The organism is Mesorhizobium sp. M4B.F.Ca.ET.203.01.1.1 (assembly GCF_004791025.1).
GTDB classification, from domain to species: Bacteria; Pseudomonadota; Alphaproteobacteria; order Rhizobiales; family Rhizobiaceae; genus Mesorhizobium; species Mesorhizobium abyssinicae.
Window position 1 is genome coordinate 388,536 of record NZ_SRUO01000005.1, and the last position, 107,312, is coordinate 495,847.

General features: G+C 65.7%; 96 protein-coding genes (1 of these 96 only partly in view). 49 read left to right on the top strand and 47 right to left on the bottom strand.

The window, feature by feature from the left end:
* Window positions 1–1,129, bottom strand: the 5' portion of a protein-coding gene (locus tag EN846_RS14470) for a translocation/assembly module TamB domain-containing protein (RefSeq protein ID WP_135858675.1). 4,922 nt of this gene lie to the left of the window's left edge; the window shows 1,129 of its 6,051 coding nt (coding positions 1–1,129); it begins with the start codon at window positions 1,127–1,129; the stop codon falls past the left edge of the window.
* Entirely contained in the window at window positions 1,129–3,057 is a 1,929-nt protein-coding gene (locus EN846_RS14475) for an autotransporter assembly complex family protein (RefSeq protein ID WP_127392341.1), read from the bottom strand. The genes EN846_RS14470 and EN846_RS14475 overlap by 1 nt, the downstream gene beginning before the upstream one ends.
* A gap of 279 nt (window positions 3,058–3,336) precedes the next feature.
* Here EN846_RS14475 and EN846_RS14480 point away from each other — a divergent pair, with 279 nt between their 5' ends.
* The 10 genes from EN846_RS14480 (at window position 3,337) to EN846_RS14530 (ending at window position 19,471) form a co-directional block, all read left to right on the top strand.
* Window positions 3,337–8,817 (top strand): alpha-2-macroglobulin family protein, encoded by a 5,481-nt coding sequence (locus EN846_RS14480; RefSeq protein ID WP_127392340.1) that lies wholly within the window; start codon window positions 3,337–3,339, stop codon window positions 8,815–8,817.
* A gap of 213 nt (window positions 8,818–9,030) precedes the next feature.
* Window positions 9,031–11,121, top strand: coding sequence for a penicillin-binding protein 1C (gene pbpC / locus EN846_RS14490; RefSeq protein WP_127392339.1), 2,091 nt, complete (start codon window positions 9,031–9,033; stop codon window positions 11,119–11,121).
* Between the two features lie 160 nt (window positions 11,122–11,281).
* Entirely contained in the window at window positions 11,282–12,061 is a 780-nt protein-coding gene (locus EN846_RS14495; protein WP_245518723.1) for a M15 family metallopeptidase, read from the top strand.
* Between the two features lie 230 nt (window positions 12,062–12,291).
* On the top strand, window positions 12,292–13,320 hold the full coding sequence (locus EN846_RS14500; protein ID WP_126056369.1) for a sulfate ABC transporter substrate-binding protein: 1,029 nt from the start codon (window positions 12,292–12,294) through the stop codon (window positions 13,318–13,320).
* Window positions 13,321–13,395: 75 nt separating this feature from the next.
* On the top strand, window positions 13,396–14,247 hold the full coding sequence (cysT, locus tag EN846_RS14505) for a sulfate ABC transporter permease subunit CysT (protein WP_127311280.1): 852 nt from the start codon (window positions 13,396–13,398) through the stop codon (window positions 14,245–14,247).
* On the top strand, window positions 14,240–15,124 hold the full coding sequence (cysW, locus tag EN846_RS14510; RefSeq protein WP_127394232.1) for a sulfate ABC transporter permease subunit CysW: 885 nt from the start codon (window positions 14,240–14,242) through the stop codon (window positions 15,122–15,124). Before cysT ends, cysW begins: the two co-directional genes overlap by 8 nt.
* Window positions 15,125–15,190: 66 nt before the next feature.
* Window positions 15,191–16,249, top strand: coding sequence for a sulfate/molybdate ABC transporter ATP-binding protein (locus EN846_RS14515; protein ID WP_128346254.1), 1,059 nt, complete (start codon window positions 15,191–15,193; stop codon window positions 16,247–16,249).
* 149 nt (window positions 16,250–16,398) lie between these two features.
* On the top strand, window positions 16,399–17,385 hold the full coding sequence (locus EN846_RS14520) for a sulfate ABC transporter substrate-binding protein (protein ID WP_127394294.1): 987 nt from the start codon (window positions 16,399–16,401) through the stop codon (window positions 17,383–17,385).
* A 263-nt stretch (window positions 17,386–17,648) separates the two neighbouring features.
* Window positions 17,649–18,098 (top strand): Rrf2 family transcriptional regulator, encoded by a 450-nt coding sequence (locus EN846_RS14525; protein WP_013530871.1) that lies wholly within the window; start codon window positions 17,649–17,651, stop codon window positions 18,096–18,098.
* Window positions 18,099–18,322: 224 nt separating this feature from the next.
* Window positions 18,323–19,471, top strand: a complete 1,149-nt coding sequence (locus tag EN846_RS14530; protein WP_127392706.1) for a hypothetical protein — start codon at window positions 18,323–18,325, stop codon at window positions 19,469–19,471.
* Here EN846_RS14530 and EN846_RS14535 read toward each other — a convergent pair.
* From EN846_RS14535 to EN846_RS14565, 7 genes are all read right to left on the bottom strand, one after another.
* A complete protein-coding gene (locus tag EN846_RS14535) occupies window positions 19,466–19,954 on the bottom strand; it encodes a gluconokinase (RefSeq protein ID WP_127392709.1) in 489 nt (162 codons plus the stop codon). The two genes, EN846_RS14530 and EN846_RS14535, sit on opposite strands and share 6 nt — an antisense overlap.
* A 77-nt stretch (window positions 19,955–20,031) precedes the next feature.
* On the bottom strand, window positions 20,032–21,021 hold the full coding sequence (locus EN846_RS14540) for an ABC transporter permease (protein WP_127285456.1): 990 nt from the start codon (window positions 21,019–21,021) through the stop codon (window positions 20,032–20,034).
* The gene (locus tag EN846_RS14545; RefSeq protein ID WP_127285457.1) at window positions 21,018–21,998 is read right to left on the bottom strand and encodes an ABC transporter permease; all 981 of its coding nucleotides are present in this window, start codon (window positions 21,996–21,998) and stop codon (window positions 21,018–21,020) included. Before EN846_RS14545 ends, EN846_RS14540 begins: the two co-directional genes overlap by 4 nt.
* Window positions 21,999–22,011: 13 nt before the next feature.
* Entirely contained in the window at window positions 22,012–23,556 is a 1,545-nt protein-coding gene (locus EN846_RS14550; RefSeq protein ID WP_127285458.1) for a sugar ABC transporter ATP-binding protein, read from the bottom strand.
* 81 nt (window positions 23,557–23,637) lie between these two features.
* Window positions 23,638–24,762, bottom strand: a complete 1,125-nt coding sequence (locus tag EN846_RS14555) for a sugar ABC transporter substrate-binding protein (RefSeq protein WP_127285459.1) — start codon at window positions 24,760–24,762, stop codon at window positions 23,638–23,640.
* Between the two features lie 305 nt (window positions 24,763–25,067).
* A complete protein-coding gene (locus EN846_RS14560) occupies window positions 25,068–26,096 on the bottom strand; it encodes a LacI family DNA-binding transcriptional regulator (RefSeq protein WP_127392707.1) in 1,029 nt (342 codons plus the stop codon).
* A gap of 149 nt (window positions 26,097–26,245) precedes the next feature.
* Window positions 26,246–27,478, bottom strand: coding sequence for an MFS transporter (locus EN846_RS14565; RefSeq protein WP_127392708.1), 1,233 nt, complete (start codon window positions 27,476–27,478; stop codon window positions 26,246–26,248).
* A gap of 170 nt (window positions 27,479–27,648) precedes the next feature.
* Between EN846_RS14565 and EN846_RS14570 the strand changes: the two genes are divergently transcribed.
* On the top strand, window positions 27,649–27,936 hold the full coding sequence (locus EN846_RS14570; RefSeq protein ID WP_127285462.1) for a DUF3175 domain-containing protein: 288 nt from the start codon (window positions 27,649–27,651) through the stop codon (window positions 27,934–27,936).
* A gap of 20 nt (window positions 27,937–27,956) precedes the next feature.
* On the opposite strand, the gene EN846_RS14575 is transcribed toward EN846_RS14570, so the two are convergent.
* Together EN846_RS14575 and EN846_RS14580 are read right to left on the bottom strand one after the other, a co-directional pair.
* Window positions 27,957–28,733: a FadR/GntR family transcriptional regulator gene (locus EN846_RS14575; RefSeq protein WP_126059023.1), complete on the bottom strand. Its 777-nt coding sequence runs from the start codon at window positions 28,731–28,733 to the stop codon at window positions 27,957–27,959.
* Window positions 28,734–28,835: 102 nt separating this feature from the next.
* A complete protein-coding gene (locus EN846_RS14580; protein WP_127394020.1) occupies window positions 28,836–29,732 on the bottom strand; it encodes an NAD(P)-dependent oxidoreductase in 897 nt (298 codons plus the stop codon).
* A 118-nt stretch (window positions 29,733–29,850) separates the two neighbouring features.
* Here EN846_RS14580 and EN846_RS14585 point away from each other — a divergent pair, with 118 nt between their 5' ends.
* Window positions 29,851–30,789, top strand: a complete 939-nt coding sequence (locus EN846_RS14585; RefSeq protein ID WP_127310860.1) for an NAD(P)-dependent oxidoreductase — start codon at window positions 29,851–29,853, stop codon at window positions 30,787–30,789.
* A 117-nt stretch (window positions 30,790–30,906) separates the two neighbouring features.
* On the opposite strand, the gene EN846_RS14590 is transcribed toward EN846_RS14585, so the two are convergent.
* Window positions 30,907–31,686, bottom strand: a complete 780-nt coding sequence (locus EN846_RS14590) for a FadR/GntR family transcriptional regulator (RefSeq protein WP_128347023.1) — start codon at window positions 31,684–31,686, stop codon at window positions 30,907–30,909.
* 208 nt (window positions 31,687–31,894) lie between these two features.
* Window positions 31,895–32,884 carry a sugar-binding protein gene (locus EN846_RS14595; protein WP_126059019.1) on the bottom strand — a complete coding sequence of 330 codons (990 nt, stop codon included), beginning with the start codon at window positions 32,882–32,884 and terminating at the stop codon, window positions 31,895–31,897.
* 448 nt (window positions 32,885–33,332) lie between these two features.
* Here EN846_RS14595 and EN846_RS14600 point away from each other — a divergent pair, with 448 nt between their 5' ends.
* The 11 genes from EN846_RS14600 (at window position 33,333) to EN846_RS14650 (ending at window position 43,525) form a co-directional block, all read left to right on the top strand.
* Window positions 33,333–34,076, top strand: a complete 744-nt coding sequence (locus EN846_RS14600; protein WP_127390979.1) for an ATP-binding cassette domain-containing protein — start codon at window positions 33,333–33,335, stop codon at window positions 34,074–34,076.
* A gap of 55 nt (window positions 34,077–34,131) precedes the next feature.
* Window positions 34,132–35,130 carry an ABC transporter permease gene (locus EN846_RS14605; RefSeq protein ID WP_127286805.1) on the top strand — a complete coding sequence of 333 codons (999 nt, stop codon included), beginning with the start codon at window positions 34,132–34,134 and terminating at the stop codon, window positions 35,128–35,130.
* Window positions 35,131–35,291: 161 nt separating this feature from the next.
* Window positions 35,292–36,119, top strand: coding sequence for an AraC family transcriptional regulator (locus EN846_RS14610; protein WP_127286804.1), 828 nt, complete (start codon window positions 35,292–35,294; stop codon window positions 36,117–36,119).
* 124 nt (window positions 36,120–36,243) lie between these two features.
* The gene (locus tag EN846_RS14615) at window positions 36,244–36,687 is read left to right on the top strand and encodes an SRPBCC family protein (protein WP_127286803.1); all 444 of its coding nucleotides are present in this window, start codon (window positions 36,244–36,246) and stop codon (window positions 36,685–36,687) included.
* A 15-nt stretch (window positions 36,688–36,702) separates the two neighbouring features.
* Entirely contained in the window at window positions 36,703–37,497 is a 795-nt protein-coding gene (locus EN846_RS14620; protein ID WP_128346635.1) for an FAD binding domain-containing protein, read from the top strand.
* Between the two features lie 114 nt (window positions 37,498–37,611).
* Window positions 37,612–38,094: a (2Fe-2S)-binding protein gene (locus EN846_RS14625; RefSeq protein WP_127390977.1), complete on the top strand. Its 483-nt coding sequence runs from the start codon at window positions 37,612–37,614 to the stop codon at window positions 38,092–38,094.
* Window positions 38,095–38,107: 13 nt separating this feature from the next.
* The gene (locus EN846_RS36395; protein ID WP_127390976.1) at window positions 38,108–39,475 is read left to right on the top strand and encodes a xanthine dehydrogenase family protein molybdopterin-binding subunit; all 1,368 of its coding nucleotides are present in this window, start codon (window positions 38,108–38,110) and stop codon (window positions 39,473–39,475) included.
* A gap of 1 nt (window position 39,476) precedes the next feature.
* On the top strand, window positions 39,477–40,481 hold the full coding sequence (locus tag EN846_RS36400) for a molybdopterin cofactor-binding domain-containing protein (protein ID WP_127390975.1): 1,005 nt from the start codon (window positions 39,477–39,479) through the stop codon (window positions 40,479–40,481).
* Window positions 40,482–40,488: 7 nt separating this feature from the next.
* Window positions 40,489–41,370 carry a MoxR family ATPase gene (locus EN846_RS14640; protein ID WP_127390974.1) on the top strand — a complete coding sequence of 294 codons (882 nt, stop codon included), beginning with the start codon at window positions 40,489–40,491 and terminating at the stop codon, window positions 41,368–41,370.
* Between the two features lie 89 nt (window positions 41,371–41,459).
* Window positions 41,460–42,638 (top strand): VWA domain-containing protein, encoded by a 1,179-nt coding sequence (locus EN846_RS14645; protein ID WP_127390973.1) that lies wholly within the window; start codon window positions 41,460–41,462, stop codon window positions 42,636–42,638.
* On the top strand, window positions 42,638–43,525 hold the full coding sequence (locus EN846_RS14650) for an amidohydrolase (RefSeq protein ID WP_187331267.1): 888 nt from the start codon (window positions 42,638–42,640) through the stop codon (window positions 43,523–43,525). Before EN846_RS14645 ends, EN846_RS14650 begins: the two co-directional genes overlap by 1 nt.
* 64 nt (window positions 43,526–43,589) lie before the next feature.
* Here the strand turns inward: EN846_RS14650 and EN846_RS14655 are convergent, their stop codons facing one another.
* Window positions 43,590–45,038 carry a DHA2 family efflux MFS transporter permease subunit gene (locus tag EN846_RS14655; protein ID WP_127390971.1) on the bottom strand — a complete coding sequence of 483 codons (1,449 nt, stop codon included), beginning with the start codon at window positions 45,036–45,038 and terminating at the stop codon, window positions 43,590–43,592.
* Window positions 45,039–45,150: 112 nt separating this feature from the next.
* On the opposite strand from EN846_RS14655, the gene EN846_RS14660 reads away from it, so the two are divergent.
* Window positions 45,151–46,152, top strand: a complete 1,002-nt coding sequence (locus tag EN846_RS14660; RefSeq protein WP_127390970.1) for an ornithine cyclodeaminase family protein — start codon at window positions 45,151–45,153, stop codon at window positions 46,150–46,152.
* A complete protein-coding gene (gene hutH, locus EN846_RS14665; RefSeq protein ID WP_127390969.1) occupies window positions 46,149–47,630 on the top strand; it encodes a histidine ammonia-lyase in 1,482 nt (493 codons plus the stop codon). The genes EN846_RS14660 and hutH overlap by 4 nt, the downstream gene beginning before the upstream one ends.
* A 75-nt stretch (window positions 47,631–47,705) precedes the next feature.
* On the opposite strand, the gene EN846_RS14670 is transcribed toward hutH, so the two are convergent.
* The 8 genes from EN846_RS14670 to EN846_RS14710 form a co-directional block, all read right to left on the bottom strand.
* Window positions 47,706–48,773, bottom strand: coding sequence for an ABC transporter ATP-binding protein (locus EN846_RS14670; RefSeq protein ID WP_127390968.1), 1,068 nt, complete (start codon window positions 48,771–48,773; stop codon window positions 47,706–47,708).
* Window positions 48,773–49,561 carry an ABC transporter permease gene (locus EN846_RS14675; RefSeq protein ID WP_127390967.1) on the bottom strand — a complete coding sequence of 263 codons (789 nt, stop codon included), beginning with the start codon at window positions 49,559–49,561 and terminating at the stop codon, window positions 48,773–48,775. The genes EN846_RS14670 and EN846_RS14675 overlap by 1 nt, the downstream gene beginning before the upstream one ends.
* Window positions 49,561–50,430 carry an ABC transporter permease gene (locus EN846_RS14680; RefSeq protein ID WP_127310479.1) on the bottom strand — a complete coding sequence of 290 codons (870 nt, stop codon included), beginning with the start codon at window positions 50,428–50,430 and terminating at the stop codon, window positions 49,561–49,563. The genes EN846_RS14675 and EN846_RS14680 overlap by 1 nt, the downstream gene beginning before the upstream one ends.
* Window positions 50,431–50,459: 29 nt before the next feature.
* On the bottom strand, window positions 50,460–51,521 hold the full coding sequence (locus EN846_RS14685; RefSeq protein ID WP_127310480.1) for an ABC transporter substrate-binding protein: 1,062 nt from the start codon (window positions 51,519–51,521) through the stop codon (window positions 50,460–50,462).
* Between the two features lie 39 nt (window positions 51,522–51,560).
* Entirely contained in the window at window positions 51,561–52,535 is a 975-nt protein-coding gene (locus tag EN846_RS14690) for a PfkB family carbohydrate kinase (protein ID WP_127310481.1), read from the bottom strand.
* Complete coding sequence (locus tag EN846_RS14695; protein WP_127390966.1) at window positions 52,532–53,569, bottom strand: ADP-ribosylglycohydrolase family protein; 1,038 nt, start codon at window positions 53,567–53,569, stop codon at window positions 52,532–52,534. Before EN846_RS14695 ends, EN846_RS14690 begins: the two co-directional genes overlap by 4 nt.
* A gap of 1 nt (window position 53,570) precedes the next feature.
* Window positions 53,571–54,296 (bottom strand): GntR family transcriptional regulator, encoded by a 726-nt coding sequence (locus EN846_RS14700; RefSeq protein WP_127310483.1) that lies wholly within the window; start codon window positions 54,294–54,296, stop codon window positions 53,571–53,573.
* Window positions 54,297–54,643: 347 nt separating this feature from the next.
* Window positions 54,644–55,414 carry an IclR family transcriptional regulator C-terminal domain-containing protein gene (locus tag EN846_RS14710; RefSeq protein ID WP_127390980.1) on the bottom strand — a complete coding sequence of 257 codons (771 nt, stop codon included), beginning with the start codon at window positions 55,412–55,414 and terminating at the stop codon, window positions 54,644–54,646.
* A 106-nt stretch (window positions 55,415–55,520) separates the two neighbouring features.
* On the opposite strand from EN846_RS14710, the gene EN846_RS14715 reads away from it, so the two are divergent.
* The 3 genes from EN846_RS14715 to pcaF are packed head-to-tail and all read left to right on the top strand — an operon-like array spanning window position 55,521 to window position 58,384.
* Window positions 55,521–56,378 (top strand): CoA transferase subunit A, encoded by an 858-nt coding sequence (locus tag EN846_RS14715; protein ID WP_127390965.1) that lies wholly within the window; start codon window positions 55,521–55,523, stop codon window positions 56,376–56,378.
* Window positions 56,375–57,178 (top strand): CoA-transferase subunit beta, encoded by an 804-nt coding sequence (locus EN846_RS14720; RefSeq protein ID WP_127390964.1) that lies wholly within the window; start codon window positions 56,375–56,377, stop codon window positions 57,176–57,178. The genes EN846_RS14715 and EN846_RS14720 overlap by 4 nt, the downstream gene beginning before the upstream one ends.
* A complete protein-coding gene (gene pcaF / locus EN846_RS14725) occupies window positions 57,179–58,384 on the top strand; it encodes a 3-oxoadipyl-CoA thiolase (RefSeq protein ID WP_127390963.1) in 1,206 nt (401 codons plus the stop codon).
* Window positions 58,385–58,397: 13 nt separating this feature from the next.
* On the opposite strand, the gene pobA is transcribed toward pcaF, so the two are convergent.
* Genes pobA through pcaD form a run of 6 tightly spaced genes read right to left on the bottom strand, consistent with a single transcriptional unit; the run spans window position 58,398 to window position 63,193 of the window.
* A complete protein-coding gene (gene pobA, locus EN846_RS14730) occupies window positions 58,398–59,564 on the bottom strand; it encodes a 4-hydroxybenzoate 3-monooxygenase (RefSeq protein ID WP_127390962.1) in 1,167 nt (388 codons plus the stop codon).
* Window positions 59,564–60,616: a 3-carboxy-cis,cis-muconate cycloisomerase gene (locus tag EN846_RS14735; RefSeq protein WP_127390961.1), complete on the bottom strand. Its 1,053-nt coding sequence runs from the start codon at window positions 60,614–60,616 to the stop codon at window positions 59,564–59,566. Before EN846_RS14735 ends, pobA begins: the two co-directional genes overlap by 1 nt.
* Before the next feature lie 11 nt (window positions 60,617–60,627).
* A complete protein-coding gene (gene pcaG / locus EN846_RS14740; RefSeq protein ID WP_127390960.1) occupies window positions 60,628–61,242 on the bottom strand; it encodes a protocatechuate 3,4-dioxygenase subunit alpha in 615 nt (204 codons plus the stop codon).
* Window positions 61,242–61,994, bottom strand: coding sequence for a protocatechuate 3,4-dioxygenase subunit beta (gene pcaH, locus EN846_RS14745; protein WP_127390959.1), 753 nt, complete (start codon window positions 61,992–61,994; stop codon window positions 61,242–61,244). Before pcaH ends, pcaG begins: the two co-directional genes overlap by 1 nt.
* Entirely contained in the window at window positions 61,987–62,391 is a 405-nt protein-coding gene (gene pcaC / locus EN846_RS14750; RefSeq protein WP_127390958.1) for a 4-carboxymuconolactone decarboxylase, read from the bottom strand. The genes pcaH and pcaC overlap by 8 nt, the downstream gene beginning before the upstream one ends.
* Complete coding sequence (gene pcaD / locus EN846_RS14755; protein WP_127390957.1) at window positions 62,384–63,193, bottom strand: 3-oxoadipate enol-lactonase; 810 nt, start codon at window positions 63,191–63,193, stop codon at window positions 62,384–62,386. The genes pcaC and pcaD overlap by 8 nt, the downstream gene beginning before the upstream one ends.
* Before the next feature lie 92 nt (window positions 63,194–63,285).
* On the opposite strand from pcaD, the gene pcaQ reads away from it, so the two are divergent.
* The 8 genes from pcaQ to EN846_RS14795 all read left to right on the top strand — a co-directional run bounded on the left by pcaQ (window position 63,286) and on the right by EN846_RS14795 (window position 71,424).
* Window positions 63,286–64,203, top strand: coding sequence for a pca operon transcription factor PcaQ (pcaQ, locus tag EN846_RS14760; RefSeq protein WP_127390956.1), 918 nt, complete (start codon window positions 63,286–63,288; stop codon window positions 64,201–64,203).
* Window positions 64,204–64,386: 183 nt separating this feature from the next.
* Window positions 64,387–65,703, top strand: coding sequence for an ABC transporter substrate-binding protein (locus EN846_RS14765; RefSeq protein ID WP_127390955.1), 1,317 nt, complete (start codon window positions 64,387–64,389; stop codon window positions 65,701–65,703).
* A gap of 31 nt (window positions 65,704–65,734) precedes the next feature.
* Window positions 65,735–66,469: an ABC transporter ATP-binding protein gene (locus EN846_RS14770; protein ID WP_281015716.1), complete on the top strand. Its 735-nt coding sequence runs from the start codon at window positions 65,735–65,737 to the stop codon at window positions 66,467–66,469.
* Complete coding sequence (locus tag EN846_RS14775) at window positions 66,466–67,194, top strand: ABC transporter ATP-binding protein (protein ID WP_127390953.1); 729 nt, start codon at window positions 66,466–66,468, stop codon at window positions 67,192–67,194. The genes EN846_RS14770 and EN846_RS14775 overlap by 4 nt, the downstream gene beginning before the upstream one ends.
* Window positions 67,191–68,087: a branched-chain amino acid ABC transporter permease gene (locus EN846_RS14780; RefSeq protein ID WP_127390952.1), complete on the top strand. Its 897-nt coding sequence runs from the start codon at window positions 67,191–67,193 to the stop codon at window positions 68,085–68,087. The genes EN846_RS14775 and EN846_RS14780 overlap by 4 nt, the downstream gene beginning before the upstream one ends.
* Window positions 68,084–69,145 (top strand): branched-chain amino acid ABC transporter permease, encoded by a 1,062-nt coding sequence (locus tag EN846_RS14785; RefSeq protein WP_127390951.1) that lies wholly within the window; start codon window positions 68,084–68,086, stop codon window positions 69,143–69,145. The genes EN846_RS14780 and EN846_RS14785 overlap by 4 nt, the downstream gene beginning before the upstream one ends.
* Window positions 69,146–69,147: 2 nt before the next feature.
* Entirely contained in the window at window positions 69,148–69,933 is a 786-nt protein-coding gene (locus EN846_RS14790) for a coniferyl-alcohol dehydrogenase (protein WP_127390950.1), read from the top strand.
* A 45-nt stretch (window positions 69,934–69,978) separates the two neighbouring features.
* Window positions 69,979–71,424, top strand: coding sequence for an aldehyde dehydrogenase (locus EN846_RS14795; RefSeq protein ID WP_135858660.1), 1,446 nt, complete (start codon window positions 69,979–69,981; stop codon window positions 71,422–71,424).
* 19 nt (window positions 71,425–71,443) lie between these two features.
* Here the strand turns inward: EN846_RS14795 and EN846_RS14800 are convergent, their stop codons facing one another.
* From EN846_RS14800 to EN846_RS14820, 5 genes are all read right to left on the bottom strand, one after another.
* On the bottom strand, window positions 71,444–72,301 hold the full coding sequence (locus EN846_RS14800) for a sugar phosphate isomerase/epimerase family protein (protein WP_128347139.1): 858 nt from the start codon (window positions 72,299–72,301) through the stop codon (window positions 71,444–71,446).
* Window positions 72,302–72,306: 5 nt separating this feature from the next.
* Window positions 72,307–73,083: an ATP-binding cassette domain-containing protein gene (locus EN846_RS14805; protein WP_127311936.1), complete on the bottom strand. Its 777-nt coding sequence runs from the start codon at window positions 73,081–73,083 to the stop codon at window positions 72,307–72,309.
* Window positions 73,080–74,066: an ABC transporter permease gene (locus EN846_RS14810; protein ID WP_127311935.1), complete on the bottom strand. Its 987-nt coding sequence runs from the start codon at window positions 74,064–74,066 to the stop codon at window positions 73,080–73,082. The genes EN846_RS14805 and EN846_RS14810 overlap by 4 nt, the downstream gene beginning before the upstream one ends.
* A 147-nt stretch (window positions 74,067–74,213) precedes the next feature.
* Window positions 74,214–75,203, bottom strand: a complete 990-nt coding sequence (locus tag EN846_RS14815; RefSeq protein ID WP_245493492.1) for a substrate-binding domain-containing protein — start codon at window positions 75,201–75,203, stop codon at window positions 74,214–74,216.
* 75 nt (window positions 75,204–75,278) lie between these two features.
* The gene (locus EN846_RS14820) at window positions 75,279–76,355 is read right to left on the bottom strand and encodes a LacI family DNA-binding transcriptional regulator (RefSeq protein ID WP_245509030.1); all 1,077 of its coding nucleotides are present in this window, start codon (window positions 76,353–76,355) and stop codon (window positions 75,279–75,281) included.
* A gap of 139 nt (window positions 76,356–76,494) precedes the next feature.
* Between EN846_RS14820 and EN846_RS14825 the strand changes: the two genes are divergently transcribed.
* Together EN846_RS14825 and EN846_RS14830 are read left to right on the top strand one after the other, a co-directional pair.
* Window positions 76,495–77,526 (top strand): hydroxyacid dehydrogenase, encoded by a 1,032-nt coding sequence (locus tag EN846_RS14825; RefSeq protein ID WP_127392301.1) that lies wholly within the window; start codon window positions 76,495–76,497, stop codon window positions 77,524–77,526.
* A 218-nt stretch (window positions 77,527–77,744) separates the two neighbouring features.
* Window positions 77,745–78,050 (top strand): hypothetical protein, encoded by a 306-nt coding sequence (locus EN846_RS14830; RefSeq protein WP_127392302.1) that lies wholly within the window; start codon window positions 77,745–77,747, stop codon window positions 78,048–78,050.
* A gap of 65 nt (window positions 78,051–78,115) precedes the next feature.
* Here the strand turns inward: EN846_RS14830 and EN846_RS14835 are convergent, their stop codons facing one another.
* The gene (locus EN846_RS14835; protein ID WP_127285730.1) at window positions 78,116–78,793 is read right to left on the bottom strand and encodes a GntR family transcriptional regulator; all 678 of its coding nucleotides are present in this window, start codon (window positions 78,791–78,793) and stop codon (window positions 78,116–78,118) included.
* A gap of 241 nt (window positions 78,794–79,034) precedes the next feature.
* Here EN846_RS14835 and EN846_RS14840 point away from each other — a divergent pair, with 241 nt between their 5' ends.
* The 8 genes from EN846_RS14840 (at window position 79,035) to EN846_RS14875 (ending at window position 87,801) form a co-directional block, all read left to right on the top strand.
* The gene (locus EN846_RS14840; RefSeq protein WP_126058973.1) at window positions 79,035–79,622 is read left to right on the top strand and encodes an amino acid synthesis family protein; all 588 of its coding nucleotides are present in this window, start codon (window positions 79,035–79,037) and stop codon (window positions 79,620–79,622) included.
* On the top strand, window positions 79,615–81,402 hold the full coding sequence (locus tag EN846_RS14845) for an alpha/beta fold hydrolase (RefSeq protein ID WP_135860172.1): 1,788 nt from the start codon (window positions 79,615–79,617) through the stop codon (window positions 81,400–81,402). The genes EN846_RS14840 and EN846_RS14845 overlap by 8 nt, the downstream gene beginning before the upstream one ends.
* Window positions 81,403–81,407: 5 nt before the next feature.
* Window positions 81,408–82,457 (top strand): LLM class flavin-dependent oxidoreductase, encoded by a 1,050-nt coding sequence (locus tag EN846_RS14850; RefSeq protein WP_127392304.1) that lies wholly within the window; start codon window positions 81,408–81,410, stop codon window positions 82,455–82,457.
* Window positions 82,454–83,929, top strand: coding sequence for an aldehyde dehydrogenase (locus tag EN846_RS14855; protein WP_127392305.1), 1,476 nt, complete (start codon window positions 82,454–82,456; stop codon window positions 83,927–83,929). Before EN846_RS14850 ends, EN846_RS14855 begins: the two co-directional genes overlap by 4 nt.
* 64 nt (window positions 83,930–83,993) lie before the next feature.
* On the top strand, window positions 83,994–84,998 hold the full coding sequence (locus EN846_RS14860) for an ABC transporter substrate-binding protein (protein WP_135913843.1): 1,005 nt from the start codon (window positions 83,994–83,996) through the stop codon (window positions 84,996–84,998).
* Window positions 84,999–85,065: 67 nt separating this feature from the next.
* Window positions 85,066–85,926, top strand: a complete 861-nt coding sequence (locus EN846_RS14865) for an ABC transporter permease (RefSeq protein ID WP_127392306.1) — start codon at window positions 85,066–85,068, stop codon at window positions 85,924–85,926.
* A gap of 1 nt (window position 85,927) precedes the next feature.
* Window positions 85,928–86,728, top strand: coding sequence for an ABC transporter permease (locus EN846_RS14870; protein ID WP_127283730.1), 801 nt, complete (start codon window positions 85,928–85,930; stop codon window positions 86,726–86,728).
* Window positions 86,725–87,801: an ABC transporter ATP-binding protein gene (locus tag EN846_RS14875; RefSeq protein ID WP_127310867.1), complete on the top strand. Its 1,077-nt coding sequence runs from the start codon at window positions 86,725–86,727 to the stop codon at window positions 87,799–87,801. Before EN846_RS14870 ends, EN846_RS14875 begins: the two co-directional genes overlap by 4 nt.
* Window positions 87,802–87,817: 16 nt before the next feature.
* Here EN846_RS14875 and msuE read toward each other — a convergent pair whose 3' ends face one another.
* The 9 genes from msuE to EN846_RS14920 form a co-directional block, all read right to left on the bottom strand.
* Window positions 87,818–88,378 (bottom strand): FMN reductase, encoded by a 561-nt coding sequence (msuE, locus tag EN846_RS14880; RefSeq protein WP_127310866.1) that lies wholly within the window; start codon window positions 88,376–88,378, stop codon window positions 87,818–87,820.
* 147 nt (window positions 88,379–88,525) lie between these two features.
* Window positions 88,526–89,320 (bottom strand): trehalose-phosphatase, encoded by a 795-nt coding sequence (gene otsB, locus EN846_RS14885; protein WP_127283727.1) that lies wholly within the window; start codon window positions 89,318–89,320, stop codon window positions 88,526–88,528.
* A complete protein-coding gene (locus EN846_RS14890) occupies window positions 89,317–91,098 on the bottom strand; it encodes a trehalose-6-phosphate synthase (RefSeq protein ID WP_127392072.1) in 1,782 nt (593 codons plus the stop codon). The genes otsB and EN846_RS14890 overlap by 4 nt, the downstream gene beginning before the upstream one ends.
* A gap of 160 nt (window positions 91,099–91,258) precedes the next feature.
* The gene (locus EN846_RS14895; RefSeq protein ID WP_127392073.1) at window positions 91,259–93,421 is read right to left on the bottom strand and encodes an amylo-alpha-1,6-glucosidase; all 2,163 of its coding nucleotides are present in this window, start codon (window positions 93,419–93,421) and stop codon (window positions 91,259–91,261) included.
* A 44-nt stretch (window positions 93,422–93,465) separates the two neighbouring features.
* Window positions 93,466–94,527 carry a glycosyltransferase family 4 protein gene (locus EN846_RS14900; RefSeq protein WP_127392074.1) on the bottom strand — a complete coding sequence of 354 codons (1,062 nt, stop codon included), beginning with the start codon at window positions 94,525–94,527 and terminating at the stop codon, window positions 93,466–93,468.
* A gap of 67 nt (window positions 94,528–94,594) precedes the next feature.
* Entirely contained in the window at window positions 94,595–95,773 is a 1,179-nt protein-coding gene (locus EN846_RS14905) for a hypothetical protein (RefSeq protein WP_127392075.1), read from the bottom strand.
* Window positions 95,774–95,814: 41 nt separating this feature from the next.
* Window positions 95,815–96,825, bottom strand: coding sequence for a succinylglutamate desuccinylase/aspartoacylase family protein (locus tag EN846_RS14910; protein ID WP_127392076.1), 1,011 nt, complete (start codon window positions 96,823–96,825; stop codon window positions 95,815–95,817).
* A 10-nt stretch (window positions 96,826–96,835) separates the two neighbouring features.
* Entirely contained in the window at window positions 96,836–97,180 is a 345-nt protein-coding gene (locus tag EN846_RS14915; protein ID WP_127392077.1) for a RidA family protein, read from the bottom strand.
* A gap of 37 nt (window positions 97,181–97,217) precedes the next feature.
* Window positions 97,218–98,540, bottom strand: a complete 1,323-nt coding sequence (locus EN846_RS14920) for an alanine racemase (protein ID WP_127392078.1) — start codon at window positions 98,538–98,540, stop codon at window positions 97,218–97,220.
* Between the two features lie 77 nt (window positions 98,541–98,617).
* On the opposite strand from EN846_RS14920, the gene EN846_RS14925 reads away from it, so the two are divergent.
* On the top strand, window positions 98,618–99,559 hold the full coding sequence (locus EN846_RS14925) for an amidohydrolase family protein (RefSeq protein WP_127392079.1): 942 nt from the start codon (window positions 98,618–98,620) through the stop codon (window positions 99,557–99,559).
* On the opposite strand, the gene EN846_RS14930 is transcribed toward EN846_RS14925, so the two are convergent.
* From EN846_RS14930 to EN846_RS14945, 4 genes are read right to left on the bottom strand one after another with little or no spacing between them, the layout of a single operon-like run.
* Complete coding sequence (locus EN846_RS14930) at window positions 99,533–100,504, bottom strand: ABC transporter permease (protein ID WP_127392080.1); 972 nt, start codon at window positions 100,502–100,504, stop codon at window positions 99,533–99,535. The genes EN846_RS14925 and EN846_RS14930 overlap by 27 nt on opposite strands.
* Window positions 100,501–101,466: an ABC transporter permease gene (locus EN846_RS14935; protein ID WP_127392081.1), complete on the bottom strand. Its 966-nt coding sequence runs from the start codon at window positions 101,464–101,466 to the stop codon at window positions 100,501–100,503. Before EN846_RS14935 ends, EN846_RS14930 begins: the two co-directional genes overlap by 4 nt.
* Window positions 101,463–102,971, bottom strand: coding sequence for a sugar ABC transporter ATP-binding protein (locus tag EN846_RS14940; protein WP_128272850.1), 1,509 nt, complete (start codon window positions 102,969–102,971; stop codon window positions 101,463–101,465). Before EN846_RS14940 ends, EN846_RS14935 begins: the two co-directional genes overlap by 4 nt.
* Before the next feature lie 18 nt (window positions 102,972–102,989).
* Window positions 102,990–104,042, bottom strand: a complete 1,053-nt coding sequence (locus EN846_RS14945; protein ID WP_127393913.1) for an ABC transporter substrate-binding protein — start codon at window positions 104,040–104,042, stop codon at window positions 102,990–102,992.
* 235 nt (window positions 104,043–104,277) lie between these two features.
* Between EN846_RS14945 and EN846_RS14950 the strand changes: the two genes are divergently transcribed.
* Window positions 104,278–105,075 carry an IclR family transcriptional regulator gene (locus EN846_RS14950; protein ID WP_127393914.1) on the top strand — a complete coding sequence of 266 codons (798 nt, stop codon included), beginning with the start codon at window positions 104,278–104,280 and terminating at the stop codon, window positions 105,073–105,075.
* 677 nt (window positions 105,076–105,752) lie between these two features.
* Window positions 105,753–107,312, top strand: a 1,560-nt coding sequence (locus EN846_RS14955) for a VCBS domain-containing protein (protein ID WP_210236113.1), incomplete at its 3' end; no start/stop codon positions are given.

Consider the following 107,312-nt stretch of genomic DNA (forward strand, 5'->3'; position numbering starts at 1 on the left):
GCGCCTTGCCGTCGCCGAAGGCGCGGACGGTGGCGTTCCTGACCGCCACCGTGACCGGCTGCGCCTTGGTGCCGACGTCGAGCACCACGGGCTCGCCCTTGGCGGCGAATTCGACCGACAGGTCGCTGGCGCCCTTGGGATCGACGGAACCGGCGGCGGCGCTGTGCACGGAGCCGCTCTCGACGACCGCCCGCTCGATGTCGACGCCGCCGCTGGGGGTCGCGATGCCGGCAAGATCAAAGCTGGTCTTGCCGGCAAACAACGGCTTCAGCTTTTCGGGCAGGAAGCGCTCGAAATCGCCGTCGCCCTTGGCCTCCACCATATGGCCCTTGTCGGTGAGCTGGTGGCGTCCGGTGAGCTGGGTGACGATCTGGCCGTCGACGACGAAAGTGCCGATGCCGCTCCAGTTGGCCAGCGGTCCTGTGCCGGAGACGACGATCTCGACCGGCGGTTGGCCCGGCAGCTGGAGCAGATTGGCGATGATACCGCCGGCCGGCTCCGATGCCTTGAGATCGAGGTCGAGCTTGTTGTCGGCGGGGGCGAAATGCAGCTTGGCGTCGACATTGCCTTGCTTGCCGTCGTGGCGGATGACGTTGAGAACCGTATCGACCGAGAGCGGCGCGGCGTCGGCCTTGACGGATCCCTTGGCGGCAAGTTCGGCGATGCCGCTTCCAGCCAGCGCCTCGCCCAGCGCGATCTCCGGCAGGTCTATCTGCTTCACGTCGATCGAAACCGGCAGCGATGTCGTGCCGCTCTCCGCCGGCTGATTGCTTGCCACTGGCAGCCGCGCCAACTCGATCCGCCCGGCAGCGAGGCGCTCGGCGCTGAAATTCTTCGACAGCAGCGCCAGCGGCGACCAGTCGAGCGCCACCTTGCGCGCCACCAGCCAGGGCCCGCCGCGGTCTTCGACCACGACGTGGTCGAGCCTGAGCGCGCCGGACCAGATGCCGTCTATGCCGCTGACGGTGACTTTGCGCTCGTCGCTCGACGCCAGATTCGAGATCATGCCGGCGAGATTGTCGCGCCCGCGCTCGGTCTTGGTCAGCACGACCAGCGCGCCGACCACCGCCGCCACCACGACGAGCAGCGTGTAGAGAACAATGCGAAGGATGCGCCGGAACGTCTTCATCAGAAGGCCTGACCGATGCCGGCATAGATGCCGAAATGCGGGTCGCCCGGACCGCGGTTGAGCGGCACCGCCGCATCGACACGCAGCGGCCCGAACGGTGTAAGATAGCGCACGCCGACGCCGGCGCCGACCTTCATACCGGAAAAGTCCGGAAACGACTTCGTCGAAACGGTGCCGGCGTCGACGAACGGCACGATGCCGATCGTGTCGGTGACGGCGATGCGCATCTCGACCGAAGTCTCGAAGAATGACAGCCCGCCGATCGGCTGTCCGTCGATGTCCTTGGGGCCGATGCCCTGATAGGCATAGCCGCGCACCGAGCCGCCGCCGCCGGAATAGAAGCGCCGGTCGGCCGGAACGTTTTGCAGGCCGGTGCCGACGATGGAACCGATGGTGGCGCGTTCGGCGAGAACGAATTTGCTCGCCGTGTCGAGCGACTGATAGGCCGACCCTTCGCCCTTCAGTTTGAGGAACGTCGCGCCGTTCAATAGGTCGTAGCTGGGCTCGGCATAGGCCAGCACGCGGAAGCCGCTGGTCGGGTTGAGCCGGTTGTCCCTGCCGTCATAGACATATTGCAAGGGAACGCTGGCGATCAGATAGGTGTGCTTGCCGAAGGTGTCGGTGATCCGTGAATAGTCGAGGGCGAATTCCGCCGATACCCTCTGCTTCTTGTCCAGGTCATAGGAGACGCCCATGTTGCCCTTGACCGAGAAATGGTCGTAGGCGTCGGGATGCTCGAACACCGTCTTCACGCCAGTGAAGAATTTCGATGACGGCCCGAGCACGCCCGGTTTCTCGAACATGATGCCGGCATTGTAGTTGAGCTCGCCGAGATCGTTGCTGCCGATGCCGCTGATGGCGCCCTCGATGCGCAGCTTTTCGGCGCGGCCAAACAGGTTGCGGTGGCCCCAATAGCCCTCCAACCCAAGCCCTTCCGTGTTGGAGACGGTGCCGCCAAGCCCGAAATAACGCGGTTTGCGCTCGCTGACCTGGACGTTGATCGGGATATTGCCCTCGGCGTCGAGGCTTTCGCCTTCCTTCATCGTCACGCTGTTGAACACTTCCAGCCCGAGCAGCCGGTCGCGCGCGTCGTCGATCTCGTCGGGCGAATATTGGCGGCCGCGCTTCAGCCCGGTCATGTATTCGGTGAAGTCGCGATCGACCTTCTCGGTGCCTTCGACCGTCGTGTCGCCATAGCCGGCGACCGGGCCGGCCGCGACCGTCAGCGTCACGTCGAGCGTCGAGGTGGCGTGCTCGGCGACGATCTGGCGGTCCGTGATCGTCGCCAGCGGCCGCCCCTCCTGCTTGAGTGCCCGCACGATCAGCGCTTCGGCCTTGAGCACGGCGCCCGACCCGGCATCGCCGCCGGCGATCAGGCCGAAATCGGCGCTGGCGAGCCCCGCGGCGTCACCTTCGAGCCTGATGTTGCCGAGCGTGAATTTCGGCCCGGCGACGATGGAAATGGCCACCGGGATCGGTTGCGGCCCCTTGAACTCGGCGTCGGGCGGCAGGTCGTCGAGCGGCTTGCCTTCGATGGTTATGGTGACGACGCCTTCGTAGCGGGCGTCGGCATAGAGGGCGGCGACCAGCCCCTCGCGGTCAGCCCGCGCCTCGGCCAGCAGGCCGAGCGAGCCGGAGACCGGGCGCTCCTCGTCCGCCTTCAGCGTCGAGGCATTTTCCAGATTCTTGACCAAGTCCTTGTCCGCATCGGGCGCCTCGATGGTCACGGAATAGCGCAGCGGATCGACAATATCGGCGTCTTCGTCGCTGGCAGAGCCCCAGAGCTTGATGCCGAAGAACTCGAAGGCCGTCGCCGGCCGCGATTCGACAATGAAAACAGCAGAGCAAAGCGCGGCCAGAAGCAGGGCGCGCGGAAGCCCGCGCCCTGGCGCGATCCCCCCTGACATCTGCTTTTCATGCGCCGGCATTAAGACAACCTAGTCGACAAAACTAAAATTGGAATGAAGTTCTGAAACGCTCGTAAAGGGGCCACAATCCAATTGTCTGAAATAGACAGGGCTTGGAATTCACACCTTTTGCGTCTTCGCAAGATTGCGTGATCCCTTGTCCTATGGAGGTTCTGTCGAAATACCGGCCTTTGGCCGGCATGGAAACCGTTGGCGGGTGCAAACCTGCCGAGCTCCGGCGTTGACAAGCTCGACTGAAGCTTGATCATGCCGGAACGCTGGCGATGTCTGGAGGGTGATGTGGCAATGCGCGCGGCTCGTGGTATCTCGTTCCTGGTCCTTCTCTTTTTCGCCTTCAGCGGCGTCGCGCAAGCGGCGGAAGCCCGGCGGATCGTGACGACGGACAATTCCGACTATTTCGGGTTCGACCTCAGGTCCGACCAGAATGTCAGCCTCGACCAATGCAAGACGACATGTCTCGGCGACCCCGCCTGCCGCGCCTTCACCTACAACACCAAGGCCAAATGGTGCTTTCTCAAATCCGACTATAACCAGCTTAAACCCTTCAACGGCGCCATTGCCGGCAAGGTCGCCAATGTCGATGGCGATCCCGATATCGGCGCACCGCCGGAACTGGCCTTTTTCCCCAGCTGGATGGCCGACCAGGCGCAGCAGTACCGCAACAAGCTGACCGATCCGGCCTATGACAAGCCGACCGAAGGGCTGGCGGCGCTGCAGGCCGCGGCCGAGCAGGCGCAGCTTACCGGCGACCATCGCCTGGCCATGCAGAAATACGAGGCCGCGGCTACGGTGCTGCCCGATGACGGCCATCTGTGGCTCGAGCTGGCGCGCGAGACGCTTGCCGTGCAGCCGGCCTCCAACACCTCCGAATCGTCGACCTTGCCGACAAACGGCACGTCCGCCGCCTTCAACGCCTACAAGCTGCTGCGCACCACCAAGACGCGCGCCGAAGCGCTCGCGCTGCTCGGCGCCGGTCTCGACCGCCGCGATCTCTACCGGCCGTCGCTGCAGGCTTATGAAGCAAGCCTCGCGCTGGTCAGCTCACCGTCGGTGCAGGCCGATTATGCCGACCTCAAGGCCCGCAAGGGCTTCCGCGTCATCGATCACACCGTCGATGCCGACACCAGCGCGCCGCGCATCTGCGCGCAATTCTCCGAGGATCTGGTCAAGACCGGGGTCGACTATTCGCAGTTCGTCACCGTCGACAACGCCGCCCCCAAGGGCGTCGAAGCCAAGGACAAGCAGATCTGCGTCGAAGGGCTGGAGCATGGCCAGCACTATGAGGTGACCTTCCGCGCCGGCCTGCCGGCCGCTATCGGCGAGGTGACCAGCGCGCCTGTGGTGCTGTCGATCTATGTCCAGGATCGCGCGCCTTCCGCCCGCTTCACCGGCGACAGCTTCGTGCTGCCGGCGGGCGCGCGCCGCGGCATACCGGTCGTCACCGTCAACATGAACGCCGCCAAGATGAAGCTTTACCGCATCGGCGACCGTTCGCTGGCGCAGCTTCTGTCCGGCTACCAGTTCCTGAAGCAGCTCGACGGCTACGATCTTTCCAACATTTCCGACCAGATGGGTTCGCCGGTCTGGGAAGGCCAGCTCGACATCGCCAACGACCTCAACAAGGAGGTCACCACCTCCTTCCCGGTCGACGAGGCGCTGCCGCAGCGCAAGCCCGGCGTCTATGTGCTGACCGCCCAGGCTGTCGACGACCACAGCGATGAGTATGATTCGCGTGCGACGCAGTGGTTCGTCGTCTCCGACATTGGGCTCTCCACCTATACCGGCCAGGACGGGCTGAACGTCTTTGCCCGTTCGCTTGGAAGCGCCAAGCCGATCGCCGGCGCCGAACTGACGCTGCTCGCGCGCAACAACGAGATCCTCGGCACCGCCACCACCGACGCCGAGGGCCGCGCCGTCTTCAATCCCGGCCTCACGCGCGGTGAAGGCGGCATGGTGCCGGCCGTGCTGATGGCCAAGCAGGGCGACAACGACTTCGTCTTCCTCGACATGGGCCGGGCCGGCTTCGACCTGTCCGACCGTGGCGTCACCGGACGTCCGTCGCCCGGCGCGCTCGACGTCTATGCCTGGACCGAGCGCGGCATCTACCGCGTCGGCGAGGACGTGCATGTCGCGGCCCTTGCCCGCGACGGCGCCGCCAAGGCGGTCGAGAACCTGCCGCTGACCTTCATCTTCACCCGCCCCGACGGCGTCGAGGACCGCCGCATCGTCAGCGACGGCGCCTCCGCCGGCGGCCATGCCGTCGACCTGCCGCTCGAGCCCAACGCCATGCGCGGCACCTGGACGGTGTCGATCCATACCGATCCCAAGCAGGCGGCCGTCGCCAGCCAGATGTTCCTGGTCGAAGACTTCGTGCCGGATCGCATCGAGTTCGACCTCTCCGCCGACAAGAAGGAGATCGCGCAGGGCGAAACCGCCAACGTCACCGTCGACGGCCGCTTCCTTTATGGCGCGCCGGCCGCCGGACTGGCGCTCGAAGGCGAATTGACGCTGTCGACCGCCCGCGACTGGGACCGCTTCAAGGGCTATTCCTTCGGCCTCGCCGACGAGCAGTCGGCCGAACCTTCGGTGACGCCGCTCGCCGGCCTGCCCGTGGTCGGCGACGATGGCAAGGCGACCTTCCCGGTCGCCGTCGACCAGCTGCCCTCGACCACCAAGCTGGTCGACGCCAAGGTCACCGTCCGCATGCGTGAAACCGGCGGCCGCGCCGTCGAGCGCTCGCTCAACATCGGCATCCGCCCGCAGGGCCACATGATCGGCATCCGTCCGGATTTCGAGAACGACGAGGTGCCGCAGGGCGGCACGGCGAAGTTCAGCCTGATCGCCGTCGACCCCGACGGCAAGCGCGAGGCGCTGAAGGGCGCGCTGTGGTCGCTTGTAAAGGTCGAGCGCAATTACCAGTGGTACCGCTCAAACAACTCATGGAATTACGAGCCGGTCACCTTCACCAAATCGGTGGCCAACGGTCAGGTCGATCTTGCCGCCGATGGCGAGGCGACCGTGTCGCTGCCGGTCGACTGGGGCCGCTACCGGCTCGAGGTCGAGACGGCTGATCCCGAGGGTCCCGCGACCAGCTACGAATTCGATGGCGGCTGGTATGTCAGTTCCACCACCACCGAAACGCCCGACGGCCTCGAGGTCGCCCTCGACAAGGACACCTACGCCGCCGGCGAAGTGGCCAAGCTCAAGGTCTCGCCGCATTTTGCCGGCGAATTGCTGGTCACCATCGGCGCCGACAAATTGCTGAAGACCGTCACCGCAAGCGTGCCGGCCGGCGGCGGCACCGTCGACATCCCGGTCGGCGACGACTGGGGCGCCGGCGCCTATGTCACGGCGACGCTGTTCCGGCCGGGCGACGCGCAGGAGACGCGCATGCCGGCCCGCGCCATCGGCGTGAAATGGCTGACGGTCGACCCGGGCTCGAAGAAGCTCGCCGTCACCTTGACGCCGCCCGAGAAGGCAATGCCGCGCCAGCAACTGTCGATCCCGGTCGCGGTGGCGGGCGTCCAGCCTGGCAGCAATGCCTATGTGATGGTTGCCGCCGTCGATGTCGGCATCCTCAACCTGACCAACTACAAGGCGCCCGATCCGGAAAACTGGTTCTTCGGCCAGCGCATGCTGGGGCTTGAGATCCGCGACCTCTACGGCCGCCTGATCGACGGCTCGCTCGGCACCACCGGCAAGCTGCGCACCGGCGGCGACGGCGCCGCCTTGCAGGCGCAGGGCAGCCCGCCGACCGAAAAGCTGGTCGCCTTCTTCTCCGGTCCCGTCCAGCTCGACGCCGACGGCAAGGCCAGGATCGATTTCGACATCCCGCAGTTCAACGGCACCGTGCGCGTCATGACTGTTGCCTGGACCAGGGAAGCGGTCGGCCACGCTCAGGCCGATGTTATCGTGCGCGATCCAGTGGTCATCACCGCCGGCCTGCCGCGCTTCCTGGCGCCCGGCGACAACGCTGTCATGCGCCTTGACGTCGCCGATACCGACGGCCCGGCCGGCGACTACGCGCTGTCGATCGACACGACAGGCGACCTGTCGACCGGCGACAAGCCGCTGCCGGAGAAACTGACGCTTGCCCTGGGCAAGCGCCAGACGCTGACCGTGCCGCTGGTTGCCAAAACCGCCGGCAACGCCTCGATCACCGTCAAGCTCGCTCATGCCGACGGCACCGAGGTCGAGCAGACGCTCTATGTGCCGGTGCGGCCGGCGCAATTGCCGGTCACCACCCGGCTGGTGGTCGACCTCAAGCCCAATGTCGGCGCCTTGCGCGTCGACAAGGAACTGCTGGCGGCAAGCTTGCTCGACGGCGCTTCGGTCAGCGTCGGCGTTTCGCAGGCGGCCGCCTTCGACGTGCCGTCGCTGCTTATGACGCTCGACCGCTACCCCTATGGCTGCGCCGAGCAGACGACCAGCCGCGCCCTGCCGCTGCTCTATGTCAATGAGTTGGCTTCGGGCATCGGCATGGCCAGCGATCCGGACCTGCATGGCCGCATCCAGGATGCCATCTACAAGGTGCTAAGCTACCAGGCCTCGGCCGGCAGCTTCGGCCTGTGGGGTCCCGGCTCCGGCGATCTCTGGCTCGACGCCTATGTCAGCGACTTCCTGACCCGGGCGCGCGAGCAGAAATACGACGTGCCGGCGCTGGCGATGAACCAGGCGCTGAGCAACCTGCAGAACTCGCTCGGCTATGACCAGGACGTCCAGGACCGCGGCAGCGAGATCGCCTACGCGCTCTATGTGCTTGCCCGCAACAAGAAGGCTTCGATCGGCGATCTGCGATATTACGCCGACACCCAGCTCGAAGCCTTCACCAGCCCGATGGCCGTCGCGCAGCTTGCGGCGAGCCTTGCGCTCTATGGCGACGCGCAGCGCTCGGAAGCTACCTTCCAGACCGCGCTGCGTCTGGCTCAGGCGAGCACCGAGTACGACTACTACCGCTCCGACTATGGCTCGCCGCTCCGCGACGGTGCGGCGATCCTGGCGCTGGCCGCCGAATCGAAGCCGGTGCCAACCATCGTGCCGGCGCTGATCAAGCTGGTGGCCAGGGCGCGCGCCGATGCCCGCTGGACGAGCACGCAGGACGAGTCCTGGATGCTCCTGGCGGCGCGGGCGCTGAAGGAGGGCAATGATTCCATCACGCTCTCCGTCAACGGCGCGCCGCATGCCGGTGGCTATTCCGACCGCTTCAGCGGCAGCGACATCGCCGACAGCCCGCTCACCATCGCCAACACCGGCAAGACGCCGCTGCAGGCGGTGGTCACCACGGTGGCCTCGCCGGTCGAGACGCTGCCGGCCGACGGCGACGGCTTCACCATCGACCGCACCTACTACAGGCTCGATGGCACCGAGGCCAACGTCACCGAGGTCAAGCAGAACGAACGCTATGTCGTCGTGCTCAAGGTCTACGAGCAGAACAGCTGGCCCTCGCGGCTGCTGATCACCGACCTGCTGCCGGCCGGCTTCGAGATCGACAATCCTGGCCTGGTGTCCAGCGCCCAGCTGTCGAACTTCTCCTGGCTGGCGCAGACCGACGCCGCTCATCTAGAGTTCCGCGACGACCGCTTCGTCGCGGCCTTCAACCCGAACGATGGCGACGGCGACCGCAACATCACGCTGGCCTACGTCGTGCGCGCGGTAACGCCCGGCACCTATGCCCATCCGGCGGCAACGGTGGAGGATATGTACCGGCCGCAATATTCGGCCCGCACCGCCACTGGCATGATGGAGGTCAAGGCGCCGTAAGGTGCTACAGACGAACATGAACAGGACGACGGCGCTGCCCCTCATCCGCCTGCCGGCACCTTTTCCCCGTATAGTGACGGGGAGAAGGGAACTGTCGCAATCGTCGGCGCCCGTTCTGCAGCGTTGGAAATTGGCGAAAGCCTCTGCGCAGGCTCCTTTCTCCCCGTCTCTATACGGGGAGAAATGCCCGGCAGGGCAATGAGGGGCGGCGCCATGCTCTCAAATAAATTCCTGCGCCGAGCCGGCATCGCCGCTGCCGCTGGCGCCGGGCTCCTCGCCATTTCCACAGCCACCCTCTGGCAGCTCGACCGCGCCTATCCGCCGCCGCTGCCAGAAAAACTGGCGGTCTCCACCGAGGTGCAGGACCGCGACGGCCAGTTGCTGCGCGCCTTCGCCACGCCCGACGGCTACTGGCGTCTCGAAACCCGTCTCGACCAGGTCGACAAGCAGTTCGTCGACATGCTGGTCGCCTATGAGGACAAGCGCTTCTGGGACCATGACGGTGTCGATGTGCTGGCCCTATGCCGGGCCGCCGGCCAGTTCGTCAGCAACGGCCACATCGTCTCCGGCGGCTCGACCCTGTCGATGCAGCTCGCCCGGCTGATCGAGCCGCGCGACAGCCGCAGCCTCGGCTCCAAGATCAAGCAGATGCTGCGCGCCATCCAGATCGAGCGGCGACTTTCCAAACGCGAGATCCTCGAACGCTATCTGACGCTGGCCCCCTATGGTGGCAATCTCGAAGGCGTTCGCGCCGCCTCTCTCGCCTATTTCGGCAAGGAGCCGAAGCGGCTGACGGTCTCGGAAGCCGCTTTGCTCGTCGCCCTGCCGCAACTGCCGGAGAGGCGGCGGCCCGACCGCAACCTCGACATCGCGCATGCCGCGCGCGACCGCGTGCTGACGCGCATGGTTTCCGCCGGCCTGCTCGGCGACCGGGAAGCCGCGCGCGCTGCGCTGGACGATGTCTCCGGCCTGCGCCGCAAGCTGCCGGCACTCGCCGCCCATGCCGCCTATGCCATGCTTCCCAAGGCCGTGCCCGGCAAGCCGCTGCAACTCACCATCCGCAGGAGCGTCCAGCAAGGACTGGAACAGGTGGCGAAGGAAGCCGCCGCCCGGCTCGGCCCAAGACTGTCCGTCGCCATGGTGCTGGGCGATGCCCGCACCGGCGACATCCTCGGCGAGGTCGGCTCGGCCGATTTCTTCGACGCCAGCCGCTCCGGCTGGATCGACATGACCAGGATCGTCCGCTCGCCGGGGTCGACGCTGAAACCGTTCATCTACGGGCTCGCCTTCGAGCAGGGCCTGGTCGCACAGGAGACCATCATCGAGGACAGCCCGGCGGATTTCGCCGGCTACCGGCCGAAGAATTTCGACATGGGCTATCAGGGCGACGTCAGCATCAGGCAGGCGCTGCAGCTCTCGCTCAACGTGCCGGCGATCCGGGTGCTCGACGCGGTCGGACCGGCCAGGCTGACGGCGCGCTTCCGCCAGGCCGGCGTCAACCCGGTGCTGCCGGTCAACGAGGCGCCGGGCCTGGCGATCGGCCTCGGCGGCGTCGGTGTGACCTTGCGCGATCTCGTCCAACTCTATACGGGCCTCGCCAATGGCGGCAAGGCGCACACGCTGCATGACGGCACCGAGCCGGCCAACGCCGAACGCACCACCGCAACCATCCTCGACGACCAGGCCAACTGGCAGATCACCGACATATTGTCGGGCGTGAAGCCGCCGGAGGGCGCTTTGCAGCGCGGCATCGCCTACAAGACCGGCACCTCCTATGGCTACCGCGACGCCTGGTCGGTCGGTTTCGACGGCCGCTATGTGCTGGGCGTCTGGGTCGGCCGCGCCGATGCCGGCGCCGTGCCTGGTCTGTCCGGATACGTCTCGGCCGCGCCGATCCTGTTCGAGGGCTTCGTCCGCTCCGGCCTCGCCACCGTTCCGCTTCCCGGCCAGCCGGCCGGCGTCCGCCGCCCGAAACGCGACGAGTTGCCGGTGACGCTGGCGCGCTTCGGCGCCGGATCGGACGGGCTGGTGCAGGCAACGCCGGCCGAGCCCGCGCCGACGATCGTCTTTCCGCCCGACGGCGCGCGCGTCGACCTCGCCGCCAATTCGGCCGACGCCTCGCCGCTGGTGCTGAAGCTGCAGGGCGGCCGCGCGCCCTTCCGCTGGCTGGCCAACGGCAAGCCGTTGTCCGGCATCGACCGGCGCCGCACCGCCACCTGGCTGCCCGACGGCGCCGGCTATTCGACGCTCACCGTGATCGACGCCGCCGGCCGCGCGGCAAGCGTGAAGGTTTTCGTTGAATAGGATGCCGCAACCGATTCAGCGGATTGCGCTTCTTGGCCTGATGTCTGGCGCGAGGCCCCCCTCTCTGGCCTGCCGGCCATCTCTTCCTCAAGGGGGGAGATTATTCGCTTCGTCACCTTCGCCAATTTTCGACCTTAGAAAGGCGGGAGCCGCGCCGAAAATGCCAATCTCCCCCCTTGAGGGGGAGATGGCCGGCAGGGCAGAGAGGGGGGCCTCGCGCCGACCTCTGTGGGGAGCATTCTTCGCAGCGCTTGCGCTAGCAATCGCGAGCCCTCTCTCGGCTTACGCAGATGCCCCGCCCTTCGGCTTCGTCAGGCTCGCCGATGTCGATGCGACCATTCGCCAGGACATCCGCTATGCCGGGAACAAAAACTTCCTGCGCCGCCAGGTCGACGGCTATGAGGCGCCGGTCTGCATCCTGACTAGGCAGGCGGCAAAGGCGCTTTCAAGCGTCCAGAAAGCGATCGCACAAAAGGGCCAGACTCTGGTCGTCTTCGACTGCTATCGCCCGGCGAGGGCCGTCGCCGACATGGTCGAGTGGACGCGATCGGGCGGACCTCCGGACCCGCAATGGTACCCCTCCGTAAAACGCGGCGACCTCATCGCCAAGGGGTATATCGGCGAGCTCTCCAACCATTCGCGCGGCTCGACCGTGGATCTCGCCATTGCGCCCGTTGCTGGCGCGGCCGCACCTCACCCTGCCTGCGGCGCGCCCGATGCCGAAACGCTCGATTTCGGCACCGGCTTCGATTGTTTCGACCAGGCCAGCGAAACCGACCACCATCCGCTCCCCGGCAACGCGGCGGCAAACCGCAAGCGACTGGTCGAGGCCATGCGCGTCGCCGGTTTCCGCAACTACACTCGCGAATGGTGGCACTTCACGCTGACGGACGAGCCGTTCCCGAAGCAACGCTTCGACTTTCCCGTCACCGCGCCTTAGAGGTCCGGCCGCGAAGGCCGACCTGTCGCCGCGCAGCCTTGCCTGGACGCGCCCCGCTTCTAGATAGCGTCGGGCCGGCGAGGAGGCGGTCTATTTAATATGAGGAAACCATTTCCCTGAGGGGCAGGCGATCGGCGAAAAATTTCTCCGATAGGCCAAAAAAGGCAACATTGAATGCATCTAAATTCTATCAATTCGCTAGAGTTCGGCCGTCATCAACGGAGGCGGAAATGACCAAACCTCATTTCAAGAAACTGCTTGGCGCGCTGGTCGCCTCATCTGTCCAGTTCGGCACGCTCGGTTTGGCGTTCGCCGATACGACCCTTCTCAACGTGTCCTACGATCCGACGCGTGAACTCTACAAGGCCTATGACGAGGCCTTCGCCGCGCACTGGAAGGCCGAGACCGGCGAGACCGTGACCATCCAGCAGTCGCATGGCGGATCGGGCGCGCAGGCTCGCGCCGTGATCGACGGCCTCGACGCCGATGTCGTGACGCTGGCGCTCGAAGGCGACATCAACGCCATCGTCTCGAAGGCGAAGAAGATCAATCCGGACTGGCGCAAGAAGTTCGAGAACAATTCGGCCCCTTACACCTCGACCATCATCTTCCTGGTCCGCAAGGGCAACCCGAAGGGCATCCATGACTGGAACGACCTGATCAAGGACGGCGTCCAGGTGATCACGCCCAACCCGAAGACCTCCGGCGGCGCGCGCTGGAACTATCTCGCCGCCTGGGCCTATGCCAACGCCAATGACGGCGGCGACGAGGCCAAGACCAAGGAATTCATCGCCAAGCTCTACTCCCAGGTGCCGGTCCTCGACACCGGCGCGCGTGGCTCGACCGTGACCTTCGCGCAAAAGGGCCTGGGCGACGTGCTGCTGGCCTGGGAAAACGAGGCCTATCTCGCGCTCGACGAATTCGGCGCCGACAATTTCGACATCGTCTATCCGCCGACCTCGATCCTGGCCGAACCGCCTGTCGCGGTGGTCGACGCCAATGTCGACGCCAAGGGCACGCGCAAGGTCGCCGAGGCCTATCTCGGCTACCTCTACTCCAAGGAGGGCCAGACGCTGATCGCCAAGAACCACTATCGTCCGGCAAAGCCCGATCTGGTGCCCGCCGAGGACCTCGCCAAACTGCCCGAGATCAAGCTGATCACCATCGACGATCCGCTTTTCGGCGGCTGGAAGAAGGCGCAACCTTATCATTTCGGCGATGGTGGTATATTCGACCAGATCTACAAGCCGGCCCAGTGAGGCGCGACGGCCTCGCGGCCGAGACATTCACCGACGGCAGTCTGGTCTGAATAAGAAGGGACGAACCAGAATTCCATGACCACAGCACCCGCGCCGGCGGGGTGGCGATTCAAGCAGCCGAGTGTCATTCCGGGTTTCGGACTGACGCTCGGCTTCTCGCTTGCCTACCTCACGCTCATCATCCTCATCCCGCTCTCCGGGCTGGTCTGGCGCTCGGCGGCACTCGGCTGGACCGATTTCTGGGCGATCGCTGCCGACCGCCGCACCATCAACGCGCTTGAAATCAGCTTCGGCACCGCCTTCATCGCCGCCGGCGTCAACGTCGTCTTCGGCACCATCGTCGCCTGGGTGCTGGTGCGCTACCGCTTTCCCGGCCGTCGCATCGTCGATGCCATGGTCGATCTGCCCTTCGCGCTGCCGACCGCCGTCGCCGGCATCGCGCTCACCACGCTCTACGCGCCGAACGGCTGGATCGGCAAATTGCTGATGCCGCTCGGCATCAAGGTCGCCTATACGCCGCTCGGCATCGTCATCGCGCTGGTGTTCATCGGCCTGCCCTTCGTCGTGCGCACCGTGCAGCCGATCATGGAAGAGCTCGACAAGGAGGTCGAGGAAGCGGCCGCCACGCTCGGCGCCAACCGTTTCCAGATCATCACCCGCATCCTGTTCCCGGGCCTGGCGCCGGCGATCATCACCGGCTTCTCGCTCGCCTTCGCGCGCGGCGTCGGCGAATACGGCTCGGTCATCTTCATCGCCGGCAACCTGCCGTTCAAGTCGGAGATCGCGCCGCTGCTGATCGTGATCAGGCTGGAGGAGTACAACTATCCGGCCGCCACCGCGATCGCAGCCATCATGCTGGCGCTGTCGTTCCTGATGCTGCTGGTCGTCAACCTGGCACAGTCATGGAGCCGCAAACGCTATGGCTGACCCCGAAATCAAATCCTACGAACCTCACCACGAAAGCCAGTCGGCGGCGGTCACCGAAAGCCGGCCGGTGCGCATCGTGGCGATGGCCGTGGCCTTCGCCTTCCTCGCCATCTTCCTGCTCATGCCGCTGATCGTCGTCTTCCACGAAGCGCTGGCAAAGGGCATCGGTGCCTATTCGGAGGCGCTGGCCAGTTCCGACACGCGCTCGGCCATCCGGCTGACGCTGCTGGTGGCGGCGATCTCGGTGCCGCTCAACCTCGTCTTCGGCATTTCCGCCGCCTGGGCGATCGCCAAGTTCGAGTTCAAGGGCAAGGCCTTCCTGACCACCCTCATCGACCTGCCGTTCTCGGTCTCGCCGGTGATTTCCGGCCTGGTCTACGTGCTGCTGTTCGGCGCCCAGGGCGTGCTCGGCGCCTGGTTGAAGGCGCATGGCGTCGTCATCCTGTTCGCCGTGCCGGGCATCGTGCTCGCCACCGTCTTCGTCACCTTCCCCTTCGTTGCCCGCGAACTGATCCCGCTGATGCAGGAACAGGGCAATGGCGACGAGGAGGCCGCACTTTCGCTCGGCGCCAATGGCTGGCAGACCTTCTGGTACGTGACGCTGCCCAACATCAAATGGGGCCTGCTCTACGGCGTCCTGCTCTGCAACGCCCGCGCCATGGGCGAGTTCGGCGCGGTGTCGGTGGTGTCGGGGCACATACGCGGCCTCACCAACACCATGCCGCTGCATGTCGAAATCCTCTACAACGAGTACAATGCCGTCGGCGCCTTCGCCGTCGCTTCGCTGCTTGCCGGCCTGGCGCTGGTGACGTTGGTCTTGAAAACACTTCTCGAGATGCGCTACGGCGCCGAGATCGCCGCCACGCGCGGACACTGAATGCATATCGCCCAAAAGCGCGAACCGGTTTTGGGATAACGGCAGGCACCGACAAAGGGACGGTTTATGGAAGTTCGCGTTGCCAACGTGCGCAAGGAGTTTGAGCGGTTTCCTGCCCTCCACGACGTCTCGCTCGACATCAAGTCGGGCGAGCTGATCGCGCTGCTGGGCCCGTCCGGCTCCGGCAAGACGACGCTTCTGCGCCTGATCGCCGGGCTGGAGCGGCCGACCAAGGGCACAATCTTCTTCGGCGACGAGGACGCCTCGCAGAAGTCGATACAGGATCGCAATGTCGGCTTTGTCTTCCAGCACTACGCGCTGTTCCGCCACATGACCGTCGCCGACAATATCGGCTTCGGCCTCAAGGTCCGGCACGGCGCGGCACGCCCGCCGGCGCAGGAGATCCGTCGCCGCGCCTCGGAGCTTCTCGACCTCGTCCAGCTCTCGGGCCTGGAGAAGCGCTACCCGGCGCAGCTCTCGGGCGGCCAGCGCCAGCGCGTCGCGCTTGCCCGCGCCATGGCGATCGAACCCAAGGTGCTGTTGCTCGACGAGCCGTTCGGCGCGCTCGACGCCCAGGTGCGCCGTGAGCTTCGCCGCTGGTTGCGCGAGATCCACGACCGCACCGGCCACACCACGGTCTTCGTCACCCACGACCAGGAAGAGGCGCTGGAGCTCGCCGACCGCGTCGTGGTGATGAGCCAGGGCCGCATCGAGCAGGTCGGTTCCGCCGATGAGATCTACGACACCCCGAACTCGCCCTTCGTCTATAGCTTCATCGGCGAATCGAGCTGCCTGCCGGTCAAGGTCGAGAGCGGCGAGGTCTGGATCGCCGACCGGTCGATCGGCCTGTCCGCCCCGCATGCGGCCTCTGGCGACGCGCTGCTGTATTTCCGCCCGCATGACGTCGAACTGCTCGACGGCTGCAGCGGCTGCATCGCCGGCACTGTCGCCGCGAGCCGCCGCGTCGCCGGCACCAGGCGGGTGGAGCTCGAGATCGGCGGCGAGCGCCAGCGGGTCGAGGTCGAGCTGCCCGTCGATCATCCGGCGGCGCAGAAGAGCCGGGTGGCGTTCAGGCCGCGGCGCTGGAAACTTTTCCCGGCGTCCGAGCCCGGAAAAGCCAGCTGAATCAGCCTGAAAGAAAATCCTAACAAGCATTTGTTTCGGCGGAATCTTTTCCGACGACGACACGATAGCGCCGGCTCGCATGTCTGGCGCTGGCCGGCCTTGTGCTATTATCCTGCGCCCTTGTTGCAACTCTCAAGGAGCCGGTTTTCATGAAGCGATTTTTGCTTGGCGCGGCGGCACTGGCCACCCTCTTCCTCGCATCCTCCGGGGCCTGGTCGGCCGACAGGTTGCTGAACGCGTCCTACGACGTCGGCCGCGAGCTGTTCGCCGAAGTCAACAAGGCCTTCGTCGCCGAACATCCGGGCGTGACGATCGACCAGTCGCATGCCGGGTCCTCCGCTCAGGCGCGCGCCATCGCCGAAGGGCTCGGCGCCGATGTCGTCACCTTGAACCAGGTCATCGATGTCGATTTCCTGGTCAAGAAGGGGCTCGTCTCCGCCGACTGGCAGAAGGATTTCCCAGACAACGCCTCGCCCTTCTATTCGCTGCCGTCCTTCCTGGTGCGCGCCGGCAACCCCAAGCACATCAAGGACTGGAACGATCTGGTGCGCGACGACGTGCAGGTGATCTTCCCCAACCCGAAGACATCGGGCAACGCGCGCTACACCTATCTCGCCGCCACCGCTTACGCCAAGGAGGCCTTCAAGGGCGACGACGCCAAGGTGAAGGAGTTCATCACCAAGCTGTTCAACAACGTGCCGGTCTTCGACACCGGCGGCCGTGCCGCCACAACGACCTTCGTGCAGCGCGAGATCGGCGACGTGCTGATCACCTTCGAATCGGAGACGCGCGGCATCCGCAAGGAGTATGGCAACGACAAGTTCGAGCAGGTCACGCCCTCGGTCAGCCTGCTGGCGGAATTCCCCGTCGCCATCGTCGGCAAGGTTGCCGACGAGCATGGCACGCGCGATCTCGCCAAGACATACCTCGACTTCCTCTATACGCCCGAAGGCCAGGACATCCTTGCCCGCAACGGCAACCGCGTCCGCGATGCGGCGGTCGCGGCGAAGTACAAGGACCAGTTCCCCGATGTCCGCCTGCTGACGGTGGACGACGCCTTCGGCGGCTGGTCCAAGGTGCAGGCCGAGCATTTCGCCGCCGGCGGCCTGCTCGAGCAGGCCTATGGCAGCCGCTGACGGCTCCAACGCCTCGGCGTCGACCTGAACAGGAAAGCCGGCTTCGCCGGCTTTCCTATTTCATGCGCCAGCAGGCCGATGCCTGGCAAAATCCCGACCTCATCTGTGAGAAACGTTACAAAGAATCAACGCGTTTGTGCCTAACGTGCCGTCGGGCGGCTTGTTTTGCGCGAAACGGCAATACGCGATCCGAGACGTCATGATTTGCACACAAACAACCGCCAGATGCAGGCGATTGGGGTTTTTCGTGAACTGAATCGGGCATGCTTACCAAAAAAGGCAAATACGGCCTCAAGGCCCTCGTGCATCTTTCCGGCCTGCCGGCCGGCCAGCTTGCATTCGTCAACGACATCGCCGTCGCCAACAACATTCCGAAGAAATTCCTCGACGCCATTCTGGGCGAGTTGCGCAATGCCGGCTTCGTCCAGAGCCGCAAGGGCAAGGAAGGCGGCTATCGCCTTGCCCGCCCGGCCTCCGAGATTAAGATCGGCCATGTCGTGCGCGTCCTCGACGGGCCGCTGGCGCCGATCCCCTGCGCCAGCCGCACGCAGTACCAGCGCTGCGAGGACTGCGACGAGGCGACCTGCCAGGTCCGGCACATGATGCTGGAAGTGCGCCAGGCGATCGCCGAAGTGCTCGACAACCGCAGCCTCGCCGCCATGCGCGACGCCGACAATGACGATTTCCCCGTCGAGCTGACGTCGCAGATCTAGAGCAATTCCAGGAAAAGCGTGTAACGGTTAGGCTCGGCGACTTCGCCGTAGCCTTCCGTCCGGAATTGCCTGGAAACAAATTATTAGCCCGGACCTGAAGCTCCGCATCAAGGCCTGCGCCCGTCCCCTGGGCGCTCGAATGCTCGTGCCCGATTGCGCAGCGGCCATGGACGCAGTAGAGCGGCCTTTCGGACGCAACCAGGAACAGGCGGGACACCGATCCGATGAGGCTGCCGTGGTTCGGAAAATCCCGCAGGGCCGACCGCAGGAGATCGTCCCCCGTCCATCACACCGAGATCATCGCCGACGTGCCGGTGCCGGAGCGTGGCGAAGCGGTGCGCTTCTTCAGCCGCAGGCTGGTCGGACCCGGCCGGCTGCGCCGCTTCTCGAACCGCGATCTTCGCGAAAGCCTGCTCTTTTCTTTCCTTCTCGTCGTCGCCGCGACACTGCCGGTCGTCTGGTGGGCGCCGATCTGCGCCTGGAGTTCGAAGCTTCGGCTGAAGCGCCATCTCCGCAAGGATTTTCCACGCTACGCCGCAGCGGTCCGCACCGTCCTTGGCGACCACGTCGATGCGCAAGCGCTGTTCAGGCAATTGCTCGCCGCTGTTCATCGCCGGCAATTGCTGCTTGCCGCGCACCTCACCGGCCACGGCTGGTCGCCGGAAATCCGGCTGGAAGGGCTTGAGGGCCTGCGCGATGCGCTGCGGCGCGGCCGCGGCGCCATCATCTGGTGCGATCAGTTCACCGCCCAGACCATCATCGGCAAGCGGGCCCTGCATGCCGCCGGCCTCGAAACGCACCAGGTCAGCGTCAACTTCCACGGCTTTTCAGACTCGGTTTTCGGCCTGCGTTTCCTCAACCGGCCGCTGATCGCGGTGGAGAACCGCTACCTCAAAAGCCGGGTCGTCTTCGAGCGCGGCGATGCCTACCAGGTGACGGTGCGCATGCAACGCATGCTGAGGGAAAACGGCATCGTCCTGATGACCAACACGACCCACGCCGGCACCACCTTCACAGAAGTCGGCATCGGGGAAAGTGGCTGGACCCAGCTGGCCTCGGCTCCGGCAAACTTCGCCGCGCGAGGCGGAACGGCGCTGTTTGCCATGTCGACCTTCGAGACCGTGCCCTTTCGCGAATACCGCGCGGTCATCAGCCCCGAACTGGCGCCGCCGGCAAGGCCGGCATCCGCCGCGACAAGGGACATGGCGGCGAAGAACCTCGAAATGCAGGCGCGCTACATCCTGCTCAAGCGCGATCGCCTCCTGGAGGCGATGAAATTGTACCCGGAACAGATGATGGTATGGGCAGGCGCCCAGAGGTTCACCGAGCGGTCGGGCGACACGACGGACGCGGGCGCCGACATATCCTCATGAGGTCTTTGTCCTGAATTCGTCAAGCACGCCGGCGACGATGTCGGAGATCGGGCCGGTGCCGTCCACGGTCAACGCCGGTTCATCCGCCGTCGGCGCTTCGAGCGTGGCGAACTGGCTGTCGACAAGGCTCGCCGGCATGAAATGCCCCTTGCGGCTGGCGACACGGCGCCTGGCGGTTTCAGCATCGATTTCCAGATAGACGAAGCACAGCTCCGGGCAAAAGCCGCGCAGTCGCGCGCGGTAGCCGCGCTTCAGCGCCGAGCAGGCGGCGATCACGCTCTGCCCGTCGGCGATCGCGGCCGCGATGCGCCCCCCGATCGCATCCAGCCAGCCGGCGCGCAATTCGTCGGTGAGCGGCTCACCGCTTGCCATGCGCGCCACGTTCTCGGGCGGATGCAGCCTGTCGCCCTCGACGAATGCCGCACCCAGCGCCGCCGCCAGCGCCTCGCCGACCGCGGACTTGCCACAGCCGGCCACCCCCATCGCCACTATGGCCAGTGGCGGTTGGGCGTCGCTCGTCCGTGCCTCGCTCGGCAGCGGTCCAGCTTTTTCGGTCACGGTCAGCGGCTCGCCGGCGCCCGGCCGTAGAGCAGAAGCATGACCACAATGACCACGCCGTAGACGATCTGCCGCCCCGCCTCCGGCATCTGCATGACCGAGAGGATGGACTGCAGAAGCGTGATCAGGATGACGCCTGCGACGGTGCCCAGATAGGAACCGCGTCCCCCAAGGATCGAGGTGCCGCCGAGCACAACAGCAGCGATCGACGGCAACAGATAGGCATCGCCCATCGACTGCGCCGCCTTCGAAGCGTAACCGGCCAAAAGCACGCCGCCAAAGGCCGAGAGCCCGCCCGAAACCGCGAAGGCGACCATCACCACGCGGCGTGTGTCGATGCCCGAAAGATAGGCGGCGCGCTCCCGGTTGCCGATGCCGTAGACGGCGCGGCCGAAGCCGGTGCGGGTCAGCAGGAAGACCATGGCCGCGCCGATCAGCGCCCAGATGATGACGGCGTTGGGCACCGCCGGAATGGCAAAGCCGGTCGCCAGATAGCGCATCGCCGGCGTTGCCGAATCCTGCGGTGAGAAGCCTCCCGTGTAGACCACCATCAGCCCTTGCGCGACGGCATTGGTGGCCAGCGTGATGATCATCGAGGGGATACGCAGATACGCGACGCCGATGCCGTTGACGACGCCGATCGCGATGCCGCAGACAATGCCGAACGGGATGGCGAGCACCGACCCGAGCGGCCCGTAAGCCGCGGCCGCGCACGCCATCATGGCGCCGACCGCCACCGACCATGGCACCGACAGGTCGATCTGGCCGAGCAGGATGACCAGCATCATGCCGGTGGCGATGACGCCGAGGAACGATGCCACCTTGAGCTGCTGCAGCAGATATTCCGGCGACAGGAAGCTGCGCGAATAGAGGCTGCCGACAAGCAGCAGCAGCACGATGCAGGCGAAGGCGGTGACGACGGCCGGATCGGCGCGGCGAAGGAATTTCGGCATGCGCCCGGCAATGCCGCCGATGAGGGTCGTATCGCTCACAGGAACCACTCCAGCCGGTTGCGGACCCTGAACAGGGCGAAGGCGCCGAGGCTGACCGCGATCAGCAGGATAACGCCCTGGAACAGCGGCTGCCAGAGCGGGTCGAGGTCGAAGACGAAGAGCAGGTCGCCGATGGTGCGGAAGGCGAGCGCGCCGAAGATCGCGCCGAGCGCGCTGCCCTTGCCGCCGAACAGCGAGACGCCGCCGAGCACTACGGCGGCGATCGAAAACAGCGTGTAGGCGTTGCCGCTGGCATAGGCGGCGTCGCCCGTATAGGTGAAGAAGGTCAGGAACAGCCCGCCGATCGCGGCCAGCAGCCCGGCAAGCGTGTAGGCGACAAATTTTCCGCGCCGGATCGGCACGCCCGACATATAGGCGGCGGTCTCCGAGGAGCCGGCGGCGTAGGCCGCGCGGCCAAGCTCCGAGCGGCTGAACGGCACCCACACGATCAGCACAACGACTGCCAGCGCGACCAGGCTCGCCGGGACCAGGCCGAACAGCCGCCCGGTGAGGGCGTCGGCAAGATCTTCATTGACCGAACCGCCGGGAAACGGCCGCAGCAGCAGCGCGAGGCCGAAATAGACGGCACCGGTGGCGATGGTGGCGACGATCGGCTGCAGCCGTCCATAGATGACGATGGCGCCGTTGATGGCGCCGCAGACGAGCCCGGTGCCGAGCACGGCGATGACGCCGAAAGCGGTCTCGAGCCCGGTGCCGATCACCAGCCAGGAAGCCAGGCAATTGGTCAGCGTGAAGATCATGCCGACCGAAAGGTCGATGCCGGCGGTGATCACCACCAGAGTCTGCGCCATGGCGACGAAGGCAAGCAGCACGCCTTTGTTGGCGGCCGTCTGCACGACATTGGCGGTAAAGCCGGCCGGATGGTTCGCGCTGTAGATCGCGAACATGGCGACGAAGATACCGAGTGCGAGCAACGTTCCGCGTTGCTCGGCCAGCCAGTAACGCCAATCCTTCACGCTACGATCCTCTTCATGCGCCCTCTCCCTGCAGCGGACCGGCGCCCTCGCCGTGGATATTGAGCGCGCTGGCGATCAGCGCATGCTCGGTGATCTCGGCACCGACCAGCTCGCGCTTGACCGCACCGTCATAGAGCACCAGTACCCGGTCGCAGCAGCCGATCAGTTCGTCATAGTCGGTCGAATAGAACAGGATCGCGGCCCCGGCGTCGGCGAGCTTGCGCATCAGTTGGTAGAGTTCCTGCTTGGTGCCGACATCGATGCCGCGTGTCGGGTCGTTGAGCAAGACGATGCGCGGCTGCCGCATCAGCCATTTGGCGATGACGACCTTCTGCTGGTTGCCGCCCGACAGCGCGCCGACCGGAATGTCGAGGCCGGCGGTCTTAATGGCAAGCAGCTCCACCATGTCGTCGATCAGCCGCTGCTCGGTCGCGCGGTCGATGACGCCGGCCTTCGACAGCCGGTCGAGCGCCGCGAAGGAAAGGTTCTCGCGCACCGTCATAGGCAGCATGAGCCCCTCGGTCTTGCGGTCCTCGGGGATGAGCGCCATGCCGATGCGGCCGTCGCGCGCGGCTGAGGGACTGGCGATGGAAACCGCCTTGCCATCGACCAGTATCTCGCCGGCAAGGCCGCGCAGCACGCCGAAGAAGGCAAGCAGCAACTCCCGCTGGCCCTGGCCGTCGAGGCCGCCGAGGCCGACGACCTCGCCCGCCCCGACGGTGAGCGAGACATTGTCCAGCCGGTCGGTCCAGCACAGGTTGCGCGCCTCCAGCACCGGGACGGCGGCACCGTGCCGGGCCGGCTTCGGCGGGAATATGTGGCTGTATTCGCGTCCGATCATCAGTTCGACGACCTCGCTGTCGCTCTTCGAGCCGGCAGCGTAGCTGGCGACATTGCGGCCGTTGCGGAAGACGGTGCACTGGTCGGCAAGCTCGGCGATCTCGTTCATCCGGTGCGAGATGTAGAGCAGCGCCAGCCCCTCTTCCCGCAGCCGCTTCAGCACGCCGAAGATCTTGGCGACGTCGGTCGCGGTCAGCGCCGAGGTGGCCTCGTCGAGGATCAGGATGCGCGGCTTGCGGGCCAGCGCCTTGGCGATCTCGACCATCTGCCTTCTTGAAAGTGGAAGGTCCTTGACCAGCGCCAGCGGGTGGATGTCGGAAGCACCGGCGCGGGCGAGCGCCTCTTCGGCGATACGGCGCTGCGCCTTTCGGTCGATCAGGCCGAAACGCTTCGGCGGATCGGAAATGACGATGTTGTCGGCCACGCTGAGCTCGGGGATCAGCGACAGCTCCTGGAAAATGCAGACGATGCCCGCCCGGTTGGCCGCCGCCGGCGAGGCGAAACTCACCTCGCTTCCATCGAGTAGCATGCGGCCCTCATCGGGCGCCACGACGCCGGCCATCACCTTGATCAATGTCGACTTGCCGGCGCCGTTTTCGCCGAGAATGGCATGGATGCTACCCGCCGTGACGGACAGCTCCGCCTTTTCCAGGGCCCGCACGCCGCCATAGCGTTTGGATATGCCTTGCATGCTAAAGAGCGGAACCGCGCCGTCCATCAGCCCTCCGAGGCAATTTGCTGTCGATAGGTGGCAAGCAGCCGGAGCCGCGGGAGATGCCCGCCGCTCCGGCCGGTCAGACTACTTGTTTTCCTTGGTCTGGCCCATGATTTCCTGCGCGGTGAAATTGATCCCGCAGGTCGGGAAGGAATTGCCGACGAAGAAATTGTCGGACTGATCGGGGAAGTAATCCTGGCCTTCCTTGAAATTCGGATCCTCGACGATCGCCAGCGGCAGTTTCACCGATTGCGGCACGACGTTGCCCTCGAGCGCGGAGATCGCCGTCTTGATGGCGACCGCCACCTGGGCGGGGCCGGTGCCGGCCGACGAGCACTTCAGGCCATCGGCGGCGTGCGCCGCGCAGAACTTGCGGAAGCCATTTTCGGTCTCGCCGCCGAACGGCACGAAAGCATGCTTTGCATCGATCATCGCCTGTACGATGCCGGTGTCGCCGCCCTGGCCGGTGATGCCGACGAACGGACCGTTGGTGGCGATGGCGTCGGCGGTGACCTTCTGCGCTGTCGGATCATCCCATTTGCCGGCGACTTCGGTGACGTCCCACTTCTTGCCCGAAGCGTCCAGGACCTCATGGATGCCATTGTGGCGATCGGTATCGACCGAGGTGCCGGCAACACCGCGTACTTCCAGGATCTTGCCGCCATCGGGTATATGGCTGATCAGCCACTTGGCCCACAGTTCCCCGAGGCCCTTCTGGTCGACATTGACGTTGATGGCATCCTTGGTGTCGAGGATGTTGTCGAAGGCGACAAGGACGACGCCGGCTTCCTTGGCGCGCTTGATCACCGGCCCGAAGGCTGTCGGGTTCTGGGCATTGACGACGATCGCGTCAAAGCCGGAATCGATGAAGTTGTTGATCGCCGAAATCTGCGCCGGGACATCCTCGCCGGTCGATACGACCTTGAATTCCTTCAGCTTTGCCGCGACGTCCTTCTGCGCGGCATAGGCCTTGGCCGTCTGGATCATTTGGATGCGCCAGGTGTTGGCGATATAGCCGTTGGCGAGCGCGATGCGGTACGGGCCATCCTTCTTGGGGAATTTGAAGAACTGGGTGTCGGCCGCCCACGGCGCGAAGCAATCCGGCTCGGCTGCCGGCCCCTTGACGACTTCCGGCTCGGCGATCGCCGATGAGCTCAGCATGACGAATGCAGTGGCGGCAACGATGCCACCAACAAGTGACTTGATCATTGATATTCCTCCCGGTTGCAGTTCTGCTTGATGCTGCGTGGTTCTGGCGCCTATCCACATCTGGGAAGGCCCTCCAGCCTTGCCCATGACGCCTTTCAGGGTGGCGGCTTGCCACCCGATGCCCCTCCTCCATCTCCCTCAAGGAGAAAACAAAGCTAGCATATTATATATAATAAACAAGCATGAGCTGTCGCTTATATATAATAAACAGACCCTGGTCTTGCTTTGAATTTTCGCGCGAAACAACTGGTAGCGCTACCATGACGCAGTGTAAACCGGCATTTGCACAGTCGCTTCTGCGTGTTTCAACGTGCTGTGCTCTCGCGCCTCATCAGCTCGAAACCGAGGTCGACAACGCGCTGTCGCGGCCTCTCCCCCGCGATCGCCGCCAGCGCCATGGCGACTGCCTGGCGGCCGATTTCATAGCGATGGGTGCGGATGCTGGTGACCGACGGAAATGCCGCCTGCATCATGTCGAGATCGTTGAAGCCGACGATGCCGATGGTCTTGGGAACTTCGATAGCAGCGCGATGGCATTCGAACAGGACGCCAAGCGCGATATCGTCGTTGTTGCAGAAAACCGCGTCGAGCGACGGCATCTTGGCCAACGCATCGCGAAGAAGCTCTCGACCGAGCGTCACGCTGGACAGCAGTGGCGTGGTGGTCACCAGCCGCGGGTCGAACAGGCCCGCCGCTTCCATGGCGGCGCGATAGCCGGCCAGGCGCCGCTGCGAGCGCGGGTCCATGCGGGCGCCGATGAAGCCGACCCGCCGGTAGCCCGCCTCGATCAGGTGCTCGGTCGCCGCCCGGCCGCCGTCGAAATGCGAAAACCCGACCAGCATGTCGACCGGATCGGGACCGGTCTCCATGACCTGAACCACCGGGCAGCCGGCCGTCTCCAGCAGGCGGCGCGAGGTTGGCGTCTGGTCAATGCCGGCCACGATCAAAGCCGCCGGACGTTGCGGCGCGAACACCTGCAGGAGGCGCTCCTCTTCGAGGCCGGAATAATGGGTGTTGCCGAGCTGGATCCGGAAGGGACTGTCCGACAGGCTGTCATAGATGCCGCGCACGACCTCGGCGAAGACGTTGTTGGTGAGCGACGGCACCAGTACGCCGAACACCTCGGCGCGGGCCGAGGCCAGCGCCCTTGCGTTCGGATCGGGAACGTAGCCGAGCTCGTCGACGGCGGCCTGGATTTGGCGGCGCAGCTCTTCCGAAACCCGCCCCGGTTCGCGCAGCGCCCGCGATACGGTGATCGCGCCGACGCCGGCCTTGCGCGCCACGTCGGCGATGGTCGGGCGGCCGCCGCCGCGGCGCGAGCGCGGCTTGATCACCGCCCTGCCCTCGATGCCCCGCCATCATCCAGGCTGGGCCGCGAAACGATGGTCTTTGTCGGTATCGCCATGCCAATCCCTCGCCGCGCCATTCTGGCGTCGCGCAGCATGCCGCCCTTGTCAAGCAGGCGGGACCTCGCGGCCCGCCGTCAGGCCATCGCCATGGCGCTGCGCCGCGCCTTCCACATCAGCAGGAGGATGGCCGCCAGATTCACCAGGTTCCAGGCGATGCCGTTGAGGAAGGCGGCGGCATAGGAGCCGGTGAGGTCATAGATCCAGCCCGACATCCAGCCGCCGACCGCCATGCCGAAGATGGTCGCCATCATGACGATGCCGACGCGCTGGCCGGCCTCCCTTGCCGGCATGTAGTCGCGTATGATGATCGCATAGCAGGGCACGATGCCGCCTTGCGACAGGCCGAAGACCAGCGACACGACATAGAGCGAGGCAAGCCCGTCGAAGGGGATGTAGAACAGCAGCGACAGGCATTGCAGCACCGAGCCGATCAGCAGCGTCCTCACCGCGCCGATGCGATCGGCAAGGAAGCCCGAGCCGATGCGGCTGGCGACGCCCGCCGCCAGCATGATCGACAGCATGTCGGCGCCATGCGCCATGCCGTAACCGAGGTCCATGCAGTAGGCGACGATGTGCACCTGCGGCATCGACATCGCCATGCAGCAGCCGAAGCCGGCGACGACCAGCAGAAGCTGCAGCGCCGACGGCGAAAGCGAGATCGGCCGCACCGGACGGCCGCCGGCAGTGCCGGCCATCGCTTCGTGCGGAGCGCCGCGCCGCAGCATCAGCACCAGCGGCACCATTGTGAGCAGGCAGACGACGCCGATCGCCGCATAGGTGAAGCGCCAGCCTTCCGCCCTCATGATCGTCGGCATGACGAAGGGCCAGACCGCCCCGGCGAGGTAATTGCCCGATGCCGCCACCGTCACCGCGACGCCGCGGCGCCGGTTGAACCAATGCGAGATGTCGGCGATCAGCGGGCCGAAGATTGCCGACGTCCCGACGCCGATCAGAAGTCCCTGGACCAGGGTGAAGCCGAGGATCGAACTGGTGAGCGAGGCGAGCAGGAAACCGGCGCCGAGCGCCGTCGCGGAAACCAGCGCCGGAATCCAGTAGCCCACCCGGTCGATGGCGCGGCCGACCAGCACATTGCCGGCGGCAAAGCCGACCATGGTCGCGGTATAAGGCATCGAGGCCGCGGCGCGATCGACGCCGAACTCCGCCTGCACCGCCGGCAGCACCACGACCACCGCCCACATGCCGACACCGCCGATCGTCGCCAGAACCACCGAGATGGCGAGCCGGATCCAGGCATAGGCGCTGTCGATGCCTGGGCTCTGGGCGCTGCTGGAGAAGGTGGTGGCCAAGGCGTTTCCTGTCCGCGGTGTTCTTTGGATCGAGCGGTTCGGCTCCACTATTCGGCGCATCGGCGGGCATCGAGCAGCGCCACGACAGGCAAATCCGTCGCTCCAGAAGCAAGGATCCGGCGGGAACAGACATCTCCGCGTTGAGTTTCCGTTATGAAAGGAGTGCTGCCATGACCGCGAAACGAAAATGGTCGGCCGAAGTGACCGGGCACAGCAACGCGATGGATCTCGAGGAGCATGTCTTCGAATCCGACGATGCCAGGAAGATCGCCGCCTCGCTCAAGCGATCGGCCGAGCACAGCGACCGGCGCAAGGCCGAGCCGTTCCAGTCCGCCATGTCGATGCTGAACTTCTACATCAACCGTGCCGGCAGCAACCTGCCGGCGGAACGCAAGCGAGTGCTGGAGAAGGCCAAGGACGAGCTGCGCGCCGCTTTCGGCCGCGAGCAAGACGATTGATTTCGCTCGGGTCGCGTCGTCTATCTCGATTTGATGACGTCGTCGGTGTTGGCGAGCAGCTTGCGCACCGCGGCGCGCGCCGCGTCCGGCCGCTGCAGCCGGATGTTCTTCTCGATCGCCTCATGCAGCTTCTGCGCATGCTGCAGGTCGTCGACCTCTCGCGTCGTGTAGCTGAACAGATGGTCGAACGCGGATTCGATCAGCACGCCGAGCGGCACCAGCAAGTCGTTGCCCGATGCCCTGAGAATGGCGAGGTGGAAGCGCGTGTCGGCGCGCGTCCGCTCCTGCAGCGTCGGCGCCTCGCCCATCTCGCGGCAGGCCTGGCTGATCTCGGCCATCTGTTCTTCGGTACGCCGCATCGCGGCGAAAGCCGTCGCCTCCGGCTCGATGATATGGCGGAATTCCTGCACCGTCTTCAGGAAGACCTCGCGGTCGGGCGAGGTCGCGTACCAGGCAAGCACGTCGCGGTCGAGCAGGTTCCAGCGCTCTTTCGGCTCCACCCAGCTGCCGATCTTCGGGCGCGATGCCAAAAGGCTCTTGGCCATCAGCATCTTGATCGCCTCGCGCACGGCCGAACGGCTGACGTCGAAGGTCTCCGACCATTTGGCCTCGTTGGGCAGGATGGTGCCCGGCGGATAGTCGCCGCGCACAATCCGAAGGCCGATCTCGCTGGCCAGCGAAGCATGCACGCTCGATCCCGGAATGCGCGGCGCATCGGCTCGGCGAATGGCGGCCTGGCGCTCGGCGGACGCCGCCTGCTCCGGTGATTTTTCCTTGTTCGGCTTCCCGTTCCGCATCTGCCCCAGAAAGTCCGGATTTCGGACCCTGTCAAGCACGGCAAGGCTGATGGAGCGCAAAGCCGGCGGCTGTGCACAGATCAGCCACGGCTTTGCGCCCCATCAGGCCGTTTTGACGTATTTGCGCCAGCTGTGCTCCGGACGGAAGCCGAGCAGGTCGCGCGCCTTGCGGTTGGAGAGCAGCGTCTCGTATTCGCCGAGCTCCGCCTTGACCGGCACGTTCGGATAGAACCGCTTCAGGAGTTCCGCTGTCGGCAGGTCGGACGAGGTGTCGTCGTTGGCGGCGTTGAACACCTGATAGCCGAGCCCGTCCTTCTCGATGGCGCGGAGCGTGATCTGGCCAAGGTCGCGGGCGTCGACATAGCTCCAGGCGATCCGCTTGCGGAAGCCCGGATCGGCGAACCATTTCGGGAACAGCGAATACTCATGCGGCTCGATGACGTTGCCGATGCGCAAGGCGTAGATGTCGGTGCCGTTGCGCTGCGCGAAGGCGCGCGCCGTCTTTTCGTTGACGATCTTGGACAGCGCGTAGCTGTCCATTGGATCGACGTCGTACTCCTCGTCGAGCGGGAAATATTTGGGATCGCGCGGCTCGTTGGCGAAGACCAGGCCGTAGGTCGTCTCGCTGGACGCAACCACCACCTTGCGGATGCCGAGTTTCACCGCCGCCTCGATGACATTGTAGGTGCCCATCGCGTTGATACGGAACACCTCGTTGTCGGGCGTGATCATGATGCGCGGGATGGCGGCGAAATGCACAACGGCGTCGACCGGCTGCGGACGCAGCGACGGATCGAACTCGTGCAGGCCCATATAGCTCGACAGCGCATTGAACACCTGGCCGCTGTCGGTGATGTCGGTGATCAACGTGCGCACTTTCGGATTGTCGAGCGGCTTGGTGTCGATGTTGAGCACCTGGCAGTCATGATCGACCAGATACTGCACGACGTGCCGCCCTGCCTTGCCGCTGCCGCCGGTGAACATGATCCGCTTCGTCATTTCGCTCTCCACATCGCTCGATATTGCCGTGTATTGTCAGACAATATTGCATTCCGCAACCATATGCGGCAAGAACAACGGCGAAATTATCGATAATCCCCAGACAGGACGGAACGACATGACCACCACCGCTGCGCGCGAAAAAATCGGCTTCATCGGCCTGGGCCTCATGGGGCACGGCATCGCCAAGAACATCGTCGACAAGGGCTATCCGTTGACCTTTCTCGGTCGCAAGAACCGCAAACCGGCGGAGGACCTGGCTGGCCGCGGCGCCACCGAAGCGGCGACGTCACGCGAGGTGGCGACATCATCCGACATCGTCTTCATCTGCGTCACCGGCTCGCGCGAGGTCGAAGCCATCATTCGCGGCCCCGGCGGCCTGAAGGAAGGCCTGAAGCAAGGCGCCGTGGTCGTCGATTGCTCGACCTCCGACCCGGTCTCGACGGTGGCGCTGGCGGCCGAACTCAAGGCGCTTGGCGTCGACTATGTCGACGCGCCGCTCAGCCGCACGCCGAAGGAGGCCTGGGAAGGCACGCTGGATGCCATGGTCGGCGCGCCCGACCCGGTTTTCAACAGGGTGAAGCCGGTGATCGAGACCTGGGCCGGCCGTATCGTCCATATCGGCGACACCGGCGACGGCCACCGCATGAAATTGCTCAACAATTTCATCTCGCTGGGCTACGCCGCGATCTATTCCGAGGCACTGGCGCTGGCCGAGAAGGTCGGCATCTCGCCGTCGCGCTTCGACAGCGTCATCCGCAACGGCCGCATGGACTGCCCCTTCTATCAGACCTTCATGCGCTGGACGCTGGAGGGCGACCGCGACGCGCATAAATTCTCCATCGCCAACGCTTTCAAGGACCTCACCTATCTGGAGTCCATGGCGGGCGCCGCCGGCATCGCCAATCCCCTCGGCAACGCCACCAAAAACTCCTTCGCCGGCGCCTATGCCGCCGGCCCGGCCGAGCAGTTCGTGCCGATGCTGGCGACCCATATCGGCAAGGTCAACGGCGTCGACCTGATGCCGTCGAAGGATGGCGTGAAGCAAAAGATCTGAGCGCGACCCAGGAAAAGCGGTACCGGTCGTCCGTCCGGCCGCGGTAAAACAAATGCTTAGAGCGGGACGCTGATTCTGCAGCTGAACGGCTTCGGGCCATGGAAGACGGACGTCGCGTCACCGCCGCGACCGCTGGATGACCTCGTCGGTGTTGGCGAGCAGCCTGTGCACGGCGTTCCTGGCGGCGGCCGGGCGTTTGAGGCGGATGCTCTTCTCGATCGCCTCGTGCAGCGACTGCGCCCGCCGCTGGTCGCTGTGCTCGCGCGTGACGAAGACGAACAGATGGTCGAGCGCCGATTCGATCAGCACGCCGAGCGGCACCAGAAGCTCGTTGCCGGAGGCGCGCAGGATGGCGAGGTGGAAGCGCGTGTCGGCGCGCGTGCGCTCCTGTAGGTTGGTGGCGGCCCCCATCTCGCGGCAGGCCTGGCTGATCTCCGCCATCTGCTCCTCGCTCCTGCGCATGGCGGCGAAGGCGCTGGCTTCCGGTTCGATGATGTGGCGGAACTCCTGCACCGTCTTCAGGAACAGCTCGCGATCCGGCGCCGTCGCATACCAGGCTAGCACATCGCGATCGAGCAGGTTCCAGCGCTCTTTCGGTTCGACCCAGCTGCCGATCTTGGGGCGCGACGCCAAAAGGCTCTTCGCCATCAGCATCTTGATCGCTTCGCGCACCGCCGAGCGGCTGACGTTGAAGGTCTCCGACCATTTGGCTTCGTTGGGCAGGATGGTGCCGGGCGGATAGTCGCCGCGCACGATCCTGAGGCCGATCTCGCTGGCCAGCGAGGCATGCACGCTGGACCCCGGGGTCCAGGCCATCTCTGGCCGTCGAGCGGTAACGGCAGGGCCGGCTATCGTCCCGGTACTGGCGGCGCGCTTTCTTGATCTGTCGTCCGGCATCGGCGTTCCGGCGTCGGCGCGCTGTCGTTGGGAAACTGTCCGGGATTGTCCGCACCCGCCGATGTCTTCGTCGAAAAACCAATGTCTCGTCGAAAGCAAGACGCATGGGCGCGTCAAAGCCGGAGCCTGCCGCCCCGACAATGCTGCCTGTCCTTGTCCCTGAGGGAAGTGACGGGGCGTCCTCGAAAGGACGCCCCGCTATCGCGGACTACTTCTGGATGCAGGTGTCGACCGTATCCTTGGTGCATTCGTCGAGGCCGGTGAAGACCGGATCGTCGACCTTCTTGCCTTCGATGAGGTCGATCATCACCGACGGCGCCTTGTAGCCCATTTCGAACGGCCGCTGGCCGACCAGCGCGGTCACCAGACCATCCCTGGCGATCGCCACCTCGTCGCCGATCGTGTCGGCGGCGCCGATGACGAAGGCGTTGCTGGCGATCTTGTCGGCCATCGGCTTGAACAGGTCGCGGTAGGGCTGCGGCGCGCCGAACAGCGGCCAGCCGCCCATGATGCCGAAGGCGTCGAGGTCGGGATTTGCGGCGAGGATGTCGGTCATCGCCTGCACGCCCTTGGCGCCGTCGTCATTGGTGAACACCGGGCAGCCGGCGACTTCCGTCCAGCCGCCTTCGCCGGCAAGCGCGGCGAGACCGTCCTTGCCCGACAGCGCGTCGCGCATGCCTTGCGCGCGGCGCAGGATGTTGTCGGCCGCCGGATTGCCCTCGATGGTGCAGATCTTGCCGCCATTGGGCTTGGCCTTCTTGATGTATTCACCGATCTTCTTGCCCATCAGATAGTTGTCGGTGCCGAGATAGGTCTTGCGAAGGCCCGCATCTTCCTTGGCAAGGTCGGCATCGACCGTCATGATCGGGATCGAGGGATTGGCGGTCTTGATCGTCTGCGCGATCAGCGGCGCATTCGAAGGCGAAATCGCCATCGCCACCGTGTCGGGCTTGCTCAGCATGTCCTGCACGATCTGGGCCTCGCCGGCCTCGTCCGAAGTCGATGCCGGGCCGGTGTAGAAGCATTCATATTCTGAGCTGGCGTTTTCCTTGTTCCACTTCTCGCAGCCCTGGTGGATGGCTTCGAAGAATGGGTTGTCGAGCCCCTTCACCACAATGACGAGCTGTTTCTTGGCCAGTGCCGGCCCGGCGCCCAACGCCATGACGGCGGCAGCGGCGAGCAAAAGTGATTTCCTCATATCAGTCCTCCCTTGAAACAGACGGGCACGGCGTGCCCGCCACGCAGATCAACCCGGTGCGCGAAAACAGAGCATCGTTTCACGAGCGCTCGTGCCCCGCCAGTCCAGGTCGATAAGCATTTCCAGATGCAATGCCGAACCGCGCTGACGAGAACTGCCGCCAAGTCCCGGACCGGTATCGCGCCCGCCGATTCCGCCCGCCCAGCCGGGTCGAAAGATCGGCATAATCTTCCTCCGATGCTTAGGTAATATCGGCTTGCGGCCAACGTCAATTGCTATTTGTCCTACAAAACGGATTTTTGCAAAAACATTCCTTCAATTCGTCCGACAATTGATTGACGCCTGCATGAGCATTTGCGTAAATGCGCCAAATCGCCGTTCCCGGGGGGAGCCGGGGAGAGCGGGGCCGCGGCAGAACCGCAGGCCGCAACAGGGAGGCATTAGGCTGGTGGCGGTTCTCGAACTCACCAACATCTCGAAGCATTTCGGCGCCATCCAGGCGGTCAACGACGTGTCATTGTCGATCGAGCCCGGCCAGGTCGTCGGCCTGATGGGCGACAACGGCGCCGGCAAGTCGACGCTGGTCAAGATGATCGCCGGCAATTTCCGCCCGAGCCATGGCAACATGCAGCTGGACGGCAGGGAGCTTGTCCTGCACAAGCCGGCGGAGGCCCGCCAGCACGGCATCGAGATCGTCCATCAGGACCTGGCGCTGTGCAACAACCTGACCGCCGCTGCCAATGTCTATCTCGGCCGTGAGCTGCGCAGGGGCGTCGGTCCGTTCCGCATCCTCGACTATGCCGCCATGTACAAGCGCGCCGGCCAGCTCTTCGCCGAACTGAAGTCCGAGACCCGCCCGCGCGATCTCGTCAAGCAGATGTCGGGCGGCCAGCGCCAGGCGGTGGCGATCGCCCGCACCATGCTGTCGCAGGCCAAGATCGTGCTGATGGACGAGCCGACCGCGGCGATCTCCGTGCGCCAGGTCGCCGAAGTCCTGAACCTGATCCGCCATTTGCGCGACCAGGGCATCGCGGTGGTGCTGATCAGCCACCGCATGCCCGATGTCTTCGACGTCGCCGACCGCGTCATCGTCATGCGGCGCGGCAGGAAAGTGGCCGACAAGACCATCGCGTCCAGCTCGCCCGAGGAGGTAACCGGTCTGATCACCGGCGCCATCGAGCAGGTCGCATGAGCACGGCAACCCTGGAATTTACGGTGCTGGCGCGGCCCGGCAGGAAAGGTCGATAATGGCTGTCACCCTTGACCAGACGATCGCGCAGAAGCAGCACACCTTCATGTCGCGGCTGCTTGGCAGCCAGACTTTTTGGGTGGTGATCGCGGTGATCCTCGCCTGCCTGTTCCTGTCCTTCGCCACCGACGCCTTCGCCACGCAGAAGAACCTCTACAACATCACCCGCAACATCACCTTCGTCGCCATCGTCGCGCTCGGCATGACCTTCGTCATCATCACCGGCGGCATCGACCTGTCGGTCGGCTCGGTGCTTTGCCTGTGCTCGATGGTGCTGGCCGTCACAATGCATGCCGGCTACGGCATCGAAGTCGGCATCCTCGCCACCATCCTGACAGCGCTCGTCATCGGCGCTTTCAACGGCATTCTGATCGCGTATCTCGGCTTTCCGCCATTCGTGGTGACGCTCGGCATGCTGTCCATCGCGCGCAGCCTCGCCATGGTCGCCTCCAACAACACGGTCGTCTTCCAGTTCGGTCCGGACCACGACAAGCTGCTGGCGCTGGGCGGCGGCGCCTGGGTGTTCGGCATCGCCAATCCGGTGCTCTACATGATCCTTCTGGCGCTGATCACCGGCTTCACGCTGCGCTGGACCAAGTTCGGCCGGCACATCTTCGCCATCGGCGGCAACGAGCACGCGGCGACGCTGACCGGTGTTCCCGTCAAGCAGATCAAGGTCGCGGTCTACATGATCTCGGCGCTCTCCGCCGGCATTGCCGGCATCATCGAGACCGGCTGGCTGGGCGCCGTCACCACCAACATCGGCACCGGCATGGAATTGCAGGTGATTGCCGCCACCGTCATCGGCGGCGCCAACCTCGCGGGCGGCGTCGGCACCGCCTTCGGCGCCATTGTCGGTGCGGCGCTGATCGAGGTGATCCGCAACAGCCTCGGCCTGCTCGGCATCAACGCCTTCTGGCAAGGCACCTTCATCGGCGGCGCCATCCTGCTCGCAGTGCTGTTCGACCGTATCCGCAACTTCCGGCGCAGCGACTAGGCCGGACCGGATCCGGCTCCTATCGCTCAGTCTGAAAATCCGCCCGTGCGGCGCAAGGCGCCTGTGAGGCCTGGCGCACGCGCCTTGACGAGCGCCCGACGCCCGCCGCACAATCGCTGGGCGGGCGAAGGGAGGCCAGTCGCCCGCGGGAGGATATACCCATGACGGAAGCGATCAGGCTCTACTGGGGCCGGTTCGGACATGTTTCTGTCCTGAATGTCGCCAACGACTTCGTCACCCATGCCCATGTCGAGGCGCATCTGATCATCTGGCTGGACGGCACGGCCGGCGAGATGACCATCGGCCGCGAGACGGTGCGGCTCGGACCAGACACCGCCGCCGGCATCAACTCCTTCCAGCCGCACAGCCATGCCTTGTCGCACGATGGCAGGCCGGGCCTGTTCCTCGCCTTTTACATCGATCCCGACTGGGCTCGCCGGCGCCGTGACCTGCCCTCGTCGGCGCCGCTGTTCGCGCAGGCGGCGATCACGCTGGAGCCGTGGCTGCACCAGGCGGCGGCGCACCTGCTCGATCATCTCAGCGACAATGAGAGCATCGACGACATCGCCAATTACGAGATCGAGCGCTTCATCGACAGCGTGCTCGACGCCGCCGACGCCTCGGCGCCGCATGTGGCGCGCGGCCGCGTCAACACCATGCAGGATTTCCGCGTCCGCAAGGCGATCCAGCTGATGAAGGCCAATGTCTGCGAACGCATCTCCTTCGACGACGTGGCCCGCAGCGTCGGCCTGTCGAGGCCGCATTTCTTCGCCCTGTTCAAGGAGCAGACCAATCTGACGCCGAACGTCTATTGGAACACGCTGCGGATGGAGGAAGCCGTGCGCCAGCTGCAATGGTCGCAGGAACCGCTGATCTCGGTCGCCTGCAATCTCGGCTTCACCACCCAGGGCAATTTCTCGCGCTTCTTCCGCGACCATGTCGGCGTGCCGCCGACGCTCTATCGCGAGGCCGCGCGAGCGATGGCTTGAGCGGCCCTGGCTGCAGCGGCTCTATTTTCAGACTGATTGATAGGCACTCAAGACGCATTGATAAGCGCCGACTGCCTGTGCGCCCTACCCTTCCCGCCATACGCATCCGCAAGGGAACGGCTCCATGGCGAAAGTCACCATCTCCAGCGTCATCGACGCGCCGGTCGAACAGGTCTGGGCGCGGATACGCGACTTCAACGGCCTGCCGGGCTGGCACCCGCGCATGGTCGAAAGCCATATCGAGGACGGCAAGGACGCAAGCACGGTTGGCTGCGTGCGCAACTTCCAGCTCGTCAGCGGCGCCCGCCTGCGCGAAAAGCTGCTCGACTTCTCCGACGAGAAGTTTCTGGTCAGCTACTCCATCCTCGAGACCCCGCAGCCGATCACCAATCACAAGGCGACGCTGCAGTTGCGGCGTGTCACCGACGGCGACCGCACCTTTGCCGAATGGAGCGCGAGCTTCGACGCCGCTCCCGAGGAAGCCGACAAGCTCGCCGAAGGCATGGGCGCCAATGTCTTCCAGGGCGGCTTCAACGCGCTGAAGAGCCATTTCGCCGGCCAAAGCTGAGCCAAGGAGCGTGCCATGGCGCTTGCCCTCCAGACATTCCCGACGGTGAAGGACGCGAACGCGGCACTGCAGGCCGCCGGCACGCGCTATCTCGGCGGCGGCACGTTGGTCGTGCGCGCCGCCAATCAAGGCGATGTCTCTGTCTCCAGCCTCGTCCGCGCCACCGAACCGTCACTGTCGGCGATCACCGTTTCCGGCGGCAAGGTTCGCCTCGGCGCCTCCGTCACCATGGCTGCGATCGCCCGCCACCCGGAGCTCGCATGGCTTGCGCCCGCCGCGCGCGCCGTCGGCGGCCCGGCGATCCGCAACATGGCAAGCGTCGGCGGCAATCTCTTCGCGCCTGCGCCCTACGGCGACTTCGCCGTCGCGCTGCTTGCGCTGGACGCGAGCGTCGCCGCCGAGGATGGCGAAGTGCCGATCGAGACCTTCCTGGCCGGACGCGACGCCAGCCGTTCCATCGTCACCTCCGTCACCTTCGCCTTGCCCCGCCAGGAGAGCTTCCGCTTTCTCAAAGTGTCGCGGATCAAGCCCAAGGGCATTTCGGTGCTCAGCATCGCCGCGTTGCTGGAACGGGCGGACGACGGCACGATCACTTCCGCGCGCATTGGGCTTGGCTGCATGGCCGACCGGCCGATGCGCGCCCGGGCGGCCGAGAAGGCGCTGCTCGGCTGCCGGCTGACGCGCGGGGAGATCGCGCCGGCGCTGGCCGTGGCAAACGAGGGCATAGCGCCGATCACCGATCCGGTCGCCAGCGCCTGGTATCGCGCCGAAGTGCTGCCGGTTCATCTCGGCCGGCTGCTGCTCGCATGATGCCTGTCGCCCAAAAGCGCGTAGCGGCTTTGGAATTGCGACAGGCAGGAAGTCTCACACGTCGGGGGCGCGCGTCTGTCCGGATATCCGGGCAGGCGCGCTGGGAGGAAAGACATGGCGAAGGTCCCGGTCCAGTTCACGCTCAATGGCTCGGAAAAAGCCGAGTTCATCGACAGCGGCACGACGCTGCTCCACGCGCTCCGCGACAAGATCGGCGACACCTCGCCGAAAGGCGGCTGCCACCAGGGCACCTGCGGCGCCTGCTCGGTCATCGTCGACGGTGAGCTGAGGCTCTCCTGCCTGACGCTGGCCGAGACCTGCAACGGCGCCGTCATCAGGACCACGGCAGGTCTCGCCGAGGGCGGCGTGCTGCATCCGCTGCAGCGCGCCTTCCTCGATGCCTTCGCCACCCAATGCGGCTTCTGCACGCCGGGCATGATCATGGCCGCCAAGGTGTTGCTCGACCGCACGCCCAGTCCCAGCCGCGAAGAGGTGGTCGAGGCGCTGTCCGGCAACATCTGCCGCTGCACCGGCTATGAGCCGATCATCCAGGCGGTGCTGAGTGCCGCGCGTTCCAATTCGCAGAACGTGGCCTGAGGGGACCAAGAGAATGGAACTGCGCAAGAGCTATTTCGCCGATCAGCGCAAGGACGGCCTCAACGAGATCGGACAGCCGAGGCCGCGGCTCGATTCGCCCGGCCATGTCACCGGCAAGACCGCCTATTTCGCCGACCGCAATTTTCCGGGCATGTTGCATTTGAAGATGGTGCGCAGCCCGCACCATCACGCCCGCATCCGCGCGATCGACACCTCGGAAGCCGAGAAGCACCCCGGCGTGGTGAAGGTGCTGACGGCCAAGGACGTGCCGCACAATGTCTACACCATCCTGATCCTGATCCAGATCGGGCCGGAGGACGAAACAGTGCTCGCCGACGGCAAGGTGCGCTGGAAGGGCGAGGCGGTGGTGGCGGTGCTGGCCGAGACCGAGCGCGCGGCGCAGGAGGCAGCGGCCAAGGTCAAGGTCGACTACGAGGTGCTGCCCGCCGTCTTCGACATGGAGGAAGCGCTGAAGCCCGGCGCGCCGCTCGTCAACGAATACCACGGCCAGAACCACTACCTGTATGACAGCGGCGAGTGCCGCAAGGTCCGCTTCGGCGATGTCGAGGCGGGCTTTGCCGAGGCCGACCACATCCTCGAGCAAACCTACCAGTCCTCGCCGATCGAGCATGCGCCGACCGAGACGACCGGCTGTGTGGTAGCACCCGAGGGCAACGACCGCTTCACCTGCTACACCAACACGCAGGCGATGTTCTTCACCCTCGACAACGCCTCGATCATCCTGCAGATGCCGGGCTCGAAGCTGCATTTCGTCGGCGGCACCGTCGGCGGCGGTTTCGGCGGCAAGGTCGACGTCATCGTCGAGCCGATCGCCATCCTCGGCGCAAAATTAACCGGGCGACCGGTCTGTTTCATCTACAGCCGCGAGGAGGAGATGCAGATTTCGTCGCCCCGCGCGGCCGAAAAGGTGGTGATCAAGGACGGCGTCATGAACGACGGCCGCATCGTCGCCCGCAAGGTGACCGGCTACACCGACGCCGGCGCCTATTCGCGCCATTCGCCCTATGGCGCGCAGAAGGGTGCGGCGCACTATCCAGGGCCCTACACGATCCCAAATGTTTGGATCGACACCTATTGCGTCTACACCAACCGCACCCCCTCCTCCGCCATGCGCGGCTTCGGCGTCACCATCGGCGACTTCGCGCTGGAGGTGCAGATGGACAAGCTGGCGCGGCTGATCGGCATGGACCCGCTCGAGTTCCGCTTCATCAACGCCTACCGCGACGGCGACATGAAGGCGCATCGCCAGCCGACCGAGGGCGCGGCGCTGATCGAGTGCATGCAGGAAGCCTCGCGCGCCGCCAACTGGCCTGTGGCGGAGAAATTCATGGCGATGTCGTCCTACAGGAAGGGAGGCTGAGATGGCGATCCGGCGCGGACGCGGCGTCGCCGCGATCAACTATCCGACCGGCATGAACCTCGGTGGCGACCCCACCCAGGCGCTGGTCCATTCGACCCCGACCGGCAATTTCATGGTCACGCTCTCCAGCGTCGACCTCGGCCAGGGCATGAAGCAGATCATGGCGCAGATCTGCGCCGAGACCATCGGCGTGCCGACCGACCGCGTCATCGTCGACACCGCCGACACCGACACCGGCCCGCACTGCATGGGCACCTTCGCCTCGCGCGGCACGCACCGCGCCGGCAACGCCGTCATTCAGGCGGCTAGGGAAGCCCGCCAGGTGATGCTGGAAGTGGCGGCGGAAGAGCTGGAAGTCAACGCCTCGGACCTCGAGACCGACGGCCAGGGCAACATATTGGTGAAGGGCGCGCCGCAGAAATCGATCTCGATCTTCGACGTCGCGCTGTCGGCGCATTTCAAGCGCGGCCGCTCGATCTCCGGCCGCGGCATGTTTTTGATCCCGCGCTCCTATCCGGAGAAGGAGACCGGCGCGATGAAGCCGTCGACCTGCTACGCGCATGCCTGTACGGTGGCCGAGGTCGAGGTCGACGACGAAACCGGCGAGGTGACGGTGCTCAACGTCAAGAACGTCTTCGAGATCGGCCGCGCGCTGAACCCCAAGATGGTCGAGCAGCAGCTCGTCGGTGGTTCCTGGATGGGCATCAGCCACGCGCTCTACGAGACGACCGAGCCCTACTATCCGAACCGCGACCATGGCGGCACCGACTTCAACCAATATCTGATGCCGGGGCCCGGCGATCTCGCCGAGACCGAGATCATCGTGCTGGAACGGCCGTCAGCGGACGGTCCGTTCGGCGCCAAGGGGCCGGGCGAGATGTGCGCCAACCCGCAGATCCCGGCGGTCGCCAATGCCGTCTTCGACGCCGTTGGCGTGCGCATCGACACTTTACCGATCACGCCCGAGCGCATCCTGCGCGCGCTGAAGGCGCAAGCCGCGGGTTGAGCCGACAATGACCCGCGCCGACGCCGAACAGATCGCGGCTTCGCCGGAAGCGGTGGCGGCGCGCCTTGCCGCCTCGCGCTATCTCGCCGACGACGGCCTGGCGACCGCAATCTTCCTGGCGATCCGGCTGGGAAAACCGCTGCTGCTCGAAGGCGCGCCGGGCGTCGGCAAGACCGAAGCCGCCAAGGCAGTGGCCGAACTGCTCGGCCGCGAGCTGGTGCGCCTGCAATGCTATGAAGGCATCGACGCCGCGCATGCGCTCTATGAATGGAACTACCAGCGCCAGCTGCTCGCCATCCGCCATGCCGGCGAGCACGAAATCGACATCTATGACGACCGCTTCCTGATCGCGCGGCCGCTGCTGCAGGTGCTGCGCGCGCCTGAGCATCGTGTGCTTCTCGTCGACGAGATCGACCGCTCCGACCATGAGTTTGAAGCCCTGCTGCTTGAATTCCTCTCCGATTTCCAGATCAGCATCCCGGAACGCGGCACGATCCGCGCCGCAACGCAGCCGATTGTCATCCTGACCTCCAACCGCACCCGCGAGTTGGCCGAGGCGCTGCGCCGGCGCTGCGTCTACCACTGGATCGGCTATCCCGACGCCGCGCGCGAAGCCGAGATCATCATGCTGCGCGCGGGCGATGTCGCCGAGGCTACGGCGCGCGCGGTGGCCAATGCCGTGCAGCAGATCCGCGCCCGTCCGCTGGCAAAGCCGCCGGGCATCGCCGAGGCGGTGGAATGGGCGAATGCCGCCACCATTCTCGAAAAGGGCGGCAACCCGTGGCCGGAAGCCTTTCGCCGCGCCATCGGCTTGCTGATCAAGGACGAGGAGGATCTGTCCGCGATCGCGCCGGAACTTGGGAGGATCGTCGAGGAGTCACTGGCGTGAGCCGCGACCTCAACAATCCCTTCTCCCCGTTCACGGGGAGAAGGTGCCCCGAAGGGGCGGATGAGGGGCGGCGCCAACATGGGCAGACGATGGCGCTGCCCCTCACCTGCCTGCCGGCATCCTCTCCCCGTGAACGGGGCGAGGAAAGCTTGCCCCGCGCCGCCGCGCCCTTCCTTGGCTTTGCCCGCCTGTTGCGCCGTCATGCCTTCGCCATCGCACCGGAGCAGACTACCAGCTTCATGCAAGCGGTTACCCTCCTCGGTCCTCGTTCCATGTCCGACATCCGCGAGGCCGCGCTGGCGACGCTCGCGCCTTCGCCCGACCGTCGCATCGAATTCGAGGCGCATTTCCGCGCCCATTTCTACGCCGACGCCAGACCCTCGATCGCAGGCGAAGAAGACGAGGAAACCCGCATCAAGGACGATCGTGGCACCCGCGAGGAAGAAAGCCAGGACCCTCGCCAGGAGAAGGGCGGCGAGCTGTCCTCGGCGCGCGAGCAGTTGAGCAGCCGCGATTTCCAGCGCGACGCCGACGGTCTTGGCGCATTCCGCCGCAGGGTCGCCTCCGCCCTGCCCGCCCGTCGCTCCTTCCGCACCATCCGCACCCGCTCGCGCGGCACGCTCGATCTCAGGCGTTCGCTCAGCGAAATCGTCAGCGCCGACGGCGACATTCCTTCGCCGCAGCTCCGCCGCCGTCAGACCGTGCCGCGCAAGCTGCTCCTGCTCATCGACGTCTCCGGCTCGATGAAGCTCCACACCTCCGATTACCTGAAGTTGGCGCACGCCGCCGTGCAGAGCGCCGACCGTGCCGAAGTCTTCACCTTCGGCACGAGGCTCACGCGCATCACCTCGGCGCTGCGTATCCGCGATCGCGACCAGGCGCTCGCCCGGGCGGCGGTTTTGGTCGACGACTGGGACGGCGGCACTCGCATGGGGCCGACGCTGCTCGCCTTCCTTTCGGTGCCACGGTTTTCCGCCTTCGCCCGCGGCGCGGCGGTGGTCATCCTTTCGGATGCGCTGGAGCGTGGCGACCACGCCGATCTCGAGACCGCGATGCGCCGCCTGAGCGCCCGCGCCTTCCGATTGTCGCTGGCGACGCCGCTCGCCGGCGATCCGCGTTTCCGGCCGGCGACGGCGGCGCTGCGCGCCATCCTGCCGGTGCTCGACGATCTGGTCGACGGCTCGTCGCTGAAGAGCCTCACGGATTTCATCCTGTCGCTCGCCCGGCCCGCTCCGTCGGCCGAGGCCATCTGGAAAAGGGTATCGTGATGCAGAAGGCGATCGACTCGCATTTCCACATCTGGCGCCAGAAGGACCAGCCCTGGCTGGTCGGACCGATGGTGCCGCGCATCTTCGGCCCCTACGAGCCGATCCGCCGCGACTATCCAATCGAGGAATTCCTCGAAGACCAGAGGGGGTCTGGCGTCGAAAAGACCGTCTATGTCCAGACCAACTGGGCCAAGGAGGATTTCGAGAAGGAAGTCGCCTTCCTGCAGAAGACCGCCGACGAAACCGGCTGGCCGCACGCCATCGTCGGCTATACCGACATGACCGTCGACGATGTCCGGCCGCAGATCGACCGGTTAATGAAATACAAGCTGCTGCGCGGCGTGCGCATGCAGTTGCACTGGCACGAGACGCCGGCTTTCCGCTTCGCCGCCTCGGCAGACCAGGTCATCGATCCCACAGTGCGGAAGAATGTGGCGCGGCTGAAGGACTACGGCCTGTCCTTCGACCTCCAGCTTTTCCCGGCGCAGATGAAGGACGGCCTGACGCTGGTCGGCGAGAACCTTCAGACCAACTTCATCCTCACCCATGCCGGCATGCTGACCGGCATGGAACCGGAAACCACCGAGGCATGGAAGACCGGCCTGCGCACGCTCTCCGCCGCGCCCAATGTCTACGCCAAGCTGTCCGGCCTGGGCACCTTCGTCCACCGCAACGATCCGGCGCTGATCGCCTACATCGTCGACAACGCGATCGATATCCTCGGCTCGGACCATCTGATGTTCGGCTCGAACTTCCCGATCGAGAAGCTGTGGACCAGCCACGCCGAGCTGATCAAGGCGCACCGCGCGGCGGTGGCCAGGCACGGCGCGGGGGCGCAGGCGGATATCTTCTGGAACACTGCTGAAAGGGTTTATCGACCGACGTGAGAGATGAGGGCGCGACCAAAGGCGGAGCGAAGTTTATCTCGGCGATCGGCCCAAAATCCGAATGTCAATTCCGCGGCGAATGGCCTGAAACCTCGGCGCCCGCCGCCGGCGGCAGCACCAGGAAGCGGAAGGCGGCCGCAAGGCCGATTCCGCCGACCACCAGGAAGGCGATGCGGAAATCGATCAGATCGAGTGCTGCCCCGCCCCTCGCGATCTGCGACAGATTGAGGACCGCCGCCGCGACCGCCACGCCGAACAGCATCGATATCTGCTGCAGCATGCTGGACAGCGTCGCCGCCGAACTGCGCTGCGCGCCCGAGATATCGGCGAAAGCCAGCGTGTTGAGCGCGGTGAACTGCATCGAACGCGACAGGCCGGCGACCAGCATCAGCGCCACCACCAGCGCCTGCGGCGTTTCAGGCGAGATCGCCGCGCAGGCCATCACCGCGAGCGAGGCGATCAGGCCGTTGACGACCAGCACGCTACGGAAGCCGAAACGCCTCAGCGTCGGCGTCGTCACCGCCTTCATGCCGAGATTGCCGAGGAAATAGGCCAGGACGAGCAAGCCGGCATCGACCGGCCGCAAGCCGAAGCCGACCTGGAACAGCAGCGGCAGCAGGAACGGGGTGGCATTGATCGACACTCGGAAAATCGTTCCGGCCGACAGCGTCGAGATGGCGAAGGTCAGGACCTTGAACGCCCTGAGGTCGAGCAGCGGATGCGGCGTGCGCGCGAGGTGCCGCACCGCCAGCCAGCCGATCAGCACGCCGGCGGCAATCAGCGCCACGGTCGGCAAGACGCCGTCCTCAGGATGCGCGATGCGCTCCAGCCCGTAGAGCATCGCGGCGAGCCCGAGCGAGGTGAGCACGAACCCCGGCCAGTCGAGCGGCCTGGTCTCGGCTTCGCGGTCGCCCGGAACGAAGCGGGCGACCAGCAGCAGGCCGGCCAGGCCGAGCGGGATGTTGATGAAGAAATTCCAGTGCCAGGAGAGATAGGTGGTGATGAAGCCGCCAAGCACCGGTCCGACCACCGGCGCGAACAGCGCCGGCCAGGTGATCAGCGCGGTGGCGGCGATCAGCTCCGACTTCGACGCATTGCGCAGCACCAGGATGCGGCCGACCGGCGTCATCAGCGCGCTGCCAAGACCCTGCACGACGCGGGCGGCGACAAATTGCGAAAGGTTATGTGAGAAGCCGCAGGCGATCGAGGCCAGGGTGAACAGGGCGATGGCGACCAGGAAGACGTTGCGCGCGCCGAAACGGTCGGCAAGCCAGCCGGACAGCGGCACGAACACGGCCATGGCCAGCATGTAAACGGTGATGCCGATGCTCATCGCCACCGCCGGCACGCCGAAGGACTGGCCCATTTGCGGCAGCGACGTCGAGATGATCGTCGAATCCAGGAGCTGCATGAAGAAGGCGACGGCGACGATCAGCGCCACGCGCCGTGCCTGGCGCGCCGGCATGGCTGTCGACGGCTGGGACAACATCGGATTGTCGGGGATGCTGCTCATGACGGACCTGGTTTGAACAGCATTGGACCAGCCTAGTCCAGTGGTTATCCAACAAACTTTTGTGGTGCCTCGCCGCCTGTTATGGGAAAGTGGGCCTAAGAGGGGAAATGGGATGAAGCCCATCTATATCGACTATCTCAACGCTCTCGATATCGAAGCGCTGGCGATGACCGATGCCGAGATCATCGGCGCGGTCGAGGCCGGCCTTGTCGCGCAAGGCAAGGGCCAGACGGTGATCGAACCGCGCGTCCATCTCGAGCCGGACCCGTCATTCCACGGCCATTTCAATGTCTTGCGCGGCTACGTGGCGCCGCTCGACGCCGCCGGCGTCAAGATCGTCGGCGACTACGTCGACAACTATCTGCACGGCCTGCCTTCGGAATTCGGCATCCTCAATTTGTTCGATCCACGCACCGGCACGCCGCGCGCCATCCTCGACGCCACCGTCATCACCGACATGCGCACCGGCGCCGTCACCGCCATCGGCGCCAAGCACCTGGCGAAGAAGACATCCAAGGTGCTCGGCCATATCGGCGCGCGCGGCACCGCCTACTGGAACGTCCGCCTGCTCGACCATCTCTTCGACTTCGACGAGATCCGCGTCCATTCGCGCCGGCCGGAAAGCCGCGATGCTTTCGCGGCGAAACTGTCGGCCGACCTCGGCAAGAAAGTCACCGCGGTCGCCGACTGGAAAAGCTGCGTCCACGGAGCCGACATCGTCGTCGAGGCCTCGCGGCTCAACGAACCGCAGCCGCTGCTCAAGACCGAATGGATCAAGCCGGGCGCGCTGGTGGTGCCCTATGGCACGATGAGCGCGGTGGAGCTGTCCTTGACCGACATCATGGGCAAGATTGTCGTCGACGATTGGGGCCAGTGCAAGAGCGGCAAGTTCGGCTCGCTGCGCGCCCATGTCGAAACCGGGCGGCTGAGCGAGGCGACGTTGCATGCCGAACTCGGCCAGATCGCCGCCGGCCTGAAGCCTGGCCGCCAGGGCGACGACGAGACCATCCTGTTCTGGCATCGCGGCCTGTCGCTCTCAGACATCGCGCTCGGCAAGGCGATGCTGGCCAAGGCCGGCACGCAAGGCGTCGGCCAGAGGCTGCGTTTCGCATGACCCCGCTCGTCCTCACCGGCGCCGGCGTCAGCATGGAGGATGTCGCCGCTGCCGCGCGCAATGCGGCCAAGGTGGAGGTCACGCCCTCCGTCATGGAACACCTGGCCAAGGCGCGCAAAGTCCTCGATGAAGCTGCCGCCGCCGGCCAGCAGATCTACGGCCTGAACACCGGGCTCGGCGCCAATCTCGGCACCGCAGTCGAGGGCGACGCCAGCGCCTTCCAGCGCCAGCTTCTCGATGGGCGCGGCGCCGCCGTGGGTGACGCGTTGCCCATCCAGCTCGTGCGGGCAGCGATGTTTGCCCGCATCGCCATGCTTTCAGCCGGCGGCTCGGGCCTGTCGCCGCATGTGTTCAGCGCGCTGGTCGAAATGCTGAACGCGGGCGTGCATCCGGTGATGCCGGCGCTCGGCTCGATCGGCGCCGGCGACCTGGTGATGATGACGGCGATCGCCCACACGCTGATCGGCGAAGGCGACGCCGACTACCAAAGCCGGCGCATGCCTTCGGCCAAGGCGCTTATGATGGCGCGCCTCCCTCCGGTCAGCCTGGCGCCGAAGGACGGCTTGTCGCTGATCAATGCTTCGGCGGTCTCCACCGGCGCCGGCGCACTGGCACTTGTCGACGCGCTGTCGGCGATGGAACAGCAGCAGCAGGCCGGCGCGCTGACCATGGAAGCGCTTGCGGCCAACCGCACCATTCTCGATCCGCGCCTGCATGTCGCGCGGCCCGCGGCCTGCCAATTGCTGGCGGCAAGGACGCTGCGCGACCTGCTCGCGCGCGATCATGAAACGACGCAGACGAGCTTGCAGGATCCGCTGTCGATCCGCTGCATGCCCTCGATCCACGGGGCGCTGATCCAGGCGATCGATCATGCCAGGCTGGCGGTCGAGATCGAGCTCAACGCCGCCGCCGACAATCCGCTGGTGCTGGTCGAAGACGCGTTAGTGCTGTCGACCGGCAACTTTCACACCGCGTCACTCGCGCTGGCCTTCGAGACGCTTGGCCTGGCAATCGCGCAATGCGCGGGGGCTTGCGCCGCTCGCTTCATCCAGCTCACCGGCTCGGGCCGCAACAGCCTGCCCAAATACCTGTCGCCGCTCGGCGGCGCCTCCGCCGGCTTCGTGCCTCTGCAGAAGACCGTTACGGCGATCCTGGCCGCGATCCGCCATAAGGCCAACCCCGTGATGCTCGATTACCTGCCGGTCTCGGAAGGCGTGGAGGATCACGCCACGCAAACGCTTCTGGCGGTTTCGAAATGCGCCGACATGATCGTACTGTGGCGACGCCTGATCGCCATGGAACTGATGGCGGCGGCCCAGGCCGTTGACCTGCGTGAAGGGATCACGCTGGCGCCGGCAACCGCTGTCATCCACGCTTCTGTCCGCACGCATGTCCCCGCGCTCAAGGAGGACAGGCCGCTCGGGGCCAACGCCAACGTGCTCTACGCAGCGCTCGCCGACGGCTCTTGGCGGGCCTGAAAAACAAAGAGTTAGCCGCGTTTCTTGAATCGGCGTCAGCGCGACACGCTTCAGATGACCGCCCGACGGCGTCGATTAGCCCGCCGCGATCAGCACAGTACTGTCCGGCGACCAGCTGAGCACCACCGGCTGACCTTCAGCCAACCTTTCGGCGCCGGTGTTCTGCACGATCACCTTCAGCGTCTGGCCGTCGCGGTCGACAAAATAGGTGCTGTTGTTGCCGGCGAAGATACGCTTGGACACCTGTCCCTTGAGCGTATTGGCATTGTCCGCATCGGGCTTCGCCGCGCCGGTCGAGATCTGGATCCGCTCCGGCCGCACCGCGCAGCTCGCCCTGGCGCCGGCTGCCAGCGAAGGCCCAGAGGCAGCGGCGATCGTCGTGCCGTCGGGCAGCCTGATCCCATTGCCGGTCGCGTCGCCGCGAAAGATGTTGGCGTCGCCGAGGAAGGTCGCGGCGAACTCGCTTTGCGGCCGGTCGTAGATCTCCTCCGGCGGCCCCTCCTGCACCAGCCTGCCATCGCGCAGGATGCCGATGCGGTCGCTCATCGTCAGCGCCTCTTCCTGGTCGTGCGTGACGAAGATGGTGGTGATGCCGATCTCGCGCTGGATGCGCTTCAACTCGATCTGCATGTCGACGCGCAGCGCCTTGTCGAGCGCGCCGAGCGGCTCGTCGAGCAACAGCACGCGCGGCTTGGTGACGATGGCGCGCGCCAACGCCACACGCTGGCGCTGGCCGCCGGAGAGCTGGTGCGGCCGACGGCCGCCGAGCTTGCCGAGCTGCACGAGGTCGAGCGCGCGCTGCACTTCGGCAGCGATCGACGCCTTCGGCTCGCCGCGCACCGACAGGCCGAAGGCGACGTTGTCGGCGACGCTCATATTGGGAAACAGCGCATAATTCTGGAACACCATGCCGATCCGCCGCTTCTCGACCGGCACGCGCTCGACGCTTTCGCCGCCGATGGCGATGCGGCCGGTGTCGGGAAAATCGAAACCGGCGATCTGCCGCAATAGGGTGGTCTTGCCGCTGCCCGACGGCCCGAGCAGCGCATAGAAGCCGCCATCGGCAAAATCGATCGAGACGTTATCCAGCGCCCTGTGCGCGCCGAAACTGCGGGAGACATTCGCGACCTGAACGCCTGCCATTATTTCTCTCCGCCGAATTTGAAGAAGCGCGCCGTGAGCAGCATCAGCGCCATCGAGACCACGATGATGATGGTGGAAACCGCGTTGATCTCGGGCGTGAAGCCCTTGCGGATCGCGGCATAGATCTCGACCGGCAGCGTCGTCTGGCCGGGCGTCGACAGGAAGTAGGAAACCACGAACTGGTCGAACGACACTGCGAAGGCGAACAGCCCGCCGGCGATGACGCCGGGCATGATCCACGGCAAGGTGACGCGGTTCGTCACTTGCCACTGATTGGCGCCGAGCGAGCGCGCCGCCTCCTCCAGCTCGGGCGCGAAGGTCTGCAGCCGGGCCGACACGACCACGAGGACGTAAGGCAGCGCCAGCGCGACATGGCCGAGCAGGATCGCCACCAGCCCGCGGCCGATGCCGATGCCGAAGAAGAAGATCAGCATCGCCGTGCCGGTGATCAGCCACGGAATGGCGATCGGCGGGAAGAGCAGCGCCTGCAGGACTTTCTTGCCCGGGAAGTCGCAGCGGTAGAGCGCCAGCGAGGCGGCCGAGCCGAGCACGGTCGCGATGACGGTGGTGATCACCGCGATCTCGATGCTGTTCCAGGTCGCCGCAATCAGCTGGTCGTTCTGCCAGAGCGAGGCATACCAGTCCGTCGTCCACTCGAGCGGCAATTGGTAGAAGGGCGAGGCGTTGAACGACATCAGCGCCATGATGATGATCGGCAGATAGAGGAAGCCGAGCAGCAGCACGATGTAGCAGCGCCCAAGCCATTCGAGGATGCGCGTCGTCGCCATCAGGCGGCCCTTTTCAGCATCGGCGACGCCACCGCCAGGATCACCAGCACGACGGCGAGCAGGATGAAGGACAGCGCCGCGCCCAGCGGCCAGTTGAAGACCGCGACGAACTGGTCCTCGATGACGGTGCCGTAGAAGGTACCGGTGCGGCCGCCGAGGATGCGCGGCTCCATGAAGGAGCCGACGACGGGCACGAAGATCAGCGCTGCCCCGGCGATCAGGCCAGGCATCGACAGCGGGATGATCACGCGCCAAAGAACCTGCCGCCGCGACGCGCCGAGCGAGCGGCCGGCCTCGATCAGCGAATCGTCGATCGCCTGCAGCGTCAGGTAGCAGGTCAGCACCATGTAGGGCACATAGGAGTGCACCAGGCCGATGATGACGGCCGGATAGGAATACATCAGATCGATGTTGATCTTGAACGGCAGCACGGCGTTGAGCGCCGTGTCGAGGATGCCGCCCTCGCGCAGCACCATCGCCCAGGAGAAGATGCGCACCAGCCCGTTCGACCAGAACGGCAGGATGACGAGCAGGAAGATCGCCTCGCGGCTGCGTCCCTTCAGCACCTTGGCCAGCACATAGGCTGCCGGATAACCGATCACCACGCACCAAAGGGTGACCTCGAGGCCGAGCCGCAGCGAGGCAAGCAGAAGCGTCAGATAGAGGCTCTGCGAGAAGAAGGCCGCGTAATTGTCGAGTGTGAACGCCCATTCCCTCCCGGCCAGCGGCAGGTCGGTCATGAACGAGAAGAAGACCATGGCCGACAGCGGCAGGAAGATCGCCACCGTCAGCCACAGATAGGCCGGAAGGAGAAGCGGCAGGGCCGGCTTCAGCCCGCGCCGCGAACCGATCGCATGCTGGTCAGCCATGGATGCCTCTCCTCCCCGAAAGACGCCGACTACTTCACGTTGACCTTCAGCTCCTGCCAGAGCGCCAGGTACTTCTCGCGCTGCTCGTCGGTGACCGGCGCCTGGAACTGGATGCGCTTGGCGACCTCCGGATCGCCCATGACCTTGCGGTTGAAGGCATCCTCAGGCAGCGCCTCGACCGCCTTGGTGTTTGCCGACACCGGCGCGCCGACCTTGGTGACCCATTCGACGTAGAATTTCGGGTCGATCATGTAGTTGATGAAGGCTTCGGCGCCCTCGACATTCTTGGAGCCGGCCGGGATCGAGAAGGCGTCGAGCCAGGCGACGGCGCCTTCCTGCGGGATGACCAGCGAAACTGGCAGCTTGAAATGCGTCTTGGCGCGGTCGGCCGAGCCGCTCCAGTAGGTGCCGATGTCGATCTGGTTGGAGGCGACCATCTGGTTCCAGTCGTTCTCCGAGCTCCAGAACGTCTTGATCTGCGGCATCAGCGAGGTGAGCTTCGCCTTGACCGCTTCCATATCCTTGATGTCGTTGATGTTCTGGCCACTGGCAATGGCGCCGAACTGCACCGCCTCGACGGCATCGTCGCGGATGATGACGCGGCCCTTATGCGCTGGATCCCACATTTCGGCGATGCTTGTCGGTGGCTTGGGGAACGACTTCTCGTTGATCGCTAAGGCGGTCAGCCCCCAGACCCACGGCACGCCATAGACCTTGCCGTCATGGTTGAGCATCGGTGAGCCGGCCTTGTCCTTGCTGATGTCGGCGTAGTTGGCAAGCTTCGACACGTCGATCGGCTGGATCAGCTTGCCGGCCATTGCCTGATCGTTGAAGGCGGCATTGATCATGACGACGTCGTAAAGGCCGGGATTGGTCCTGAGCTTGGTCAGCATCTCCTGTTCGGAGTTGAAGAAGTCGTTGACCACCTTGTTGCCGGTCGCCTTCTCGAAGGCTGCGATCGCCCATGGCTCGTCGGCGCCGTAACCCTTCCAGTTGAGCACATGCACTTCGCCGGCATTGGCGGCAAGCGTGAATGCTGAAGCGAAGACGGCTGTCGCCGTCAGAAAAGCGGTCAGTCTGGGCATGCGCATGTTTCTTTCCTCTCATTGTTTGCCCGGTTTGCGGGCTTGTTAAGTTGTGGCCTCTTGTTCCCGGTCCTGAGCGCTCGCCGTTTGAACGCGCCGGGCAAGGAATTCCTGGATTTCGGCGTCGGTCGGCGCCGACGATCCGCCATGACGAGTGACGGAAAGCGCAGCCGCCGCGTTGGCGTAGCGCGCTGCTTCGTAAGGCGGCATTCCGCGCGACAGGCCGCTGACGAAGGCGCCGATATGGGCATCGCCGGCGCCGTTGGTATCGATGGCTTCCACGTCAAAGCCCGGCACCGCCTGCGTCCGGCCATCGGCAAGCCGTACGAGGCAGCCCTGCGCGCCGGCGCGGATGACGACGCCCGCCGCTCTCTGGCAATGGTCGGCGAGCAGCCGGATGGCGACGGTCTGCGCGTCGCCCGAACCGGCGATCTCGGCCGCCTCGTTGGTGTTGCAGCTCAGCCAGGTCGTGCGCGCCAAAACCCGGTCCAGGATCGGGCGCGGGATCTCGGCTATCACCGGCGTCGGATCGAAGACGAAGGGGACTTCCGCAGGCAGCGCCTCGATCCAGTCGGTGAGCGTATCTCGGCTTCCTGGATAGCTCAGCGTGTAGCCAGAGGTGAAAACCCAATCGCCCGAAAGGATTTGGACCGGCTTCATCATGTCGAGCGTGAGCCAGCTCTCAGCCCCCGGCCAGGAGACGAAGGTCCGTTCGGCATCGCCGCTGATCATGGCGACGCAATTGCCGCTGTCCATCAACGGCGATGGCAGCGTCAACGTCGTGATGCCTTCGGCGGCAAAGGCCGTGCGCAGGAAATCGCCGTCGGGCCCGGTGCCGAGCTGACCGCCGAACACCACCCTCATGCCGGTGCGGCTCGCCGCCACCATCATGTTGAAGCCGCCACCGGCGACCCGCGCGTAGCTCGACGCGGTCTTCTCGGTGCCTGGCGCCGGCAAGGCGTCGATGCGGTAGACATAGTCCACCACGGCGCTGCCGACATGGACCAGCCGTCCGCTCATGCGGCAGCCTCCTTGCCGGAGCGGATCTTTGCCTTGCGTGCCGCGACGAGATCGTCTGCCAGCGCGCGAACCTCGGCGAGATCGATGCCGTGCAACTTGGCGATGCGGTGCTGCGGCAGGCGCGACAGTCCGGCTGAGGCGCCTGCCATGCCGGCGGCGATGGCGCCGATCGTGTCGGTGTCGCCGCCGAGATTGGCGCTGATGACGGCCGCCCGCCAGGGATCGCCATCGGCGACCTCCAGCACGGCGAACGCCGCCGGAACCGATTCTTGGCTGGCGACGCCGGTGCCGACCAGATCGACGATCAGCCTGATCGCTTCTTTCTCAGTCTTGCCGCGCACGAGATCCTGCGCCCAGGCGATCCGCGCTGCGATATCGCCGCCGGTGACCCAATTCCCGTGCGTTGCCCCCAGCCGCGCCGCGGTCACGGCGCGCTCGGAAGCCGCGCGCCAGTCGGCGCCTGAGACTCCGCTGCTGACCGCCGCAGCGACCGCGGCCGCCGAAGCTATGGCGATCGAGGTGTTGTGCGTCGCCCGGCAGGTTTCCGCGACCTTCGCAACCAGCGCGTCGAGCGGCTCCGGTGGCATCATGATGCCGACCGGCGCGATGCGCATCGCCGCGCCATTGGTATCGCCGGCGCTGCCGGCTTCCTCCGGCGGCACGCCGTCATTGATGGCGTCGATGGCGCGCTTGGTCGACGGGCCGAGCAGGTCGTAGCTGCCGCGCGCCTTGACCTCGCGCTCCCAGTCGAGCAGCGCATTGACCCAGCGCGTGTGGTCGAAACGGTCGCCGGACTCGACCATAATGCGGCCAAGCAGCAGCGCCTGTTCCGTGTCGTCGGTGATCGTGCCGGCAGCAAGGCCCTTCGACACCGGATGATCGTCGACGGGCGCGACGAAGTCCTCGACATGGCCGTAAAGTTCGGCGATCCGGGCCGGCGACAGAAGCTGCGTCGGCATGCCCAGCGCGTCGCCAAGCGCGCCGCCGATCAGCGCGCCCATGGCGCGGTCGATCGCCCCGGCCGCAGGCGTCATCTCAAAACTCCAGATGCAGGGCGAAATGCGCCGGGTTGAGCAGGCTGGTGACGAATTCGATGGCGCGGCCGTCGGCGGCGCGGGTCAGGCGCCGGGTGCGCAGGAAGGGCGTGCCGGGCGCGCAATCGAGGATAGCGGCATCCGCCGCGCTCAGCATCTCGATGTCGACCCATTCCTCGCCATGGTCGGGCACCAGCCCTGCCCCGCGCAGCGTCTGGTGCAGCGAGCCTTCGCGCAGGCCGCGCAGCGGCACGTCTTCCAACTCGGGCGAAAGCGGCAGGCGGCTGCGCTCGATCGAAATCGCATGGCCGTCATTTGCATTGGTGCGGACGCGATCGACGGCGATGAAGGCCGGATTGCCAAGGCCGAGCCTGGCGGCAAGGTCCGCGTCCTCGATGACTTCGAGCCGCAGCGTGCGCGTCTCGGCATTGGCGCCGGCATTGGCAAGCGCGCGCGACCAGCCGACGGCATCGTCGACCGGCATGCCGTCGAAGGTGACGAAGGAACCGATGCCGACCCTGGTGGTGATCAGGCCCCGGCTCGACAATTCCTCGAGCCCTTTGCGGACCGTGTTGCGGCTGACGGAGAAGCGCTGGACGAGTTCGTTCTCGCTCTGCAGGCGGTCGCCGAAGCCGAGCACCCCGGAGCGGATTTCGTGCTCCAAAACCGTCGCGATCTGCTCGGGCTTGCCGGTTCCGGGGGTGATCTGCGTCGCGCGACGGGCCATATCGATACCTGTTCAGTGAACCTGTATAGTCCTGTTCAATAGTGCATTCGAAAGGCGGCGTCAACGGGTAAGCCTTTGAGCAGGGAACGAACTCCTCAGGCGACTGCCTCATTCCCATTTTCAACCGTCGCGCCGCCCCTCACCTGCCTGCCGACCCCTCTCCCCGTATAGTGACGGGGAGAGGGGCGCTGTCCTGCCGGTTTCGCCAATCATCAGCGTTGCCAAGAAAGGGCCGTCGTTGTGGCCAGCCCCTTCTCCCCGTCACTATACGGGGAGAAGTGCCCGGCAGGGCGATGAGGGGCGGCGCCAACCTCGGACAATTGGCAACTGGCGGCGACGATCGCCAGTCAGACGAAGAAGAATTCCTCGACCCGCTGCTTGGCCTTGCGCAGCCCAGGCAGGATCTCGCGCTCCATCGCCTCGACCGAAAAGCGGGCCGACTGCGTCGAGACGTTGATGGCGGCGACGACCTGGCCGGTACGGTCGCTGATCGGTACGGCTATCGAACGCAGGCCGAGCTCCAGTTCCTCGTCGACAATGGCGAAGCCGTCCGTCTCGGCCTGTTGAACCGCCTTGGCCAGCAAGTCCCGCCTGACGATCGTCTTCGGCGTCCGCCGCTCGATCTTTGCATCGGCGAGGAAGGTCTTCATCTCACCGGCGCTCAGGCCGGAGAGCAGCACGCGACCCATCGATGTGCAGTAGGCGGGCAGCCTTGTGCCGACGTCCAGCGCCACGCTGAGGATGCGGCGGCCGGGGATGCGCGCGACATAGACGACATCCTCGCCCGACAGCACCGCGGCGTTGCAGGCCTCGTCGAATTGCGCGGCCACCTCGCGCATGATCGGCGCCGCGAAGGTCCACAGCGAGGCGCCGCCGAGCCAGGTCCGCGCGACGGTGAGCAGGCGCGGCGACAGTGAAAACAACCGGCCCGACTGAGTCGCGTAGCCGGTGGCGACCAGCGTCAGCAGAAAGCGGCGGGCGCCGGCGCGGGTCAGGCCCGCCTCCTCCGCCATCTCGGTCAGCGTCATGCCGGCCGGGTAGCGGGCGAGGATCTCCATCACCGCAAGGCCGCGCTCCAGCGAGCCGACATGATCGCGCGAACTGGCTTCGTCTTCCACGACTGGGCCCATGGCATTGACTCCCCGTCAGGGCAAGATTAGAAAGTATCTCATATAAAACATATGTTCGCAATGCGAACTTTCTTGCCAACGCCGGAGCCCAAGCATGGTGAAGTTCCTGCCGCTGAAGGAGGCTGTCGCAGAGAACCTGCACGACGGCGATACGGCCGCATTCGAGGGTTTCACCCATCTGATCCCGACCGCAGCCGCGCACGAAGCCATCCGCCAGGGCTTCCGTGATCTCACTTTGATCCGCATGACGCCTGACCTGATCTACGACCAGATGATCGGCATGGGCATGGCGAGAAAGATCATCTTCTCCTATGTCGGCAATCCCGGCGTCGGCCTGTTGCGGCGCGCCCGCGACGCCATCGAGAATGGCTTTCCGCGCGCGATCGAGATCGAAGAGCACAGCCACGCCGGCATGGCCAACGCCTATGAGGCGGGTGCTGCCGGCCTGCCTTGCGCTATCTTCCGCGGCTATCGCGGCGCCGGCCTCGCTTCGGTCAACCCTAACATAAGGTCGCTCACCTGCCCCTTCAGTGGCGAAGTGCTCGCCGCCGTTCCATCGATCCGGCCCGACGTCAGCTTCATCCATGCGCAGAAGGCCGACCGCAAAGGCAATGTGCTGGTCGAAGGCATCATCGGCATCCAGAAGGAAGCCGTGCTCGCAGCCAGGCGCGCCGTGGTGACGGTCGAGGAAGTGGTCGACAATTTCGACGATCTCCACCCCAACCTCACCGTTCTGCCGAGCTGGACGATATCGGCCATCTCGGTCGTGCCGGGCGGCTCGCATCCGTCCTACGCACACGGCTACTATGCGCGCGACAACGCCGCCTATCTCGAATGGGACGAGGTCGCCGCCGACCGCGACCGCTTCCAGGCATGGATGCAGAAGAACGTCATCGAGGGCAGCGCCGACGACTTCGCCGCCCGCGTCGAACATCTGAGGAAAGCCGCATGAGCGACGCCGGAAATTTGGGCTTCACGCCCAACGAAATGATGACGATCGCCGCCAGCCGCGCGCTGAAGAATGACGACGTCTGCTTCGTCGGCATCGGCGCGCCATCGGCCGCCTGCAACGTCGCGCGGCTCACCCATGCGCCGGACATCACGCTGATCTATGAGAGCGGCACCATCGGCACCGCGCCCGACGTGCTGCCGCTGTCAATCGGTGACGGCGAACTGTGCGAGACAGCAGTCACCACCGTCGCGGTGCCGGAGATGTTCCGCTACTGGCTGCAGGGCGGCCGCATCTCCATCGGCTTCCTCGGCGCGGCCCAGCTCGACAGGTTCGGCAACATCAACACCACCGTCATCGGCGACTACGCGCACCCGAAAACGCGCCTTCCCGGTGGCGGCGGCGCGCCGGAGATCGCCACCTCTTCAAAAGAGGTTTACATCACCATGGCGCAATCGAAACGCGGCATGGTCGAAAAGATCGACTTCTTCACCTCCTTCGGCCATGGCGAGGGCGGCGATCACCGCAAGCGGCTCGGCATCGATACGGCCGGCCCGACGCTTTTGATCACCGACCTTGCGATTTGGAAGCCGGATCCGGTCACCAAGGAATTCACCGTCGTGTCGTTGCATCCAGGCGTGACCCGCGAACAGGTGCAGGCGACCTGTGGCTGGGTGGTAAGATTTGCCGAGGCTCTTGACGAGACGCCGGCGCCGACGGAACTCGAGCTGACGACATTGCGCGATCTTCAGGCCCGCACCAAGGCGGCGCATGAGGGGACCGCCAAGGGGAAAGCTGCATAGATGACCGACGCCTTCATCTGCGACTACATCCGCACGCCGATCGGCCGCTTTGGCGGCGCGCTCTCCTCGGTGCGCGCCGATGATCTCGGCGCCATACCCTTGAAGGCTTTGGTCGAGCGCAACACGGGTGTCGATTGGGCTGCCGTCGACGACATCGTCTATGGCTGCGCCAACCAGGCAGGCGAGGACAACCGCAACGTCGCCCGTATGGCGCTGCTGCTCGCAGGCCTGCCCCAGGACATTCCGGGCTCCACCGTCAACCGCCTCTGCGGCTCGGGCATGGATGCCGTCACCATCGCGGCGCGCGCCATCAAGGCCGGCGAGGCCGAGCTGATGATCGCCGGTGGTGTCGAGTCGATGAGCCGCGCGCCCTTCGTCATGCCCAAGGCTGACACCGCCTTCTCGCGCAACGCCGAGATCCACGACACCACCATCGGCTGGCGCTTCGTCAACCCGCTGATGAAGAAACAGTATGGCGTCGATTCCATGCCGGAAACGGGCGAAAACGTTGCCGAGGACTTTGCCGTTTCGCGCGCCGACCAGGATGCCTTTGCCGTGCGCAGCCAGGACAAGGCTGTGGCGGCGCAAGCCAATGGCCGGCTGGCGAAGGAGATCACGCCGGTGACGATCCCGCAAAGGAAGGGCGACGCGATCGTGGTCGGCAAGGACGAGCATCCACGCGCCGGCACCACCATCGAGGCGCTGGCCAAACTGCCGACGCCGTTCCGCCAGGGCGGCACGGTGACCGCCGGCAATGCTTCCGGCGTCAATGACGGCGCGGCCGCCCTCGTCATCGCTTCGGAAGCAGCCGCGAAGAAACACGGCCTGACGCCGGTCGCCCGCATCCTTGGCGGTGCTGCCGCCGGCGTTGCGCCGCGCATCATGGGCATCGGCCCGGCGCCGGCAACGAAGAAACTCTGCGCCCGCCTCGGCCTGACGCCCGAGCGGTTCGACGTCGTCGAGCTCAACGAGGCCTTCGCCTCGCAGGGCATCGCGGTGCTGCGCCAGCTCGGCATCGCCGAGGACGCCGCGCACGTCAACCCGAATGGCGGTGCGATCGCGCTCGGCCACCCGCTCGGCATGTCGGGCGCCCGCATTACCGGCACGGCGGCGCTGGAGCTTCGCGAGCGCGGCGGCCGCTATGCGCTCGCAACCATGTGCATCGGCGTCGGCCAGGGTATTGCGATCGCGCTGGAGCGGGTTTGACGGGCCTTGCCGATCAATACGGCAGGCCGACGTAATTCTCCGCCAGAGCGGTAGACGCCGCTTTGGAATGCACGAGATAGTCGAGCTCGGCTTCCTGGATGCGCTGGCCGAATTCGCCCGTCTCGGGAAAACGGTGCAGGATCGTCGTCATCCACCACGAGAAACGTACCGCTTTCCAAACCCGCGCCAGCGCTTTGGCTGAATAGGCATCGAGCCCCGCCTGCGACCTCTCGCGATAGAATTCGCGAAGCCCGGCAAAGAGATAGCGCACGTCGCTGGCGGCAAGGTTGAGGCCCTTGGCGCCGGTCGGCGGCACGATATGGGCCGCGTCGCCGACCAGGAACAGCTTTCCGAAGCGCATCGGCTCGGCGACGAAGGAGCGCAGCGGCGCGATCGACTTTTCGAAAGACGGCCCGGTGGTGACGGCGGCGGCCGTCTGCGGCGGCAAGCGCCGGCGCAACTCGTCCCAGAAACGGTCGTCGGACCAGGCCTCGACGCGCTCGTCCGCCGGGCACTGCACATAGTAGCGGCTGCGGTGCGGCGAGCGCATCGAGCACAGCGCAAAGCCGCGCTCGTGATTGGCGTAGACCAGCTCGTGGTCGGCCGGCGGCACCTCCGCCAGCACGCCCAGCCAGCCGAACGGATAGGTCCGCTCGAAGGTCTTCAGCGCGCCCTCCGAGCGGCGGCTGACGCCGTGATAGCCGTCGCAGCCGGCGATGAAGTCGCAGTCGATGCGGTGGCCGACACCGTCCTTGTCATAGGTGACGAAAGGCGCCGTGCCATCGAAATCGTGAAGCGCGACATTGGCGGCTTCGTAGACGGTGACCAGCCCCGCCGCCTCGCGCTTGTCCATCAGATCATGCGTCACCTCGGTCTGGCCGTAGACGGTGACATGCTTGCCGCCGGTGAGCGCCGTGAGGTCGATGCGGTGCAGGCGACCGTCGAAGGCGAGCGAGATGCCGGCATGCGGCAGGCCTTCGGCGTGCAGCCTGTCCGCGGCGCCGGCCTCGCCGAGCAGGTCGACCGTGCCTTGCTCCAGCACGCCGGCGCGCACGCGGCCGAGCACATGCTCCCGGCTCGACCGTTCGAGAATGACCGTCTCGACACCGATGGTGGCGAGCAACTGGCCGAGCAGCAGGCCGGATGGGCCCGAGCCGATGATAGCAACCTGTGTACGCATCAGTGTCCGAGGCTTTCGATCTGTCCGGCAAGCTCCGCGGCGAGCCGGAGTGCTCCCGCTGTCGCCACCACCATCTGCGGCAGGATCAGCCATTCCAGTGTCCAGGCGGCGCCAGAGCGCTCCTGTTCGTGCACCAGCGCCTGGTGCATGCCGGCAAGCTGGGTGGCGTTGAAGCGGCCAAGGGCCACCAGCGCCTCCGCCTTCACCGGGTTCTGCTTGTGCGGCATCGCCGACGAGCCGCCGCCCGCGGACAGCTTGATGTCCATGCCACCTTGCGCCATCAGCGCGATGTCCTGGCCGAACTTGCCGAGACTGCCGGTCACCAGCGACAGCCAGCCGGCGAAATCGGCCAGCGCGTCGCGCTGGCTATGCCATTGCGCCGCATCGCCAAGGCCGAGTTTTGCGGCAAGGGCCGCCCGCACGGGCGCAGCCTTGTCGCCGAGTCTATCGAGCGTGCCAGCCGCGCCGCCGAACTGGACGACGAGCAGACGCGCGGACTGTTCCTTCAACCTGAGTTGGTGGCGCTCGAGCGGCGCCCGCCATGAGGCGATCCGATCTCCAACCGTGATCGGGATTGCCGGCTGCATGCGCGTCATCGCCATCAGCGCCCTGCCCCCGAAATCCTGTTCGAGGCCCGCAAGCCGCACGATGTTTTCGCTGAGCAGCAGGCCGATATGGTCGACCGCCCCGCTCAGCCGCAGCACCAGCGAGCTATCGATGACGTCCTGGCTGGTCGCGCCGAAATGAACGAACGCATTGTGCGGTTCGCCGACGGCGGCCTTGATCTGGCGTACCAGCTCCGGCACCACGACCCCGTCCCTGGCGACGCCGGCCCTGAGCCTGGCCGTGTCGGGCCGGAACGAGGTCAGAGCCGAGCCGATTGCCGTTGCGGCGTCGTTGGAAATCACGCCGCACTCGGCCTCGGCCTCGGCCAGGGCGCGCTCGAAAGCCAGCATCGCGTCGATGTCGGTTTCCACGGAAAAATGCCTTGCCGCTTCCTCGTCGCCAAGGAGAGCCGAAAGCAGCGGATGATCGAAGGGCGATACGGTCATGTTCAGGCCGGTCAGCTGTCGAAGAAGACCGTCTCCTTGTCGCCCTGCAGGTGGACATCGAAGACGTAGGTGTCGCCCTGGCGCTCGGCGATCAGCGTCGGGACGCGCAAGCGATGCTCGATGCGGGCAAGGATCGGATCCTCGCCATTGGCCTTTTCCTCGTCCGAGAAATAGAGCCGGGTATGGAGGCCGATATTGATGCCGCGCGCCACGATCCACAGCGTGATGTGCGGCGCCATCAGCCGCCCGTCGCGGAACGGCACGCGGCCTGGCTTGATCGTCTGGAACAGGCAGGCGCCCGTTTCCATGTCGGTCGGCTGCCGGCCCCAGCCCAAAAAGTTCGGATCGGCCGCGCCGCGCAATTCGGCCGGCGAATTGTAGAACCCGCTGGCATCGGCCTGCCAGATCTCGATCAGCGCGTCCTTGAGCGGCGCGCCGGCGCCGTCGAAAACGCGGATACGCAGCTCGATGCGCTCGCCCCTGGTCTCACCGTTGACCATGCACGAGCCAAGATCGCTCTCATAGACGCCGCCGATGCCGCAGAAATTCGGCGTCAGCCCGATATGAACGTAGGGTCCCGCGGTCTGCGAAGGGCTTTCCTTCAGCCGGTCGAGCGATTGCGCCATCAATTGCCCTCCGGCCTGTTCTCGAACAGCGTCGAGCGACGTCCGCGCAGCACGATATCGAACTTGTAGGCGAGCGCGTCCATCGGGATCGTCGACTGCATGTCGAGGGTTGCAATCAGCGCTTCGATGGCTGCCTTGTCGGAAATGCCGCCGACGATCGGGCAGCGCCAGATCAGCGGATCGCCTTCGAAATACATCTGCGTGATCAGCCGCTGCGCGAAACCCTTGCCGAACACCGAAAAATGGATATGGGCAGGGCGCCAGTCGTTCGGACCGTTCGGCCACGGATAGGGTCCCGGCCTGACGGTGCGAAAGGCGTAGCCGCCGTCATCGCCGGTGATGGTGCGGCCGCAGCCGCCAAAATTCGGATCGAGCGGCGCCAGATAGCCGTCCTTCTTGTGGCGGTAGCGGCCGCCGGCATTCGCTTGCCAGAATTCAAGCAGCACGCCCGGCACGCCCTTGCCCCGTTCGTCGAGCACCCGTCCATGCACGATGATGCGCTCGCCGATGGCGCTCTCGCCAGGCGTGGCGAAATTATGGATCAGGTCGTTGTCCAATTCGCCGAGCATGGCGTGCCCGAACACCGGGCCGGTGAGTTCCGACAGCGTATTGTCGAAGGAAAGCAGTGCCTTTTGCGGCGAGCGCAGCACCGAGCTCTTATAGGCGGGCGTCAGCGCCGTCGGATGCCAAAGGCGATCGCGCTGGAAGAAGGCGCCGGTCTCCGGCGCCCGGTTGGAGCCCGGCTCAGGCATGGGCATTCTCGTCCATCTGCGCGAACACCTCCTTGGCGATCCTGAAGGCGCGGTTTGCGGCCGGCACGCCGGCATAGATCGCGACATGCAGAAAGGCTTCGCAGATATCGTCGCGCGATGCGCCGGTGTTGGCGGTGGCGCGCACATGCATGGCCACCTCCTCGTCATGGCCGAGTGCCGCAAGCAGCGCCAGCGTCACGATCGAGCGCTCGCGCTTCGACCAGCCCGGCCGCGCCCACACCGTTCCCCACGCGGCCTCGGTGATCAGGTGCTGAAACGGCCGGTCGAAATCGGTGGCCGCATCCTCGGCCCGGTCGACATGGGGATCGCCGAGTACGGATCGCCGGACCTCAAGTCCGGTCCGGTATCGGGTTGTGTTCTTGGAAATGTCATCCATGGATTTGTTTTCCGCTGGGAAGCGATGCGACGAAATCGCGGATCAGCCTGGTAAACGGCCCGGGCTGCTCGACGCAGGGAATGTGGCCGGCATTGCGGATCATCTCGAAGCGCGCGCCAGGGATGAGATCGGCAAGCGAGCGCACGAGGTCGGGCGGCGTCGAGCCGTCCTGGTCGCCGACGACGCAAAGCGTCGGCACCGCGATGCGGCGCGCGGCCTCGGTGAAGTCAGCATCGCGAACGGCAGCGCAGGTGCCGATATAGCCGGCGAGCGGCTGCCTGGTCAGCATGTTCCAGCAGCCGTCGAGATCGGCCGAACGCTCCGCGTGGAAGGCAGGGGTGAACCACAGCTTGAGCACGGCGTCGGCGATCTCCTGGATGCCTTTGCTTTCGACCGTCGCGATGCGTGTGTTCCAGCTGTCGGCCGTGCCGATCTTGTGCGCCGTATCGCTCAGGATGAGGGCCTCGACGCTTTCGGGGCGCCGCGCATGGAAGCCCTGCGCGATCAGGCCGCCGACCGACAGGCCGCACAGCACGACCTTGGCAAGGCCGAAGTGATCGACGAGGCCGCAGAGGTCATCGACATGATCGTCGATCGAGCTGACGCCGCCGATGTCGGACAGCCCGTGCCCGCGCTTGTCATAGACGAGCGTCGGCATTTCATCGCCGAGCAGCGAGACAATTTCGTCCCAGATCCGGAAGTCGGTCCCCAGCGAATTCATGAATATGATCGGGCACGCATTGCCAGTCCCCGGCCTGTAGCGGTGGTGCAGCGTAACGCCGCCAATGCTGACGAATGGCACGATTTCGATCCTCCGATGTTAGCTTGCACTAGGTATTTGGTTCGGTAAAATGATATTTTGCGGCGTTTCATTAACTCCGAGGTTATCGAACCATGGCCGAAAGCCGCATCCGCTTCCGACACCTGCAAGCGTTTCTCGAAGTGGCGCGACAAGGCAGCGTGGCAAGGGCGGCCGAGTTCCTGCATGTCAGCGCCCCGGCCGTGACCAAGACCTTGCGCGAGCTGGAAGAGGCGCTCGGCATCGCCGTCGTCGAGCGCGACGGCCGCGGCATCCGCGTCACGCGGCTCGGCGAGATCTTCCTCGGCCATGCCGGCACGGCGATCACGGCACTGAAGCGCGGCGTCGATTCCGTCCGCCAGGACGGCGCCATCAACCGCCATCCGATCCGCATCGGTGCCTTGCCGACGGTGTCGGCGCGGGTGATGCCGCTCGCCATGAGCCTGTTCCTCGGGGAGAACACGGGCGCCGCCCTCAAGATCGTCACCGGCGAGAACGCGGTGCTGCTGGAACAGCTGCGCGTCGGCGCGCTCGATCTCGTCGTCGGCCGGCTGGCGGCGCCGGAGCACATGACCGGCTTCTTCTTCGAGCATCTCTATTCCGAACAGGTGTTGTTCGTGGTGCGGGCCGGACACCCGCTGTCGGAACCGGGGGCGGACATCTTCGCCCGCCTCGACGAATTCCCTGTGCTGATGCCGACGCGGGAGTCCGTCATCCGCCCCTTCGTCGACCGCCTGTTCATCACCAATGGCATGACCGCGCCGGCCACCGAAATCGAGACCGTTTCGGATTCCTTCGGCCGTTCCTTCATGCGCCAGAGCAACGCGGTGTGGATCATCTCGGCCGGCGTCGTCGCCAACGAGATCGCCAGCGGCGCCTTCGTCGCCTTGCCGGTCGACACCGAGGAGACCAAGGGACCGGTCGGCCTGACCATGCGCACCGACACTGCCCCCTCGCCGGCCTTTTCCATCCTGCTGCAGACGATCCGCGAGGCGGCGCGGCATAACGCCTGACAACGGACTCCGTTCGGCGTGGCCTTTCGTAACCTATGGGTTAATGAAACACCGCAAAATATCATTTTACCGAACCAAACCGCTAGTGCAATGTGACCGTGGAGGATCAAGGCCGAGCCCTGTCTGGCGGCACCGGAAAACCGGTACCGGCCCATACGGGGACGGCCACGGAGGGAGGAGCAGATGACCAGGACTATCGGCAGCAAACCCGTTGTCGCCGGCATGTCGCGACGCCAGTTCATTGCCACTTCGGTGGCCGGCGGCGCGGCTCTTGCGCTCGGCCGCGGCAAGGCCTTCGCGCAGGCCGCGGACACCCTGAAGGTCGGCTTCGTCAGCCCGCGCACCGGGCCTCTCGGCGGTTTCGGCGAGACCGACGGCTACGTGCTCGACCTCGCCCGCAAGGCGCTCGCCAATGGCATCGAGCTCGGCGGCAAGAAATACAGTGTCGAGATCCTCGATCAGGATACGCAATCCGATCCCTCCCGCGCCGGCCAACTCGCCAAGGACCTGATCAACAACCAGGCCATCGACCTGATGCTCGCCGTCTCGACGCCTGAGGTGATCAACCCCGTAGCCGATGCTTGCGAAGCGGCCGGCGTACCTTGCCTGTCCACCGTCATGCCGTGGGAAGCCTGGTATTTCGGCCGCGGCGCCAAGCCGGGCCAGCCTTCGCCGTTCAAATGGACCTATCATTTCGGCTTCGGCGTCGACGAATTCTTCAAGGCCTATGTCTCGCAGTGGAATCTGATCGAGACCAACAAGAAGGTCGGCGTCATGTATCCGAACGACGCCGACGGCAATGCCATCCGTGCCCATCTTGCGCCGCTGCTCGCCAAGCAGGGCTTCACCATCGTCGACCCCGGCGCCTACGAGACCGGCACCACCGACTATTCCTCGCAGATCGCGCTGTTCAAGCAGGAAGGCGTCGAGATCTTCAATTCCTTCCCGATCCCGCCGGATTTCGCCGCCTTCTGGCGCCAGGCGGCGCAGCAGGGCCTGACCCGGCAGATCAAGATCGCCCAGGTCGCCAAGACCGGCCTGTTCCCGTCCGACATCGAGGCGCTCGGCGACCTCGGCATGAAGATTGCGAGCGCCGCTTACTGGCACAAGGCCTTCCCCTACAAGTCGCCGCTCACTGGTGTTTCCGGGACCGAGCTGGCCGACGGCTACGAAGCGGCGAGCGGCAAGCAGTGGACGCAGCAGCTCGGCGCCACGATGTCGCTGCTCGACGCCGGCTTCGAAGCGCTGAAGTCCAGCACCGACGCCAAGGACAAGGCGGCGGTCGCCAAGGCGCTGAGCGCGCTCAACACCGAGACGATGATCGGCAAGGTCGATTTCACCAGCGGCCCCGTCGCCAACGTCTCGCCCGGCCCGATCATCGGCACGCAGTGGGTGGCGGCGAAGGAAGGCAGCAAGTTCCCGCTCGATTATGTCGTGACCGAAAACGCCACCGACCCGAAGGTGCCGGTCGAAGCCAAGCTGCAGCCGTACAACGGCTGATTGGACTGCTGACGGGGTTCGCATCGTGACCATTTTGCCCAACGCTGCGATCCTCGATGCCGCCGGCATCCACAAGCGCTTCGGCGCGCTGGTGGTGCTCGACGACATCGACTTCGCCATGGGAGCCGACGAGGCGGTCGGCATTGTCGGCCCGAACGGCGCCGGCAAGACGACATTGCTCAGCGTGCTGTCCGGCGCCTATCCGCCCAGTGCCGGCACCGTCGCCTTCAAAGGCGGCGACGTCACCGCGCTGCCGGCCACAGCGCGCTGCCGCCTCGGCCTCGTGCGCACGCATCAGGTGCCGAAGCCTTTCGGCGGCATGACCACCTTTGAGAACGTCTTCGTTGCCGCCTCGCATGGCGCCGGCCTCAAGCGCGACGAAGCCTATGAGGAAGCGCTTGGCTCGCTGAAACTCTGCGGCATGCTGGGCGTTGCCAACCGGCGCGCCGAGACGCTCGGCCTGCTCGACCGCAAGCGGCTGGAACTCGCCCGGGCGCTCGCTGCCAGGCCGACGCTGCTTCTGCTGGACGAAATCGGCGGCGGCCTGACCGACGGCGAGGCCGGCGAGTTGGTCGAGACCATCAGGGAATTGCGGCGCCGCAAGATCGGCATCGTCTGGATCGAGCACATCGTCCACATCCTGCTGCAGGTGGCCGAGCGACTGATCTGCATGGATGCCGGAAAGATCATCGCCGACGGCGATCCGCAAGCGGTAATGGCCAACCCGCAGGTGATCAGCGCCTATCTCGGCGGAGGCCCGAAATGAGCCTGCTTTCGGTCGAGGATCTCGTTGTCCGCCACGGCCTGTTGCAGGCGGTACGCGGCGTCAGCTTCACCGTCGAGCGCGGCGAGACGCTGGCGCTGGTCGGCGCCAACGGCGCCGGCAAGACGACGCTGCTGCGCGCCATTGCCGGAGCGCATCCGCAGGCATCGGGTCGCGTGCGGTTCGACGGCGCCGACCTCTCCGGGGTGCCCTCGCACAGCAGAGTCGGCATGGGCATCGCGCTGGTGCCCGAAGGCAGGAAACTGTTCGTCGAGATGACGGTCGAGGAAAACCTACTGCTCGGCAAGACGGCCGGCCGCCCCGGCGACTGGAGCGTCGACAAGGTGCTCGACACGTTTCCCAACCTCAAGCCGCGCCGCCATTCAAGGACCGGCCATCTGTCCGGCGGCGAGCAGCAGGCGACCGCTATCGGCCGCGCGCTGATGAGCAATCCGGAATTGCTGCTGCTCGACGAGGTCTCGCTCGGCCTGTCGCCGCTGGTCGTCGACCGCGTATACGCCTCGCTGCACGGCCTGATCAGTTCCGGCACGACGATCATCCTGGTCGAGCAGGATCTCAACCGTGCCCTCTCCGTCTCCGACAAGGTCATCTGCATGCTGGAGGGAAGGATCGCGCTTGCGGGAGACAGCAAGAGCGTGTCGCGCGACGAAGTGACGAAGGCCTATTTCGGCCTGCACCGGCAAGCCGCCGGAGGCGTGCCGGCATGACCAACCAGATCGTCCAGGGCATCCTGCTCGGCGGCTACTACGCGCTGATCGCCTGCGGCCTCTCCTTCATGTTTTCGGTGATGCGCATCATCAACCTCGCCCATGGCAGCCTCGCCGTGCTGTCTGCCTTCGCGCTGTGGCTGCTCGCCTCGCGCTTCCACATTTCACCCTTCCTTGGACTGCTGATCGTCCTGCCGCTGATGGCCGCGATCGGCTGGGCCTTGCAGCGCTTCCTGCTCGAACGCAGCGCGCGTGGCGGTGCGCTGTTGCCGATCCTAACGACCTTCGGCCTCGCAATCGTCATCGACAATCTCTTGTTCGAGCAGTTCGGCGCCGACACGCGCTCGCTGGCGCCCTTTATCGGCAGCCTCTCCTACGATTCCTGGGAATGGCCAGGCAGCATCTATGTCGGCAAGCTCGCGGTCATCATCTTCGTCACCGCCGTGGGGCTGCTTGGCGGGCTGCAGCTCTTCCTCACCCGCACCGGCCTTGGCCGCGCGATCCGCGCCACCTCGGCGGACCCTGATACGGCCGGCCTGGTCGGCATCGATGCGCGCCGCGCCAATGCGGTCGCCGCATCCATCGCCATGGTGACGGTCGGCCTCGCCGGCGCCTTCCTCGGTATGCGCGCCACCTTCGATCCCTATGCCGGCGCGCCGCAGTTGCTGTTCGCCTTCGAGGCGGCGGTCATCGGCGGCGCCGGCTCACTGTGGGGCACGCTGATCGGCGGCATCGTGCTGGCGCTCGCCCAGACGCTCGGCGCCCAGGTGCATCCGCAGGGCTTCCTGATCGGCGGCCATGTCGCGTTCCTGATCGCGCTGTTCATACGCCTGTCCACCTCCGGCCTCGGCCTGCGCGGCCTGCTGCGCCTGCCCGCGGGGAAGGCATCATGAGCGCCGCCTCCCCTGTCATCGAGCGCGGCACCGCCGCCTCGCGCATTGCCGCGATCGCGGTGGCCCTGATCATCGCGCTGCTGGCGATCGCGCCGCAATTCCTGTCGGCAGGCGCCGTCGACCGCATGACCGCGCTGTTCATCTATGTGATCCTCGCGGCGATGTGGAACGCGCTCGCCGGTTTCGGCGGACTGGTCTCGGTCGGCCAGCAAGTGTTCTTCGGCCTCGGCGCCTATTTCAGCATCCGGCTGGCGGATGCCGGCCTCAATCCCTTCGTCGCGCTCTTCGTTTCGGCGATCGTCGTCGGCGCTGTCTCCTGGCCGATCTCGCTGTTCATGCTGCGGCTCAGGAACGGCGAGTTCGCTATCGGCATGTGGGTGATCGCGGCGCTGACCCATCTCCTCGTCAACCTCGACCGGCTGGTGCAGGGCGAGACCGGCACGTCGCTGATCTCGCTCAACGTCTATGACGCTTCGACCAGACGCGTGGCGATCTACTGGCTGGCGCTGGCGTCGATGACCGCCCTGCTTGCCGTCCTGTTCGGCCTGCTGCGCGGCAGCACGGGTGCCGCCATCCGCGCCATCCGCGACAACGAGGATGCGGCAGCCTCGGTCGGGGTGCGCGTTACCGGCACCAAGCGGCTGCTTTTCGTTCTCGCCGCCTTTGGCATCGGCATTGCCGGCGCGCTGTGGCTGGCGACCTCGATCACCTTCCAGCCGAAGACCTACTTCAGCGTCCAGTGGACGGCCTACATGATCTTCATGGTGCTGGTCGGCGGCATCGGCACCTTTGAGGGCGCAATCCTTGGCGCCTTGCTCTTCTTCCTCATCGAGACCTGGTTCGGCGGCGCCGGCGTCTGGTACCTGATCGGCCTCGGCGCCACAGCGCTCGCCTTCTCGCTGCTGTTGCCGCGCGGCCTGTGGGGAACCCTGGAGGAGCGATTTGGGCTTCGGCTGCTGCCCGTCGGCTATAGCGTCAGGATTCCCGTCAACGCGACCCTAACGACGGGCGAGACGGCCTCGCCGGCACAGACAACGACATCTCGGGAGAAGGCCTGACCATGCTTTTCGGCAAGACCATCCTCATCACCGGCGTCGCCTCCGGCATCGGCGCCCGCACGGCGGAACTCGCCGGTCAACTTGGCGCCGACGTGATCGGCGTCGACGTGCGTGAGCCAGCAGCAAGTGCTGGCAGCTTCGTCAAGGCCGACATCTCGTCGAAGGCCGGCGTCGACGAACTGGTGGCACGGCTGCCGCAGCGCCTCGATGCGCTCTGCAACGTCGCCGGCCTTTCCGGCAACACCGGCGCCGTGTCGACGCTCGCCGTCAATTTCTACGGACTGCGTGCGCTTTCCGAGGCTCTGGCGCCGAAGCTTCGCGAAGGCGGCGCCATCGTCAACGTCGCCTCGATCGCCGGCTTCGGCTGGCGCGCCAATCTCAACCGCGCCGCTTCGATGATCGGCACCGAGGGCTTTCCCGATGTCGCCAGGGTGGTCGCCGACCATGCGGTCAAGAACGAGGAAGGCTATCCGGTCTCGAAGGAGCTTCTGCTGCTGTGGACCTTCCGCGCCGCGCATCAGGAGCGTTTCAAGAGCCGCGGCATCCGCGTTAATGCGGTCAGCCCAGGCCCGGTCGAGACGCCGATCCTGAAGCAGTTCCGCGCCGTGCTCGGCGACGACCGCGTCGACAGCGATATTTCGCGAGTGGGTCGTGCCGGCACGTCGGGCGATATCGCGCCGGTCGTGCTGTTCCTGTGCTCGGATGGCGCGCGCTGGATCAACGGCGCCAACGTGCCGGTCGACGGCGGCCTCGAGGCCTCGATCAACGCCGAGGTGCTCGGCTTCTAATTTCCAACTTTTGCAACGCTCCGCCGGGGGCGAGGGAGAGACCAAATGGATATCGGACTTCTGATCGACGGCGACGAAAGGACTGCAACGGGCAAGGCTTCCTTCGACCGCCTGGACCCCTTCACCGGCAAGCTGGCGACGCGCGCCGCCGCCGCCAGCATCGCCGACGCCAATGCCGCCGTCGACGCAGCTGCCGCGGCTTTCCCGGCCTGGTCGCGGACGGGCCCAGGCGAGCGCCGCGCTTTGCTTTCCAAGGCCGCCGAGGTGATGGCCTCCAAGGTCGGCGAATTCACCAGGCTGATGATGGAGGAGACCGGAGCGACCGGGCCATGGGCCGGCTTCAACGTCATGCTGGCCGCCAACATGCTGCGCGAGGCAGCCGCCATGACGACGCAGATCTCGGGCGAGATCATCCCCTCGGACAAGCCGGGCACGCTTGCCATGGCGATCCGCCAGCCGGCCGGCGTCTGCCTCGGCATCGCGCCCTGGAACGCACCCGTCATTCTCGGCACCCGCGCGCTGGCGATGCCGCTCGCCTGCGGCAACACGGTGGTGCTCAAGGCCTCCGAGATGTGCCCCGGCACGCATCGCCTGATCGGCCAGGTGCTGGTCGAGGCCGGCCTGCCGAAGGGCGTCGTCAATGTCGTCACCAACGACCCGAAGGATGCCGCCGGCATCGTCGAGGCGCTCGTCGCGCATCCGGCGGTGAAGCGCGTCAATTTCACCGGCTCGACCAAGGTCGGCCGCATCATCGCCGAGCTCGCCGGGCGCCATCTCAAGCCGGCCCTGCTCGAGCTTGGCGGCAAGGCGCCGCTTCTTGTGCTTGACGATGCCGACATCGACGCGGCGGTCAACGCCGCGACCTTCGGCGCCTTCATGCATCAGGGCCAGATCTGCATGTCGACGGAGCGGCTGATCGTCGACGAGAAGGTCGCCGACGAGTTCGTCGCCAAGCTTGCCGCCCGCGCCGCGCAGCTTCCGGCCGGCGACCCGCGCGGCCATGTCGTGCTTGGCTCGCTGATCAGCAGCCAGGCCGCCGACAAGATGGAGGAACTGGTCGCCGACGCCGTCGCCAAGGGTGCGAAGCTCGTCGCGGGCGGCAAGCGTACCGGCACAGTGGTGGACGCAACGCTGCTTGATCACGTGACGCCTTCGATGCGCGTCTATGCCGAAGAATCCTTCGGGCCGGTCAAGCCAGTCATTCGCGTCAAGGGCGAGGACGAGGCGGTGCGCGTCGCTAACGACACCGAATACGGCCTGTCGTCGGCCGTCTTCAGCCGTGACATCAAGCGCGCCATGGCGGTCGCTGCCCGCATTCAGGCCGGCATCTGCCACATCAACGGCCCGACCGTCGGCGACGAGGCGCAGATGCCGTTCGGCGGCGTCAAAGGTTCCGGCTACGGCCGCTTCGGCGGCAAGGCCTCGATCGCCGAATTCACCGACCTGCGCTGGGTGACGATCGAGGATCCCGGCCAGCACTACCCGTTCTGACGGAGAGCCTGGCGACCTTCTATCTGCCGAGGCTCAGCCCTGCCTTCCTCGCCTCGTCGCGCAGGAACGGCAGGCCGACCTCGATGACGTCGCGCGGGTCTTCAGTCACCGGGCGCCACACCGCCAGTCCGCCGGCGATGTCGACGTCGACATGGTTCATGCTTTCGAGCGTGATCGGCCCCTCGTAGCCGATGTCGGCGATCGCCTTCATGCAGGCCGCCCAGTTGATCATGCCGCGCCCCGGCACGCCGCGGTTGGCTTCCGACACGTGCACATAGCCGAGGAAGGGTGCGGCCGCCTCGAAGCCGGCGGCAAAGCTCTCCTCCTCGATATGCATGTGATAGGTGTCGAGATGGATGAAGATGTTGTCGGCGCCGATGCGCTCGATGATCCGGGCCGCATCGATGCCGCGGTTGATCAGATGCGTCTCGTAGCGGTTGCAGGGCTCGATGCCGAGCTTCAGCCCGCGCGCCTTCGCCGACTTCGCCGCCCGTTCGAGGAAGCGGCACATGCCGTCGATCTCCTTGCGCGTCGGCGCCCGGCCGGTGGTCTTGCCGATCGTGCCGTAGGTGACGCCGCCGAGCGCTTCGCTGCCGACCTCGTTGCAGACCTTGAAGGCGGGCTGCAGGAAGTCGAGCGCCTCGTCCGGTCGCTCGACCACGTCGAGGGAACGCGGCAGGCCGAGCGACGGGATCAGCTCGACGCCATAGTGGGTAGCGAAGCCCCGCGTGCGTTTGGTGTCGATCTCCTCAGGGCGCAGCAGCGGAATTTCCATCAGGCCGATGCCGTGTTCCTTCAGCCGGTCCATCTGCGGCTCGATGCGGGCAAGGTCCCAGACCGGAGCGATGGCGAAAGTGTGCAGTCCAAAAGTGTTCATGAGCTCTAGCCTCGTTGTTCGTGCGCCGCCGCGGCGCTGACATCGCCGCCGCCGACGATGCGGCTGACGACTTCGTTCATGTTGGTCTTGCTGGTGACGAGGTCGGCATCGGCGCGGCCGTGACGCAGCACGACGATGCGGTCGGTGACCGATAGCACGTCGTTCAGCCGGTGCGAGATCAGGATGACGGCGATGCCTTCCGACCGCAGCCGGCGGATCAGGTCGAGCACGCTCTGCACCTCGCGCACCGCAAGCGCAGCGGTCGGCTCGTCCATGATCACGAGCTTCGGGTTGAAGGTCAGCGCGCGAGCGATCGCCACCGTCTGCTGCTGGCCGCCCGAGAACGAGCCGACCGAACGGTTGATCGACGGCAGGCGCGCGCCGAGCCGCTCGATCATCCGCGTCGCCTCGCGGTCCATAGCCGCCTTGTCGACGAAACCGGGAAACAGGCCGAACACTCGTTTCGTCGGCTCGCGGCCGAGGAAGATGTTCGAGGCCACGTCCTGCTGCTTGGCCAGCGACAGGTCCTGATAGATCATCTCGATGCCGAGCTCGCGCCGCTGGCCCGGGTCGAGCCCAAGGATGTCCTTGCCGTCGAATTCGATCGAGCCGGAATCGGCACGGTAGATGCCGGTGATGGTCTTCATCAGCGTCGACTTGCCGGCGCCATTGTCGCCGACCAGCCCGACCACCTCGCCGGCAGCGACCTTGAGGTCGACGCCGTGCAGCACGTCGACCGCGCCGAAGCTCTTGCGGATGCCTTGAAGCGAAAGAAGCGTCATACGCGCGACTCCTTCCGAACCTGGTACTGGTCGATGAAGACGGCAAGGATCAGCACCGCGCCGATCGCCATCTGCTGGTAATAGGACTGCACGGCAAGCAGCGTCAGCCCGTTCTGCAAGACGCCCATGATCAGCGCGCCGATCATCGTGCCGAGGATCGAGGCGCGGCCGCCGAACAGGTTGGTGCCGCCGATGATCGCCGCGGTGATGGCGGTGAGCTCGTAGTTGATGCCGGCGGTCGGGTCGCCGGCATTGACGCGGGCGGTGAACAGCAGGCCGGCGAGCCCGGCGAGCGCGCCGGACAGCGTATAGATGATGCGGCGATGGTGCTCGACGCGGATGCCCGCGGCGCGCGCCGCGCCCTCGCTGTCGCCCAGCGCCAGCGTGTGGCGGCCGAAGCGTGTGTAGGCGAGCACGCAATGCGCGACGATCGCCGTCAGCACCAGGATGATCACCGGCATCGGGATGCCGAACGGCCTCCCTTGCCCGATATAGACGATCGCCGACGGCAGCCCGTAGATCGCCCTGCCTTGCGAGATGACCAGCGCCAGGCCGCGCGCCAAGCCGAGCATGCCGAGCGTGACGATGAAGGCCGGCACGAAGGCGCGGGTGACGAGCTGCCCGTTGATGTAGCCGGCAAGGCCGCCGGCCAGGATGCAGGCGATGAGCGCGAAGACCGACGGCCAGCCGAGATTGACCGCGACGAAGGCACCCGCCACGCCGGCAAGGCCCATGACCGAGCCGAGCGACAGGTCGAGCCCGCCCGAGCCGATGACGAAGGTGGCGGCGATCGCCAGCACGCCGATCGTCGATGTCGCGAGCAGGATGTTGAGGAAATTGCTCAGCGACAGGAAGAACGGCGACAGCAGCGCCATCGCCCCGCTCAGCGCCACAAGCACCAGCAGCGACTCCAGCCTGATGTGGAGCCGTTCGACGGATGCGCGCTGCACCCGAGCCCAGAAACCGGGCTGTTCAGAAGCCATGTCTTTGCACCTTTGAGAGCGGCCGTTAGGCAGTAGGGCAGTAGGGATTAGGCAGTAGTGGATTAAGGAGCGATCTGAAGCGATGCGAACCGCTTACTCCCCTACTGCCTACTGCCTACTGCCTATTCCCTATTCCCTATTCCCAGCTCACTTCACATATTGCAGCATCGGCTCCTTGCCGGCGTCGAGCATTTCCTTGGTCAGCACCAAGGTAGGCACGGCGATGCTCTCCTCGACCTTCTCGCCGGCGAGCGCCTTCTTGACGTTCTCGACCGCCTGCTTGCCGACCAGATAGGGGAGCTGTGCCACCGAAGCGTTGAGGCGGCCCTCCTTGATCGACTTGACCGCATCCGAATTGCCATCGACGCCGATGATCGTCACCTGCTCACCCTTGCCGGCCGCATAGACCGATTCCACAGCGCCGAGCGCCATGGTGTCATTGGCGGAGAAGATGGCGACCAGGTCAGGATGCGCGGTCAGCGTATCGGTTGCGATCGAGGCCGCCTTGCCGCGATCCCAGTCGCCGGGCAGCGAAGCAACGATCTCCAGCCCCGGCGCCAGTTCCTTGAGCTTGTCGGCAAAACCCGTGGCGCGTTTCTGACCGGTGATGTTGCCGGAAAGGCCCTCGATCACCAGCACCGGACCCTTGGCGTCCTTACCGAGCCTGGAGACTAGATATTCTGCGCCCTGTCCGCCGGCCGCGACATTGTCGGAGCCGATGCGGAAGGTGATCTTGATGCCTTCCTTGTCGAGCACCGCCGGATCGAGATTGCCGTCGAGGTCGACCACCTTGATGCCGGCATCCTGCGCCGCCTTCAGGCAGGGCAACAGGTTGGTCGAGTTGATCGCCGCGGTGATCATCGCCACCGGCTTGCGCTCCAGCATCGTGTTGCAGAGGTTGAGCTGCGGCTCGGCCGCCTGGTCGCTCTCGGCGGCCTGCTGGAAATATTTCACCCCGGCTTCCTTGGCGCCGTCCTCTACGCCCTGGCCCATCGCGCCCCAGAACGGGTTGGCAAGCGTTTTCATCAGCACGCCGTATTCGCCGTCCTCGGCCTTGGCGGCGCCTACTGCCGACATCGCCAGAGCGATGCCCAAGGCCATCGTAAATCGATTTATCTTCAGAACGAATGCTGTCACGTTTTCCTCCCTGTTGATGTCACGCGCCACGAGCCAAAGCCAGGTGCGGCGCCACTCGGTTTTCGACAATGGGGGCTATTGTCGGCTTCCTCCCCCCGAATGCGGGCCGCTGCCTGGCGAGCCAACGGATTCCCGCATCAAGACCTTGCAGGGCTCGAGCCGCGCCCTGGGCGGGCCGCCCTCCCCCTCGATCCTGCGAAACAGCACGTCCATCGCATTGCTGGCGATCTCGCGCACCGGCTGCACCACGGCGGCGATCGCCGGCCAGGTCACCTGCATCCATTCGGCGTCGTCGAAGCCGACCAGCGAGATGTCGTCCGGGCAATGCCAGCCACGACGGCGGAATTCGGAAAGCGCCACCAGCGTGCCTTTGAGGAACAGCGAATAGACCGCCGTCGGGCGTTCACCCCGATTGGCACCCTCGCTGAAATAGTCGCTGAGCAGCGTCCGCAGCGGCTCGACCTCGCTTTCGGCAAGCACGACGTCGATGCGGATGTCGGGCACCAGTTGCAGCGCGGTCGCGCGAAACCCTTCGAGGCGGGCGCGCACCGTTGCCGCCTGCTGGCCGAGACCGACGACCAGTATGTGGCGATGGCCCTTGCCGACGAGCGCGCGCGCCACCTCCGCACTTGCCGCGGCGCTGTCGGCCGAAACCGTATCGAATGCGTCGTCGGCGAGCACGCGGTCGATCAGCACGCCGGTCATGCCGTTGGCTTTCATGAAGCCGGCCGCCGGCCCATGCTCGTTGCGCACCGGTGCCAGCACGATGCCGGCGACGCGCCAGTCGTGCATGCGGGCCAGGATCTCCTTTTCGCGCGCTTCCGACTCACGGCTGGAGGCGGCGACCAGCGTGAAACCGCGCTGCTCGGCGAGCGCCTCGAGCTCGCTGACCATCTGGCCGAAGAACTCGCTTTCGAACTCTGGCATGATGGCGCCGATGATGCGCCGCTTGGCCCGGCGCATGTCGGACGCCAGCGGATCGACACGGTAACCGAGGAGATCGACGGCATCGAAGACGCGCTGCGCATTTTCGGGCTTCACCGTGGTGACGCCTGCCAAAACCTTGGAGACGGTGGCGGCGGACACGCCGGCGCGGCTTGCCACGTCGTGGATCGACGGACGCCGCTGCTGGGTCTCCCGATGCGCCATCATCCTGCTCCGAAGGGCGGGTTGCCGCATGCCACCTCGCCAGTGCAATGGATAAATCGATTTTTCGCAGTTGTAAATCGTTTAATCCGGAGTAAAACACCGCTGTGAGTGGCACGATCCGGCAACGCCGGGAGGAAACATCATGTCAAACAATGCCTTGCCGCTGGTCATCAGCGCACCCGAGCCGCGCACGCTCGAGCTGATCTTCACACCACCGCAACTGGCGCTCTTTCGCAAGCGATATCGCATCGTGGAAACAACGCCCGAAGGTGTCGCCGGGTTGCCGGCGCATGTGCTTGCCGAGGCGCGCTACATTGTCGGCCAGCCGCCGCTCGCTCCCGAGACGCTGGAGAAAATGAAGGCGCTTCGCTGCGTCTTCAACGTCGAGACCAATCTCGTCAACAACATGCCCTACGACACACTGTTTGCCCGCGGCATCCATGTCGTCACCACCGGCCTGGTCTTCGCCGAACCGGTCGCCGAGCTCGGCCTTGCCATGGCGCTCAACCTGGCACGCGGCATCGTCGATGCCGACCTTGCCTTCCGGCAGGGCAAGGAGCTGTGGGGCGGCGACGGCAACTCGACCGCGCGGCTCCTCTCCGGCGCCGAAGTCGGCATCATCGGCTTCGGCGATCTCGGCCGTGCGCTGAACCGTCTGCTGACGGGCTTTCGCACCCTGATCAGGGTGTTCGATCCCTGGCTGCCTCCGTCGATCCTCATCGACAACGGCGTCGAGCCCTCCTCGCTCGACAAGGTGCTGTCGGAGAGCGATTTCGTCTTCGTCGTCGCCTCTGTGACCAGCGAGAACCAGGGCTTCCTCGGCACCGAGGCCTTCGCGAAAATGCGCAAGGGCGCCGCCTTTATCCTGCTCAGCCGAGCCGGTGTCGTCGACTTCCCGGCGCTGATGGAGGCGGTTCGCAGCGGTCAGATCGTCGCCGCCAGCGATGTCTTTCCGGAAGAGCCGCTGGCCAGGGACCATCCGATGCGCACCCTGCCCGGCTTCCTGCGCTCCGCGCACCGCGCCGGCGCGCTCGACGTCGCCTTTAAGCGCATGGGCGACATGGTGCTGGAGGATATGGACCTGATCGACCGCGGGCTGCCGCCGCTGCGCTCCAAGCGGGCGGAACGCGAGACGGTTTCCAGGATGCGATCGAAGCCGGTCGACAAGAACTGAGGACGAATTCCCGGTAACCGCGCAACGTCATTGCAGGCGTCGGCGGAGTACAATTGAATCGAACGTGGGGCGACCGAAAAGGTTCAATTTGCGCCGGATCCTGTTTCGACAGAATTATCGTCTCTCTAATCGCCTCATCGTGGAACTTTCGTCCAGACCTGTCGTTTGGCCTTCGATCGTTGCTTCGACGATCCCCAAAGCAACAGGAGGATTATATCGTGAACATCAAGATGATAGGCCTGGGCGCCATGGCGATTTCGATGGTCGCCGGCTCGGCGCTGGCTGCAGGAAACACCGGCACGTCGGCACTCGACGACCCGGCCAAGATGCAGCCCTTCTATACCGACTCCAGCATGAAGACGATGGTCAGCAGCGATGACTTCGTGAAGGCCTGGAAGGCGCTGACGCCAGAAGACCAGATGGCGATGATGACGGCCTGCGACGACGAGTCGAAGAACGCCAATCCCACCAACACCCATCCGGAGTTCTGCAGCAGCGTCAAGGCTAACGGCGGCAGCAAGTAAACCTGCCGACATCGCAATGGATGAAACGGCTCCGCTTGCGGGGCCGTTTTCTTGCTGGTCGGACCCTACAGCGATCGCAGCCGAAGCGCATCGCGGGCGATGCGCCAGGCGGATTCGACATGCCGCCGCGCCGCCGCCTCCGCCTCTTCCGGCTTGCGCGCCCTGATGGCGTCCATGATCGCGTTCATCTCGTTGATCGCCGGCTCGCGGCGGTTTTCCGAGGCGATCGTCATCGAACGCAGCTGGTTGATGCGAACATTGAGCCCGGTGACGATCTCCCAGGCGATCCGCTTGTCGGCGGCCTCGAACAGCACCTCGTAGAAGCTGGCCGTCGCCCGCATGACCTCCACCGGGGCGCCCGAGGCCCAGGCTTCGAGCAGCTTTTCCAGGGCGGCGTCGAGAAGAGCGATTTGTTCCTTGGTGGCCGACGTCGCGCAGGCTCGCGCGGCGATGCCTTCCAGCAGCGCGCGCAGTTCGTAGATCTCGTCGGTACGGCCGAGGTCGGGCTTGGCCACCGCCGGTCCGTGGCCCGGTACCATCTGCACCAGGCCCTCGGCCTCCAGTTGCCGCAACACCTCGCGCACCACCGAACGGCTGACGCCGAGCTGGTCGCACAGCGGCCGCTCGACCAGCCTTTCGCCAGGCTGGAAATGGAAATCCATGATCGCCTCGCGCATGCGCTCCAGCGCCAGTGTGCGCAGCGTCTTGGCAGAGCGGTCGATCCGAAGCGTGTCGTCAGCCATTTTTTCCGCCCTTAGGGCAATTCCAGGAAAAGTGTGAAGCGGTTTTCCGTCAGGAGTTGCGTCAAAATAAAGAGTTAGAGCGGGTCTCCGTTTCCATGGAACGGCGAGGCACTCTGGCGTCGCCACAAAAACAGATTCCATGGCCGGTTGACAAGGTTCTTGGCTCTCCATATCATGGTATACCATAAGACACGATAAAAAATGACGAACCCGCATCGCGCCGTTTCGTCCGAGGAATTTCATGAAACCGGCCATTCGCAAGATCGTGACCTATGTCGAGAACACGCTGATCGAGGGCGGCAAGGCGGCGCCCCGGCCGCTGCGCCTGATCGGCGTCGCAGCGGTGCTGACCAACCCGTGGGCCGGACGCGGCTTCACCGAAGACCTGTCGCCCGAGATCCGCGCCGTCGCCCCGGTGCTCGGCGAAACGCTGACCAATGAGATCATTGGCGTCGCCGGCTCCGGCGAAGCGATCGAAGGCTACGGCAAAGCCGCCATCTGCGGCACGTCGGGCGAAGTCGAGCACGCTTCGGCGCTGATCCACACGCTGCATTTCGGCAACCACTATCGCCGCGCCGTCGGCGCCAAGACCTATCTCGCCTTCACCAATCTGCGCGGCGGGCCGAACACGCCGATCATGATCCCGCTTATGGACAAGAACGATGAGGGTCGCCGCTCGCACTATCTCACGGTGCATTTCCAGATCGGCGACGCACCGGCGCCCGACGAGTTGGTGGTGGCGCTCGGCGCGTCGATCGGCGGCCGCCCGCATCATCGCATCGGCGACCGCTACCAGGACCTGAAGGAGCTCGGGGATCTGCATGGCTGACGCCGCCGCACTGGCCCTGGGCAAGGCTCCCGACGGCACCGGCTTCATGCGAGCCGGGTCCGGAGCGCCGGTTCTGCTGATCCATGGCGTCGGCATGGGCGCGGCGATCTGGCAGCCGCAGATCGCCTTGATGCAGGACCGCTTCGACCTGATCGCCATCGACATGCTCGGCCATGGCGGCTCGCCGCTGCCGCCGCAGGATGCCGGGCTGCCGGACTTCGCCGACCAGGCGATCCGCCTGCTCGACCATCTCGGCCTCGACCGCGTCGCGGTCGTCGGCCATTCCATGGGCGCGCTGGTCGCACAGGAGATCGCGTTGCGCGCCCCGTCGCGTGTCAGTTCCGTCGTTTGCCTCAACGCCGTCTTCCGCCGCCCGCCGGAACTTGCGCAAGCGGTGCGCGAACGGGCGGCGGCACTCGGCGGCCATGGCGATCCCCAGGCCATCGCCGCGACGATCGCGCGCTGGTTCGGCGATCCGATCCCGCCGGATCTGGCCGACGCCGCCGCGACCGCGCAAACCGCGCTCGAAGGCGTCGATGCCGAAGGCTACGCCCGCACCTATCGCCTCTTTGCCAGCGCCGACACGGCCCATGTCGATCGCCTGGCCGCACTTGCCGCGCCGGCACTGTTCATGACCGGATCGGAGGATCGCAATTCCACGCCCGCAATGTCCGCCGCCATGGCGCGGCTCGCGCCATCAGGACAATGCCTGGTGCTGAGCGGAGAAAAGCACATGATGACAATCGCTTCGCCCAAGAAAGTGACTCAGCACATCACGGCCTTTCTCGACCGGACGGCCGACGTTGCCGCAAGCGCCGAGGCCGCTTTCGACGCAATCGAATTCCGCCGCGCGCTGGGCTCCTTCCTGACCGGCGTCACCATCGTCACCACGGTGGACGAGGCAGGCGACCCGCGCGGCTTCACCGCCAACTCCTTCACCTCAGTCTCGCTCGAGCCGCCGCTGGTGCTTGTCTGCATCGCCAAGAAGGCGCTGGGGCATCAAGCCTTCTCGACCTCCAGGGGGTTCGCGATCAACATCCTGTCGGAAGACCAGAAGGCCGCGTCAGGCATTTTCGCCTCCAAGGCGGCCGACAAGTTCGCGTCGGTGATCTGGCAGCCGGGCCAGACGGGAAATCCCGTGATCGACGGTTCCGTCGCGGTCTTCGATTGCGACATGGAGCAACTGGTGGATGCCGGCGACCATTCGATCCTCATCGGCCGGGTCCACGATTTCACCCACAACGGCGCGCAGCCATTGGGCTATTGCCGGGGCGCCTATGTCACGCCGGGCCTCAGCCAGGAAGCGCTTGCCGCCGCCCCGCCCGGAACCGAAGTCGGCGCCATCCTCGAGAGCGAAGGCCGCGTGCTCTTCCTCGAGGCGGCGGATGGCTCCCACCAATTGCCGGCCGGTCATGGCCTCGGCGCCGCGAACGATGCCCGCAGCCTGAGGGGAAAGCTTGCCGCCAAGGCGATCGACGCCGATCTTGGCTTCCTTTACGCGGTCTGGGACGATGCGACGGACGCCTCGCGCACCCATGTCTACTATCGCGGCACGGTGAGCGCCCCGCTGTCCGGCGACGGCCAGATCAGGCTTGTCGACATCGACCGGATGGCCGATCTCAAGATCGCCGATCCGGCGGTGCGCTCGATGCTCGCCCGTTATGCGCGCGAGCGCACCGAGGACCAGTTCGGCGTCTATGTCGGCAATGAGGTCGAAGGTGAGGTCCGGCCGCTCGCCAAGGCCGCGCCGTCAGCAGCAATCCATTCCGGCCACGGGTGAGACCGATGAAGTTTTCGCTTTTCGTCCATATGGAGCGTTCGGATCTGGCCAAGCCGCAATCCGAACTGCTGACGGAGCTGGAGGAACTCGTCGTGCTGGCCGAGCAGGCAGGCTTCGAGGCCGCCTGGATCGGCGAGCATCACGGCATGGAATTCACCATCTCGCCGAACCCGTTCGTCAACATCGCCTATCTCGCCGCCAAGACTTCAAGCATCCGCCTCGGCACCGGCACGATCATCGCGCCGTTCTGGCACCCGATCAAACTCGCCGGCGAAGCCGCGATGACCGACATCATCACCGGCGGCCGCCTCGACATCGGCATCGCGCGCGGTGCCTACAGCTATGAGTATCAGCGGCTCTTCCCCGGGCTCGACGCCTGGGGCGCCGGCCAGCGCATGCGCGAGATGGTGCCGGCGCTGCGCGGCCTCTGGGACGGTGATTTCGAGTTGTCCGGCGAGTTCTGGTCCTTCCCGCCGACCACCTCCTCGCCCAAGCCCTTGCAAGCCCCCTACCCGCCGATCTGGGTGGCGGCCCGCGATCCGAATTCGCACGACTTCGCCGTCGCCAACAAATGCAACGTGCAAGTGACGCCGCTTGCCTCCGGCGACGGCGAGGTGGCGAGCCTGATGGAGCGCTTCAACACCGCCTGCCAGGCCCATCCGGACATAGCGCGGCCGGAAATCATGCTGCTGATGCACACATTCGTGGCCGAGGACGCCGCCGACGCCGACCGTCTGGCACGGGATCTGTCGCTGTTCTACTGCCAGTTCGGCGCCTGGTTCCAGAACAAGAAGCCTGTGCATCAGGGCATTCTGGAGCCGCTGACCGAGGACGAGATCGCGGCCATGCCGCAATACGCGCCCGACAAGATCAGGCAGAACCTCGTCATCGGCGAGGCCGACGAGGTGATCGCCAGGCTGAAGGCCTATGAAGCGCAGGGCTACGACCAGTACTCGATCTGGATCGACAGCGGCCTTTCGCATGAGCGCAAGAAGAAGTCGCTGCGGCTCTTCATCGACAGGGTGATGCCGGCCTTCCAGGCGGGGTCGCGATGAGCACCGTAGCCTTCAAGAATTATATAGATGGGGCGTTCGTCGAGGCGGCGGCGACCTTTGACAGCATCGATCCTTCGACCGGCACCCCCTGGGCGACGATGCCGGCCGCTGGCGTCGCCGATGTCGACCGCGCCGTCGAGGCCGCGCATCGGGCGCTGCGTTCCGGTCCCTGGGCCTCGCTGACGGCGACGGCGCGCGGCAAGCTCCTGGTCAGGCTCGGCGATCTCGTCGCCGCCAATGCCGGCCGGTTGGCGGAACTGGAAACGCGCGACACCGGCAAGATCATCCGCGAGACGCGCGCCCAGATCGCCTATGTCGGCGACTATTACCGCTACTATGGCGGCCTCGCCGACAAGCACGAAGGCGCCTTCATCCCGATCGACAAGCCCGACATGGAGGTCACGGTCCGGCCGGAGCCGATCGGCGTCGTTGCCGCGGTCGTGCCTTGGAATTCGCAGCTCTTTTTGTCGGCGGTCAAGCTCGGCCCGGCGCTGGCAGCCGGCTGCACCGTCGTGCTCAAGGCTTCCGAGGAGGGTCCGGCGCCGCTGCTCGCCTTTGCCGAGCTTGTCCATGAGGCCGGCTTTCCGGCGGGTGCCGTCAACATCCTGACCGGCTTCGGCCACGATTGCGGACGCCGCCTGACCAGCCACCCGCTCGTCGCCCGCGTCGCCTTCACCGGCGGCCCCTCGACAGCCCGCCAGATCGTCGCCAACACGGCCGAGAACCTCGCCTATACGACGCTGGAACTCGGCGGCAAAAGCCCCGTTGTCGTGTTCGCCGACGCCGATCTCGACAGCGCCGCCAACGCCGTCGTCGCCGGCATCTTCGCCGCGACCGGCCAGAGCTGCGTCGCCGGCTCGCGCCTCCTAGTCGAGCGCTCGGTGAAGGACGAATTCCTTGCCCGGCTGAAGCGCAAGGCCGAGGCCATTGCCATCGGCGATCCACAGGACACCGCCACCGAAATGGGGCCGCTCGCAACCTTGCGCCAGCGCGAACGGATCGAGACGATCGTCGCCGAAAGCCTGGCCGGCGGCGGCCGGCTCATCACCGGCGGCGCACGGCCCGAGGGCAAGGCGGACGGCTTCTACTACGCGCCAACGATCATCGAGGCGCAGGACCAGGCGCTTGCCTGCGTGCGCGAGGAACTGTTCGGACCGGTGCTGAGCGCGATTGCCTTCGACAGCGAGGCGGAGGCGCTGGCGCTCGCCAACGACACGCCCTTCGGCCTCGCCTCCGGCGTCTTCACCACCAACCTCGCCAGAGCGCACCGCATGGCCCGCGGCATCCACGCCGGCGTGGTCTGGGTCAACACCTACCGCGCCGTCTCGCCGCTGGTTCCGTTCGGCGGCTACGGGCTGTCCGGTCTCGGCCGCGAAGGCGGCATCGACGCCATCCGCGACTACACGCGCTCGAAATCGGTGTGGATCCGCACATCGGACGAGCCGATCCCCGATCCCTTCGTCATGCGTTGAGGCGGCATGGCGACGGTGCACTGAAGAACAAGAAACGGAACACACAAAGTCAGAGGAGAACGACATGAAACTGATTTTCGCCGGCATCCTTGCCGGCCTCATGGCAACGACGGCCGCCAAGGCCGAGGAAATGGTGTTCACCAGTTGGGGCGGCACCACCCAGGAAGCCCAGACGAAATCCTGGGCCGAGCCGTTCACCGCTTCAGCCGGCGTCAAGGTGCTGCAGGACGGTCCGACCGACTACGGCAAGCTGAAGGCCATGGTCGACGCCAAGAACGTCACCTGGGACGTGGTCGACGTCGAGATGGACTTCGCCATCAAGGCGGCCAAGGACGGGCTGCTCGAGCCGATCGATTTCGCCGTCGTGCCGAAGGACGATCTCGATCCGCGCTTCAGCAACGAGCACGCAATCGGCAGCTTCTACTATTCCTTCGTGCTCGCCTGGAACAAGGGCGCGGTCTCCGGCGAGCCGGCCGGTTGGACCGACATGTTCGACACCAAGAAATTTCCCGGCAAGCGCACCTTCTACAAATGGTCGGCGCCCGGCGTCATCGAGATCGCGCTGCTCGCCGACGGCGTGCCGGCCGACAAGCTCTATCCGCTTGACCTCGACCGCGCCTTCAAGAAGCTCGACACCATCAAGTCCGACATCGTCTGGTGGGGCGGCGGCGCTGAATCGCAGCATCTGATCGCCTCCGGCGAAGCCGCCTTCGGCCAGCTCTGGAACGGCCGCGTCTTCGCGCTGGAGAAGGACGGCGCCGATGTCGGCGTGTCCTGGAACCAGAACCTGACCGCCGCCGACGTTCTGGTGGTGCCGAAGGGCGCCAAGAACAAGGACACGGCGATGAAGTTCCTCGCCGCGGCGAGCAGCGCCACCGGCCAGGCGAAGTTCGCCGAGGCGAGCGGCTATGCGCCCATCAACACCAAGGCCAAGGCCGAGATGCCCGCCGACGTGGTCAAGGGTCTGCCCGACGCCCATGTCGACGGCCAGATCAACCTCGACATGAACTACTGGGCCGAGCATCGCGACGAGATCGCCACGCGCTGGTACGCCTGGCAGGCGAAATAACGCCCGCCTTCTCGTGACAGAAGCGGGACGGCTTCCGCCGTCCCGCTTCGCAACCCGGGATACCGCTATGTCGGTGGAAATTGAGCAAAGCATCGCCAGAATGCGTCTTCCGACAGGCCTCGCCGGCCTGCTGCCGGCGCTGACTCTGATCGGGCTCTTCTTCGTCGTGCCGGTGCTGGCGCTGCTCCTGCGCAGCGTCACCGATCCGGCTCCCGGCCTGCAGAATTACGCTGCGCTGCTCGGCGACGGCACCTACGCGAGGGTGTTCTTCAACACATTCCTGGTCGCCTTCGTCGTCACCGTCGTCACCGTTCTCGTCGCCTTTCCGGTGGCCTGGATGCTGGCGATCATGCCGCCGGCCCTCGCCTCGCTCCTGTTCGGCATCATCATCCTGTCGATGTGGACCAACCTCTTGACCCGCACCTATGCCTGGATGGTGCTCTTGCAGCGCACCGGCGTGATCAACCGGGCGCTGATGGCCATCGGCATCACCGACCAGCCGCTGCCGCTCATCAACAACCTCACCGGCGTCACCATCGGCATGGTCTACATCATGCTGCCGTTCATGATCCTGCCTTTGGTCGGCACCTTGCGCGCGATCGACCCGATGACGCTGCGCGCGGCAGCGCTTTGCGGCGCCAGCCCGCTCGCCGCGTTCCGCCGCATCCTGTTGCCGCTCTCGCTTCCCAGCATCGCCGCCGGCGGGCTGATGGTCTTCGTCATGTCGCTCGGCTATTTCGTCACGCCGGCGCTGCTCGGCGGCACGTCGAACATGATGCTTGCCGAGATGATCGCGCAGATGATCCAGTCGCTGCTCAACTGGGGCCTCGGCAGCGCCGCCGCCTTCATCCTGCTGGTCGTCACCATGGCGCTCTACGCGCTGCAACTGCGCCTTGTCGGCTCGAAGCGACCCGCGGGAGGCGCCTGAGATGCTGCTCGACTATGACCGCCTGGGCTGGCTGAAGGCTGCGCTGCTCGCCTTCACCGCTTTGGTCGCCGCCTTCCTGCTTCTGCCTGTTGTCTTCATCGTGCTGCTCTCCTTCGGCTCGTCGCGCTGGCTGGCCTTCCCGCCGCCCGGCTGGACGCTGAAATGGTATCAGGAGCTGTTCGCCGACCCGTCCTGGATCGAGGCGGCGCTCACCAGCGCCCGCATCGCCGCCCTGACGGCAATCCTTGCCGTCGCCGTCGGCCTGCTTGCCTCATTCGCGCTGGTTCGTGGTGAGTTCCGTGGGCGCGAGATGCTGCGCGGGCTGCTGCTGACGCCGATGGTGCTGCCGGTGGTCGTCTTCGCCATCGCCATCTACGCCTTCTTCCTGCGCCTTGGCCTCGGCGGCACCACGGTCGGCTTCGTCATCGCCCACACCGTGCTGGCGCTCCCCTTCGCCATCATCCCGATTGCCACCGCGCTCGAAGGATTCGACAAGTCGATCGAGGACGCGGCCATCGTCTGCGGCGCCAGCCCACTTGAGGCCAAGCTCAGGATCACCTTGCCGTCGATCCGCATCGGCATCTTCTCCGCCGCGATCTTCTCCTTCCTCGCCTCCTGGGACGAGGTGGTCGTGGCGATCTTCATGGCGAGCCCCACCCTGCAGACCTTGCCGGTCAAGATCTGGGGCAGCCTCCGCTCCGACCTCACTCCCGTCATCGCCGCCGCCTCCAGCCTGCTGGTCGGGCTCACGCTCGCCCTCATGGTGGTGACGGCACTCTTGCGCCGAAAGTTGCCGACATGACCGAGCCTTTCCTGTCGATCCGCAAATTGCGCAAGGCTTTCGGCGCCTTCGTCGCCGTTCATGACGTGACGCTGGAGATCCCCAAAGGCGAATTCCTGACCTTCCTCGGCCCGTCAGGTTCGGGAAAATCGACGACGCTCTATGCGATCGCCGGCTTCCAGGACCCGACCTCCGGCGATGTCCGGTTGCAGGGAAAGTCGCTGCTTGCGGTGCCCTCGCACAAGCGCAACATCGGCATGGTCTTCCAGCGCTACACGCTGTTTCCGCATCTGAGCGTCGCCGAAAACGTCGCCTTCCCACTTCGCGTCCGCCGCCGGCCCGACGCCGAGGTCAAGCGCAAGGTCGCCGACATGCTCTCGCTGGTGCGGCTCGAAAGTTTCGCCGAACGGCTTCCCGGCGCGCTGTCCGGCGGCCAGCAGCAGCGCGTCGCGCTTGCCCGCGCGCTGGCCTACGATCCGCCGATCCTCCTGATGGACGAGCCGCTTTCGGCCCTCGACAAGAAACTGCGCGAGGAGATTCAGGCCGAAATACGCCGCATCCACCGCGAGACCGGCGTCACCATCCTCTATGTCACCCATGACCAGGAGGAGGCGCTGCATCTGTCCGACCGCATCGCGCTGTTCAGGGATGGCCGCATCGAGCAGATCGGCACCGGCGAGGATCTCTACCTTCGGCCCGCGACCGATTTCGTTGCCGGCTTCATCGGCAATTCGAATTTTTTGGCCGCCGAGCATCTGGAAACCGTCGGCGGCGCCGCGACCATCCGGCTTGCCGACGGCTCGGTGCTCTCAGGCATCAACGCCAATGGCAGCTTCGGCAGCGGACAAAAGGCCAGGCTGATGATCCGGCCGGAAGCGTTTCGCCTGGAGCGTGGTCCGAGAAGCGCCGAGCTTGCCGTCGAGATCGTCGATGTCGCCTTCTACGGCGAGCGCCGCCGCATCGTCGCGCGCACCGCCGCCGGGCAGGAGATCGACATCAGGCCGACATCGTCGGCCATGGCGTCGCACGATGCGACGGCAAGCCGACGGCAGGTCTTTTTCGACCCGGCCGCCGCATTCCTGTTTCCCGCCTGATTGCTCTGGCGTGCCCCTATTCCGCGGCGACACTCGCCCCGGAGCGATTGGCAAGCACCAGCCCGACTTCGCCCACCGCCTGCGCGACGCGCTTCAGGATCGGCTCGGAGCGCAGCACGCCGTCGGCGAAATCCTTGTCGGTGGCATAGACCGCCGTCGACAGGGCAAGCGCCTCGAAGAAGCCGAACAGCGGCCGCAACTGGTGCTCGACGATCAGCGCATGCCGTTCGCCGCCGCCGGTCGCCAGAAGCACCACAGGCTTGCCGCGCAGGGCGGCCGGATCGATCAGGTCGAAGAAGTGCTTGAACAGGCCGGTATAGCTGCCCTTGTAGGTCGGCGAGCCGACCACCAGCACATCGGCATTGATGACTTTGTCGAGAATGGCGCGGGCCTGCTCGTCGAGATCGCGCGCCCATTTCGCCTGGCCGAGCGACGGGCCGAGATCCTCCACATCATAGGTGCTGGCCGACAGGCCATGCTGACGGGCAATATCCTTCACGACCTGTTCGACAAAGCCCCGGGTCTTGGAGGGTCGGGTGAAATTGCCGGAAAAGCCGACAACGGTGGGATTGGGCATGCTCAGGCACCTTCACGCCGCGGATGGGTTCGCGTTAATGTCTACAAGTTTGATAGACTTCAGGGCCCGATAAAAGGAACAATCGGCTTTCGGCGGCGCCGGTCCCGAACAATTTTTCCACGACCAGGCCTATTGGCGACAGCCAGCTCATGGTCCGCGGCTGCGTCGGGCTTCGCCCCGGCCAGTCTCGATGGCGAGATCGCCGAAATTGTCCTGAAGCCAGCCGATCGCGCCGGTGACATCGGCAATGACATGGCGTGCCGCCGTTGGTCCCCGAGGCTTGATCCGGATGGATATCCCGCCCGCGGCATTGGTCGTCTCGAAGCCGTTTTCATCGGATGTGTCGTCGCCGAGGAAAACCGGCCGTCGCCCGGCAAAGGGTGGAATGTCCATGAACCTCCTGATGGCGGCACCCTTGGCCGCCTCGAGCGGCATCAGCTCGACCCCGGCATTGCCGGCGATCACACGATATCCCTTCGGCAGCCGGTCCAGAGCCTGCTCGACGAGCTTCGTCGCCCGCGCAAGCAGATGCGGCGCGGCGCGCGTATGGACGGCGAGCACCGGGCCCTTGCGCTCGACATAGACGGCCTGGCTCGCCAGCTCCAGCTCGATCTCGTCGGCGAGCGCCGCCATGTCCGCCGGTTCGTCAGCGGCCTCGACAGGGCCGCCAGGGGCAAGTCTGTGCTCCAGTCCGTAGAGACCAGCAGTGCGCAGCTTCAGCGGATCGAACAGTCGGTCGACCGCCGCGACCGAGCGGCCGGTGATGAAGGCAAGCGCGCCGTCCAGCCGGCGCTCGATCGTCTGCAGCAGAAGGCGAAGCTCCTCGCTGACCGACACGGCGTCCGGATGGGCGGCGTGCTCCAGCAAGGTGCCGTCAATGTCGAGGAACAACGCCCATCGGCCTTCGGGGAGGCGTGGCGTCAACTCTGGCTGAAGATTCATCGGAGTCCGGCTACCTGTTTGCGTTCGAAGATGGGGACGACGTTGTCGGGGGTGGCCAGGCGCTCGGCGCTGGCCGTGACGCGGTCGAGCTCGCCGCGCTTGCGCAGGCGCGCCGCGTCCAGAAGCATGCTTCCGGCCCAGCGGTAGACATTGTTGTCGCGCACGATCTCGCGCATCCTACGCATCCGCTCGCGCTGCTCCTCGGCCGACATGGTCAGCGCCTGCGAGAGGGCCGCGCTCATCATCGCCGCGTCGTAGGGGTTGACGATCAGTGCTTCCAGCAACTCGCGCGAGGCGCCGGCAAAGGTCGAGAGCAGAAGCACGCCTTGCTCGTCGTCGCGCGCTGCGACGAATTCCTTGGCGACCAGGTTCATGCCGTCATGCAGGCTGGTGACCATGCAGATATCGGCGGCGCGGTAGATCTCGTAGACCGCCTTTTGCGAATGATGCTCGGCCACGATGACGACCGGCCGATAGCCGTCTGCGCCATAACGCAGGTTGAGGTCGTCGGCATAGCGCATGCATTCGTCGTACAATTGCCTGTAGGCAGGCAGCGTGCCCCTGCTGGGAGCCGCAATCTGCAGGAACACGACCTTGCCGATCAGCTCGGGATGCCTGGTGAACAATTCCTCCAGCGCATGAAAGCGATCGAGAATGCCCTTGGTGTAGTCGAGGCGCTCGACGCCGATGCACAGCTTCGCATCCGCCGGCAGCCCGAACCGGTCGCGGACGCGCGCACGGCACTCAGCGACATCGGGCAGCTTGGCCAGAAGCTGCAGGGGCCATTCGATGGAGATCGGATAGGCGTGCACCAGCGTCGTCTGGCCGCCGTAGGAAATGGCGGCGTCCGCCCGTTCGATCCGGCTTTCGAGGAAGCGGTCGACGCTTTCGGTGAAATTGTTGGCGTGGAACTGGGTATGGAAACCGATGATCGAACTGCCGAGCAGCCCGTCCAGGATACGCTCCCGCCACGGGCAGATGCTGTAGACTTCCGAGTTCGGCCACGGAATGTGCCAGAAGGTGATGACGATCGCCTCGGGCAGGCGCTCGCGGATCATGCGCGGCAGAAGCGCGAAGTGATAGTCCTGGACCAGCACGATCGGCCGCTCGTTGCGCGCCTCGGCGACCACGGTGTCGGCGAACTTGCGGTTGACCGCCTCGTAGGCGTCCCAGTCCGACTCGCGGAAGATCGGCCTTGTGAAAGCGATATGGCAGAGCGGCCAGAGACCTTCATTGGCGAAGCCGAGATAGTAGCCCTGATATTCCTCCTCGGTGAGCCACACCCTGCGCAGGGTGTAGGACGGATTGTCGGGCGGCACCTGCACCCGGTCGTCACCGTCGACCATCTGGCGGTCCGCCGTGCCGCCGCCATAGGCGATCCAGGTGCCGGCGCAGGCGCGCGTGATCGGCTCCATCGCCGAAACCAGCCCACTCGCCGGCACGACGAGTTCGACGCCGTCGCCCTTGGTGTTGTGGATGTAAGGCTCGCGGTTGGAAACCACGATCACCTGCGCCTCGGGCAGGTCCTCGTGAAGGATCTTGCGCAAGGTTTCGGGCGACCATGTCACCAGCGCCGCGTCGACCGACTGGCCGTTCTTCTCGAATTCCCGAAGTACTTTGCGCGCCGCTTCGGAAGCCACGTCCTCGCCAGCGACGTGCACGGTCGCAGGCGTGGAATTGCGGCGGTGTCGGGATATGGAAAAAAACACCGCAAGAGCGGAAAGTCCAAGACTTACTAGGAGCAGGCCCCACAGCAAGTCGATGCCTTGATCAGTCATTGATACGCCAATTTGCCACCGGCCCGCCGCAGGCCTCATTCTTCTTGTTTTCGACACCTTGCCGGGCGACGGAACAGACCGCCGCGCGTCCGGTGTGATTGTGCAACGCACAAACGGACCATCGGTTCCGACATTTGTCAGGCGGCGAGCGAACCCTTGGCTAAGTTCGCACGATGAGCGGCACCAACCCCTCATGCCGGTCGGCAAGGAAGGCGACGACCCGGTCGCCGACGCGTTGGAATGTCAGGTCGACCGCCCGGTCGCCGACGGTCAGGTGCCGAAGTGTAAGCATGTCGATGCCGATCGGCAGCCTTGGCCGCGTGACGCGGACCTCGCCCTCCCAACCATCGATTTCCAGGCCGAGGCAGGCCTGCATCAGCATGAAGGCGGAGCCGGCCGACCAGGCTTGGGGCAGGCAGGCGACGGGATAGGCGATGGGCGCCTCGCCCGGCGCGCGGGTGAAGCCGCAGAACAGTTCCGGCAGCCGCATGTTGAAATGCACGGCGGACTCGAACGTGCCGCTCATCAGCCGCACCACGCTTTCGCGCTCGCCATAGCGCGCCAGGCCGACGCCGCAGATGGCGGTGTCATGCGGCCAGATCGAGCCGTTGTGATAGGACATCGGGTTGAAGAACACGGCGTCGTCGGCAAGCGTCCTCAGGCCCCAGCCCGAATGGAAGGGAGCCGAAAGCAATTGGTCGGCGACCAGCTTTGCCCGCTCGGGCTGGGGCAACCCGACAAACAGAAGATGCCCGGCATTCGACGTCCGCACCTTGCAGGGCTCACCGGCGCCGTCGATCGCCAGCGCATAGAAATTCAGATCGTCCACCCAGAAATCGCGCTCCACCGCGATCCGCATTTCTTCGGCCCGTTCCTCCCAGTGCTCGGCCTCCGCATATCCGCCCCGGCGCCGTGCCAGCGCCGCCAGCCCCCGGAACGCGGCAAAGACGTAGCCCTGCACCTCGACCAGCGCGATTGGTCCTTTGGGGATGCGGCCGTCGGCATGGAAGACGGAGTCGAAACTGTCCTTCCAGCCCTGGTTGGCGAGGCCGGATTCGGCGGCGCGCTGATAGGTGACGAACCCGGTCTCCCGGCTCGCCTCTTCAGTCCATTCGGCCGCGGCCTTGAGCGACGGCCACAGCGTGTCGATGAAGTCCATGTCGCCGGTGCGCTCCGCATAGGCGCAGGCGAGATGGATGTAGAGCGGCGTGGTGTCGACGCCGCCATAGTAACGCCCGAAGGGAAGCTCGCGCAGCGCCGCCATCTCGCCCTTGCGGGTCTCGTGCATGATCTTGCCGGGCTGTGAATCGCTGAACGGCGACGTCTCGGTCGCCTGGTGCTGGGCGAGGAAGGCAAGCACGCCCCGCGCCAGACCAGGGTTGAGCCAGAGCATCTGCAGTGCCGAGATCACGCCGTCGCGGCCGAATGCCGTCGAAAACCAAGGGATGCCGGCATAGGGATAGGGCCCTGTCGCGAGTTCGGTGGTGAGCAGCGCCACATCGGCGCGGGCGCGCTCGACCCAGTCGTTGAAGACGCGGCCCGAACTGTGCACCGTGGCGCCGTGGCGGCGCTTTGCCCGCATGCCGAAACGGGCGCGGGCCGCTGCGGCGCGGAAGCGATCGCGATCCGGGGTCTCGACAACCTCCGAACCGACCTCGACATAGAGCACCTTGCTGGAACGCTTGGTCACCGCGACGAGGAAATCGGCGCGGCTGTCCGTCAGTTGATCGGGCGCCTGAGAGAACGATATCGCCGACAGGCGCGCCAGCCCGTCCAGCCCGTCATAGTGAAGCAGCACCGACGTCGCATCGATCTTGGCCGCGTGTGCGGTGCCCCGCTTTGCCCTCGTCGAGCCGCGCACCTCGAACATGTCGCGGAAATCGGCGGCAAAGTGCAGCGAAACGCGGATGGCCGACGTCTCCTGGCTGTAATTGGAAAGCGTGATGCGCTCGAACAGCCGGTCCTGCCAGATCAGCCTGACGCGCTCGACATGGATTGCGCCTTGTGAAATGTCTCGCCCGCCGGCGCTCTGGATCGGCAGATTGGTGAGGTTGCTGGTGAACAGCACATTGTCCTGGCTGAGCGAGGCGCCGAGCAGCGAGGTCTGCCGGCCGCCGACGGTCAGCCGGAACTCCGAAAGCACGCGCGTGTCGTCGCGGAAGAAGCCGTCACCTGCGCCCCTGATGTCGCCATAGGCATCGGCCACCACGAAGCAGTCGCCCTGCTTCAGCGCAAAAAGCCGGTGCGGTTCGCGCGGCGCGGTCTCGTCCAGCGAGGCAAGGGCAACGGCGGGATCAAGCTTGCGCTCGTCGAGCTCTGTCATCGGTTTCTTCCCGTTTGTTTCGCCCCCGGATCAGGCTGCGCCTCTCACGACGCCTTGGCTTCGGCTGAATCGCCGATGAGGCGCGCATAGGCCGCTGCATAGTCGCGAGCCATTCTGGTGGCGGAAAACCGCTTTTCGAAGGCCGCCCTGACCTTTCGACGGTCCAGGCGAAGCAGCGCCGGCACTGCCTCGATCGCCTCGTCCATCGACTCCACGACAAATCCGGTCACGCCCTGGTCGATGATCTCCGGCAAGGCGCCGCGATTCCAGGCAATCGACGGCGTGCCGCAGGCCATCGCCTCGATTGGAGCCAGGCCGAACGGCTCCGGCCAATCGATGGGAAACAGCAGGCCGGCCGCCTTGCCGAGGAAGTCGGCCTTCTCGTCCTCGGCGATCTCGCCGACATAATCGACGCGGTCACCGTCGATCAGCGGCTCGATCTCGTCATGGAAATAGGCGCGGTCGTCGTCGCCGATCTTGGCCGCCAGCTTCAGCTTCAACCCCGAGCGGCGCGCGATCTCGATCGCGCGGTCAGGCCGCTTGTCACGCGAGAGCCGACCAAGAAAGGCAAGGTACGGTTCCTCCTTCGTCGTCTCGAAAGCGGGCCGGTAGATATCGATCGGCAATCCGTGGTGGATCGTCGCCAGCCACTTGGCCTCGGCCAGCCCCGCTCTCTGGCTGCGCGAGATGGAGATCATCGGAAAGCGCGGGAAGCGCCGGTAGGCGGGCGCCAGATCGACATAGTCCAGCCTGCCATGCGGCGTCGTCACCGTCCGTCCGGCCATATCCGCGAAGAAGGGAAAATGCAGGAAATGGCTGAGATGGAAGTGGATGAGGTCGAACTCGTGCGCCCGCTCGCGGACCTCGGCCAGCATCGCCAGATGCGCTGCTATCTCCGATTTCTTAGGGCGCGGGTCGAGGCGAAGCGCGCATTCCCGGCCAGGGATGAGCCTCGCGGAGGTGCGGCTGTCACCGCTGGCGAACAGCGTCACCTCGTGCCCCAGCGCCACCAGCGCTTCCGTCAGGTAGGAGACGATCCGCTCGGTGCCGCCATAGAGTTTCGGCGGCACGGACTCATAGAGCGGCGCGACATGGGCAATTCGCATGATGTCTCCAGCTGATTGGCACAGGGCCAAAATGCATCAGCCGGCAGATCGTTCCGGGTTCCGCTTCTCAAGCTGACAGCGCCGCGCCGACCCAGTCGAGCCGCGCGGCGGGAACGAGGCCGTAATTGTAGAAGTTGATGCCGTCGACGCCGGGCGCCCTCGCCGGCTTCACCTTGGCAGCGAGCACGTCCGCGCCGGCCATCTCCGGATAAAAGAGCCGGTAGCCGGTGCCGAGGAACTTTTCCGGGCCGAGCGCCGCGCGTCCGGCTTCGAGCAGTCCAGCGACATCGCCCGCCTGCATGTCATAGGCGCACAGGATCGCCCCATCGCAGACCTTGCCGAGCGCGGCGAGATCGCAGCCGCCGAGCCAGCCCTCCTTCAGATCGATGATGACGACCCTGGTTGACGGATGCGCCACCTCGCGCAGCTCGGCGACCAGGCTGGTCACTGGCTCGAAGCGCCAGGCGAGATACGCATGCAGTTCCGGCCATGGCAGGAAGGTGTCGAGTCCCCCTGCAGGGAAATCAGGAAAGCGTCGCTCGGGCACGGCGCGCTCGCAGGTCTCGGCGATCCATTGCCTGACCAGCTTTCGCGCCGGCTCGCCATCGACACCGGCCTCGGCGGCGCGATCCAGGCAGGATGGGCAGAAGCACAGCGACAGCAGGAAATCGTCCTCCGGCGTCAGGCCGACACCATCCTTTTCGTGATGGTACTCATGCGCAAAGCCCATGAAGGATGGGCTCTCGAGCTCGATCCTGTCCGGCCTGTAGCCGTGCGAGATATCCGCGACCAGCGCGCGGACATAGGCGCGCGCGTCCGGATGCGAGGGACAGAGATTGTAGTAGTTGGCATCGCCGAAGGCGTTGCGGGTGACGGCCTCGGGGTGAAGCATGCCGAGGCGGGTGTTGTGCAGGCACACTGTCCAGCACGAGACCCCAGGCCCGCCCGCCTCGCGACGGCGCACGAGCTGGCCGAGCACGTCGCCGCCTTCGCCGGCCACATCGGCCACCTTGGGCTGGATGGCAAGGTCGGCCCAGCGCGCCGCCGTCGGCTGGAAGTAGATGGTGCCATCCTCCGGAAAGTAGGCCTTCCGGCGCGGGCTGCGCGGCTGCAGGAACCGCCCGGCATGGTAGGACGTGGCGAGGCTGATCATGTTCAGTCCCGCGCGCTGGGTTAGATCGCGTTCGACCGTCTCAAGGCCGAGATCCTGGATGTCCCAGGGATAGGTCCACATCGATAGCTGCATGCTGATCCTCAAGTTCGTAGTGTGGCCAGGAGCCTCGGTCTTCAGCCTTCGACCGGCTCGGCCACCTGCATCAGACAGTCGCCAGCCTCGCACATCGTGTGCAGCCGGCGCGACAGCACGATGCCGCTCTCGGCGAAATGCATGGCTTCCTCGTCGACATCAAGCCGTTCGAGGTCGTGATACCAGCCGGCCAATTGTCCAGCGCTCACGCTGTCACCGAGCCTGACGGCGGGCTCGAACCAGCCGCGCCGCGTCGCATAAATGCCCTGGCTGTGGCGGGACAGCGAAAGCAGGCGCGTTGGAGCGGCAGCCTCGGCATCCGGCGCGAGCACAGGGGCCTCGACCACGCCCAACGCCACCATCAGCCTGTCGAGTGCGCGGGCGGTGAGCGCCATCGAATCCACCGTGGCCGTGCCGCCGCCACCGAACTCGCCGCTGACGCCGATCGCGCCGGCCCGGCGCGCGGCACCCATCGAGGTTGGCGAGGCAGCGCCATTGTCGGCAATGAAGCCATAGGGCATGCCGAGCGTGCGCATCAGCTCGACGCCGCGCCGGTGGCGCTCGGGCTCGGCATTGCGTTCGACCAACGCCGTCGGCAGATGCTCCATCGAGGTGCCGCCGGAATGGATGTCGAAGACGACGTCGTGGCGGGCAAACAGCTCGGTCTCGAGGAAATTGGCCAGCCGGCCGGTCGGCGTGCCCGAGGGATCGCCCGGAAAGGCGCGGTTGAGGTTGCCGCCGTCGAGCGGCGAGCAGCGCTTGGCGGCCATCACCGCCGGCGCGTTCGCCATCGGCAGGATGGTGACGCGACCCCTGATCCGCCTGGGATCGAGCCTGCGCACAAGCTTGGCCAGCGACAACTCGCCCTCATATTCGTCGCCGTGATTGCCGGCCATCAAAAGCAGCGACGGGCCTTCGCCGTTGCGGATCAGGCAGATCGGCACCTTGACCTGGAAATAGGGCGAGCGGTCGATCGAGAACGGAATGCTCAAGTGCGCGAGCGTCTTGCCGTCGCGGTCGAAATCGAGCGTATGGACGAGGCCGGTATGCATGGCTCCCCCCTCAGACAGCCGCGACCGCCGTGACCTCGATGCGCAGGTCCGGATCGGCCAGCCGCGCCTCGACGCAGGCGCGGGCAGGCAGCCGCGTTGGGTCCACCCAGGCATCGTAGATCTTGTTCATCGCATCGAAGTCGCCGATCTGCGGCAGGAAGATGTTGACCGCTACGAGCTTCGACTTGCTGCTGCCGGCTTCGATGAGCAGCGACTCGATCTTGGCCAGCACATCGCTGGTCTGCGCCTCGATCCCGGCCTTGCGGTCGTTGGCGACCTGTCCTGCTATGTGCACTATGCCCCCATAGACGACGGCCTGTGACATGCGGGAGCCGGACTGGAAGTATTTGATCATGTCGGATCCTTTCGAGAGTCTCTTCTTGTGGCCCTGATCAGCCGAAATAGGTGGGGAAGGCGTGCGTCACATGCCCGCTCTCGTCGACGCCGAAGATGACGCGGTAGCGGTCGAGGCAGGTGCAAGGATGCGAAATGCCGAATTCGATGACGTCGCCGACGGCGATGTCATCGTCCGGCTGAAGCGACAGAAAGGCGTGCTGGTCGTTGAGTTTCACGACCTCGCCTTTTAATGGCACCGCAAGCGGGTGGCCGCCGCGATAGACCGTCAGCGGCTTCGGGAAACCCTGGTCGAACGAGACGTCGCGCATGCCCATGCCGCAGATGGCGAGACCGGTCTCCGGCCGCGACAGCACCTCGGCCCAGATGCGCAGCGCCGGGCGGAACGAACGCCGCGCCGAAGCGCCGGCGCCATCGACGGCAAAACCGTTGCGGGCATCGACCGCGCCCAGCGATCGGTCGTAGACGCCATGGTCGTGGAAGAAGATGGCGCCGCTGCGCAGCACCAGCGTCGCCTTGCCGTCCTTGGCGACGATCGGCGACAGCGCCGCGACCACCTTATCGAAGAAGACCGAACCACCGGCCGTCATGATCAGCGGCGTCTCGCCGCCGACACGGGCGCGAAGCCTGAGGAACATGTCGCCGACATTCGCCAGCAGCGCCGAGACGACCTCGTCGGTGCGGACCGGATCGGGCTCCGCGGCTGCCCCTTCATAGGTCGCGACGCCTGCGATCAGCAAGCGTCCGCCGGTCGCCGCGATCGCATCGGCGATCGCCTCGGCTTCGGCGGTGCTTCGCGCACCTGCCCTCGCCGCGCCAAGCTCGACCAGCACGCGCAACGGAGCAAGCAAAGCATTGGCGCGCCAGGCCAGCACCAGCGCGTTCACGGCGGCGACCGAGTCGGCGAAGACATAGAGCTCGGCGTTCGGCCAGGCACCGGCAAGCGCCGCGAGCCGGTTCGCCCCGCCGGTGCCGCCGACCTCGTTGGCGATGATCAGCCGCGTCAGTCCGGCCTTGAGCATCACCGTGGCCTGCCTGATGTCGGCGACCGTGGTGCCCCACGCGCCAGCCTGGACCAGTGACCGGGCTAGGTCGGGCGCCATCGGCGTCTTGGCATGCGGCGCGATCTCAGCCCCATGCTCACGGACATAGCGCAGGAACAGGTCGCGATTTGACGCGAAGGCGGCCTCGTCGAGCGTCAGCAAAGGCAGCGACATGCGGCCACCAGCAGGATGCCAGCCTTGCAGTCCGACATGGCTGCTGTCTAGCGCGGCCGTGCCGGGCGGCACGCCGCGAATGCGGTCGTCGAGCCAAAAATTTTCATGCACGGCAAGCGGCGGAGCCGATGTGTTCTCGCTCATCGAATGCTACCTCTTGCGCCATCGCCAAACGAGGGCCTGACCGATTGCCGGCGCCCCCCACAGCCTGCGAGAAACGCGTGCCAGCCCCCTACTCCGGACCGATCATCGACGCCCATCATCATCTCTGGGACCTCGGCCTCGGCCGGCACCCCTGGCTGAACGCCACGGCCGGCGAGCGCGGCGGCCTGGGCGAGCTTGGCCCGCTGCGCCGCAACTATCTGCCGCAGGATTATCTGCGCGATGCCGGCCGGCATAATGTCGTTGCCAGCGTACATGTCGAAGCCGGCTGGGCCGCCGGCGACTGCGTCGGCGAGACGCGCTGGCTGGAGACGCTCGAAAAGTCGCAAGGCGTCGCAGCCCGCTATGTCGTCCACGTGCCGCTGGCCAGCCGACAGGCGCCGGCGATGATCGAGGCGCAGGCCGCGTTCGACCGCGTCGTCGGCGTCCGCGACATTCTGAGCTGGGATCCTGATCCGGCGCGCCGCTTCGCCGCCCGCGACGGCATCATGGACGATCCGGCCTGGCGCTCCGGACTGAAGCTGCTCGGGCGCTACGGTCTCTCTTTCGACCTGATGGTGTTCCCGCGCCAACTGGCTGACGCCGCTCGCCTCGCCGCGGCGTTTCCGGACCAGCAATTCGTCCTCAACCATTGCGGCAGCCCGATCGACCGTGACGCCGACGGCATGCGCAGGTGGCGCGACGGGCTGCGGCTGCTGGCGCAGCGCGACAACGTCGCCGTCAAGATCTCCGACCTCGTCGCCTACGATCATGACTGGACGCTCGACAGCCTGCGACCGGTGGTCCTGCACTGCATCGACTGTTTCGGCGCGGATCGCGCCATGTTCGGCTCCGACTTTCCCGTCGCCGGCCTGCACGCCTCGTTCGACGAGGTGTATGACAGCTTCAAAGCCATTTCGGCTGGCCTTTCCGCGGACGAGCAGGGAGCACTGTTCTTCGGCAACGCAAGGCGCATCTACCGGCTGGACGAATTGTCATCGGCGGGCCTGCTCCCTGCCTGAGAGAAGCAGCAGGCCGAGAATCAGCGAGCCGAACAGGATGCTGCGCCAGCCGGGCGATGCGTTGACGACGGTGATCAGCGCGGTGATCGTCACCAGCAGGATCGCGCCGGGAATGGTCCCGGCATAGGTGCCGAGCCCGCCGAGAATGGACGTGCCGCCGAGCACCACCGCCGCGATCGAGGCAAGCAGGTAGGGATCGCCGATCCCGACATAGCCCTGTCCGTTCATGCCGAGCACAAGCACGCCGGCGAGCCCCGCGGTGAAGCCGCTGATGCCGTAGACGGCAAGCGTCGTCGACGTTACCGGCACGCCGGACAGGGTAGCGGCAAGCGGATTGGCGCCCATGGCGAAGATGCGCGCGCCGAAAGGCGTGGCATGCATCACCGTCAGCACGATCGCGGAAACGGCCACCCAGAGCAGAATGCCCGCCGGAATCCCGGCCGGCCGCGCATTGCCGAGCCAATGGACGAGCGGGTTTTCGGCCGTAACGGCGCTGCCGCCCGCAATGATGATCAGCAGACCCTGCAGGAAGGTCGCCATGGCCAGCGTCATGATCATCGGATGAACGCGCAGCAGCGCGACGCCAAGTCCATTAACCAGGCCGATCATTGTGGTCAGCGCAAGCACCGCGAAGACCGGCGCAAGGCCGGTCGGATCGGCCTGCCATGACAGCAACGGCAGGCTGATGGCGCTGACGGTGACGATCGCGGCAACGGAAAGATCGATGCCGCCGGCGATCACGACGAAGGTCTGGCCCGCAGCGACCAGGCCGATCACGGCGCCAAGTTCGACCAGATAGCGCAGATGGCCATAGGCGCCGAAGCCGCGCGAGGCGAAGCTCGCGCCGATCCACACCGCTGCGACGATGGCGACGGTGAGGAAAGGCCGGCTCTTCAGGATCGCCACGGCGCGCCTGCCGCCCGCGTTGTCGTTCCAGGCTGTCATGGCTGCACCTTGCGGAATTGCGGGATGGCGACGGCGCCGATGATGATCAGCCCCTGCGCGACATACTGCGCCACCGGCGTGAAGCCGAGGAAGAACATGACGCTGATCATCAGGCTGAGCAGCAGGCTGCCGGCCAGCGCGCCGCGCATCGTGCCCTGCCCGCCGAGGAAGCCGATGCCGCCGAGCACGGCGGCGGCGATGGAGTTGAGCGTGAAGGCGTTGCCGATCACCGGATCGCCCGAGCCCGTCTGTGCGGCGACGAAGAGGCCGGCGCTGGTCGAGAGGAGGCCGCTGATCGCATAGGCGGCGACGCGCGCCATATCGACCGGCACGCCGGACCGATAGGCGCCGACCGGATTCTCGCCGGCAGCATAGAGGCTCAATCCCAGCGGCGTCGCCAGATAGAGCTTCCACAGCAGGACGATCATCACCAGAAGCACGAAGGCAGCGGGGGTATCGCCGGCCAGCAGGTCGGAGAGCCATTCCGGAATGGCGCCGCCTGGCCGCGGCAGGATCAGCAGCGCGGCCCCGCCGATGATGAAGGAGCCGGCGAGCGTCACCACGATCGCCGGCAGGCGAAGCCTGACGACGATGAAGCCGGTGACGGCTCCGATGCCGAGCCCGGCCGTTGCAACGGCAGCAGCGCCGCCGGCGACGCCGAGCGGGCCCGCCATGGTGGTCGCGGCGATGACGGCGCCGAGGCTGACGGTGGCGCCGATCGCCAGGCTGATGCCGCCGGTGAGCATGAGGATCGCCTGCGCCATCGCCACCAATGCCAGCGGGAACCAGCTCTGGGTGAATTTGGCGAAGCCGGAGGCCGTGAACAGACCGGGGAACAGCACGCCGTAGGCGATGAGAAACGCCAGCACGACGACGAACAGGCTGCGCACGCCGATGTTGCGGCGCGCCTGCACCGGCCAGTAGAGCGAGCCGGCAGGTTTCGCGGAGGAAGAAATGCTCATGCCGCGACCTTCTGCTTCTCGGCGCCCATCGCCGCCGACACGATGGCTTCTTCGCTCAGCGCCGCGCGCTCGAGGGTGGCGACGATGCGGCCTTCCCGCACCACCGCCACGCGGTCGCACAGATGCACCAGCTCCGGCGTGTCGGAGCTGAGCAGTACGACGGCCTTGCCGGCGGCGGCGAAGGCGCGCAGCATCAAATAGATCTCGCGTTTGGTCTCGACATCGACGCCGCGCGTCGGGTCGTTGAGCAGCAGCACCAGCGGATCGTGCGGCATCCATTTCGCCAGCGCCACCTTCTGCTGGTTGCCGCCGGAAAGCGCCTGCGCCGGCCGTTCAAGATCGCCCTTGATGGCAAGCTGCGCGGCAAGGCCCTTTGCCGTCTTGCGCTCAGCCAGGCGGCTGCGCAGCTTCAGCGCCGGCAGCCGCGCGAAAGCAGGCAGCATCATGTTGGTGATGATCGGGTGGATCAGATGCAGTCCCTCGCGCTTGCGATCGGCCGGCACATAGGCGAGGCCGAGCGCATTGGCCTTCGGCACGCCGCCGGGCAGGCCCGACGCGCCATTGACGCTCGCCGAAGCCGTCCTTGCCGGAATGGCGCCGTAGAGGCCGAGCAGCAGATCCTCCTGCCCCTGCCCGACCAGGCCGCCGATGCCCAGCACCTCGCCCGTCCTGATGTCGAAATCGACGTCGCGCATCAGGCCGGCCGAGAAGTTGCGGACCGAGATCGCCGTGGCCGTCGACGCGGAAGGCTGCCACTTGGGAAAGAGATCGCCGGGGTCGCGGCCGACCATCAGCCGCACCAGCCCGCTGGCGTCTGTTCCGTCCAGCGAACGGTCCGCCGTGCAGGTGCCGTCCTTGAGCACCGTGACATGCTGGCAGAGCGCCATCACCTCGTTCAGCCGATGCGAGATGTAGAGGATGGCGATGCCTTCCCGGCGCAGCCGCTCCAGCAGATCGGTCAGGATCTTCGTTTCCGTCGCCGACAGCGACGAGGTGGGTTCGTCGAGGATCAGCACCCGCGGCCGGCGGTAGAGCGCCTTGGCGATCTCCACCATCTGCCGGCGCCCGAGCGACAGATGCCCGACCGGCGTCGACAGCGGCTCGTGCAGCCCGACGAGGCCGCACGCCGCCCTGGCCCGTGCGGCGAGCTCATTGTAGTCGACCAGGCCGAAGCGCTTCGGATAGGCGCCGAGGCCGATGTTCTCGGCGATCGAAAGGCTGGCCGTCAGGCTGAGCTCCTGCTGCACGACGGCAATGCCGGCCTGCCGCGCCAGCGCCGGCGTCATGCGCGCGACAGCGCGCCCGTCGACCTCGATCGCCCCACCATCCGGGCGCAAGGCCCCGGACAGAAGGTTGATCAGCGTCGACTTTCCGGCGCCGTTCTCGCCGAGCAGCGCATGCACGCGGCCGGGCTGGAGAGCGATCGAAACCTCGCGCAGGACGGGGTTGCCGAAGAAAGCCTTCGACACCCCCCGCGCGGCAAGGAGCGGAGCCCTGGTTGTCAATTCTACAACCCTTCCGGCTTACTTCTGCGCCAGCAGCTTCTTGAACAGCTCCTCATCGTAGGGCGAATAGATGTAGCCGTCAGCCGGGAAATCCTTGGCCCTGGCGAGGTATTCGTCGATGTTGGAATTGTCGATCACCGGCAGCGGGATCTTGACGAAGGCCGGCACGTCCTTGCCTTCAAGCGCCTGAACAGCGGTGTAGGTGGCGAAGGCGCCGAGCCAGTTCGGCTGCATGGTGGCCCAGCTCTTCAGGCCCTTATCCTTCCACAGTTCGAGGAACTGGCGCGCGTTCTCGCCGGTGATCGGCACCTGGTCGCGGCCCTGCTTGTCGAGCGCCAGCACCGCGCCCGCCGACAGCGCGCCGCCGAGCGACAGGATGCCGTCGATCTCGGGATTGGCGAACAGCAGGCTGGTGACGGCTTCCTGCGCCGGCGCGACATTGTAGGGCGTGTTGGTCTCGGCCAGGACCTTCACATCGGGATGAGCCTTCAACTCGGCATCGGCGCCCTTGCGGCGGTCGTCGCTGACCGAGACGCCGGCCGGGCCGTTGAGGATCAGGATTTTGCCCTTGCCGCCGATGGCGTCGATCAGGAATTTGGCGGCCTGGTCGCCCCACTGCGAGGAATCGGTGTTGACCTTGGCGGTCACCTGGTCGGTGTCGACGAGGCTGTCGAAATTGATGATGGCGATGCCCTTGGCGCAGGCGTCGGCGATGACGCGCGCCGGCGCGGTCGAGGAACCGGCGATCAGGATGATGGCGTCGACATTGGAATCGATCATCGACTGGATCTGCTGGATCTGCACGTTGGCGTCGCCCTGGGCGTCGGTCACCACCAGCTTGTCGACCAGACCCTGCTTCTTCAGCGTTTCGACCTCGGCCTCGATGGTGCCCTGCGTCTGCTTCATCCAGGTCGGCACCGAATAGATGTTGGCCCAGCCGATCGTGTACGGCGCCTTGCGGTCGCCCTTGATGCATTTGGCGGCGGCATTGGCCTGCGAGCCTACGCCCAGGGCCAGGACGAGACCGAGGCAAAGGGCGCTGGCGGATGCGAAAAACGACGATTTCATCATGACTGTTCCCCTTCAGTGGTTGTGTCCGGGCGTGCGGGGTCGGGACGACAAAACACCGGTTGCCGCGTTGCGGAACCGCCCGTTCTTTCGTCTGGACTTCTCTGTCCGGCTCGTTAATCTGTCCGGTATTTCAGACATCCTGTCTGTATATCGGACAGACGGGATGCTAGACCGAGCCTTGACTTCTTTCAAGCGTCTTGAGACGAGGACTTAAAAATGATTTCGGGCGGCTGAAATGAGCGATGGCGAGACCAATCTGATCGAGGCTGGCAGTGCGTCACCGCAAGGTGGCGAGCGGCGCCGTGGCATCGACCGCGTCATCATGCTGCTCGAGGCGCTGCTCAGGCACCGCGCGCCGGTGCGCGTCGGCGACCTCGCCAAGATGATCGGTGCGCCGCGCTCGACCACCTACGAGATCGTCAACAGCCTGCTCGAAGCCGAGATGCTCGAGACTGTCGGCACCGAGGGCTATGTCTATTTCGGTCGCGCGATGCACCTGTTCGGCTGGGCCTATTCGCACCACAACGCGCATTACCGGCGCATCCTCGAGACGCTGGACAGGATGGCCGCGGAGACCGGCGAGACGGTTCAGATGTGTGGGCTGCGCGGCAACAAATACGTCGTCCTCGACTGCCGCGATTCGCCCGGACCGTTCCGCATTTCCAGCGATGTCGGCGTCGAGGTGCCGATTCCGTGGACGGCGTCGGGACGTCTGCTGGTCGGCCATATGGGCAAGGAAGAGCTGAAGAGCTTCATTCCCGCCGGCGACTACAAACTGCCCGACGGCCGAATCATTCCTGCGGAAGAATTCTTCGCCGACGTCGAACTGGCGCGCCAGCAGGGCTTCAGCGAGACCGCGGCGCTCGCTGACCGCTTCACCTGGTGCATGGCCGCGCCGATCCAGGACGGCCACGGCGCCATCAACAAGACGCTCTGTTTCGTACTGCCCGTCGACACGCCGGAAGCGCGCCGAAGCGAGTTGCTTGCCCTGCTGCGCGAACGCGCCAGCGGCCTGTCGTTGGCGGGAAGCTAGCTCTCGCCGACCGGCTCACCGAGTTCGGCCACGAGATCGCGACGCCGGCCGAGCCACGCCGGATGCTTGGCCTGAAAGGTGCCTCAGGATTTTGATGCGCGCAGTTGCTTGGCGAAACGCGCCCGGTGTCGAGCAAGGCCGCCGGACCATCGGTCCCCGCCCTCTTGGCCGCATGGGGAAAAGAGCGGCAAGGCGGAGCTGAACCACGCGGTCTCTACCGGCGCGGCCTATCTTCCGGATGCGTTGATTGCCGCGCGACTGGTCCTGCGGCCATGCGTCGAAATGAGTAGCGGCCCTAATATTAACTGTTATGCCAAGCAGGATGTTGACGCCTCCTCGCTGACAGGGTTAATAATACCCTAATATAAGCGTCGAATAAAATGGCCCCCGACCGGCAACAACGGGTTAAGCGACGCTAAAGGGGCTGGGGAGACGCAGCGCGGCGATCGCTTTCGCCGCAGCCATCACCATTTGAGCCACCACCCGCCTGTGACCGGCCACGCATTTTGCTGGCCGTAGCTCAGCGCCGGCATCGGGGCCCTCTGGTGCGCTGATACAATCGATGTCTGCCGGTATCTGCGCGCCGGCTGTGCAACATTTTCAGTCAAGAAGCGGCTGGTCTTTCAATGGGGTCGACAGGCGGTGGGGCGTCTGTCGTTAAACAACAGGGGTGAAAAATGGCTACTCAGGTCACCGGTGCCGGCGGCACCACGACGTCTTTTTCCAACACACCGCAGGCCAAGGATGACACCTTCCTCTATTCGGAAGATGCGACTGGCATTCTGATTCTGAATGTGCTGGCGAACGACCTGGGCGGCGCGGCCAAGACTCTCTACTCCATCGACGACACCATCAGTGCCTCGACAGCGACGAAGACATATGCGCCGGCGGACCTGCTGACCAAGGACATTACATACTCCAGCTCCAACGACAGCGCGGGAGCCGCCGGGACCACCGACACCAGCCAGCTGGGCGCCAAGATCTGGATAGCCAGTGACGGCACGATCCACTACAGCACGGCCAGCATCGACGGACTGTTGCAGTCGCTTGCCGCCGGACAGGTCCTTGTCGACTATGTGACCTACGCCATCCAGCTCGGCAACGGCACGCTGAGCTGGGCCACCGCCGCCATCCAGTTCACCGGCACGAACGACAAGCCGGACATCCATCTGGTGACCACGGACAGCGCCGCCGCGTCGCTCACCGAGACCAATTCGCCCCTGACCGCCAGCGGCACGCTGACGGTGAACGATGCAGATGTTTCCGATACGGTGAGCGCGAGCGTGACCTCGGTGTCGCTCGGCGGCACCACCGGCGGACTGAACAGCGCCGCCGTGATCAACATGCTGACGGTGTCGCCGGCATCGCTGTCGGCCAATCCGGGCGAGACCCACAATCTGACCTGGACCTTCAACTCGACGCCCCAGGCCTTTGATTTTCTTGCCGCCGGCGAGACGCTGACCCTCACCTACACGATCACGGCCGACGACGGCCATGGCGGCAGCGACAGCCAGCTCGTCACCGTCACCATCCATGGCACCAACGACAGCGCGGTGATCGGCGGCGTCTCGACCGACGACGTCACCGAGGACAATGGCGCCGACGGCATCGTTGCCGGCAACCTGACAGCCGACGGACTGCTGACCATCACCGACGTTGACGCCGGCGAGGCCAATTTCACCACCCAGGCCGCCACCGCCGGCAGCAACGGCTATGGCACCTTCACCCTCGCCGCCGACGGCAGCTGGACCTACACCGCCGACAACACCCAGGCCGCCATCCAGCAGCTCGGCGCCGGCGACACCATCACCGACAGCTTCACCGCCGTCTCCTCCGACGGCAGCGACAGCCAGCTCGTCACCGTCACCATCCATGGCACCAACGACAGCGCGGTGATCGGCGGCGTCTCGACCGACGACGTCACCGAGGACAATGGCGCCGACGGCATCGTTGCCGGCAACCTGACAGCCGACGGACTGCTGACCATCACCGACGTTGACGCCGGCGAGGCCAATTTCACCACCCAGGCCGCCACCGCCGGCAGCAACGGCTATGGCACCTTCACCCTCGCCGCCGACGGCAGCTGGACCTACACCGCCGACAACACCCAGGCCGCCATCCAGCAGCTCGGCGCCGGCGACACCATCACCGACAGCTTCACCGCCGTCTCCTCCGACGGCAGCGACAGCCAGCTCGTCACCGTCACCATCCATGGCACCAACGACAGCGCGGTGATC

Excerpts from the sequence above, each read along its gene's own strand:
- EN846_RS14475 (WP_127392341.1), bottom strand. The coding sequence starts at position 3,057 with ATGCCGGCGCATGAAAAGCAGATGTCAGGGGGGATCGCGCCAGGGCGC.
- pbpC (WP_127392339.1), top strand. The coding sequence starts at position 9,031 with ATGCTCTCAAATAAATTCCTGCGCCGAGCCGGCATCGCCGCTGCCGCT.
- EN846_RS14495 (WP_245518723.1), top strand. The coding sequence starts at position 11,282 with ATGCCAATCTCCCCCCTTGAGGGGGAGATGGCCGGCAGGGCAGAGAGG.
- EN846_RS14500 (WP_126056369.1), top strand. The coding sequence starts at position 12,292 with ATGACCAAACCTCATTTCAAGAAACTGCTTGGCGCGCTGGTCGCCTCA.
- cysT (WP_127311280.1), top strand. The coding sequence starts at position 13,396 with ATGACCACAGCACCCGCGCCGGCGGGGTGGCGATTCAAGCAGCCGAGT.
- cysW (WP_127394232.1), top strand. The coding sequence starts at position 14,240 with ATGGCTGACCCCGAAATCAAATCCTACGAACCTCACCACGAAAGCCAG.
- EN846_RS14515 (WP_128346254.1), top strand. The coding sequence starts at position 15,191 with ATGGAAGTTCGCGTTGCCAACGTGCGCAAGGAGTTTGAGCGGTTTCCT.
- EN846_RS14520 (WP_127394294.1), top strand. The coding sequence starts at position 16,399 with ATGAAGCGATTTTTGCTTGGCGCGGCGGCACTGGCCACCCTCTTCCTC.
- EN846_RS14525 (WP_013530871.1), top strand. The coding sequence starts at position 17,649 with ATGCTTACCAAAAAAGGCAAATACGGCCTCAAGGCCCTCGTGCATCTT.
- EN846_RS14530 (WP_127392706.1), top strand. The coding sequence starts at position 18,323 with ATGAGGCTGCCGTGGTTCGGAAAATCCCGCAGGGCCGACCGCAGGAGA.
- EN846_RS14535 (WP_127392709.1), bottom strand. The coding sequence starts at position 19,954 with ATGGGGGTGGCCGGCTGTGGCAAGTCCGCGGTCGGCGAGGCGCTGGCG.
- EN846_RS14550 (WP_127285458.1), bottom strand. The coding sequence starts at position 23,556 with ATGGACGGCGCGGTTCCGCTCTTTAGCATGCAAGGCATATCCAAACGC.
- EN846_RS14555 (WP_127285459.1), bottom strand. The coding sequence starts at position 24,762 with ATGATCAAGTCACTTGTTGGTGGCATCGTTGCCGCCACTGCATTCGTC.
- EN846_RS14570 (WP_127285462.1), top strand. The coding sequence starts at position 27,649 with ATGACCGCGAAACGAAAATGGTCGGCCGAAGTGACCGGGCACAGCAAC.
- EN846_RS14575 (WP_126059023.1), bottom strand. The coding sequence starts at position 28,733 with ATGCGGAACGGGAAGCCGAACAAGGAAAAATCACCGGAGCAGGCGGCG.
- EN846_RS14580 (WP_127394020.1), bottom strand. The coding sequence starts at position 29,732 with ATGACGAAGCGGATCATGTTCACCGGCGGCAGCGGCAAGGCAGGGCGG.
- EN846_RS14585 (WP_127310860.1), top strand. The coding sequence starts at position 29,851 with ATGACCACCACCGCTGCGCGCGAAAAAATCGGCTTCATCGGCCTGGGC.
- EN846_RS14590 (WP_128347023.1), bottom strand. The coding sequence starts at position 31,686 with ATGCCGGACGACAGATCAAGAAAGCGCGCCGCCAGTACCGGGACGATA.
- EN846_RS14595 (WP_126059019.1), bottom strand. The coding sequence starts at position 32,884 with ATGAGGAAATCACTTTTGCTCGCCGCTGCCGCCGTCATGGCGTTGGGC.
- EN846_RS14605 (WP_127286805.1), top strand. The coding sequence starts at position 34,132 with ATGGCTGTCACCCTTGACCAGACGATCGCGCAGAAGCAGCACACCTTC.
- EN846_RS14610 (WP_127286804.1), top strand. The coding sequence starts at position 35,292 with ATGACGGAAGCGATCAGGCTCTACTGGGGCCGGTTCGGACATGTTTCT.
- EN846_RS14615 (WP_127286803.1), top strand. The coding sequence starts at position 36,244 with ATGGCGAAAGTCACCATCTCCAGCGTCATCGACGCGCCGGTCGAACAG.
- EN846_RS14620 (WP_128346635.1), top strand. The coding sequence starts at position 36,703 with ATGGCGCTTGCCCTCCAGACATTCCCGACGGTGAAGGACGCGAACGCG.
- EN846_RS14625 (WP_127390977.1), top strand. The coding sequence starts at position 37,612 with ATGGCGAAGGTCCCGGTCCAGTTCACGCTCAATGGCTCGGAAAAAGCC.
- EN846_RS36395 (WP_127390976.1), top strand. The coding sequence starts at position 38,108 with ATGGAACTGCGCAAGAGCTATTTCGCCGATCAGCGCAAGGACGGCCTC.
- EN846_RS36400 (WP_127390975.1), top strand. The coding sequence starts at position 39,477 with ATGGCGATCCGGCGCGGACGCGGCGTCGCCGCGATCAACTATCCGACC.
- EN846_RS14640 (WP_127390974.1), top strand. The coding sequence starts at position 40,489 with ATGACCCGCGCCGACGCCGAACAGATCGCGGCTTCGCCGGAAGCGGTG.
- EN846_RS14645 (WP_127390973.1), top strand. The coding sequence starts at position 41,460 with ATGGCGCTGCCCCTCACCTGCCTGCCGGCATCCTCTCCCCGTGAACGG.
- EN846_RS14650 (WP_187331267.1), top strand. The coding sequence starts at position 42,638 with ATGCAGAAGGCGATCGACTCGCATTTCCACATCTGGCGCCAGAAGGAC.
- EN846_RS14655 (WP_127390971.1), bottom strand. The coding sequence starts at position 45,038 with ATGAGCAGCATCCCCGACAATCCGATGTTGTCCCAGCCGTCGACAGCC.
- EN846_RS14660 (WP_127390970.1), top strand. The coding sequence starts at position 45,151 with ATGAAGCCCATCTATATCGACTATCTCAACGCTCTCGATATCGAAGCG.
- hutH (WP_127390969.1), top strand. The coding sequence starts at position 46,149 with ATGACCCCGCTCGTCCTCACCGGCGCCGGCGTCAGCATGGAGGATGTC.
- EN846_RS14670 (WP_127390968.1), bottom strand. The coding sequence starts at position 48,773 with ATGGCAGGCGTTCAGGTCGCGAATGTCTCCCGCAGTTTCGGCGCGCAC.
- EN846_RS14675 (WP_127390967.1), bottom strand. The coding sequence starts at position 49,561 with ATGGCGACGACGCGCATCCTCGAATGGCTTGGGCGCTGCTACATCGTG.
- EN846_RS14680 (WP_127310479.1), bottom strand. The coding sequence starts at position 50,430 with ATGGCTGACCAGCATGCGATCGGTTCGCGGCGCGGGCTGAAGCCGGCC.
- EN846_RS14685 (WP_127310480.1), bottom strand. The coding sequence starts at position 51,521 with ATGCGCATGCCCAGACTGACCGCTTTTCTGACGGCGACAGCCGTCTTC.
- EN846_RS14690 (WP_127310481.1), bottom strand. The coding sequence starts at position 52,535 with ATGAGCGGACGGCTGGTCCATGTCGGCAGCGCCGTGGTGGACTATGTC.
- EN846_RS14695 (WP_127390966.1), bottom strand. The coding sequence starts at position 53,569 with ATGACGCCTGCGGCCGGGGCGATCGACCGCGCCATGGGCGCGCTGATC.
- EN846_RS14700 (WP_127310483.1), bottom strand. The coding sequence starts at position 54,296 with ATGGCCCGTCGCGCGACGCAGATCACCCCCGGAACCGGCAAGCCCGAG.
- EN846_RS14715 (WP_127390965.1), top strand. The coding sequence starts at position 55,521 with ATGGTGAAGTTCCTGCCGCTGAAGGAGGCTGTCGCAGAGAACCTGCAC.
- EN846_RS14720 (WP_127390964.1), top strand. The coding sequence starts at position 56,375 with ATGAGCGACGCCGGAAATTTGGGCTTCACGCCCAACGAAATGATGACG.
- pcaF (WP_127390963.1), top strand. The coding sequence starts at position 57,179 with ATGACCGACGCCTTCATCTGCGACTACATCCGCACGCCGATCGGCCGC.
- pobA (WP_127390962.1), bottom strand. The coding sequence starts at position 59,564 with ATGCGTACACAGGTTGCTATCATCGGCTCGGGCCCATCCGGCCTGCTG.
- EN846_RS14735 (WP_127390961.1), bottom strand. The coding sequence starts at position 60,616 with ATGACCGTATCGCCCTTCGATCATCCGCTGCTTTCGGCTCTCCTTGGC.
- pcaG (WP_127390960.1), bottom strand. The coding sequence starts at position 61,242 with ATGGCGCAATCGCTCGACCGGCTGAAGGAAAGCCCTTCGCAGACCGCG.
- pcaH (WP_127390959.1), bottom strand. The coding sequence starts at position 61,994 with ATGCCTGAGCCGGGCTCCAACCGGGCGCCGGAGACCGGCGCCTTCTTC.
- pcaC (WP_127390958.1), bottom strand. The coding sequence starts at position 62,391 with ATGGATGACATTTCCAAGAACACAACCCGATACCGGACCGGACTTGAG.
- pcaQ (WP_127390956.1), top strand. The coding sequence starts at position 63,286 with ATGGCCGAAAGCCGCATCCGCTTCCGACACCTGCAAGCGTTTCTCGAA.
- EN846_RS14765 (WP_127390955.1), top strand. The coding sequence starts at position 64,387 with ATGACCAGGACTATCGGCAGCAAACCCGTTGTCGCCGGCATGTCGCGA.
- EN846_RS14775 (WP_127390953.1), top strand. The coding sequence starts at position 66,466 with ATGAGCCTGCTTTCGGTCGAGGATCTCGTTGTCCGCCACGGCCTGTTG.
- EN846_RS14780 (WP_127390952.1), top strand. The coding sequence starts at position 67,191 with ATGACCAACCAGATCGTCCAGGGCATCCTGCTCGGCGGCTACTACGCG.
- EN846_RS14785 (WP_127390951.1), top strand. The coding sequence starts at position 68,084 with ATGAGCGCCGCCTCCCCTGTCATCGAGCGCGGCACCGCCGCCTCGCGC.
- EN846_RS14790 (WP_127390950.1), top strand. The coding sequence starts at position 69,148 with ATGCTTTTCGGCAAGACCATCCTCATCACCGGCGTCGCCTCCGGCATC.
- EN846_RS14795 (WP_135858660.1), top strand. The coding sequence starts at position 69,979 with ATGGATATCGGACTTCTGATCGACGGCGACGAAAGGACTGCAACGGGC.
- EN846_RS14800 (WP_128347139.1), bottom strand. The coding sequence starts at position 72,301 with ATGAACACTTTTGGACTGCACACTTTCGCCATCGCTCCGGTCTGGGAC.
- EN846_RS14805 (WP_127311936.1), bottom strand. The coding sequence starts at position 73,083 with ATGACGCTTCTTTCGCTTCAAGGCATCCGCAAGAGCTTCGGCGCGGTC.
- EN846_RS14810 (WP_127311935.1), bottom strand. The coding sequence starts at position 74,066 with ATGGCTTCTGAACAGCCCGGTTTCTGGGCTCGGGTGCAGCGCGCATCC.
- EN846_RS14820 (WP_245509030.1), bottom strand. The coding sequence starts at position 76,355 with ATGATGGCGCATCGGGAGACCCAGCAGCGGCGTCCGTCGATCCACGAC.
- EN846_RS14825 (WP_127392301.1), top strand. The coding sequence starts at position 76,495 with ATGTCAAACAATGCCTTGCCGCTGGTCATCAGCGCACCCGAGCCGCGC.
- EN846_RS14835 (WP_127285730.1), bottom strand. The coding sequence starts at position 78,793 with ATGGCTGACGACACGCTTCGGATCGACCGCTCTGCCAAGACGCTGCGC.
- EN846_RS14840 (WP_126058973.1), top strand. The coding sequence starts at position 79,035 with ATGAAACCGGCCATTCGCAAGATCGTGACCTATGTCGAGAACACGCTG.
- EN846_RS14845 (WP_135860172.1), top strand. The coding sequence starts at position 79,615 with ATGGCTGACGCCGCCGCACTGGCCCTGGGCAAGGCTCCCGACGGCACC.
- EN846_RS14850 (WP_127392304.1), top strand. The coding sequence starts at position 81,408 with ATGAAGTTTTCGCTTTTCGTCCATATGGAGCGTTCGGATCTGGCCAAG.
- EN846_RS14855 (WP_127392305.1), top strand. The coding sequence starts at position 82,454 with ATGAGCACCGTAGCCTTCAAGAATTATATAGATGGGGCGTTCGTCGAG.
- EN846_RS14860 (WP_135913843.1), top strand. The coding sequence starts at position 83,994 with ATGAAACTGATTTTCGCCGGCATCCTTGCCGGCCTCATGGCAACGACG.
- EN846_RS14865 (WP_127392306.1), top strand. The coding sequence starts at position 85,066 with ATGTCGGTGGAAATTGAGCAAAGCATCGCCAGAATGCGTCTTCCGACA.
- EN846_RS14870 (WP_127283730.1), top strand. The coding sequence starts at position 85,928 with ATGCTGCTCGACTATGACCGCCTGGGCTGGCTGAAGGCTGCGCTGCTC.
- EN846_RS14875 (WP_127310867.1), top strand. The coding sequence starts at position 86,725 with ATGACCGAGCCTTTCCTGTCGATCCGCAAATTGCGCAAGGCTTTCGGC.
- msuE (WP_127310866.1), bottom strand. The coding sequence starts at position 88,378 with ATGCCCAATCCCACCGTTGTCGGCTTTTCCGGCAATTTCACCCGACCC.
- otsB (WP_127283727.1), bottom strand. The coding sequence starts at position 89,320 with ATGAATCTTCAGCCAGAGTTGACGCCACGCCTCCCCGAAGGCCGATGG.
- EN846_RS14890 (WP_127392072.1), bottom strand. The coding sequence starts at position 91,098 with ATGACTGATCAAGGCATCGACTTGCTGTGGGGCCTGCTCCTAGTAAGT.
- EN846_RS14895 (WP_127392073.1), bottom strand. The coding sequence starts at position 93,421 with ATGACAGAGCTCGACGAGCGCAAGCTTGATCCCGCCGTTGCCCTTGCC.
- EN846_RS14900 (WP_127392074.1), bottom strand. The coding sequence starts at position 94,527 with ATGCGAATTGCCCATGTCGCGCCGCTCTATGAGTCCGTGCCGCCGAAA.
- EN846_RS14905 (WP_127392075.1), bottom strand. The coding sequence starts at position 95,773 with ATGCAGCTATCGATGTGGACCTATCCCTGGGACATCCAGGATCTCGGC.
- EN846_RS14910 (WP_127392076.1), bottom strand. The coding sequence starts at position 96,825 with ATGCATACCGGCCTCGTCCATACGCTCGATTTCGACCGCGACGGCAAG.
- EN846_RS14915 (WP_127392077.1), bottom strand. The coding sequence starts at position 97,180 with ATGATCAAATACTTCCAGTCCGGCTCCCGCATGTCACAGGCCGTCGTC.
- EN846_RS14920 (WP_127392078.1), bottom strand. The coding sequence starts at position 98,540 with ATGAGCGAGAACACATCGGCTCCGCCGCTTGCCGTGCATGAAAATTTT.
- EN846_RS14930 (WP_127392080.1), bottom strand. The coding sequence starts at position 100,504 with ATGACAGCCTGGAACGACAACGCGGGCGGCAGGCGCGCCGTGGCGATC.
- EN846_RS14935 (WP_127392081.1), bottom strand. The coding sequence starts at position 101,466 with ATGAGCATTTCTTCCTCCGCGAAACCTGCCGGCTCGCTCTACTGGCCG.
- EN846_RS14945 (WP_127393913.1), bottom strand. The coding sequence starts at position 104,042 with ATGATGAAATCGTCGTTTTTCGCATCCGCCAGCGCCCTTTGCCTCGGT.
- EN846_RS14950 (WP_127393914.1), top strand. The coding sequence starts at position 104,278 with ATGAGCGATGGCGAGACCAATCTGATCGAGGCTGGCAGTGCGTCACCG.